General features: G+C 60.8%; 109 protein-coding genes, 1 pseudogene and 1 riboswitch (2 of these 111 cut by a window edge). Of the genes and pseudogenes, 55 read left to right on the forward strand and 55 right to left on the reverse strand.

Annotated features, from left to right (window positions below; translation table 11 throughout):
- A protein-coding gene (gene cckA, locus ACSQ9D_RS08415; protein WP_436281849.1) for a cell cycle histidine kinase CckA crosses the window boundary here: on the reverse strand, positions 1 to 39 show its beginning. Its footprint begins 2562 nt before the window's first position; 39 of the gene's 2601 nt are visible here — the first part of the coding sequence; the start codon lies at positions 37 to 39; its stop codon lies beyond the left edge, outside the window.
- Between the two features lie 287 nt (positions 40 to 326).
- On the opposite strand from cckA, the gene ACSQ9D_RS08420 reads away from it, so the two are divergent.
- Positions 327 to 1334, forward strand: a complete 1008-nt coding sequence (locus ACSQ9D_RS08420) for a flagellar biosynthetic protein FliO (protein WP_436281850.1) — start codon at positions 327 to 329, stop codon at positions 1332 to 1334.
- A 71-nt stretch (positions 1335 to 1405) separates the two neighbouring features.
- On the opposite strand, the gene dksA is transcribed toward ACSQ9D_RS08420, so the two are convergent.
- A complete protein-coding gene (dksA, locus tag ACSQ9D_RS08425) occupies positions 1406 to 1825 on the reverse strand; it encodes an RNA polymerase-binding protein DksA (protein ID WP_024312771.1) in 420 nt (139 codons plus the stop codon).
- 273 nt (positions 1826 to 2098) lie between these two features.
- Between dksA and ACSQ9D_RS08430 the strand changes: the two genes are divergently transcribed.
- The 4 genes from ACSQ9D_RS08430 (at position 2099) to ACSQ9D_RS08445 (ending at position 5987) form a co-directional block, all read left to right on the forward strand.
- Positions 2099 to 2596, forward strand: coding sequence for a SixA phosphatase family protein (locus tag ACSQ9D_RS08430; protein ID WP_436281851.1), 498 nt, complete (start codon positions 2099 to 2101; stop codon positions 2594 to 2596).
- Positions 2597 to 2674: 78 nt separating this feature from the next.
- The gene (locus ACSQ9D_RS08435) at positions 2675 to 4150 is read left to right on the forward strand and encodes a YcjX family protein (RefSeq protein WP_436281852.1); all 1476 of its coding nucleotides are present in this window, start codon (positions 2675 to 2677) and stop codon (positions 4148 to 4150) included.
- Entirely contained in the window at positions 4147 to 5226 is a 1080-nt protein-coding gene (locus ACSQ9D_RS08440) for a YcjF family protein (RefSeq protein WP_436281853.1), read from the forward strand. Before ACSQ9D_RS08435 ends, ACSQ9D_RS08440 begins: the two co-directional genes overlap by 4 nt.
- 209 nt (positions 5227 to 5435) lie before the next feature.
- Positions 5436 to 5987 (forward strand): hypothetical protein, encoded by a 552-nt coding sequence (locus ACSQ9D_RS08445; RefSeq protein ID WP_024312775.1) that lies wholly within the window; start codon positions 5436 to 5438, stop codon positions 5985 to 5987.
- Positions 5988 to 6037: 50 nt separating this feature from the next.
- On the opposite strand, the gene folK is transcribed toward ACSQ9D_RS08445, so the two are convergent.
- From folK to folP, 3 genes are read right to left on the reverse strand one after another with little or no spacing between them, the layout of a single operon-like run.
- Positions 6038 to 6556, reverse strand: a complete 519-nt coding sequence (gene folK, locus ACSQ9D_RS08450) for a 2-amino-4-hydroxy-6-hydroxymethyldihydropteridine diphosphokinase (RefSeq protein ID WP_436281854.1) — start codon at positions 6554 to 6556, stop codon at positions 6038 to 6040.
- A complete protein-coding gene (folB, locus tag ACSQ9D_RS08455) occupies positions 6549 to 6917 on the reverse strand; it encodes a dihydroneopterin aldolase (RefSeq protein ID WP_436281855.1) in 369 nt (122 codons plus the stop codon). Before folB ends, folK begins: the two co-directional genes overlap by 8 nt.
- A complete protein-coding gene (gene folP / locus ACSQ9D_RS08460) occupies positions 6914 to 7786 on the reverse strand; it encodes a dihydropteroate synthase (RefSeq protein ID WP_436281856.1) in 873 nt (290 codons plus the stop codon). Before folP ends, folB begins: the two co-directional genes overlap by 4 nt.
- Positions 7787 to 7878: 92 nt before the next feature.
- Here folP and ACSQ9D_RS08465 point away from each other — a divergent pair, with 92 nt between their 5' ends.
- Positions 7879 to 8505 (forward strand): DUF922 domain-containing Zn-dependent protease, encoded by a 627-nt coding sequence (locus ACSQ9D_RS08465; protein WP_436283793.1) that lies wholly within the window; start codon positions 7879 to 7881, stop codon positions 8503 to 8505.
- A gap of 291 nt (positions 8506 to 8796) precedes the next feature.
- Here the strand turns inward: ACSQ9D_RS08465 and ACSQ9D_RS08470 are convergent, their stop codons facing one another.
- Positions 8797 to 9117: a 2Fe-2S iron-sulfur cluster-binding protein gene (locus ACSQ9D_RS08470; protein WP_024312780.1), complete on the reverse strand. Its 321-nt coding sequence runs from the start codon at positions 9115 to 9117 to the stop codon at positions 8797 to 8799.
- A gap of 198 nt (positions 9118 to 9315) precedes the next feature.
- The gene (locus ACSQ9D_RS08475) at positions 9316 to 9684 is read right to left on the reverse strand and encodes an Hpt domain-containing protein (RefSeq protein WP_024312781.1); all 369 of its coding nucleotides are present in this window, start codon (positions 9682 to 9684) and stop codon (positions 9316 to 9318) included.
- 466 nt (positions 9685 to 10150) lie between these two features.
- Here ACSQ9D_RS08475 and ACSQ9D_RS08480 point away from each other — a divergent pair, with 466 nt between their 5' ends.
- A complete protein-coding gene (locus ACSQ9D_RS08480) occupies positions 10151 to 16639 on the forward strand; it encodes a hypothetical protein (RefSeq protein ID WP_436281857.1) in 6489 nt (2162 codons plus the stop codon).
- A gap of 168 nt (positions 16640 to 16807) precedes the next feature.
- Here the strand turns inward: ACSQ9D_RS08480 and ACSQ9D_RS08485 are convergent, their stop codons facing one another.
- Genes ACSQ9D_RS08485 through ACSQ9D_RS08500 form a run of 4 tightly spaced genes read right to left on the reverse strand, consistent with a single transcriptional unit; the run spans position 16808 to position 20843 of the window.
- Positions 16808 to 17416 (reverse strand): ABC-type transport auxiliary lipoprotein family protein, encoded by a 609-nt coding sequence (locus tag ACSQ9D_RS08485; protein WP_037119265.1) that lies wholly within the window; start codon positions 17414 to 17416, stop codon positions 16808 to 16810.
- A gap of 22 nt (positions 17417 to 17438) precedes the next feature.
- Entirely contained in the window at positions 17439 to 18809 is a 1371-nt protein-coding gene (locus ACSQ9D_RS08490; RefSeq protein WP_037119266.1) for an MlaD family protein, read from the reverse strand.
- A gap of 9 nt (positions 18810 to 18818) precedes the next feature.
- Positions 18819 to 19664, reverse strand: a complete 846-nt coding sequence (locus ACSQ9D_RS08495; protein WP_436281858.1) for an ABC transporter ATP-binding protein — start codon at positions 19662 to 19664, stop codon at positions 18819 to 18821.
- Between the two features lie 9 nt (positions 19665 to 19673).
- The gene (locus ACSQ9D_RS08500; RefSeq protein ID WP_436281859.1) at positions 19674 to 20843 is read right to left on the reverse strand and encodes an MlaE family lipid ABC transporter permease subunit; all 1170 of its coding nucleotides are present in this window, start codon (positions 20841 to 20843) and stop codon (positions 19674 to 19676) included.
- A gap of 99 nt (positions 20844 to 20942) precedes the next feature.
- Between ACSQ9D_RS08500 and dgcA the strand changes: the two genes are divergently transcribed.
- The gene (gene dgcA, locus ACSQ9D_RS08505; protein WP_436281860.1) at positions 20943 to 21926 is read left to right on the forward strand and encodes an N-acetyl-D-Glu racemase DgcA; all 984 of its coding nucleotides are present in this window, start codon (positions 20943 to 20945) and stop codon (positions 21924 to 21926) included.
- On the opposite strand, the gene ACSQ9D_RS08510 is transcribed toward dgcA, so the two are convergent.
- Both ACSQ9D_RS08510 and ACSQ9D_RS08515 read right to left on the reverse strand, forming a co-directional pair.
- Positions 21878 to 23098, reverse strand: a complete 1221-nt coding sequence (locus tag ACSQ9D_RS08510) for an MFS transporter (RefSeq protein ID WP_436281861.1) — start codon at positions 23096 to 23098, stop codon at positions 21878 to 21880. The genes dgcA and ACSQ9D_RS08510 overlap by 49 nt on opposite strands.
- 161 nt (positions 23099 to 23259) lie before the next feature.
- Positions 23260 to 24066, reverse strand: a complete 807-nt coding sequence (locus ACSQ9D_RS08515) for a UDP-2,3-diacylglucosamine diphosphatase (RefSeq protein ID WP_436281862.1) — start codon at positions 24064 to 24066, stop codon at positions 23260 to 23262.
- 245 nt (positions 24067 to 24311) lie between these two features.
- Between ACSQ9D_RS08515 and ACSQ9D_RS08520 the strand changes: the two genes are divergently transcribed.
- Together ACSQ9D_RS08520 and ACSQ9D_RS08525 are read left to right on the forward strand one after the other, a co-directional pair.
- The gene (locus ACSQ9D_RS08520; protein WP_436281863.1) at positions 24312 to 26624 is read left to right on the forward strand and encodes an NADP-dependent malic enzyme; all 2313 of its coding nucleotides are present in this window, start codon (positions 24312 to 24314) and stop codon (positions 26622 to 26624) included.
- A 130-nt stretch (positions 26625 to 26754) separates the two neighbouring features.
- Positions 26755 to 27840 carry a DUF2865 domain-containing protein gene (locus tag ACSQ9D_RS08525; RefSeq protein WP_436283794.1) on the forward strand — a complete coding sequence of 362 codons (1086 nt, stop codon included), beginning with the start codon at positions 26755 to 26757 and terminating at the stop codon, positions 27838 to 27840.
- 6 nt (positions 27841 to 27846) lie between these two features.
- Here the strand turns inward: ACSQ9D_RS08525 and bluB are convergent, their stop codons facing one another.
- Both bluB and ACSQ9D_RS08535 read right to left on the reverse strand, forming a co-directional pair.
- Complete coding sequence (gene bluB / locus ACSQ9D_RS08530; protein WP_436281864.1) at positions 27847 to 28536, reverse strand: 5,6-dimethylbenzimidazole synthase; 690 nt, start codon at positions 28534 to 28536, stop codon at positions 27847 to 27849.
- 40 nt (positions 28537 to 28576) lie between these two features.
- A riboswitch (cobalamin riboswitch) is annotated at positions 28577 to 28758 on the reverse strand.
- Between the two features lie 25 nt (positions 28759 to 28783).
- The gene (locus ACSQ9D_RS08535; protein WP_436281865.1) at positions 28784 to 29617 is read right to left on the reverse strand and encodes a TolB family protein; all 834 of its coding nucleotides are present in this window, start codon (positions 29615 to 29617) and stop codon (positions 28784 to 28786) included.
- Positions 29618 to 29831: 214 nt separating this feature from the next.
- On the opposite strand from ACSQ9D_RS08535, the gene ACSQ9D_RS08540 reads away from it, so the two are divergent.
- The 3 genes from ACSQ9D_RS08540 to ACSQ9D_RS08550 all read left to right on the forward strand — a co-directional run bounded on the left by ACSQ9D_RS08540 (position 29832) and on the right by ACSQ9D_RS08550 (position 33372).
- Positions 29832 to 31760 (forward strand): sulfatase-like hydrolase/transferase, encoded by a 1929-nt coding sequence (locus ACSQ9D_RS08540; RefSeq protein WP_436281866.1) that lies wholly within the window; start codon positions 29832 to 29834, stop codon positions 31758 to 31760.
- Positions 31761 to 31841: 81 nt separating this feature from the next.
- Positions 31842 to 32366, forward strand: coding sequence for a DUF1003 domain-containing protein (locus tag ACSQ9D_RS08545; protein ID WP_037119276.1), 525 nt, complete (start codon positions 31842 to 31844; stop codon positions 32364 to 32366).
- Between the two features lie 130 nt (positions 32367 to 32496).
- Positions 32497 to 33372 (forward strand): hypothetical protein, encoded by an 876-nt coding sequence (locus ACSQ9D_RS08550; RefSeq protein WP_436281867.1) that lies wholly within the window; start codon positions 32497 to 32499, stop codon positions 33370 to 33372.
- Between the two features lie 157 nt (positions 33373 to 33529).
- Here ACSQ9D_RS08550 and ACSQ9D_RS08555 read toward each other — a convergent pair whose 3' ends face one another.
- The gene (locus tag ACSQ9D_RS08555; protein ID WP_436281868.1) at positions 33530 to 34900 is read right to left on the reverse strand and encodes a class II 3-deoxy-7-phosphoheptulonate synthase; all 1371 of its coding nucleotides are present in this window, start codon (positions 34898 to 34900) and stop codon (positions 33530 to 33532) included.
- A gap of 509 nt (positions 34901 to 35409) precedes the next feature.
- Here ACSQ9D_RS08555 and ACSQ9D_RS08560 point away from each other — a divergent pair.
- Positions 35410 to 36660 carry a hypothetical protein gene (locus ACSQ9D_RS08560; protein ID WP_436281869.1) on the forward strand — a complete coding sequence of 417 codons (1251 nt, stop codon included), beginning with the start codon at positions 35410 to 35412 and terminating at the stop codon, positions 36658 to 36660.
- 6 nt (positions 36661 to 36666) lie between these two features.
- Here the strand turns inward: ACSQ9D_RS08560 and gor are convergent, their stop codons facing one another.
- The 3 genes from gor to rpiA all read right to left on the reverse strand — a co-directional run bounded on the left by gor (position 36667) and on the right by rpiA (position 39465).
- Positions 36667 to 38052, reverse strand: a complete 1386-nt coding sequence (gor, locus tag ACSQ9D_RS08565) for a glutathione-disulfide reductase (RefSeq protein ID WP_436281870.1) — start codon at positions 38050 to 38052, stop codon at positions 36667 to 36669.
- A 109-nt stretch (positions 38053 to 38161) separates the two neighbouring features.
- Entirely contained in the window at positions 38162 to 38749 is a 588-nt protein-coding gene (locus ACSQ9D_RS08570; protein ID WP_436281871.1) for a DUF2059 domain-containing protein, read from the reverse strand.
- Positions 38750 to 38766: 17 nt separating this feature from the next.
- On the reverse strand, positions 38767 to 39465 hold the full coding sequence (gene rpiA, locus ACSQ9D_RS08575) for a ribose-5-phosphate isomerase RpiA (RefSeq protein WP_436281872.1): 699 nt from the start codon (positions 39463 to 39465) through the stop codon (positions 38767 to 38769).
- A gap of 191 nt (positions 39466 to 39656) precedes the next feature.
- Here rpiA and ACSQ9D_RS08580 point away from each other — a divergent pair, with 191 nt between their 5' ends.
- Positions 39657 to 40364 (forward strand): HAD family hydrolase, encoded by a 708-nt coding sequence (locus ACSQ9D_RS08580; protein WP_436281873.1) that lies wholly within the window; start codon positions 39657 to 39659, stop codon positions 40362 to 40364.
- Between the two features lie 57 nt (positions 40365 to 40421).
- On the opposite strand, the gene ACSQ9D_RS08585 is transcribed toward ACSQ9D_RS08580, so the two are convergent.
- Positions 40422 to 42296, reverse strand: coding sequence for a L,D-transpeptidase family protein (locus tag ACSQ9D_RS08585; RefSeq protein ID WP_436281874.1), 1875 nt, complete (start codon positions 42294 to 42296; stop codon positions 40422 to 40424).
- 399 nt (positions 42297 to 42695) lie between these two features.
- On the opposite strand from ACSQ9D_RS08585, the gene fumC reads away from it, so the two are divergent.
- The 3 genes from fumC (at position 42696) to ACSQ9D_RS08600 (ending at position 47492) form a co-directional block, all read left to right on the forward strand.
- On the forward strand, positions 42696 to 44087 hold the full coding sequence (gene fumC / locus ACSQ9D_RS08590; protein ID WP_037119382.1) for a class II fumarate hydratase: 1392 nt from the start codon (positions 42696 to 42698) through the stop codon (positions 44085 to 44087).
- A gap of 160 nt (positions 44088 to 44247) precedes the next feature.
- The gene (locus tag ACSQ9D_RS08595; protein WP_436281875.1) at positions 44248 to 45855 is read left to right on the forward strand and encodes a fumarate hydratase; all 1608 of its coding nucleotides are present in this window, start codon (positions 44248 to 44250) and stop codon (positions 45853 to 45855) included.
- Between the two features lie 566 nt (positions 45856 to 46421).
- Complete coding sequence (locus ACSQ9D_RS08600) at positions 46422 to 47492, forward strand: GGDEF domain-containing protein (protein ID WP_436281876.1); 1071 nt, start codon at positions 46422 to 46424, stop codon at positions 47490 to 47492.
- 128 nt (positions 47493 to 47620) lie between these two features.
- On the opposite strand, the gene ACSQ9D_RS08605 is transcribed toward ACSQ9D_RS08600, so the two are convergent.
- Together ACSQ9D_RS08605 and ACSQ9D_RS08610 are read right to left on the reverse strand one after the other, a co-directional pair.
- A complete protein-coding gene (locus ACSQ9D_RS08605; protein ID WP_436281877.1) occupies positions 47621 to 48232 on the reverse strand; it encodes a pyridoxamine 5'-phosphate oxidase family protein in 612 nt (203 codons plus the stop codon).
- 49 nt (positions 48233 to 48281) lie between these two features.
- Complete coding sequence (locus tag ACSQ9D_RS08610) at positions 48282 to 49235, reverse strand: alpha/beta hydrolase (protein ID WP_436281878.1); 954 nt, start codon at positions 49233 to 49235, stop codon at positions 48282 to 48284.
- Between the two features lie 45 nt (positions 49236 to 49280).
- Here ACSQ9D_RS08610 and ACSQ9D_RS08615 point away from each other — a divergent pair, with 45 nt between their 5' ends.
- A complete protein-coding gene (locus ACSQ9D_RS08615; protein ID WP_436281879.1) occupies positions 49281 to 49748 on the forward strand; it encodes a MarR family winged helix-turn-helix transcriptional regulator in 468 nt (155 codons plus the stop codon).
- Between the two features lies 1 nt (position 49749).
- Here the strand turns inward: ACSQ9D_RS08615 and ACSQ9D_RS08620 are convergent, their stop codons facing one another.
- Positions 49750 to 50937, reverse strand: a complete 1188-nt coding sequence (locus ACSQ9D_RS08620) for a low temperature requirement protein A (RefSeq protein WP_436281880.1) — start codon at positions 50935 to 50937, stop codon at positions 49750 to 49752.
- 25 nt (positions 50938 to 50962) lie between these two features.
- A complete protein-coding gene (locus ACSQ9D_RS08625; protein WP_436281881.1) occupies positions 50963 to 51337 on the reverse strand; it encodes a gamma-butyrobetaine hydroxylase-like domain-containing protein in 375 nt (124 codons plus the stop codon).
- Between the two features lie 134 nt (positions 51338 to 51471).
- Here ACSQ9D_RS08625 and moaA point away from each other — a divergent pair, with 134 nt between their 5' ends.
- Positions 51472 to 52518, forward strand: coding sequence for a GTP 3',8-cyclase MoaA (gene moaA / locus ACSQ9D_RS08630; protein WP_436281882.1), 1047 nt, complete (start codon positions 51472 to 51474; stop codon positions 52516 to 52518).
- Positions 52519 to 52539: 21 nt separating this feature from the next.
- On the opposite strand, the gene ACSQ9D_RS08635 is transcribed toward moaA, so the two are convergent.
- Positions 52540 to 53310, reverse strand: a complete 771-nt coding sequence (locus ACSQ9D_RS08635) for an SDR family oxidoreductase (protein ID WP_436281883.1) — start codon at positions 53308 to 53310, stop codon at positions 52540 to 52542.
- A 201-nt stretch (positions 53311 to 53511) separates the two neighbouring features.
- On the opposite strand from ACSQ9D_RS08635, the gene ACSQ9D_RS08640 reads away from it, so the two are divergent.
- From ACSQ9D_RS08640 to ACSQ9D_RS08655, 4 genes are read left to right on the forward strand one after another with little or no spacing between them, the layout of a single operon-like run.
- Positions 53512 to 54420 (forward strand): DMT family transporter, encoded by a 909-nt coding sequence (locus ACSQ9D_RS08640; protein ID WP_436281884.1) that lies wholly within the window; start codon positions 53512 to 53514, stop codon positions 54418 to 54420.
- 7 nt (positions 54421 to 54427) lie between these two features.
- On the forward strand, positions 54428 to 55060 hold the full coding sequence (gene mobA, locus ACSQ9D_RS08645; protein WP_436281885.1) for a molybdenum cofactor guanylyltransferase MobA: 633 nt from the start codon (positions 54428 to 54430) through the stop codon (positions 55058 to 55060).
- Positions 55060 to 55575, forward strand: coding sequence for a molybdopterin-guanine dinucleotide biosynthesis protein B (mobB, locus tag ACSQ9D_RS08650; protein ID WP_436281886.1), 516 nt, complete (start codon positions 55060 to 55062; stop codon positions 55573 to 55575). Before mobA ends, mobB begins: the two co-directional genes overlap by 1 nt.
- A gap of 22 nt (positions 55576 to 55597) precedes the next feature.
- Positions 55598 to 56386, forward strand: coding sequence for an N-acetyltransferase family protein (locus ACSQ9D_RS08655; RefSeq protein ID WP_436281887.1), 789 nt, complete (start codon positions 55598 to 55600; stop codon positions 56384 to 56386).
- Positions 56387 to 56462: 76 nt separating this feature from the next.
- Here ACSQ9D_RS08655 and ACSQ9D_RS08660 read toward each other — a convergent pair whose 3' ends face one another.
- Positions 56463 to 58700, reverse strand: a complete 2238-nt coding sequence (locus ACSQ9D_RS08660; protein ID WP_436281888.1) for an OmpA family protein — start codon at positions 58698 to 58700, stop codon at positions 56463 to 56465.
- Between the two features lie 325 nt (positions 58701 to 59025).
- Here ACSQ9D_RS08660 and ACSQ9D_RS08665 point away from each other — a divergent pair, with 325 nt between their 5' ends.
- The 4 genes from ACSQ9D_RS08665 to ACSQ9D_RS08680 all read left to right on the forward strand — a co-directional run bounded on the left by ACSQ9D_RS08665 (position 59026) and on the right by ACSQ9D_RS08680 (position 61971).
- Positions 59026 to 59802, forward strand: a complete 777-nt coding sequence (locus ACSQ9D_RS08665; RefSeq protein ID WP_024312821.1) for an ABC transporter substrate-binding protein — start codon at positions 59026 to 59028, stop codon at positions 59800 to 59802.
- A 113-nt stretch (positions 59803 to 59915) separates the two neighbouring features.
- Entirely contained in the window at positions 59916 to 60719 is an 804-nt protein-coding gene (locus tag ACSQ9D_RS08670) for an ABC transporter permease (protein WP_037119297.1), read from the forward strand.
- Positions 60716 to 61546, forward strand: coding sequence for an ABC transporter permease (locus ACSQ9D_RS08675; RefSeq protein ID WP_436281889.1), 831 nt, complete (start codon positions 60716 to 60718; stop codon positions 61544 to 61546). The genes ACSQ9D_RS08670 and ACSQ9D_RS08675 overlap by 4 nt, the downstream gene beginning before the upstream one ends.
- Positions 61547 to 61704: 158 nt before the next feature.
- Positions 61705 to 61971: an usg protein gene (locus ACSQ9D_RS08680; protein ID WP_436281890.1), complete on the forward strand. Its 267-nt coding sequence runs from the start codon at positions 61705 to 61707 to the stop codon at positions 61969 to 61971.
- Positions 61972 to 61986: 15 nt separating this feature from the next.
- On the opposite strand, the gene ACSQ9D_RS08685 is transcribed toward ACSQ9D_RS08680, so the two are convergent.
- Positions 61987 to 62709, reverse strand: coding sequence for a DUF2270 domain-containing protein (locus ACSQ9D_RS08685; protein WP_436281891.1), 723 nt, complete (start codon positions 62707 to 62709; stop codon positions 61987 to 61989).
- 125 nt (positions 62710 to 62834) lie between these two features.
- Here ACSQ9D_RS08685 and ACSQ9D_RS08690 point away from each other — a divergent pair, with 125 nt between their 5' ends.
- From ACSQ9D_RS08690 to ACSQ9D_RS08710, 5 genes are all read left to right on the forward strand, one after another.
- On the forward strand, positions 62835 to 63650 hold the full coding sequence (locus ACSQ9D_RS08690) for a methyltransferase domain-containing protein (protein ID WP_436281892.1): 816 nt from the start codon (positions 62835 to 62837) through the stop codon (positions 63648 to 63650).
- A gap of 435 nt (positions 63651 to 64085) precedes the next feature.
- A complete protein-coding gene (locus ACSQ9D_RS08695) occupies positions 64086 to 64769 on the forward strand; it encodes a glutathione S-transferase family protein (protein ID WP_436281893.1) in 684 nt (227 codons plus the stop codon).
- A complete protein-coding gene (locus ACSQ9D_RS08700) occupies positions 64766 to 65098 on the forward strand; it encodes an ArsR/SmtB family transcription factor (protein ID WP_436281894.1) in 333 nt (110 codons plus the stop codon). Before ACSQ9D_RS08695 ends, ACSQ9D_RS08700 begins: the two co-directional genes overlap by 4 nt.
- Positions 65099 to 65106: 8 nt before the next feature.
- Positions 65107 to 65583, forward strand: coding sequence for an SRPBCC family protein (locus ACSQ9D_RS08705; protein WP_436281895.1), 477 nt, complete (start codon positions 65107 to 65109; stop codon positions 65581 to 65583).
- Positions 65584 to 65646: 63 nt separating this feature from the next.
- Positions 65647 to 65829: a hypothetical protein gene (locus ACSQ9D_RS08710; RefSeq protein ID WP_436281896.1), complete on the forward strand. Its 183-nt coding sequence runs from the start codon at positions 65647 to 65649 to the stop codon at positions 65827 to 65829.
- A gap of 46 nt (positions 65830 to 65875) precedes the next feature.
- Here ACSQ9D_RS08710 and ACSQ9D_RS08715 read toward each other — a convergent pair whose 3' ends face one another.
- Positions 65876 to 66691: a class I SAM-dependent methyltransferase gene (locus tag ACSQ9D_RS08715; protein WP_436283795.1), complete on the reverse strand. Its 816-nt coding sequence runs from the start codon at positions 66689 to 66691 to the stop codon at positions 65876 to 65878.
- Between the two features lie 111 nt (positions 66692 to 66802).
- On the opposite strand from ACSQ9D_RS08715, the gene ACSQ9D_RS08720 reads away from it, so the two are divergent.
- From ACSQ9D_RS08720 to ACSQ9D_RS08735, 4 genes are all read left to right on the forward strand, one after another.
- Positions 66803 to 67936 carry an ABC transporter substrate-binding protein gene (locus ACSQ9D_RS08720; RefSeq protein ID WP_436281897.1) on the forward strand — a complete coding sequence of 378 codons (1134 nt, stop codon included), beginning with the start codon at positions 66803 to 66805 and terminating at the stop codon, positions 67934 to 67936.
- Positions 67937 to 68032: 96 nt separating this feature from the next.
- Positions 68033 to 69169, forward strand: coding sequence for an ABC transporter substrate-binding protein (locus ACSQ9D_RS08725; RefSeq protein ID WP_436281898.1), 1137 nt, complete (start codon positions 68033 to 68035; stop codon positions 69167 to 69169).
- A complete protein-coding gene (locus ACSQ9D_RS08730; RefSeq protein ID WP_436281899.1) occupies positions 69169 to 70236 on the forward strand; it encodes a FecCD family ABC transporter permease in 1068 nt (355 codons plus the stop codon). The genes ACSQ9D_RS08725 and ACSQ9D_RS08730 overlap by 1 nt, the downstream gene beginning before the upstream one ends.
- Positions 70230 to 70982, forward strand: coding sequence for an ABC transporter ATP-binding protein (locus tag ACSQ9D_RS08735; RefSeq protein WP_436281900.1), 753 nt, complete (start codon positions 70230 to 70232; stop codon positions 70980 to 70982). Before ACSQ9D_RS08730 ends, ACSQ9D_RS08735 begins: the two co-directional genes overlap by 7 nt.
- Before the next feature lie 33 nt (positions 70983 to 71015).
- Here ACSQ9D_RS08735 and ACSQ9D_RS08740 read toward each other — a convergent pair whose 3' ends face one another.
- The 4 genes from ACSQ9D_RS08740 to ACSQ9D_RS08755 form a co-directional block, all read right to left on the reverse strand.
- Positions 71016 to 71840 (reverse strand): ABC transporter ATP-binding protein, encoded by an 825-nt coding sequence (locus ACSQ9D_RS08740; protein ID WP_436281901.1) that lies wholly within the window; start codon positions 71838 to 71840, stop codon positions 71016 to 71018.
- A gap of 10 nt (positions 71841 to 71850) precedes the next feature.
- Positions 71851 to 72687, reverse strand: a complete 837-nt coding sequence (locus ACSQ9D_RS08745; RefSeq protein ID WP_037119310.1) for an ABC transporter permease subunit — start codon at positions 72685 to 72687, stop codon at positions 71851 to 71853.
- A 102-nt stretch (positions 72688 to 72789) separates the two neighbouring features.
- Positions 72790 to 73965: an FMNH2-dependent alkanesulfonate monooxygenase gene (gene ssuD / locus ACSQ9D_RS08750; protein ID WP_436281902.1), complete on the reverse strand. Its 1176-nt coding sequence runs from the start codon at positions 73963 to 73965 to the stop codon at positions 72790 to 72792.
- Positions 73966 to 73995: 30 nt separating this feature from the next.
- Complete coding sequence (locus tag ACSQ9D_RS08755; RefSeq protein ID WP_436281903.1) at positions 73996 to 74961, reverse strand: aliphatic sulfonate ABC transporter substrate-binding protein; 966 nt, start codon at positions 74959 to 74961, stop codon at positions 73996 to 73998.
- 249 nt (positions 74962 to 75210) lie between these two features.
- Here ACSQ9D_RS08755 and ACSQ9D_RS08760 point away from each other — a divergent pair, with 249 nt between their 5' ends.
- Complete coding sequence (locus tag ACSQ9D_RS08760) at positions 75211 to 76080, forward strand: NAD(P)-dependent oxidoreductase (RefSeq protein WP_436281904.1); 870 nt, start codon at positions 75211 to 75213, stop codon at positions 76078 to 76080.
- On the forward strand, positions 76077 to 76778 hold the full coding sequence (locus ACSQ9D_RS08765; RefSeq protein WP_436281905.1) for a DNA alkylation repair protein: 702 nt from the start codon (positions 76077 to 76079) through the stop codon (positions 76776 to 76778). The genes ACSQ9D_RS08760 and ACSQ9D_RS08765 overlap by 4 nt, the downstream gene beginning before the upstream one ends.
- A 64-nt stretch (positions 76779 to 76842) precedes the next feature.
- Here ACSQ9D_RS08765 and ACSQ9D_RS08770 read toward each other — a convergent pair whose 3' ends face one another.
- Both ACSQ9D_RS08770 and ACSQ9D_RS08775 read right to left on the reverse strand, forming a co-directional pair.
- The gene (locus ACSQ9D_RS08770; protein ID WP_436281906.1) at positions 76843 to 77832 is read right to left on the reverse strand and encodes a substrate-binding domain-containing protein; all 990 of its coding nucleotides are present in this window, start codon (positions 77830 to 77832) and stop codon (positions 76843 to 76845) included.
- A gap of 46 nt (positions 77833 to 77878) precedes the next feature.
- A complete protein-coding gene (locus ACSQ9D_RS08775) occupies positions 77879 to 78859 on the reverse strand; it encodes an NAD-dependent epimerase/dehydratase family protein (protein WP_436281907.1) in 981 nt (326 codons plus the stop codon).
- A 213-nt stretch (positions 78860 to 79072) separates the two neighbouring features.
- Here ACSQ9D_RS08775 and ACSQ9D_RS08780 point away from each other — a divergent pair, with 213 nt between their 5' ends.
- Both ACSQ9D_RS08780 and ACSQ9D_RS08785 read left to right on the forward strand, forming a co-directional pair.
- Positions 79073 to 79816 (forward strand): ATP-binding cassette domain-containing protein, encoded by a 744-nt coding sequence (locus ACSQ9D_RS08780; protein ID WP_436283796.1) that lies wholly within the window; start codon positions 79073 to 79075, stop codon positions 79814 to 79816.
- A gap of 35 nt (positions 79817 to 79851) precedes the next feature.
- Positions 79852 to 80850: an ABC transporter permease gene (locus ACSQ9D_RS08785; protein ID WP_436281908.1), complete on the forward strand. Its 999-nt coding sequence runs from the start codon at positions 79852 to 79854 to the stop codon at positions 80848 to 80850.
- Between the two features lie 30 nt (positions 80851 to 80880).
- Here the strand turns inward: ACSQ9D_RS08785 and ACSQ9D_RS08790 are convergent, their stop codons facing one another.
- The 3 genes from ACSQ9D_RS08790 to ACSQ9D_RS08800 form a co-directional block, all read right to left on the reverse strand.
- On the reverse strand, positions 80881 to 81369 hold the full coding sequence (locus ACSQ9D_RS08790; protein ID WP_024312846.1) for an Lrp/AsnC family transcriptional regulator: 489 nt from the start codon (positions 81367 to 81369) through the stop codon (positions 80881 to 80883).
- A gap of 67 nt (positions 81370 to 81436) precedes the next feature.
- The gene (locus tag ACSQ9D_RS08795; RefSeq protein WP_436281909.1) at positions 81437 to 82087 is read right to left on the reverse strand and encodes a uracil-DNA glycosylase family protein; all 651 of its coding nucleotides are present in this window, start codon (positions 82085 to 82087) and stop codon (positions 81437 to 81439) included.
- Positions 82081 to 82617 (reverse strand): thermonuclease family protein, encoded by a 537-nt coding sequence (locus ACSQ9D_RS08800; protein WP_436281910.1) that lies wholly within the window; start codon positions 82615 to 82617, stop codon positions 82081 to 82083. Before ACSQ9D_RS08800 ends, ACSQ9D_RS08795 begins: the two co-directional genes overlap by 7 nt.
- A gap of 106 nt (positions 82618 to 82723) precedes the next feature.
- Here ACSQ9D_RS08800 and ACSQ9D_RS08805 point away from each other — a divergent pair, with 106 nt between their 5' ends.
- On the forward strand, positions 82724 to 84259 hold the full coding sequence (locus ACSQ9D_RS08805; RefSeq protein ID WP_436281911.1) for a sensor histidine kinase: 1536 nt from the start codon (positions 82724 to 82726) through the stop codon (positions 84257 to 84259).
- A gap of 664 nt (positions 84260 to 84923) precedes the next feature.
- Here ACSQ9D_RS08805 and ACSQ9D_RS08810 read toward each other — a convergent pair.
- The gene (locus ACSQ9D_RS08810) at positions 84924 to 85304 is read right to left on the reverse strand and encodes a diacylglycerol kinase (RefSeq protein ID WP_436281912.1); all 381 of its coding nucleotides are present in this window, start codon (positions 85302 to 85304) and stop codon (positions 84924 to 84926) included.
- Between the two features lie 119 nt (positions 85305 to 85423).
- Positions 85424 to 86440, reverse strand: a complete 1017-nt coding sequence (gene cobT / locus ACSQ9D_RS08815) for a nicotinate-nucleotide--dimethylbenzimidazole phosphoribosyltransferase (protein ID WP_436281913.1) — start codon at positions 86438 to 86440, stop codon at positions 85424 to 85426.
- 138 nt (positions 86441 to 86578) lie between these two features.
- On the opposite strand from cobT, the gene ACSQ9D_RS08820 reads away from it, so the two are divergent.
- From ACSQ9D_RS08820 to ACSQ9D_RS08830, 3 genes are read left to right on the forward strand one after another with little or no spacing between them, the layout of a single operon-like run.
- Positions 86579 to 87361, forward strand: a complete 783-nt coding sequence (locus ACSQ9D_RS08820; RefSeq protein WP_436281914.1) for an adenosylcobinamide-GDP ribazoletransferase — start codon at positions 86579 to 86581, stop codon at positions 87359 to 87361.
- 18 nt (positions 87362 to 87379) lie between these two features.
- A complete protein-coding gene (locus ACSQ9D_RS08825) occupies positions 87380 to 87595 on the forward strand; it encodes a DUF1289 domain-containing protein (protein ID WP_436281915.1) in 216 nt (71 codons plus the stop codon).
- Positions 87592 to 88293 (forward strand): TIGR02281 family clan AA aspartic protease, encoded by a 702-nt coding sequence (locus ACSQ9D_RS08830; protein ID WP_436281916.1) that lies wholly within the window; start codon positions 87592 to 87594, stop codon positions 88291 to 88293. Before ACSQ9D_RS08825 ends, ACSQ9D_RS08830 begins: the two co-directional genes overlap by 4 nt.
- A 30-nt stretch (positions 88294 to 88323) precedes the next feature.
- Here ACSQ9D_RS08830 and ACSQ9D_RS08835 read toward each other — a convergent pair whose 3' ends face one another.
- From ACSQ9D_RS08835 to ACSQ9D_RS08845, 3 genes are all read right to left on the reverse strand, one after another.
- On the reverse strand, positions 88324 to 89085 hold the full coding sequence (locus ACSQ9D_RS08835; RefSeq protein ID WP_436281917.1) for an ABC transporter permease: 762 nt from the start codon (positions 89083 to 89085) through the stop codon (positions 88324 to 88326).
- Positions 89082 to 90008, reverse strand: a complete 927-nt coding sequence (locus ACSQ9D_RS08840; RefSeq protein ID WP_024312857.1) for an ABC transporter ATP-binding protein — start codon at positions 90006 to 90008, stop codon at positions 89082 to 89084. The genes ACSQ9D_RS08835 and ACSQ9D_RS08840 overlap by 4 nt, the downstream gene beginning before the upstream one ends.
- Positions 90009 to 90398: 390 nt before the next feature.
- Positions 90399 to 91730, reverse strand: a complete 1332-nt coding sequence (locus ACSQ9D_RS08845) for an extensin family protein (protein ID WP_436281918.1) — start codon at positions 91728 to 91730, stop codon at positions 90399 to 90401.
- 287 nt (positions 91731 to 92017) lie between these two features.
- Here ACSQ9D_RS08845 and ACSQ9D_RS08850 point away from each other — a divergent pair, with 287 nt between their 5' ends.
- Both ACSQ9D_RS08850 and ACSQ9D_RS08855 read left to right on the forward strand, forming a co-directional pair.
- Positions 92018 to 93064 (forward strand): diguanylate cyclase domain-containing protein, encoded by a 1047-nt coding sequence (locus tag ACSQ9D_RS08850; RefSeq protein ID WP_436281919.1) that lies wholly within the window; start codon positions 92018 to 92020, stop codon positions 93062 to 93064.
- A 110-nt stretch (positions 93065 to 93174) separates the two neighbouring features.
- A complete protein-coding gene (locus tag ACSQ9D_RS08855; RefSeq protein WP_436281920.1) occupies positions 93175 to 93594 on the forward strand; it encodes a DoxX family protein in 420 nt (139 codons plus the stop codon).
- A gap of 75 nt (positions 93595 to 93669) precedes the next feature.
- On the opposite strand, the gene ACSQ9D_RS08860 is transcribed toward ACSQ9D_RS08855, so the two are convergent.
- The 7 genes from ACSQ9D_RS08860 to ACSQ9D_RS08890 form a co-directional block, all read right to left on the reverse strand.
- Positions 93670 to 95079 (reverse strand): pyridoxal phosphate-dependent decarboxylase family protein, encoded by a 1410-nt coding sequence (locus tag ACSQ9D_RS08860; RefSeq protein WP_436281921.1) that lies wholly within the window; start codon positions 95077 to 95079, stop codon positions 93670 to 93672.
- A gap of 115 nt (positions 95080 to 95194) precedes the next feature.
- The gene (locus tag ACSQ9D_RS08865) at positions 95195 to 95410 is read right to left on the reverse strand and encodes a hypothetical protein (protein WP_436281922.1); all 216 of its coding nucleotides are present in this window, start codon (positions 95408 to 95410) and stop codon (positions 95195 to 95197) included.
- Between the two features lie 72 nt (positions 95411 to 95482).
- Positions 95483 to 95677 carry a hypothetical protein gene (locus ACSQ9D_RS08870; protein WP_037119333.1) on the reverse strand — a complete coding sequence of 65 codons (195 nt, stop codon included), beginning with the start codon at positions 95675 to 95677 and terminating at the stop codon, positions 95483 to 95485.
- Positions 95678 to 95838: 161 nt separating this feature from the next.
- Entirely contained in the window at positions 95839 to 96012 is a 174-nt protein-coding gene (locus tag ACSQ9D_RS08875) for a hypothetical protein (RefSeq protein ID WP_156139889.1), read from the reverse strand.
- A gap of 113 nt (positions 96013 to 96125) precedes the next feature.
- The gene (locus ACSQ9D_RS08880; RefSeq protein WP_436281923.1) at positions 96126 to 97787 is read right to left on the reverse strand and encodes an alpha/beta hydrolase; all 1662 of its coding nucleotides are present in this window, start codon (positions 97785 to 97787) and stop codon (positions 96126 to 96128) included.
- A 10-nt stretch (positions 97788 to 97797) separates the two neighbouring features.
- Entirely contained in the window at positions 97798 to 98103 is a 306-nt protein-coding gene (locus ACSQ9D_RS08885; RefSeq protein WP_436281924.1) for a hypothetical protein, read from the reverse strand.
- Positions 98104 to 98243: 140 nt separating this feature from the next.
- Complete coding sequence (locus ACSQ9D_RS08890; RefSeq protein ID WP_436281925.1) at positions 98244 to 100064, reverse strand: methyl-accepting chemotaxis protein; 1821 nt, start codon at positions 100062 to 100064, stop codon at positions 98244 to 98246.
- A 317-nt stretch (positions 100065 to 100381) separates the two neighbouring features.
- On the opposite strand from ACSQ9D_RS08890, the gene ACSQ9D_RS08895 reads away from it, so the two are divergent.
- The 4 genes from ACSQ9D_RS08895 to ACSQ9D_RS08910 all read left to right on the forward strand — a co-directional run bounded on the left by ACSQ9D_RS08895 (position 100382) and on the right by ACSQ9D_RS08910 (position 102202).
- A complete protein-coding gene (locus ACSQ9D_RS08895) occupies positions 100382 to 100768 on the forward strand; it encodes an acyl-CoA thioesterase (RefSeq protein WP_436281926.1) in 387 nt (128 codons plus the stop codon).
- Positions 100769 to 100771: 3 nt separating this feature from the next.
- Positions 100772 to 101359 carry a hypothetical protein gene (locus ACSQ9D_RS08900; protein WP_436281927.1) on the forward strand — a complete coding sequence of 196 codons (588 nt, stop codon included), beginning with the start codon at positions 100772 to 100774 and terminating at the stop codon, positions 101357 to 101359.
- A gap of 71 nt (positions 101360 to 101430) precedes the next feature.
- Positions 101431 to 101877: an SRPBCC family protein gene (locus tag ACSQ9D_RS08905; protein ID WP_436281928.1), complete on the forward strand. Its 447-nt coding sequence runs from the start codon at positions 101431 to 101433 to the stop codon at positions 101875 to 101877.
- Positions 101870 to 102202, forward strand: coding sequence for an ArsR/SmtB family transcription factor (locus ACSQ9D_RS08910; protein ID WP_436283797.1), 333 nt, complete (start codon positions 101870 to 101872; stop codon positions 102200 to 102202). Before ACSQ9D_RS08905 ends, ACSQ9D_RS08910 begins: the two co-directional genes overlap by 8 nt.
- A 127-nt stretch (positions 102203 to 102329) precedes the next feature.
- On the opposite strand, the pseudogene ACSQ9D_RS08915 reads toward ACSQ9D_RS08910, so the two are convergent.
- From ACSQ9D_RS08915 to ACSQ9D_RS08925, 3 genes and pseudogenes are all read right to left on the reverse strand, one after another.
- Positions 102330 to 103124: pseudogene (locus tag ACSQ9D_RS08915) on the reverse strand (MFS transporter); the annotation flags it as partial.
- 39 nt (positions 103125 to 103163) lie between these two features.
- Positions 103164 to 103490, reverse strand: a complete 327-nt coding sequence (locus ACSQ9D_RS08920) for a hypothetical protein (RefSeq protein WP_436281929.1) — start codon at positions 103488 to 103490, stop codon at positions 103164 to 103166.
- A gap of 96 nt (positions 103491 to 103586) precedes the next feature.
- Positions 103587 to 104246, reverse strand: a complete 660-nt coding sequence (locus ACSQ9D_RS08925) for a dihydrofolate reductase family protein (RefSeq protein WP_436281930.1) — start codon at positions 104244 to 104246, stop codon at positions 103587 to 103589.
- A 189-nt stretch (positions 104247 to 104435) separates the two neighbouring features.
- Between ACSQ9D_RS08925 and uvrB the strand changes: the two genes are divergently transcribed.
- Positions 104436 to 107519 (forward strand): excinuclease ABC subunit UvrB, encoded by a 3084-nt coding sequence (gene uvrB / locus ACSQ9D_RS08930; RefSeq protein ID WP_436281931.1) that lies wholly within the window; start codon positions 104436 to 104438, stop codon positions 107517 to 107519.
- 249 nt (positions 107520 to 107768) lie between these two features.
- Here the strand turns inward: uvrB and ACSQ9D_RS08935 are convergent, their stop codons facing one another.
- Entirely contained in the window at positions 107769 to 107942 is a 174-nt protein-coding gene (locus ACSQ9D_RS08935) for a hypothetical protein (protein ID WP_436281932.1), read from the reverse strand.
- Between the two features lie 545 nt (positions 107943 to 108487).
- Between ACSQ9D_RS08935 and ACSQ9D_RS08940 the strand changes: the two genes are divergently transcribed.
- Positions 108488 to 108700: a cold-shock protein gene (locus tag ACSQ9D_RS08940; protein ID WP_018900054.1), complete on the forward strand. Its 213-nt coding sequence runs from the start codon at positions 108488 to 108490 to the stop codon at positions 108698 to 108700.
- A gap of 142 nt (positions 108701 to 108842) precedes the next feature.
- Here ACSQ9D_RS08940 and dusA read toward each other — a convergent pair whose 3' ends face one another.
- Positions 108843 to 109841, reverse strand: coding sequence for a tRNA dihydrouridine(20/20a) synthase DusA (dusA, locus tag ACSQ9D_RS08945; RefSeq protein ID WP_436283798.1), 999 nt, complete (start codon positions 109839 to 109841; stop codon positions 108843 to 108845).
- A gap of 189 nt (positions 109842 to 110030) precedes the next feature.
- Between dusA and ACSQ9D_RS08950 the strand changes: the two genes are divergently transcribed.
- Both ACSQ9D_RS08950 and ACSQ9D_RS08955 read left to right on the forward strand, forming a co-directional pair.
- Positions 110031 to 110726 carry a fumarylacetoacetate hydrolase family protein gene (locus ACSQ9D_RS08950; RefSeq protein WP_436281933.1) on the forward strand — a complete coding sequence of 232 codons (696 nt, stop codon included), beginning with the start codon at positions 110031 to 110033 and terminating at the stop codon, positions 110724 to 110726.
- 11 nt (positions 110727 to 110737) lie between these two features.
- Positions 110738 to 111265: a gamma carbonic anhydrase family protein gene (locus ACSQ9D_RS08955; RefSeq protein WP_436281934.1), complete on the forward strand. Its 528-nt coding sequence runs from the start codon at positions 110738 to 110740 to the stop codon at positions 111263 to 111265.
- Positions 111266 to 111437: 172 nt separating this feature from the next.
- Here ACSQ9D_RS08955 and ACSQ9D_RS08960 read toward each other — a convergent pair whose 3' ends face one another.
- On the reverse strand, positions 111438 to 111503 hold the end of the coding sequence (locus ACSQ9D_RS08960; protein ID WP_024312884.1) for a Fur family transcriptional regulator. 333 nt of this gene lie beyond the right edge of the window; the window shows 66 of its 399 coding nt (coding positions 334-399); its start codon lies beyond the right edge, outside the window — the gene reads right to left on this strand; it ends in the stop codon at positions 111438 to 111440.

The following is a 111503-nucleotide window of genomic DNA, read 5'->3' on the forward strand; positions in this document are numbered from 1 at the left end:
CGGTTCGCTATAATCGTCGGCCTGACGCGGTCTCGTCATCTATTCCCTCGCATGGCCTGCCGGGCTTCACTCGTAACACGGAGACAAAGCAGGAATCAGGCGCCTTTTCCTTCTTACCAATTTGCGGTCTCCGCAAAAACACTGGTCTCTGTGAAGACTGATTGAATTCACAGCGAAGAGCGCCAATTTCGCCATTGAAATGCGTTGTTAAGAAAGCATGTTCGAATTCCACTTCGGGTTGGCATGACTGGACAAGGCCATCGTGACTTGTCTACGAAGTGGTAAAGTCGCCGGCTGGTTCAAAACCGCGAAGGGAGTAAGCCAAGATGTTCGATGATCTCATGGGAGCCTATGGGAGCCGCTTCCTTCTCGCCGCCGGCGGCGTCGGCATAGCTCTATTGCTGCTGATTGTCGTGCTCTGGATCATGCGCAGCCGCGCGCCTTCGCCCTTTGTGCGCGGCGGCCGCAATCGCCAGCCGCGGCTGCAGGTCCTTGATGCGGCGGCTGTCGATGCGCGCAGGCGTCTCGTCCTCGTCCGGCGGGACGACGTTGAGCATCTGATCATGATCGGCGGACCGACCGATATCGTCATCGAGAGCCGCATTGGCGAGGCTGCCGACACGGTATCGCCTGCGACGGCGGATCAACCTGCTCGGGCTTTGGGTCCGGCTCCAGTTCCTGTCCCCGTGATGCCGCCGCAGCTCGAGGCTGCGTCCGAGGCGCCAGCACCTGTTCGCATCGCGCCGGCTGAACCACAGAATGCGCCGATCCGCAGCCACACGCCAGTTGAACCCTACGTGCCCGAACGCGCGCCGATCGAAGCTCGACCCGAACAGGTTGTCGTCGCCACGCCGCCCTCGCCTCCGCCTGTTATCGCCGAACGTGAACGTGCGCCGCGCCCGGCGCCGTCGTTCGAGCCGCGACCGGAACCGCATCAGGCGCCTGCGCCGATCGAGGCCTCGGTTGCCGCAGACATCCTCGATTCCGCCCGCCAGCGGGTGTTGCCGCAACAGCGCATCGAGCCCCAGATCACCCCCGTCCGCAACACGCCCACGCCAGTGCAGCCCGCATCGGCATTCGTCGAAGTGGGCACGCTGGCGCCTGCAGTACAGCCGAGCGACTTCCAGCGCATACTCGAGGAGGAGATGACGAGCACGCTTGCCGCCGAGCGCATCGTACCGGCACCGCAAGCGCCCGCGGCAAGGCCTAGCCCGGCGCCTGGAAACCTGCCTCGCCGTGACCCTGACATGGCCCCGCTCACCGGCGCAGATGCCGCACTTCAAAATGAAGTCGCCCGCATCTTCGGCGAGATGAGCGTTAATCGCGACAAATAGTGGACCGACCGAACAAAGCAAAAGGGCACCGCGGTTTCCGCGGTGCCCTTTTTGTTGTCAGCATGTCGGGCTCATTCGTCCCGGTAGACCTTTTCCCGGCGCTCGTGCCGCTCTTGGGCCTCGATCGAGAGCGTCGCGATCGGTCGAGCGTCAAGCCGCTTGAGGCCGATTGGCTCGCCGGTCTCCTCGCAATAGCCGTAGGTGCCGTCTTCGATACGTTGCAGTGCTGCGTCGATCTTGGAAATCAGCTTTCTCTGGCGGTCGCGGGCACGCAGTTCGATAGCCCGGTCGGTTTCGGACGATGCCCTGTCAGCAAGATCCGGGTGGTTTGCGCTTTCCTCCGCCAGATGGTCGAGGGTTTCGCGCGCCTCTCTCAGAATATCGTTCCTCCAGGCGACCAGCTTGGCTCTGAAGTAAGCCCGCTGATTACCGTTCATGAACTCTTCCTCTTCCGAGGGTACGTAGTTGCTAAGATCGATCTTCTCACTCAACGCGATTCTCCTGAAGAACATCTCATCTGGCGGGTGTATATCGCGAGCACTACGGTTGATTCAAGCCAAATACGCTAGGTGAACAGTTTTTTAAATCTGTCATATTTTTGAGCTAACAGACTATTTTCTCACCACTATTCCGCCGGGCGCATATTCTCCTCCCGGTAACCCCGCACTTTCCGACCCCTGATTTGGCGGCAATACCTTCCGCTACGGTTGACGCGCGGGTCGCTCACCCGTTACTGAAAAAGTCCCTTCGACGTGGATTTTCCTATGGCTGCAATCACGCCTCCGCCCTCCCGGATCTATCTGCTGCGGCACGCCGAAGCCGCTTGGGCAGCACCTGGGCAACGTGATTTCGACCGCCCGCTGAGCGAGAAAGGCTATGCGGACGCCGAGATCGTCGCCGACAAGGCGGCCGACAAGGGCTATAGGCCGGATCTGCTTCTCAGTTCGACAGCAGCGCGTTGCCGGGAGACGGCGGATGCTGTGCACAGGGCTATGGGCTCGACGCTCGATCTTCGATTCGTCGACGAACTTTATAATGCCTCACCGGACATCTACCTCGAGATCATCGATGCGCAAGAAGCGGTCGGCTCGGTGATGCTCGTCGGCCACAACCCGACCATGGAGCAAACGCTAGAAGTGCTGATCGGCCACGAGGCGCTTTGTCAGGCACTGCCGACCGGCTTTCCGGCTGCCGGCCTTGCAGTTCTGGACTATGACAGCAGGTTGGCAGGCTGGCGCCTTGTTGATTTCGTGATCGACTAAGGTCTTTTCGCGGAACGTCTTTTCGCATCGACCTGCGGTTCCTATATGGCTTGTCACGATTAGAACCGGAATTCCGCCTTGCCGCCCAGCCTGACCTCCTTCTCCGATGACGCGCGCATCGCCCTGGACAATCTTGCGGACCGGGCATCGGGCCTGATCAATCCGACTGTGCGCCTTGGCGTCACCGGCCTCTCGCGTTCCGGCAAGACGGTCTTCATTTCCTCCCTGGTCCACAATCTTCTGCACGGTGGCCGCCTGCCGCTCTTCGAGCCTGCGCAGTCCGGTCGTGTTTCGGCGGTGCGGCTTGAGCAGCAGCCGGATGACGCCGTGCCGCGCTTCCAATACGAAGATCATATCCGCTCTCTGGTGAAGGATCGCGTATGGCCCGATTCCACCCGGGCGATATCCGAATTGCGCATCACGCTCGAATATCAAAGTGCCAGCGCCTGGAACCGTCTCTTCTCGCCGGGTCGGCTGTCGATCGATATCGTCGATTATCCCGGCGAATGGCTTCTGGACCTGCCGTTGCTCGGAAAGGACTACCGCGCGTTCAGCGAGGAAACGATCGCCTTGGCGGGAACGGGCATTCGTGCAGAACTCTCGCGCGATTGGCTGGCCCTCACCCACGCCACGCACGTTAACGCTCCAGCAGACGAAATGCGCGCGCGCGACCTGGCCACGTCTTTTGCCGATTACCTCAAGGCCTGCAAAGCCGACGAACGCTCGCTCTCCACACTTCCGCCTGGCCGCTTTCTGCTGCCCGGCGATCTTGATGGCTCGCCCGCACTTACCTTTGCGCCGCTCACGCCTCCACCGGAAACCAAACCGCAAAAAGGATCGCTTTGGGCGATGATGGAGCGGCGCTACGAGGCCTACAAATCGGTCGTGGTGAAGCCTTTCTTTCGCGAACATTTCGCCCGCCTAGACAGACAGATTGTGCTCGTCGATGCGCTGCAGGCTATCAACCGTGGCCCAGAGGCAGTACAGGACCTCGAACGCGCCCTGACGGACGTTCTGGCGTGCTTTCGTCCGGGCACGAATTCCTGGCTGTCGTCATTGCTTGGCCGCCGTATCGATCGCGTACTCGTCGCGGCAACGAAGGCCGACCACCTGCACCATGAAAGCCATGACCGGCTCGACGCCCTCACCCGCCGCCTGGTCGATCGTGCCGTGCATCGCATTGGTATGGCTGGCGCAGGCATTGACGTCATGGCACTCGCCTCGGTCCGCGCCACGCGCGAAGCGACCGTGAAACACGATGGCCATGAGCTTCCGGTAATCGTTGGAACACCGATGGAGGGTGAAACCATCGGCGGAGAATGCTTTGACGGCCTCAAGAAGACGGCGATATTTCCCGGCGACCTGCCGGAAGATCCAGAGAGCCTGTTCGAGCGCATAGAATCTGGAGACCGTGACATCGCCCTGCCAGATGTCAGTGTCGTACGCTTTCGCCCGCCGCACCTTGAAGAGACAGGCGGCGGCATAAAGCTTTCGGTCCCGCATATTCGCCTCGACCGTGCCATGCAGTTTCTGTTCGGAGATCGCCTGACATGATCAAGCCACCATCCGAACATCCCGCACACCGCGCACCGGCCGCCTTTTCCTATGAGGAGGACGCACCGGCTCGGCCGACAACCGAAACCAAGCGTGGCCAGCAAAGACCGGGTAGCTTTACAGACGATATCGTGTTGACCGCTGACGAGGATGATCCTTTTCTCAATCCCGAGAAGGATGTCCCTCCAATTCCGGTCGCGGTCCCGCGCAATCGCGGCACCTCGTTTGCGAAAATCGCAGCGGCGGCATTTGGCATTCTCTTTTCGCTTGCCTTCGGCCTTTGGACCGACAGCCTTATCCGCAATCTCTTCAGCCGCGCAGATTGGCTGGGCTATACAGCGCTTGCGGCACTCGCAATCGGCATCCTGGCGGTGATCGCCATCGTTATCCGTGAGACAGCCGGAATGATGCGGCTGACGGCCGTGCAGGCGATCAAAAGCGAAGCCGAGGCCGCCATGGTGGAGACCAAACCGGCGAAGGCGCGCGCGCTGGTCAAACGGCTGGAAACCCTGCTCTCCGGCAAGCCCGAGACGGCCAAGGGCCGCGCCACGCTGAAAGCGACAGAGGGCGATATCATCGATGCGCCGCATCTCATCGCCCTCGCGGAACGCGAGCTTCTGGCGCCCCTCGACCGGCAGGCGCGGGCCTTGATCGTCAATGCCTCGAAGCGAGTCTCCATCGTCACCGCCGTCAGCCCGCGTGCCATCGTCGACTTGCTCTACGTGCTTTATGAGGCCGCCCGACTCGTCCGGGCTATGGCGGATCTCTACGGAGGGCGGCCGGGAACGCTCGGCATGATCAGGCTCATGCGAGACGTTCTGGCGCATCTTGCCGTGACCGGCTCGATCGCGGTCGGCGATAGCCTCGTGCAGCAGGTGCTTGGCCATGGGCTGGCGTCGAAGCTGTCGGCGCGCCTCGGCGAAGGCGTTATCAACGGCCTGATGACGGCCCGCATCGGAATCGCCGCCATGGACCTTTGCCGTCCCCTTTCGTTCCATGCCCTGAAACGGCCGGGAATCGGCGACTTCATTGGGGATCTCGCGCCATCCATGACATCGCGTGATAAGAATTCCTGAAAATGACCGTTTTGTCGTGCTTGCCACGCGTCAAACGATACGCGAAAATACTTGCCATGAATTCAAGGCGCTAGCGCTCCGCTATCGGCGTTCGGCAGCTGTGGAACGCACTGTTGTTCAGCGCTTTCAGGCTCGCAGGAAACCAACCGTTAACCATTTTTCGGCAAAACTTGGGACCAGTTAAGCGATGGTGTCGCTAGGGAAAATCCATGTATTCACGCAAGTTTCTTCTTCTTTTCGGACTGGCTGCGGTGGCGTTGTCACCGGTCGCCGACATGGCTCCGTCCGCAACAGCGGCAACACGTGACAAAGCCTTCTTCGAATCCGTTGCCGGCGCCTGGAGAGGCCCCGGCGAGATCGTTGCCGGCAAGTACAAAGGCACGAAATTCACCTGCAATCTCGTAGGCGAACCGGTGAGCGCTGGCGGCACGGGCATCAAGCTTGACGGAAGCTGCAGGGTCGGTGTCTTCAAGCAGCCGATGACCGCGCTCATCACCCAGTCTGGCAATTCCTACAAGGGCAAATTCCTTGATGGCGCCGATGGCAAGGGGCTCGACGTCATATCGGGTGCCGTTACCCAGGATACGGTGGTCGTCGGCCTCAACCGTTCCAAGCTTAACGGCGCCATGATCGCCCGCGTCCGCGACGACAAGACCATGAACGTTACCGTTTCGGTCAAGGTCGAAAGCCAGATGATCCCTGTTATCGGCCTGACGCTCACGCGCCAAGTCGACGAAATCACCGTCGGTTCTGTCGAATAGGTTTTTTGTGCGGCCTTTTGAAGCGGCGGACTTTCCGCCGCTTTTCTATTTCAGGCCGTATGCCACCAGTTGCTGGTCTGATCGGCCACTTCGATCCCCTGCACATCGGCCTTCGCCAACCATTCGCGAACGGGTGCCCCGTGGACAAGCAGCTCCGGAGCAAAGTCGGCAAGTGGCATCAGCACGAAGCCGCGATCTGTCATGCGCGGGTGCGGAAGCTCCAGCCGTGGCGCGGATTGAACCACATCGGCATAGGTCAGAATATCAATGTCCAGCGTCCGCGGCCCCCACCGCTCGATACGCTCTCGTTTCATCCCCCGTTCGATATCCAAGCAGACATCGAGAAGCGTCTCCGGGCCAAGCGTCGTCTCGACGGCAGCGCAAGCGTTGAAGAAATAGGACTGGTCGGTCTTGCCCCAGGGCGGCGTGCGATAGAGTCGCGATACCGCTACCACCCGGCAGTCGGGTCGCTGGCCAAGCGCCCTGAGAGCGACGGCTATTGCATGAATAGGCTTGCCGAGATTGCCGCCAAGGCCGAGCGTTGCGGTTTGGAAAATGGCCTCAGGCAAAGTGTTCGACGCTCACCTGAACGAAATCGAGAACGCCTGGTACCGGTGCGTTCGGCTTGCGCACCGTGATTTTTGCACGCCTGATCTGCGGAAATTTCGAACAGAGCCCCTTGGCGATATCAAGCGCAAGCGCCTCGATCAGATAGCGACGCTTACCCGTAACGATCTCCTCGATCACGGTGAAGGCAATGCCATAGTTGACCGTGTCATTGATGGAATCGCTCTCCAGGGCATCGCCGGCGACGACGTCGAGCTCTGCATCCACAAAGAAACGTTGGCCGAGGAACTCCTCTTCGTCATGAACGCCATGGCGGGCAAAGAAGGCGCAGTTCTGAAGCGTAATAGTGTACGTAGTGCTCATGCCAAGTTTCCTTGCTCGCAGCTATGGCTGGCCGCGAGCATAGCATCGGCGATGGCCAAAGCATCCCTGTTGATTGCGACATCGTGTACGCGAAAAATGCTAGCCCCCGCCAGACGCAGCAACACGCTAGTCGCTGCCGTTCCCGCATCCCGGTCGGCGGCCTGCCGGCCTGTGATGGCGCCAATGAAACGTTTGCGCGAGGTGCCGGCAAGCAGCGGCAATCCCAAGCGGTGCAACTCGCCGAAACGCGCCATGAGCTCAACATTTTCTTCCGTATCCTTGGCAAAGCCGAAGCCCGGGTCGAGCACGATGCGATCCCTCGAAACACCTGCGGCCGAAGCGATTTCTAGCGAGCGTTCGAGAAAGAAAAATTGGTCGGCGATCACATCGGCAAGCTTCTCCCGATCGCGGCCCGTATGCATCAGGCACAGTCCTGCGCCGGTATCGGCAACGATCTTCCCGATCTCGCGCTCCTTCTGCAGCCCGAATACGTCGTTGACAATATGCGCCCCTGCGCCCACGGCAAGCCGCGCGGTCTCAGCTCGATAGGTGTCGATCGAGATCAGCGCATCGGTCTTGCCGCGCAGTGCCTCGATCACCGGCAACACTCGTGCCTGTTCTTCGGAAGGGCTGACGACATCCGCATCGGGACGTGTCGATTCGCCGCCGATATCGATGATCCCAGCGCCCTCGTTGGCAGCTTGGAGAGCACGCGTCACCGCCGCATCGACGGTCTCGTATCGCCCGCCGTCCGAGAAGGAATCCGGCGTCACGTTGACGATTGCCATGATCACGGCACGCGCGCCCAGTCCGATCTCACGACCATGCCCGACGCGCCAGAAACTGCTCCCAAGCTGTGCCAACGGCATTCATCCTATCGATCGAAAAAAACGCTAGCGATATTGCGCTGGTCGTGGCTATGCCCCAAGCTCCGGCAAACTTCAACATGAGTATCTGCAGAATGCTTTCCGTATCGCGTTATATGCCTCTCCTCCTCGGCTTTTCCATCGCCGTAGCAGCGTTCAGTCCAGCCGCCGCTACCGTGATCGCGACGCGAAGCTACTCCTATTTTGCTATCAAGGGCAAAACCGCGGACCAACTCGATCAGCAACTGAGCACCAACGGGCCGACCGCAAGCGGTTCGTCGGCTCGCCATCCGGGTGCGACCAAGATCCGCTTCGGCGGCGACGCCACCTATGTCCAGGCGGGAGGGAGATGCCGGGTCGCCAGCGCCAAGGTCACCGTCCACACTCAGATCATCCTGCCCCGCTGGACCAACCGCAAAGGCGCCAGCAAGCAGTTGTCGATGATTTGGGATGCACTCTCGAGCGACATCAAGCGGCACGAAGAACGTCATGCCGAGATTGCGCGAAACCAGGCACGCGCAATGGAACGGCAGATTCTTGCGCTTCCCCCGCAACCCAATTGCGAGCGCATGCAGGAATTAGTGACCGACGTTTCGACACGCGGCATCGAGGAACACGACCGGCTGCAGGCCCGATTCGACCGAATCGAAGCCGTCAATTTTCAGAGTCGAATGATGAGACTTCTGAACAATCGGATCAGAATATCCGGCGGCGCAAGGTAGCTGATTCTCAAGCTCAAGGCGATCACAGAAGTTTAGCCGCGTAACAAAACTTGTGTGAAACTGCAGTCGCCCCAGTGATTTAGTGGTTATTTCTCGGTCTAGCTAAATCAACTACAACGCGGTAATATTCAAACATTCGAAAGTTCAGGTCCGTAAGCCCGAACTTTCGCTGCTGGGTTCTCCTGGCGCGTTGCGAAGCCGCGGATGATCCTCCCTCGTCCGTAGGTAATGCGCCTACCTCGCCTCGCTCGTCTAGCGGCCAGCGAGGCTTTTTTTGGGGAGTGCAGTGGATCAGGCCTGGCGCTCGGGCACGTGGACGGTAAGCCCATCCAGGGCTGCCTTCATTCTGATCTGACAGGATAGGCGCGACGTCGGACGCACGTCAAACGCGAAATCGAGCATGTCTTCTTCCATCGCCTCAGGCGGACCGACGCGTTCTGTCCACTCGTCGTCGACGTAGACATGACAGGTCGCGCAGGCACAGGCGCCACCGCATTCGGCCTCGATGCCCGGCACCGAATTGCGCACGGCATTTTCCATAACGGTCGATCCCTGATCGACATCAAGATCGAAGCGCGTGCCGTCGAAGGCGACAATGGTCAGTTTGGGCATGATGATTTCCGGTAGTCGTCAATGGGAGGGTCTGGATTTTTTCTTCCAACAAATCGTCGAGGCAGTCAACATCGACCGCTCGATGCCTTTCATTCCAGATTGGGAAGCGACGCGCTTGTCAAAATGCGCCATGCCGACAGTCACAAAAAGACCCGCTGCCCCGAAACGGATCAGCGGGTCTCGTATCTGACCTGCGGCTCAGCGGCAAAGCTTGAGGATAAAGTTCTCGGCTTCGATCACCGCAATGCCGACTGCCGCCATGCTGGCAGCATCGCCGCAATTGCCCTCGAGCGCTTCAGCAGCGGCATGAACGCGGAACGCACCCACGGCGCCGGCGGCGCCCTTGAGGCGGTGTGCCGCGGTCTCGATGATCTTCTCGTCGCCGGATGATATCTCCTGCAGGCACGCCCGCGCCTGCCGCGCAAACATCTGCAGAACTTCGATTTCCAGGCTCTTGTCGCCCATTGTCTGGTTTGCCAGATGCACCAGATCCACCGGACGCTCCTGCGAAGGACGTGGACCCTTGCAATTATCGGGTGCCGCAAACGCAATACTGACTGCTGCCATGTGCCAATTCTCCCGTCGTCTATCCCGCCGTTCGTTCATGCTGCGGGCGCGGCGTGGCCATCACGTTAAATTTCGGCACATTCATGGCGGATTTCTCAGGTTATGGTTAACGTCCATTAAACATCCCTAACTCGTTGGTTTTTAAAGGGCCGCTTTTATTAAATGGTGTTAACAAGACCTTAATATCAGGGGATTTGACCGGTTGCGTTAATTGTCTAGCAGTCCCGGATGTGTCACTACGATACTACTGGGCGAGCTCTCTGGCACCTGCCTTTGCTCGCCAAGTGGATAATGGTAATGTTTTGATACCGTCTGTATGAAAAAGCAGCTATCCACTCTGAAATGATATGCTTATCCGTCCTCGGCGACTTGGACGGACGGGCTCAGAGGCAAGGTTTTGTTCGGGCTCGGCGGGAAGTCCGGATGCGTTGTTGAACCGGCTGGGATGTAACGAGGCGTAACTTAAATGGCGAACAACAAGTACAACGAGTCGATCGAGGACAAGGCGTTCAAGGCATTGGACGAAGCGCTCCAGATCGACTTCGGAGAAGACGATACGCTGAACGGCAAGACCGACGCCTCGGAGGCCAAATTGTCAGAAACACCAAGTGTCCGCAATCAACAGAGCCAGACCGACGCCAAGCGCGCCCGCGCCGCCAACACGCCTCGCCAGCCCGAGCAGCCGTCGCGCGCCCCGTCCTTCGCCGCCAACGACGCCACCCGCATGTCGCCGGCTTCGCTCCTGAAATCCCTGGAGAACGGTTCCAGCCGCTCGGCCATCCGCAACGCAACCATCGTGTCGCTTCTCTGGATTGTCGCCGGCCTTGGCCTCATGGCCCTGCTCTATTCGCCGCAGATCTGGCAGATCCGCTCCATCGCCGATCTTTTGGCACTGCCGGGCGTCATCGCCGGCTTCATCGGCATCGTCGTGCCGGTGCTGCTGTTCTACGCCTTCGCGGTCATGATGGCGCGTGCCCACGACATGCGAAACGCGGCGCGTTCCATGGCCGAAGTGGCACTTCGCCTCTCCGAGCCTGAGACCGTTGCTTCCGAACGCATCATGACCGTTGGCCAGGCAGTTCGCCGTGAAGTCTCGGCGATGAATGAAGGCATTGAGCGGACCATCGCACGCGCTTCGGAACTGGAAACCCTCGTCCATTCCGAGGTCAATGCACTCGAGCGCAGCTACGCCGACAATGAATTGCGCGTGCGTGGTCTCGTGCACGAGCTCGGCTCTGAGCGCGAAGCGATCGTCAATCACGCCGAGCGTATCCGCACGTCGATTGCCGGCGTACACGACCAGCTCAAGGAAGACCTGTCGCTTGCCACGGAAGAGATCGCCGTACGCCTGGCAACCTCGGGTGAAGCCTTCGCCTCGATGATCGATACGCGCGCCGCGGCCATCACCGAGAAGTCGGAGTCGGCGATCCAGTCGCTGGGCACGCTTCTTGCGGCAAAGACAGATTCGCTGCTGCAAACGCTGACGTCCTCAGGATTTGCACTAACCAACGAATTCGACACACGCCTGGATTCCCTCACGTCGAGTCTGAGCGAGCACGGAGATCAGATCCTTCGGCAGTTCGAGACGCGTGCGTCGACGATGGACAGCAACGCCGAGAAGCTCAACGCTGCGCTGAACGACCGAGCCCGTCAGCTGAACGAGATCCTGATCGCCCGCACCCGCGAGATCAACGAGAGCCTGACCGGTGGCGAACGCACCATCAGCACCACGCTGGATGACGTCCTCTCCAAGCTCAACAGCGCGCTCGACGAGAAGGGCTCGAGCTTCCGCCAGAGCCTGCAGTCGAGCGTCGACGACACCATCATGGATCTCGATCTCCGCTCCGGCTTCTTCGACGAAAGGCTGCAGGCAACCGTCGCGCAGCTCTCTACCTCGTTCGATGAGCGCGTCGCGGAATTCACCAATGCCTTCGACAAGCGCGCCGGCTCGCTCGACACCAAGCTCATGGAGAGCCTCAACCGCATCAACGACACGATGACCGGCGGTTCGGACTCGCTGAACGGCATCCTGAGCTCGAGCATCGAGCGCCTTGGCGCGTCGCTCACCGACCAGTCCTTCGCACTGGCCACGGCCCTCGCCACCAGCCAGGAAGTCATGGAAAGCTCGCTGGCGGGCAAGGTTTCCGAAGTCACTGAGGCCATTCATACGCATACGACGGGTATGACGTCGGCGCTGAGCCACGCCACCTCCGAAATCTCCCTGGCGCTCGCATCGGGCACGTCGGAACTCCACAACAATCTCGCCGCGCGCGCGACGGAATTCCGCGACACGTTGCTGTCCACGACTTCCGATCTGAGCTCTGCCGTCTCCGCGGGAACCGAGCAGATTACCTCGGCCTTTGGCCGTGCCGACGAACTGAACACGATGATCTCCAGGCGCGCAGCCGATATCACCCAGGCGCTTGACTCCGCGCATGAGCGGATCGACGGAGTGATGGCCGATCGCGGCGGTGCGCTGAGTGCTGCCCTCGCAGACACCCAGGACCGTTTCGAGAGTACGCTTGCAAGCCGCTCCGATGCAATCATCAGCGCCGTCTCAGGCAGCCACGAGCGCCTTGCCGACACGCTCGACGACAAGGCCATGACGCTCGCTATCTCGCTGGATGAAAGCCAGAACCGCTTTGAGGATACGATCGCCAAGCGTGCCGAAGCGATTGCCGCTTCGATCGCCAGCGGCCACGAAAAGCTTGCTGATACTCTTGATGACAAGGCAATGGCACTCGCCATTTCCCTCAACGAAGGGCAGTCCCGCCTGGCCGATACGCTTGGCCTTCATGTCGATGCCGTCGCAAGCCAGCTGGCCGGCAGCCACGAAAAGCTTAGCGAAGTGCTGGACGACAAAACGATGGCCTTGGCCATCTCCCTCAATGAAGGCCAGACGCGGCTTGCCGACACCCTCGGCCACCATACCGAGACGATCGCGAAGCAGATCGTCGGCGGCCACGAGAAGCTCACAGAGGCTCTCGACGACCGGGCAATGGCGCTTGCCATTTCCCTGAACGAAAGCCAGAGCCGTCTTGAAGATACGCTCGGCCACCACGCCGAAACGATCAGCAACTCACTTGCCGGCGGACATGACCGGATCACCGAGGCGCTCGACGACCGCGTCATGGCACTCGCCGCATCGTTGAACGAGGGCCATAGCCGCATTGAAGACGCGCTTTCCCGGCGCGTCGATACCATTGCCAACTCGATTGCGACGGTCCAGGACCGCCTTTCGGATACGCTCGACGAGAAAGCGATGGCGCTCGCTATCTCCTTCGGCGAAAGCCAGAGCCGGTTTGACGACGCGCTGGAAGCGCGCACCAATGCCTTGCTCGACACGGTGGCCGGCGCCGAATCCCGCGTTGCCGGCGCTTTCGTCGACAAGTCGGATGCAATTCGCAGCGCCTACACCGAGAACCAGGAACGCCTCGAGCGTTCGCTGAACGATCACGCATCGACGCTTGCTGGCACGCTCTCGAGCGGTGGAGACCGCATCGATTCGCTGACCGGCAACGCCGCTGCCCGCATCGAATACAGCCTGAGCAATGCGCATCAGCGACTGGAGACACTGCACGGTGATGCTGCATCCCGCATCGAAGGCGGCCTTGCCGCGGCACACGATCGCTTCGAGGCTCTGACCGGCAATGCAGCCGCGCGCATCGAAAGTGGTCTGGACTCGGCTCACGAACGCATCCGTTCGACCTTGGCCGATCGCGAACAGTCCATCAACCTCGCGCTCACCGACGCTCACAACCGTATTAGTGACACCCTCTCCGACCAGGCGACGACGATCGGAGCATCGATCGCCACCAGTGTCGGCATGCTGGAAATGTCGTTGGAAGACCATGAGGTCTCGCTTCGCCAGACGATCGACAACAGTGGCCGGGCCCTGGAAGATCGCCTGCGCGACAGCACCGGCCATATTGCCGGTCGCTTCCAGGAGGCTGCAGGCGAGATATCGCGCTCGGCAGAAACCTTCTCCTCGCAGCTCGACCAGTCGATCGAAGGCATGACCGGTCGCTTTGCTGAAACCGGGTCGCGTGTCGAGGCCGGCCTTGCCGCCCTCGAAAACCGCATTCGTGACGGCGTCGGCGGCGTAGCCGAGCAGGTCGACGCCGCTGGCGGCCGCCTCTCCGACACATTGGCCGACGGCATTTCGCGTATTGGCGCCCTTGGCGAAGAGGCAACGGGCCGCATTGCGGCAGCACTCGACGACAGCGCCGTAAAGTTCGCGGAGACGATTGATGGCCGCACGGCCAATCTGACCTCCAGCATCGACACCCGCACGGCGAGCATCGACGAGGCGATGGAGCGTGGCAGTGCCCGCATTGACGAGCGCCTGTCGACCATGGACCGGGCTCTGACGGTCGGGCTCGATGCAGTCAATCGCACCATCGAAGGCAAGGCTGCCGGCCTCGCCGCTTCGCTGCGCAGCGCCGTCGCCGAGACGACACAGGGCATGGACGACGAAGCCGCCCGTGCTGCCGAAAGCCTCGGCCGTACCGGCCAGCAGTTTGCGGAGGGCCTCGAGGCCAAGAGCAACGAGTTCAGCCGCGCAATCGAAGAGCGTTCCGAACGGATCGTCGGCCGGGTCTCTGAAGCCCAGAACCGTTTGGCCGGCCAGGCAGCGGCCGTCGCTCAGACCTTCTCGGAAGCAGGCAACGCGATCATCAACAAGGTTGCGGAAGCGGAGACCCTGGTCAGCGGCCAGGTTGGCGCCATTTCCCGCGCACTCGGCGACGCCCAGGCGACCTTCGAAAACCACGGCGCGGGCATCCGCACGACGATTTCCGATGCAAGCCAGGAAATCACCTCTACCATGGCAGAGGTCGAACGCGCTCTGGAAGCGCGCGGCAATGCAATCCGTTCAAGCCTCGAGGACCGTACGCGCGAAATCGACTCGACACTGAGCGATGTCGAAAAGGCACTCGAGGCGCGCGGCAGCGCCATCCGTACGACACTCGATGACCGGACCCGCGAACTCAACTCGATGCTTTCCGGCCGCTCTACGGAACTGGCGCGCATTCTCGACGAGACGGCACGACCGCTGATCGATCGTTATGCCGACGCGGGCAAGGAAGCCGCGGCACGCATCACTGCGGCGACCGAGCGCAGCACTGAGCGCCTACGCAGCGAGAACGAGGCTCTGATCAATGCGATCGCCGCACGCACCGAGAGCGCTTCCTCGGCCGTCGACGCAATGGAGAACAGCCTCCTTGCCAACGTCAACAAGCTGATCGAGCGCCTGTCGGACAACAGCTCCGCCATGGGTCAGATGATGAGCAGTGCAGCCGAAAATCTAGCGGCAGTGGATGGCCGCCTCGGCGATACGACGTCGCGTTTCACCGAATCCGCATCGAAGGCCGCCGAGATGGTTTCCGCCTCGACCCGCCTGCTCGAAGGCAAGGTCGATCGCCTGTCCGATATTTCAGGTCAGACGCTTGCCCAGGTCGGTGGCATCATCGGTCGGTTCGATGAGCATTCGAAGGTGCTCGGCCAGGCATCCGGTCTGCTCGCAGCGGCCCAATCGAACCTCGTTTCGACGCTCGAGGATCGCGAGACGGCACTGCAAAACCTCTCCGTTGGTCTCGTCCAGCGCTCGGAGGAAATCGAGAAGACCATGCGTTCGCTGGGCGGTATGGTCGAATCCGCCTTCGACCGCGCCGAGCAGCGCTCGAACCAGGTCAGCGGTACGCTGCGCGAGAGCGTGCAGTCCTCTTTCTCCGACATCGGCCGCGTTCTCTCCGAAACCGAAAAGCGTGCGGAGGAAGCAGCAGCAACCATGCGCGCCGCGCTCGTCAAGGCCGGAGAAGACGCCAACGCGACAATCGACGGTGCATTCGGCAACGCCGAGCGTCGCTCCGGCGAGCTCTCCAACCGGTTGCGCGGTGGCCTGACAGCGTCTCTGTCGGAAGTCGAGCGTATGCTCGGCGAGGCAGGTCGTGCATCCGACGGCGCTGCCCAGACCATGCGCGAGTCGCTTCGCGAGGCAGTCGAGGAGGCGGTATCCCGATTCTCTGGCGCGACCGAGGAGATCCGCCGCTCCGCTGGCGACATCCGCAAGGAACTCGACATGACCCGCAGTGAACTGAAGCGGGGCGCATTCGACCTTCCGGAAGAGGCAAAGGAAAGCGCCGCTGCCATGCGGCGCGCCGTCGCCGAGCAGATCAAAGCGCTGCAGGATATCTCGCACATCGTTGGCCGTTCAACGCAGCAACTGGAAATTTCCGAGCCGGCGCCGCGGGCTGTTACTCAGCCTCAGCCGGCGCCGCGTCCGGCCCAGCCAGCCGTTACCCAGCAGGCGCCGCAGCCTGCACCGCCCGCAGCGCCGACCCAGGCACCGGCAGTGACCCCCTCGCCGATCGAAAGCTTCGGCCTGCGCGGTTCGCTGACGCCGCCGACGCCTGCGGCCGCGACGCCGCAGCGCACACCCGTTGCGGCCCCGGCTCCGGCCTCGCCGGCAACCGGTGGCTGGATCAGCGACCTCCTGCGTGGGGCATCGCGCGAAGAGGCCGCCGAGGAAGCTCCGGCCCGGCAACCGGCCCCCCGCGCTGAGGCTACCGCAGCAGCACCGGCCCGCACAGCCGACAGCCGCAACCCACGCCATGTCGTCGAGTCCCTGAACTCGCTTTCCGTCGATATCGCCCGTGCGATCGATCACGACGCGTCGGTCGATCTGTGGCGTCGCTATCAGCGCGGCGAGCGGGACGTATTTACGCGCCGCCTCTACACGCTGAAGGGCCAGCAGACCTTCGACGAGATCAAGCGCAAGTACGATCGAGAGCCGGAGTTCCGCACCGCTGTCGATCGTTACATCGCCGATTTCGAGAAGCTGCTTGCCGATGTTTCCCGCGGCGATCGCGACAAGACGATCACCCAGTCCTATCTGACCTCGGATACGGGCAAGGTCTACACGATGCTTGCTCATGCCGCAGGACGATTGGGCTAAGAGGCCCTAGGCAAAAAAGAAATGGCCGCCAAAAGGCGGTCATTTTCGTTTCGAGGGCATTGTTTGCAGTCGCATTTCATTGAAGTCTCGGATGCGGTTTCCACCGGTCATTCCGGCGCCAGTCGGTAGGGACCTGCGGCACCTTCCCGCCTACCCCGGCATGGACGATCAAATTGACTGCAGCGTCCAGTTGACGATCTCAGCAGATACACTTGCGAACGCGCGATCGAGGCCCTTCACAAGACCATCGTTCGATCCGCCGGCAGGCACCTCCTGTCTGAACACTTTCTGAGTCCTCACGGAACCATTGCGGTCATTCAGGATCTTGGCTGAAATCTCAACCACCGCACGGCTGCCCGCGGTCGTGTCGATCTCGAAAGAGCGGATATCCGTCACGAGCTGATAATCGATCGCGAGCCCCTGGCCGGGGACGCCGACGCCGCCGAGCTTGCCGGAGTTCTCATAGGCCTCGACCAGCTTCGCCTGAACGATGCGTGGCAGCTTGTCGCCCCATTGCGCCTTGGAAAGGTACTGTATTTGCGAAGGAGCCACCCGAATGACGATCTGTTCGCTGTCGATCGCCTTCAGCGCGGTCGGTTGCTGCACCAGGATCTGCCGGCCCTTTGCCGCCGGTCCACTGCCGGTCACCGACGCTGACAGATCGTAGGTGTCGTTCTTTGCAGCCGTCCCGCAGCCCGCAAGGCCCGCCAAGAGCGGCAGCGCGATCGCGGTTGTCGATATCCACGAACGACGCTGCAACACATCCGATACGGCCATATGCGCTCCCCTAATATCCCTGTTAACGCCGCGTCCGGCCGTCATATTGCTTTACCGTATCCCCGCCGAAAATCAGCCGCTGCGGATTGCGGTCGAAATCGCTGATCGCATTGCTAAGATTCTGTACGGTTGAGCGCGTGTCGTTGATGAGCGACTGCATATCGCGCAGCCCACCGCTGGAAAACTTCTGCAGATTGTCCGCAATCGGACCGATTCGCGAGTTGAGGTTGTCGGCGACCTTCTTGAACGAGGTGAGCGTGTCACGCGCCTGCGCAAACAGCGACTGCGTATTGTCCGTTCCGAGCAGCGCATCCAGCTTGATCAGAATACCGTCGACGCGAGTCGAAGCCGAGTTCAGCTTGTTCGCCATCTGCGAAACGTTCTGGATCGTCTGATCAATGTCCTTCTGCCGGGCCGAAACGGTGTTCGCGACGTCCTTGATCGATGCGACAGCGGTGCGCGCATCCTTGGTTGCCTGCGAGATGTCGTCTACGGATCCCTTGACCTTCGCCGGATCGATCTGCGCTACCAGAGTATCCACCCGATCGAGTGTCGCCTGCGCCTTCTTGCCGAGGTCATTGTAGGTCGTCGCCGTTTCCTGAAACTTCTCGATCGCTCCCTTGAAGTTGCCTGAAGCATCGGCGACGTCGCGGCTGACCTTATCGGCATTGCTGAGAATGGTATCGATCTTCTTCGCATCGACGGCCTTCACCAGCGACTCGACCGCCTCCAGCGTCGAGTCGACACGACCTGAGACCTTGCGAACCGTGTCGGACAGCTGTCCGACACTTTGCAGGAACGAGTCGATGTTGCCGGAGTTCTTGGCCAACGCGTCGGAGAACGTCTCGGCATTCTGCAATGTCTTGGTCAGCGGCCCACGCGCATCCTTCACAAACCCCTGAACCTGCCCGATGGCATCGTTCGCGCGGTCGAGAATCTTATCTGCCGTCGCCAGAAGGTTGGTCACACTCGACTGGTCCGCGACGATAACTGCTCGCTTCCCGGTGTCGATCGACTGTTGGAGGATGTTCTTTTCGCCGATCTTGCCCCCCGACAGTTCGATATAGGCAGCACCCGTCAGACCCTGGATTTCAAGGATCGCCTTCGTCGAAGGATAGATCGGCGCATCGACCCGGACTTCGGTGAACGCCAGCGAGAAGCTCGGATCGTCCGCATCGATCGACAGCGACTTGACCGAACCGACCTGAATGCCGTTGAACCGCACCGGCGAGCCGACGCTCAAGCCGTTCGCGGAGCCAGGGATCCGGACGATCAGTTCGGCCATAGGCCCGCCACGCCCGTATTCGGCCATCCAGTAGACGAAGCCGAACGCCGCCGCGATGACAAGCACCGTGAAAAAGCCGACAATCGTGTAGTTCGCTTTTGTTTCCATCGTATCCGCTCACTTCCCGCGGCTATCTTGCGCCAGGCTGTCCCCGCCGGCGTGGCCACTCTGCGGCACGATCGAACGCGCCCTCTTGCCCTTGAAATAAGCCTGAACCCACGGATCGTCGAAGGCCAGCATGTCGTCGATCGTTCCCTCGACCATTACCCGCTTCTTGCCAAGCACAGCAATGCGGTCGCAAACCGAAAAGAGGCTGTCGAGGTCGTGGGTGACCATGTAGACGGTCAGTCCGAGAGTGTCTCTGAGCCTTGCAATGAGCTCATCGAACTCCGCAGCACCGATCGGATCGAGGCCCGAAGTCGGCTCGTCGAGGAACACCAGTTCCGGGTCGAGCGCCAAGGCGCGCGCCAGCGCCGCACGCTTGATCATACCGCCCGAAAGCTCCGACGGGTATTTGTCGGCAGCATCCGCCGCGAGCCCGACCAGCCGGATCTTGAGTTGAGCCAGTTCGTCCATCAGCGATTGCGGAAGATCCAGATACTCGCGCATCGGCACCTGGATGTTTTCCCTCACCGTCAGCGAGGAGAACAAGGCTCCTTGCTGAAAGAGCACGCCGAGACGCATGTCGAGTGCATTGCGCTGCGGCTCGTCCAGTTCGTCAAAATCCTGACCAAGGATTTTGATGTTGCCGGAACGACGCGGCAGCAGCCGAAGCACCGTCCGCATCAAGACCGACTTCCCTGTCCCCGACGCACCGACAAAACCCAGTATCTCGCCGCGATAGATATCGAGGTTCAGATTGTCGAGAACGACCTTCGACCCGAAACCGACGGTCACGCCGCGCGCCGAGAGCACGACATCCCGTCCTTCCTCGTTTCTGGTCTCTGCCTGCTGTCCGTCCACGTACGATCCCTAGAAATTGATGGCCGCATAGAACATGGCAAAAAGCCCGTCCATGAGGATAACGACGAAGATCGCCTTCACCACCGCCGCCGTGACATGCTGGCCAAGCGACTCAGCACTACCGCCTACCTTTAAGCCCTCGACCGCCGCAACGATACCAATAACCAGCGCCATGAATGGTGCCTTGATCATCCCCGACAGAACCGTCGACAGCGTGATCGCCTCATGCAGGCGCGCGATGAAATTCGCGAAGGTAATGCCCGAATAGCCCCACGCCACGACCGCAGCGCCAAAGAGCGACGCGAAATTCGCAATGACAGTCAGCAGCGGCAGTGCCACCGTGAGCGCAACCAGACGCGGGAAGATGAGCACTCCAACAGGATTGAGCCCCATCACCTTCAGCGCATCCACTTCCTCGCGCATCTTCATCGAGCCGATTTCGGCGGTGATGGCGCTGCCGGAGCGGCCCGCGATCATGATAGCTGTCAGAAGCACCCCGATTTCGCGAAGCTGCAGGATGCCGACGAGGTCGACGACGAAGACCTCGGCACCGAAATAGCGCAGCTGAAAAGCGCCCTGCTGCGCGATGATCGCGCCGATCAGGAACGACATCAGCAAGATGATCGGCACCGCACGCACGCCCATGTGGTCGATCTGATTAACGATCGACGCCGGCGATACGCCGCTGCCGCGCCCGAATTTCATCTGCGCGCCGCGGACAGCGGAGCCGAGGATATACATCGCAGCCGCGAGGTTATCCCAGATATCAAAGGTAATCTTGCCGATCGGCGCGAAGATCCGCTCCGTCCAGCTTGGGCGTCGCTGCGGCTCCTGCTCGGGCTGCGGCGGCTCCGCGGAGAACTCTTCGATCATTTCGTCGATATGCGCGTTGCTGCCTTCGAAGCGTACGGTGCTACCGGCGCCTTCTACCTGCTTCTTCAGCCGGCAGAGCAACCAGACCCCCGCCGTGTCGATATCCGTCACGCCGGAAAGGTCGAGGGTCACCTCGCCGGTGCGGCCGGCTGTGAGTTTCTCGAAGTCGCGCAGAATGAGATGCAGGTTGGCACTTCGCCAATTCCCCTCGATATGAACGAGCTGTCCCGAGCCATGGGTCTGGTCGTCCACATGCAGTGAGGCGGCGTTGCGGGTTTCGGACTTCAAAACGCTTGTGTCTTTCAAGGCTTACGGCGACATTGCCGACTCGCGAACTACCGGTTCGCCGCTTCGGATCAATATACCCAAGCCACACCAAATTTCCATGCGCGCAGGATTGCAAATATGCCACGGTCACTTGAAATTCGGACGGAATCCTTCCCCCTTGCCCGCATATTTACGATCTCGCGCGGCGCCAAAACGTCGGCGGATGTGATCCTCTGCACAATCCGGGAACGCGGCATGGTCGGCCGGGGCGAATGCGTTCCCTATCGCCGCTATGGCGAGACGATGGAAAGCGTTGCCGCACAGATCGAGGCTGCGGGACCGCTGATCGAGGGCGGCCTGACGCGCCAGGAACTGCAGCGTGCAATGCCGCCCGGAGCCGCACGCAATGCGGTGGATTGCGCCCTCTGGGACCTCGAAGCCAAGAACTCGGGCAACGCTGTCAGCAACAGCCTGGGACTGGCTAGGCCGCAACCGTTGACGACGGCCTTTACGATCTCGCTCGGCGAACCTGATGTCATGGCAGCCCAGGCGCGTGCGAACGCCGGTCGGGCCCTGCTGAAGGTTAAGGTCGGCACCGGCGACGACGAAAGCCGCATCCGCGCGGTTCGCGACGCTGCCCCTGATGCGGCAATCATCCTTGATGCCAACGAAGGCTGGCCGGAGGAAACGCTGGAGCACCATCTTCGCATCGCTGCCGAGGTGGGTGTCGCCTTGGTCGAACAGCCACTGCCGGCAGGCAGGGACGAACTCTTGGCCGAGATCCGTCGTCCGCTGCTCGTCTGTGCCGACGAGAGCGTACATCATACCGGCGACCTCGCGAGCCTTCGCGACCGCTACGACGTGATCAACATCAAGCTCGACAAGACTGGCGGCCTCACCGAGGCGCTTGCGATGAAGAAAGAGGCGCAACGCCTTGATTTCAAGATCATGGTTGGCTGCATGGTCGGCACGTCCCTGGCAATGGCGCCTGCCGTATTGTTGGGGCAGGATGCCGAGTTCGTCGACCTGGACGGGCCGCTACTCCTTGCTCGCGACCGCGAACCCGGGCTGCGTTACGCAGCTTCCCTCGTTTGGCCGCCGGAAACAACGCTTTGGGGCTGAAGATAATAGGCCGCGATTACGAGGCCCAGCCCGGTTAGGGCAACCAGCGCCATGACGTAGTAGCTTGCGAGGCCGAGCCATGCGTAGATGTAGCCGGAAGCAATCGTCATTAGTCCCATGAACATGCCGTTGTAGAAGAAATAGGCGCCCTGTGCCGACGACTCTTGGGTCTCCTGCACCGAGGCGACGATCCGTCTCTGTACACCCGTATGCACGAAGGCATACGTGCAGGAATGCATGCACTGGAGCAGAAAGAAGCCCCAGAAACCCCAATGCATCGGGAACAGGATCCAGCGACACACGCTGACCGCCGCACCGAAGCGAATGAGCGTCCAGGCGCTAAATCGGCGACTCAGCCGACGAGACAGAAAAAACACCGACACTTCGGCCGCGACGCCGGCACTCCAAAGGACGGCAATCTGTGTGCCGGAGAAGCCGAGATCGCGCCAGTAGAGGGACGCGAACGCCTGCAGGACCGCGTGGCTCGACTGTTGGATTGCGACGCCGATCAGCAAAGCGAGCAGATGAGGCTGTCGTAGCGAACTCCCGGTCGCCGCCGAGATATCGACCGGTGTGCCACGCCTGCGCGTCGGGCCGATTCGTGGGCAGTAGATCGCCATCACCACCGTTGTCACGAAGCCAAATGTCATGACCGGCAACACCATCTCGCCGCCCCAGCGCCCGATCAGTTGCCCACCGATCAGGGTGGAGACGATGAACGCCACCGAACCCCATACCCGCATCGAACCGTAGTCCAGGCCCCAACGCCGGACACCTGAGATCACAATCGACTCGACGACCGGGACGTAACAGGCAAAGGTTGCTCCCTGGATCGTGTAGACGATCAGCACCGGCCAGAACGTGCTGGTCCAGTAGAGCGCAATCGCCGTTAGCAGCGATAGGCAGCCAGAAAACAGCAACACATCCGCCCGTTCCTTCATCCGGTCGGCATACATCGCGACAATAGGGGCGACGAGGACTCGCACGACCATCGGCACGGCGAGAATGACGCCGATCTCATGGTCGTTGAACTGGTGCAGCGCAAGCCACATCGGGAAGAACGGCAAGGCCACGCCATTGACGAGCAACGGCGCACAGTACGACAAGGCACTGAGCAGCCGAAAGCGCGGTGGTGCCTCCTCACTTGCCGGAGGATTTTGAGCGGGAATCATCGGTGGACCTGCAGGAAACTGAACGTTGCCTAACACATCAACCTAGAGGCGACTATGGCAAGAAATTGCCCATCTGAAACGTTTCAAAAAATAAATAGGGCCTGTCGCAAAGACACAACGGGCAAAATTGACGCATTGAATTGGGGAGCGAAAGGCCGCGCTTAGGCGGCCTGCTGCGCGACTTCCTTTTCACGATGGCCGATCGCCATCGGGATCGGCTGCATGCCACTCGTTGCACGCCACTCGATCAATTCAAACGTGCCGTCCTGATTTTCGGCAATCGCCGTGCAGCTTTCGACCCAATCGCCGGTATTGATGTAACGGATGCCGTCCATGTCCTCCATCACCGCGTGGTGGATATGGCCACAGATCACGCCATCGGCACCGTGCTTGCGGGCTTCTTCAGCGACGACACGCTGGAATTCGCCGATGAAGTTGACTGCGTGTTTGACCTGCAGCTTGGCCCATGCGGAAAACGACCAATAGGGCATGCCCATCCGGCGGCGGATGGCTGCTAGGCCTACATTGATCATGATCGCCATGTCGTAGGCCCAGTCGCCGAGATAGGCGAGCAGGCGCGCGTTGCGCACGACGACGTCGAACTCGTCGCCATGCAGCACGAGGTATTTCTTGCCGTCGGCCGCTTCGTGCATCATCCGCTCAGCGACCTCGATGCCGCCGAAATGGGTGCCCGGAAAGTCGCGAAGGAATTCGTCGTGATTGCCCGGGATATAGATGACCCGCGTGCCCTTGCGCGCCTTTCGCAGCAGCTTCTGGACAACGTCGTTGCAGTCCTGCGGCCAGTACCAGCTACGCTTCAGCCGCCAGCCGTCGATGATATCGCCGACAAGAAAGATGGTATCCGCGTCGTGATGCTTGAGAAAGTCGAGCAGGAAGTCAACTTTCGCGGCCTTGGAGCCGAGATGCACATCGGAAATGAAAAGCGTACGGAAGTGCCGCGTATCCATATTGTCCCTCACAAGCACCCTGCTCGTGTCCCATCGTTCACCTCCCTCTCCAAAACCAGAGTCGTGTTTCAGGAAGATGACATGCTGCTGTCTTGGTGGATTTTCCCGGTTTCCGTGGACCTGCGCTGACGTCACGGCAGATTTGCGTTGTTTTCGCATTTCGAACCGAAATTCCGACTGTTCCGCCATGCCGTTTGATGTATTGAAAACACTCCAAGACAGCATGCGGCAGCTCGGAGGCGACGATGGATCATCAGGAAAAGTCCAAGACGGAAAAGAATTTGGCAGGTGGAAGCCTCGACGAGCAGGCGCTCTACTTTCACCGCTATCCCCGTCCGGGCAAGCTCGAAATCCAGGCGACCAAACCGCTCGGCAACCAGCGCGACTTGGCGCTCGCCTATTCCCCGGGTGTTGCAGCACCATGCCTGGCGATCCGCGACAATCCCGAAACGGCGGCCGACTATACCTCGCGCGCCAATCTGGTTGCGGTCATTTCCAACGGTACGGCCGTTCTCGGCCTCGGCAATATCGGTCCGCTTGCCTCAAAGCCAGTCATGGAAGGCAAGGCCGTCCTTTTCAAGAAATTCGCAAACATCGACGTCTTCGACATCGAAGTCGAGGCATCGAGCGTCGATCAGATGGTCGCCACCGTCGCCTCGCTCGAGCCGACCTTCGGCGGCATCAATCTCGAGGATATCAAGGCGCCGGAATGTTTCGAGATCGAGCGTCGGCTCCGCGAGACCATGAAGATCCCGGTTTTCCACGATGACCAGCATGGTACCGCCATCATCGTCGCTGCCGCTATCCTCAATGGCCTGGAACTTGCGAACAAGAAGATTGACGAGGTCAAAATCGTCGCCTCAGGCGCCGGCGCGGCAGCCCTTGCTTGCCTCAACCTCCTCGTCACGCTGGGTGCCAAGCGGGAAAATATCTGGGTCCATGACATCGAAGGCCTCGTCTACAAAGGCCGCACCGAGTTGATGGACGCGTGGAAAAGCGTCTATGCCCAGAAGAGCGACACGCGCACGCTCGCCGAAAACATCGGTGGCGCCGACGTCTTCCTTGGCCTTTCCGCCGCCGGCGTGCTGAAGCCGGAACTGCTCGCGCAGATGGCCGCGAACCCGCTGATCATGGCGCTCGCCAACCCGACGCCGGAGATCATGCCCGATCTCGCCCGCGCTGCCCGCCCCGATGCGATGATCTGCACCGGTCGCTCCGACTTCCCGAACCAGGTGAACAACGTTCTCTGCTTCCCCTACATTTTCCGCGGGGCGCTGGATTGCGGCGCAGTGACGATCAACGAAGAAATGAAGATGGCCGCCGTGCGCGCCATTGCCGCCCTTGCACGCGAGGAACCATCTGATGTCGCGGCCCGCGCTTATTCGGGCGAGACACCGGTCTTCGGTCCGAACTATCTGATCCCCTCGCCCTTCGATCCGCGCCTGATCCTGCGCATTGCCCCGGCAGTCGCGAGAGCCGCTGCCGAGAGCGGTGTCGCGTTGCGTCCGATCAACGATTTTGACGCCTATCTCGATCAGCTCAATCGCTTCGTCTTCCGTTCCGGCTTCATCATGAAACCGATCTTTGCTGCGGCCAAGAACGCCGAGCGCAAGCGGGTTATCTTCTCCGAAGGCGAGGATGAGCGCGTCCTGCGCGCAGCACAGGTCCTGCTCGAAGAAGGCATTGCCGAGCCGATTCTGATCGGCCGCCCATCGGTCATCGAAACCCGCCTGCAGCGTTACGGTCTGCGCATCCGCCCGCTTGCAGATTTCGATGTGATCAATCCGGAAGACGATCCGCGCTTCCGCGAATACGTGGATCTTTACTTCTCGCTGGTCGGACGGCGTGGCGTCATTCCGGAAGCGGCCCGCACGATCGTGCGTACAAACACGACGGTCATTGGCGCTTTGGCGCTAAAGCGCGGCGAAGCTGATGCGCTCATCTGTGGCCTGGAAGGCCGCTACGAGAAGCATCTGCGCGATGTCCGCCAGATCATCGGCAAGAGGCAAGACGTTTGCGACTTCTCGGCGCTCAGCCTGCTGATCTCTCAACGCGGTGCTACTTTCTTCACCGACACCTACGTTACATTCAATCCGAGCGCCGAAGAGATTGCCGAGTCCGCAATACTCGCCGCAGAGGAAATCAAGCGCTTCGGCATCACGCCGCGCGCTGCCCTTGTATCCCATTCGAACTTCGGTTCGCGTGAATCCGAGAGCGCGACGAAGATGCGCGCTGCGCTTCAGCTGGTGCGCGAGGCTGCGCCGGATTTGGAAGTCGACGGGGAAATGCACGGCGAAAGCGCAATCTCCGACGCCCTGCGCAAGCGCGTCATGCCTGATACGACACTGCATGACGAAGCCAACCTGCTGGTCTTCCCGAACCTCGATGCGGCCAACATCACATTGGGCGTTGTAAAGTCGATGATCGACGGACTGCATGTCGGGCCGATTCTGCTTGGCGCGGCACTGCCGGCGCACATCCTGGCGCCTTCCGTGACCTCCCGCGGCGTGGTCAACATGGCCGCCCTCGCCGTCGTCGAAGCTTCACAGCCAGCGTGATTTGCGGCAGATCGAGAAAATGCGTTAAGGTTCCGACCGCAGCTTGCCGCGACAAACGGGCTAGCAATGAAGGCGCGGCAGGACGCCGCGCCTGATGACCCTGGTCTTTGCTCATCGATGGGACGATGCCTTGAAACGCTGGATTCTGTCACTCACAGCCGCCCTTGCTCTGACCGGGCCAGCCCATGCCCAGGTGCCGGCGATCTGTGGCGACCTGCGCGGCCGCCTCGCCGACCTGCCGCAGATCATCGGCAGCACGCCCGAAGTGCGCAAATACGCCGGCGCCATAGCCGAACAAAACCTCGAACTTCGCAAACTCCGGAGCGATCTGCGCCAAAACGGCTGCACGAGCGGCAGCATGGTCGTGATCGGCGATGATGACGGCTACTGCGGGGAACTCGAGCGCGCCGAAGCCAAGATGGTCGACAACATCCGTTATCTGCAGCAGCGTCGCGACGATCTGCGCGGCGAGAGTGAGGATGTCCGCATGAGGAACGAGCTTCTTGCAGCGCTCGACGACAATGGCTGCAACGAGGAGCAGTGGCCCGCTGAAACCGGCGAAGGATATGCGCCGCCACCCAGCATCGAAGATCAGGCGTTGCGGAACGACACGTTCATTCCCTTGGGTGGCGAGCCCAGCCAACGCCGTTATGGTCTCCCGGGCATGTCGCCGCTCTCTCATCTGAACACTGTATGCGTGCGAAGCTGCGACGGCGGCTTCTTTCCGTTGAGCTCGAACGCAACATCCCAAGACTTTGCCCGCGATGCCGACACCTGCTCGAAGATGTGTCCAGGCATCGAAACCGAGCTCTTCTATCATGACGTCTCCAGCACCGAGACATCGCAGATGCTCTCAGCGACGACAGGCGCTCCTTACACCGCCATGCCGAATGCTTTCGCTTACAAGAACCGCAAGCCCGGCGAAAAGTCGTCCTGCAGTTGCGATCTTAACGCCTACTACGCACGGATGCGAAAAAACCAATCGATCAGCGAACCGCCACAACAGGGATCGATCACAACGATCGAAACCAAGAAGCCCGAGAGGGAGAGCCAAGCCGTCGCACCGGCCGCGCCGCAGCCTCAGGTGCCGGACAGGCCCTATGATCCGGCAAGCAGCAAGGTGCGCCAGATCGGCCCGCAGTTCCTTGCCGGCGACCAAGGCACGATCGACCTCAAGAACCCGGCAAAGCCAGGCCCCCAGCCGCAGCAACAGTAGTCCGTTTCAGTCCGCTGACTTGCCCCAAAGATCCATGAAGACAAGCTCCTCGAGCGGCAGGCGTTGGCGCCACCCTTTGACCGCCAGCTCCGGCTGTTGATACAGCTGATCGACATAGCCGACACAGAGCCAGGCAACGATCTCGACCCGCTCCGGAACGCCGAGAATCCTTTTGATATCGGACTCGTGAAATATGCTCACCCAGCCGACCCCCACGCCTTCGGCGCGGGCTGCGAGCCACAGATTCTGCACGGCGCAGACCGTGGAGTAGGAATCCATTCGTGGGTTGTGCGTTCGGCCGAGAACGACATCGCCGCAGCGATTGGGATCACAGGTGACGCAAATGCTGAGCGGTGCGGCTCGGATGCCCTCCAGCTTCAGCGACCGGTAGAGCTGCTGTCGCTCTCCCTGAAACATCTCGCCGGCCTCGCGGTTGGCGTAATCGAACGCCTGCCAGACCTCCTCCCTCACCTGCTGATCGCGCACCAGAATGAAATTCCAAGGCTGCATGAACCCGACGGACGGCGCGTGATGCGCAGCCGTCAAAAGCCTGCTGATGACGTCAACCGGTAGGGGGTCCGGGAGAAATTCCGAGCGTACGTCACGACGCGTCGAGATCGCCTTGTATACGGCGTCACGCTCCTCGGTCGAAAAGGCTGCGGCTCCCAAAAGGGAGCTTGAATTTTCTGGTCGCATCGTCAATCCCCAACAACACAACCGCCCGCCGTCCGCGCGGGTCAGTCTATGATGTCGGGCCGGTCTTCTGACTTGGCGTCATCCGGCTGCCGCGCCTTCCCGATACTGGACCAGTGGCTCGTTGCGGCAGTCGTCAGCCTTACAGCGTTGGGCACGTTTCGGTTTTTCACCGAATTCCCGATTCTCCCGCCTGAGACGGGCACCCGACGGAGGGTCTATGCCGCGAAAAACCTGTCGATGCAATCCCTCATGCTGAGATCGGGTAGTACCGCACATAGGCGAACTCATCGCCCGACGGCGACCAATTCGGCACGTTGATCGTTCCCTGCCCACCAAACAGTCCGAAGAGCGTCGTCAGGTTGCCGCCATCCATATCCATCAGCCGCAGACGAACGTCGAGATCGCGCGGGTGGTCGAAGACGTCCGGGTCGTAGGAGAGGATCAGGACCTTATCGTTGTTGGGCGACGGATGAGCAAACCAATTGCCGTAGTTGTCGCTGGTGATCTGTTCGAGGCCGGTCCCATCCGGATGAATGCGCCAGATCTGCATGAGGCCCGTGCGGCTGGAATTGAAGTAGATCCACTGGCCGTCGGCTGAATAGTCTGGCCCGTCGTTGCGCCCCTCGCCACGCGTCAACCGCTTCTCTTCGCCGCCGTCTACGGAAATCGTGTAGATGTCGAATAGGTCGTCGCGGATGCCGCAATAGGCGAGATCCTTCCCGTCGGGCGACCAGCCGTGCCAATAGGACGGCTGATTTTGCGTCACCAGGCGCGGCGCGCCGCCTTCTGCCGGAAGCACATAGATCGTCGATTTCCCGAACTCGGTCTTGTCGGAAATGACGATCTGATGGCCGTCAGGCGAGATGCCGTGATCGTTGTTGCAGGCCGTGGCAAAGCCGGTATCGACTTTCTCGACCTTGCCTGAACCGTCAAGCGCCAGGCGGTAGAGAAGCCCGTCACCGTTTAGCAGAAGATAGCCTCCATCCGGCGAAAAGTTCGGCGCTTCCACCAGTTGCGTGGTTTGCCAGACAACCCGCGCCTGGCCTTTTCTGATGTTGTAGATCTCGATGGAACTTCTCAATCTGAATCCTCCTGACATCGAATTCGTCAGACCTACGACGGCTCGCCGCTCAGCACAAGCAAGTGAACCGAAGCGGGCATCCGCGGACGGCGCCCGTTGGCCGGGCGGCGCTTTATCCACCGATCACAAATGCGGGAAACATACCGGTTCATCTAGCGTTCATGACGAAGGTGTGACAGTTCGATGAAGCTTTTATGACGTTGGAGTTTCTTAGTTGATCGCGTTGGTAATGAGGTCCGCAGCGGCAGCGCGTTTCGCGTCGCTTTCCACCGGTGTCAGGGGAAGCGTCCAATCGCCAGCTTTACGCGCTGCGCTCGGAGTTTGCCTTTCGGCCCTGATTGCTCTCTTCGCCACTGTAGCGGTCGAAATAATCGCCCGCGATGGGTTGGCCGATGTGCGCGAATTCCTGACATCGCCGGTACGCCCCGGCATGACAACGGTCGTGATGTTGACGGTCCTGATGCTCTCGCTGGACGCTGCCTTGGGAAGACATTTCATTTCGGCGTTGATCGTTCTGCCGCTGGTGCTCGTTCCCGCCATCGTCTCCAGCCAGAAGCAGCATTACCTCACGGACCCCCTGTATCCATCCGACATCCTTTTTGGGCGCCAGATCATGGAGTTGCTTCCCGTGATGGCGCGCGACCGGCCGTGGACAGCTGTTGCCATGGTCGTTAGCATCGTTCTTTCCGCGGCCGCGATTGCCGTCCTCTGGCATTTCGCTTGGCGCCGCTTTCCGCGGCTCTCGAGGACCGCCCAACTGCGTCAACTCTGTATCGGCTTACCTGTTATCGCGGCTTTTGGCGCGTTGATGGATTATTCCAAATACTCCTACATACGCGATCGCCTTCAGGTCGTGCCGATGATGTGGGATCAGAAGGAAAACTACCGCAGCAACGGCTTCATCCTCGCCTTCATCTTCAACATTCCGATGGCCGACGTGGCAGCGCCGGTCGGCTTCGGTACACAGGCGCTTGATGCTATTCCGAGCCGCAACTACGGCTATCTCAGCGGCCCGCGCGAAAAGCCCGACGTGATCATGCTGATGAGTGAATCCTTCTGGGATCCGACCCGGCTGAAGACTCTCACCCTGTCGCCGGATCCCATGCCGAATATCAGGGCCGAGCAGTCGGGCCATGTCTTCTCACCCGAATTTGGCGGCATGACCGCCAATGTCGAATTCGAGGCACTGACGGGCTTCTCGAATGCCTTCCTGCCCTATGGCAGCATTCCCTACCAGCAGTATATTCGCAGCAACATCCCCTCGCTTGCGACGTTCTTCCGCGGCGAAGGCTATGCCGCCCGCTCTCTGCATCCATTCAGCGGCTGGTTCTGGAACCGCAACGAAGTCTACAAGGACTTCGGTTTCGAGCAGTTTCGCTCTGAAGAAACCCTGCCGCCGATGGAAAAGAGGGGTATCTTCGCTTCGGACGCATCCCTTATGAAGGAGATCATGAACGAGGCCGACGGTATTGATCGTCCGTTCTTCTTCTTTGGCGTCACCCTGCAGGGACATGGTCCCTACGAGCCGAACCGTTACGTACACAACACCATCGACATCAAGGGCAACCTGAACGATGCGGACCGGGCAACGCTGGCCACCTATACGCAGGGGATCAAGGAAGCCGACGACAGCCTCAAGATGCTGATGAATTGGGCCGAGAAGCGCGATCGCGAGACGATCATCGTCCTCTGGGGCGATCACCTTCCGCCGCTCGGCAACGTCTATATGGCGACCGGCTACATGCCGGACCAGGTTGCCACGCGCAAGGCATCGGTCAGCGTCATGAAGCAGGAGCACGAGACGCCGCTCGTCATCTGGTCCAACAAGAAAGGCAGCAAGAAGGATGTGGGTACGATCAGCCCGTCGCTCCTTCCCTACCATCTTCTGAAGTTCGCCGGCTTCGAGCATCCCTACTACACAGGCTTTCTCGGCCGCGTGCAGAAGAAGTACAGCGTCATCGATCGCTATCAGCTGATTGCGCGCGACAACACGCCGTCGCCCGATTGGGTTTTGAAACCGAAGAGCCTCGATCCTCTCGTACGGGACTATCGATACCTCCAGCACGACATCATGTTCGGCAAGGCTCAGACGCTCGATCGCTTCTTCCCACAGCATGCGTGGCTGTATGCGCAAGGCACGTAAAAGAGCGGCACAAGCCCGCATTGCAATTTGAAAACATTACGGAATACTGGCGCCCGAGCGATCTAGCATTCGGAGTCGGCCATGCATAACCTATCGGACCTCATCCACCATCACTTCGACAAACCTGCTGATGAACTCGGCGAAATCGAGAAGCGCGTTCTCGCAAAAGCCCATGAGCGCAAGATAATCTCGACGGACATTAACGCGGCCTTGCAGGCGGAATCGTCCGCTGGAGAGCGCCTGGCGGATTCGATTGCCCGCATCGGCGGTTCCTGGTCGTTCATTGTCGCCTTCTTCCTGTTCCTGGTTTTCTGGTGCGTCGTAAACACCATCGTCCTGCTCACCCGCGCCTTCGATCCCTATCCCTTTATCTTCCTCAATCTCGTGCTCTCGATGCTTGCCGCAATCCAGGCTCCCATCATCATGATGTCGCAGAACCGGCAAGCAGAGCGCGACCGCTTCGAGGCGGCGAAAGACTACGAAGTCAATCTCAAAGCAGAACTCGAGGTTCTCTCCCTGCATCAGAAGATAGACATGCGGGTGCTCACCGAAATTGCAGCATTGCGCGAAGACATCGAGCGACTGAACCAGCGGCTGCCAAGTTGACGAAATGATCCCGGGCCGTAGAATTTAACTATACCGAGCAATTAACGACCCGCTCACCAAGTTCCGCATTGAAACACCGTCTCAAATGTACGAGGAGCAACTGGAACCAATTCGATCCGACGCGAAGACGATGTTCATTGGCCGACCGCATACACGCGATGAAATCCTTCATCACCCCTTGTTTCTGTCGATCGAGCGTCAGATCGCGCTCCATCTTATCGGCATTCACAAACGCGCTCCTCGTCTTGCGCGCCTCGCGGCCTCGCACCAAAAGTGGCTGCTGACGCAGACGCTATTCGCCATGCATACAGGACGCGATCGAGGCAATCCCGTTTCAGGGCTCACGGCTGGTCGCATGATGCAGGTCGCCAAGGAGTTTGACCTTGCCAGCAAAAATACGGCAGCCTCATTCCTTGCCGAACTCATCGCCTACAAATTTCTGCGGGATGCTCCTGATGAAATGCCCGATCGGCGCCTCCGTCGCCTCGAGACGACCGAGGTCAGCGAGGAAGCCATGGCCTCGTGGTTCCTGGGGCATATGGCCTGCCTTGATCAACTCGACGACGGCAATCGTGCCAGTCTAACCGCGGACGAGCCCCGGCTCTTTCATCTCGCGCAGCCGCGTGCTGCACGCGCCCTCATCCAGGAGCCGATCTGGAAGGAGCCACGGAGCAGTATCGGCCACTTCCTCTGGTCCGATGTCGGCGGCCTCGTGCTCCACGACCTGATCAGCCGCCTCCCCGACGATGCGCGGGAGCACAAGCGCGTCCTGCTAATGGGCGTGAGTATCAGCGAACTCGCAAATGAGTTCGGCATCTCCCTCACCAATCTGAAGCGGATGTTCAAGCGCGCCGAAACGGATAACCTGCTTGGCTGGGAAAGCCCCCGCAACCGCGGTGCGCTGTGGCTCTCCCGGACATTCATCGAAGACTATTTCCACTGGCAATCCGCAAAGTTCGCCGAACTGGACAGTGCGATCCACTGGGCCGCCAGTCAGATCAGCTAGCACACCACCCAACAGTCGGCGGCCTGGGTTGGAGACGCTCGGCATCAAGTCCGGCGAGACCGCCGAATAGGCACTACCGACGCCCGCCCCACAGTCTGTCCTAATCCAATAAAAAAGCCCGGCGTGGGCCGGGCTCCTTTTCTTCCGTCTTGTTTGATCAGCCGTTGACGGCTATCCGCTTTTCGTCGCGGCCGCCCTTCATGCGCTCGGCCAGCAGGAAGGCAAGCTCCAGGGCCTGGTCGGCGTTGAGACGCGGGTCGCAATGCGTGTGGTAGCGATCGTGCAGATCCTCTGCCGTCACCGCGCGGGCGCCGCCGGTGCATTCTGTCACATCCTTGCCGGTCATCTCGATGTGGATGCCGCCCGGATGCGAGCCCTCGGCGCGATGGATCTGGAAGAAGCTTTCGACTTCCGACAGGATCCGCTCGAACGGACGGGTCTTGTAGCTGTTGAGCGTGATCGTATTGCCGTGCATCGGATCGCAGGACCAAACGACCTTGCGGCCTTCCCGTTCGACCGCACGGATGAGGCGCGGCAGATGATCGGCGACCTTGTCGTGTCCGAAGCGGCAGATCAGTGTCAGTCGGCCCGCTTCGTTCTGAGGGTTCAGGATATCGATCAGGTTCAGGAGGTCGTCCGCCTGCAGCGACGGACCGCACTTGAGGCCGATCGGGTTTTTGATGCCACGGCAATATTCGACATGCGCGTGATCAGCCTGACGGGTGCGGTCGCCGATCCAGATCATGTGACCGGAGGTCGCGTACCAGTCGCCAGACGTCGAGTCGACGCGCGTCAGCGCTTCTTCATAGCCAAGTAGAAGCGCTTCATGGCTCGTGAAGAAATCCGTCTCGCGCAGGCTCGGATTGTTTTCGGAGGTGATGCCGATCGCCTTCATGAAGTCCATGGTTTCGCTGATGCGGCCGGCAAGCTTGTGGTAACGCTCGCCCTGCGGACTATCCTTGACGAAACCGAGCATCCACTGATGCACGTTCTCGAGGTTGGCATAGCCACCCATCGCAAAGGCGCGCAGCAGGTTCAACGTCGCTGCAGACTGGCGGTAGGCCATCGCCTGGCGCTCCGGGTTCGGAATGCGCGCTTCCTCGGTGAACTCGATGCCGTTGACGATGTCGCCGCGGTAGCTCGGCAGCGAAACGCCGTTCTGCGTCTCGATGCCGGAGGAGCGTGGCTTGGCGAATTGACCGGCGATGCGGCCGACCTTGACGACTGGCAACTGCGCACCGAACGTCAATACGACGGCCATCTGCAGGAACGCGCGAAAGAAGTCGCGGATGTTGTCCGCGCCATGCTCGGCGAAGCTCTCGGCACAGTCCCCACCCTGCAGCAGGAAACCGTTACCTTCGGCAACATTGGCAAGGTGCTTCTTGAGACGGCGCGCTTCGCCCGCAAAAACGAGCGGCGGATAGGATGCGAGCTGGGCTTCCGTTGCTGCCAATGCCGCCTGGTCCGGATAGTCCGGAACCTGCTGGATCGGTTTTTGCCGCCAACTGCTCGGAGTCCAATTCTGCATAACGTCACCCTATAAATTCAAACACTTAGTCGTGCTGTTGACAATTGTTGACAAAACCTTTGTCAACGCCCAATTGCCAGAAACGTTGACAAAACAACCCATTGCAATTGCAAGGAGACGTCTCACCAATTCTGTGCCATCTCGCTCACCTGTTCCAGCATCCGGTCCAGTCCGGATGTTCCGTCCTAAAAATGTTGGGCGGCTTATAAACCTTTAGCACCATCTTGCATAGCGGCGTCCCGCTCTTTGGCGCTACCGATTCAATCGACGAACAACGAACCGGTATAAAGGAATTCGGCGACGTGTTTTCAAACAGCACACGCGCGATTAACGATCAATATACCAAGACAGTTTGTATCTAATTTAAACTTATACCGTAGAAACCCCCTCAATTCTGATGGCGCGTCATGATGACTCCCGCTTGAACACCGATGGCATGGTAAAACCGTGGGATTGATTTCGTGCGCAGCTTGTATCGTTTCTGTACTGACCGTTCTGGCAATTTCGGCATGCTGACAGCCATCCTGATGGTGCCGCTCATCGGATCCGCAGGCGTGGCCGTCGACTTCGCGCACGCGCTCAGCCTGCGCACGCAGCTCTACGCGGCGGCCGACGCAGCGGCCGTCGGCGCGATTTCAGAGAAGTCGGCTGCAGCCGCCGCCGCAATGAAGATGACCAGCGACGGGCCAATCTCGGCCGGACAGGACGACGCGCGAAACATTTTCGTTGGCCAGATGCAGGGCGAACTGACGGCAAGCCAGGTCGCCGTCAATGTCCAGGTCAGCCGCGCATCCAACAAGCTCAACTCCGCGGTTACCTTTACTGCGTCGATTCCGACGACCTTCATGCAGATCTTCGGTCGCAAGAGCGTCGACATATCAGGCTCCGCAACGGCAATGTTTCAGACGGCCTCGTTCATGGACTTCTACATCCTGATCGACAATACGCCCTCGATGGGTGTTGGCGCCACGCCTGCGGACGTCGCGAAAATGGAGAGCAAGACGCCCGATAGCTGCGCTTTCGCGTGCCACGTCGTGTCTGAAGCCGGCGTCGAGGATAAGAACAGCTATTACAATATCGCCCGCAACAACGGCGTCACACTCCGCGTAGACGTTGTGCGACAGGCGACCCAGAAACTGACCGAAACGGCTAAGACCGAGCGCGCCTCCGACAACCAGTTCAAAATGGGTGTCTACACCTTCGGCAAGAAGGCGGAGGACGCAAACCTGACAACGATTTCCGAGCCGATCACCGACCTTGCCAAGGTCGCAAGCTATACGAACGCCGTCACTCTGATGTCGATTCCGCGACAGGGCTATAACAACGACCAGCAAACGAGCTTCGACAACTCGCTGACGCAGATGAACAAGATCATTTCGACGCCGGGCGATGGCAGCACCGAAGCCCAGCCGCAGAAGATTCTGTTCTTCGTGTCGGACGGCGTCGGTGACAGCAAGAAGTCGAACTGCACGAAACCGAAGACCGGCGAGCGCTGCCAGGAGCCGATCGACATCTCATTCTGCAAGCCGCTGAAGGATCGCGGCGTCAAGATCGCAGTGCTCTACACCACCTACCTGCCGCTGCCGAAGAACAGCTGGTACAACACCTGGATCAAGCCTTTCCAGAGCGAAATCCCGACGAAGATGCAGAGCTGCGCTTCGCCCGGTCTTTACTTCGAGGTCACGCCGACCCAGGGCATCACAGATGCCATGCAGGCGCTCTTCCTCAAGGTTATCCGTACGCCCCGCATCACCAGCTGATCGGCGTCAGACGCGGATGCCATCCCGTATGCGGTAGCTCGGTGCATACATCGTGACGAGCTCTTCCGCCGCCGTGGGATGCACAGCCATCGTCCGGTCGAAATCGTCCTTGGTGCAGCCGGCCTTCAGCGTGATGCCGAGGATCTGCGCCATTTCACCGGCATCGTGGCCGAGGATATGCGCTCCGACCACCTTCCGACTGGACGCGTCGACAATCAGCTTCATGATCATCTTCTCGCCACGCCCTGACAGGGTCGCTTTCAGAGGACGAAACTGGGCACGGTAGACCTCGAGTTCCTTGTGGCGCTTGCCCGCCTCCTCCTCTGTCAGCCCGACGGTACCGATCTCAGGCTGCGAGAAGACTGCCGTTGCGATCGTTTCGTGATCCGCCTTGGTCGGGTTATCCTTGTACTCGGTCTCGATGAAGCACATCGCCTCGTGGATCGCCACCGGCGTCAACTGTATCCTGTCGGTGACATCGCCAAGCGCATAGATGTTCGGGACGCTGGTGCGCGAATATTCGTCGACCACCACCGCTCCGCGCAAGTCAGTCTTCACGCCCGCCGCTTCCAGGCCGAGGCCTTCCGTATTGGGGATGCGCCCAAGCGCCAGCATCACGACATCGGCCGTCAGCGCGCCGTTGTTCAGCGTCTCAACGCAAAGACGGCCGTCCTGCTTCGATACCTTCTCCAGCATGTCGTGGCAGAGAATACGAATGCCCTTGGCGGACATCGCCTCGTGCAACCCTTGGCGAAGGTCCTGATCGAAGCGAGAAAGGATCTCCGCGCCACGGTAGATCAGTGTCGTCTCGACGCCGAGGCCATGGAAAATATTAGCAAATTCCACCGCGATGTAACCGCCACCGGCAATCACGATCGACTTCGGGAGCTCGTCCAGATGGAAGGCCTCGTTGGACGAAATGCAGAGTTCATTCCCCGGCAAAGCCATGTGCGGGTTCGGCCGGCCACCGGTCGCGATCACGATCGTCCTGGCGGTCACCGTCTGGCCGGTGTTGATCAGTCGAACCGTATGGGCATCGACGAGCTCGGCCCGCGTTTCCAGAATTTCTGCGTTCGCCCCCGCAAGCCCCTTCTTGTAGAGCCCTTCCAATCGCGCAATCTCGGCGTCCTTTGCGGCAATCAGCTTCTTCCAATCGAACGAACTCTCGCCCACCGTCCAGCCGAAGCCGGCGGCATCCTCGAAGTGCTCGTGGAACTGGGCCGCGTAGACGAAGAGCTTCTTGGGCACGCAGCCACGGATCACGCATGTTCCGCCATAGCGGTATTCCTCGGCGATCGCGACCTTCTTACCGAGCGAGGCTGCAACGCGGGCGCTGCGAACACCCCCTGAGCCACCGCCAATGACAAAGAGATCGTAGTCGTAAGACGTCATGAGAAACTCCGGATGGAATCGGCTGGTGAGGTGAAAGTGATATAGTATCGACCGCCGCAAAAACAAAAGCCCGGACGATGCCGGGCTTTTGATCTTTATTGACACCTGTTTACGGCTTCGGCTTTGCGGCGGGCGTCGCGGCCTTCGGCGCGGCCGTTGCAGCCGGGTTAGCCGGATCGGCGGCCGGCGGCGGCGCCTTGATGACCTTGCTGAGCTCGGTGCTCGTCTGCTTCTGCAGATCGCGAGAAATGCCCTGCGCCCAGATGTCGGCGGCCTTCACGGTTTCGCGCGATGCGATCGGGCCATCCTTCAAAAGCTTTTTGCCAACCGCCGAGTTGTAGAACTCGGCGATCGCGTTGAGTTCCTCGACGGAGAATGCCTTGGCATAGGTCAACGCGGCCTCCTTCTCGAGGTCGGCGCGGCGCGGAGCAAGGGCCAAGGCCTGCTTGTCGACCTCAGCGGTGATCGCATCCTGGTAGTTCGGCGAATCCTGGATGAGATCGGCCTTCAGGCGTTCAGCCAAGCCAGGCAGGATGTTGTCGAACTGCGCAGTGGCGCCAATCGCGTCGATGGCAGCGCGGGCTGCCTTCAGCTGCTCCGGAGAGGCTTCCTGAGCGAGGGCGGTAGAGCCGAATGCGACGCCCGAAAGAATAACGGTCGCAGCAGCAAAACGGCCAAGACCTGCAAATTTAATCATAAGTTTCAATGCTCCTGTTACCTATTCGCCCGCAGCGTGCGTGCACCTGCTGGACCTGCAATGATCGCAAGCGCCGCCATTTTGAGAAAGAGCCCGTGTTCAACGACTCCGGGTATGGAATTCAGCTCGTTTGAAAGCGCCTCTGCATCAGGAATGCGGCCAAAAGATGCATCGATGATGTAGTGGCCGCCGTCCGTCATGAAATCTTCGCCACCGGCTTGGCGCAGCATCAGGCTGCCGCCCAACCCCAGTTTCGAAGCCTTCTTTTCGATTGCCATGCGCGTCGAGACGAGCCCGAACGGATTGACCTCGATCGGCAGCGCGAAGGCGCCCAGTGTCGCCACCAGTTTGCTCTCGTCGGCAATGACGATCATGCGCTGAGATGCCGCAGCAACGATCTTCTCGCGCAGCAGCGCACCGCCGCCACCCTTGATGAGCGTCAGGTCGGAATCGACCTCGTCTGCGCCATCGATCGTCAGATCGAGTTCGGGCAGTTCATCGAGGGACTTCAGCGCAACGCCAAGCTCGAGGCAAAGCCTCGCCGTGCGTTCAGAGGTTGGCACCCCTTCCACCTTGAAACCGGAGGCAACCTTCTCCGCGAGCAGGCGAACGAACTCTTCGGCAGTGCTCCCGGTTCCGATTCCAAGCCGCATGCCGTATTCGACATGAGCGAGAGCCGCCTCGGCGGCTTTGATCTTCATTTCGCGGGCATCCATGCGCCGCTCACTCCGATTATTGCGTTGGATGTGCTGTTTACACGGCTCGCTTGCCAAACGAAAGCCAAAATAGCGTAATGATTTTCGAAAAGCCGTGGGCATTTACAACTGATCGCGTTTGCCGCGAAACGTTGCTTTTCCCGTCCTCATCACCTACTGCCGAATGACATCATTTCTGAAAGGCGGAATCCTTGACCCCTGCCCTCGTTGTATTCGATCTCGATGGAACGCTGCTCGATACTCACGCCGATCTCGTGCAAAGCCTGAACTATACGATCGCCGCGATCGGTTTGGCACCAGTCGGCTATGACGACCTCACGCATCTCGTCGGACATGGCGCCAAGGTCATGATCGAGCGGGCCTGCAACCTTCGGGGACATCCGCTATCACAGGAGCAGATCCCGGCCCTGCTCGACCACTTCATCACTCACTATACCGACAACATGCCCGGGCATACGCTCCCTTACCCGGGCCTTGTCGAGGCAATGGATCAGTTGAAGAGCGCCGGCTACAAGCTTGCCGTTTGTACCAACAAGCTCGAAGGTCTGGCGCGCGGCCTCATCGGGAAGCTTGAACTCACTCACTATTTCAACGCCATTACCGGCGGCGATACCTTTACGATCAGGAAACCGCACGCCCAGCATCTTCTCGGAACCATTGAACGCGCCGGCGGCGATGTCCGCAGGACCATCATGGTCGGCGACAGCGTCAACGACATTCTTGTTGCTCGAAATGCGGGAGTGCCTTCGATCGCCGTGCCGTTCGGCTATTCCGACGTCCCCGTCGAGACACTCGCGCCGACCCGCGTCATCACGCATTTCAGGGAGCTGACGCCTGCGCTCGTTGATGAATTGATCGGGGATTTTGCTTCCGCCAAGCCGGCCGCGGCAGCAGGCTGACGCGAAAGAAAAAGGCGGCTCACCGGCCGCCTTTCTCATGTCATCTGCTCGGCGCGGTCAGATCTGCGCGCCGCGTGCCTTCGTCGTGGCATCGAAGGCCTTCTGCACATAGGCGTCGCGGCCGTACACGTCGTCGAAATACTGCACGACGCCATCCTTGTTCGGCCAGGCCGTGAAGTAAGCTACGTAGACCGGTATCTTCTGCGGAACCTGCAGGGCGTGGTTCTTGCCTGTGGCGATTTCCTTGCCAATCTGGTCCACCGAAGTGTTCAACACAGCTGCTGCCATCGCACGCGGCTCGGCAAGGCGCACGCAACCATGGCTGAGAGCACGCATGTCGCGCTTGAAGAAGCTCTTCGAGGGCGTGTCGTGCATGTAGATCGCATGCGCGTTCGGGAACAGGATCTTGAGTTCGCCAAGGGCGTTGTCGTCGCTCGGCGGCTGGCGCACCGAGACGTTTGTCGTAGACCCGTACCAGTCGACGCTGGACGACGCCACGGCGCGGCCGCCAACCGTTACTTCATAGCCCATCCGATCCAAATAGCTTGGGTCGGAGCGCAGGCGCGGCAACATCTCGTTGATGATGATCGACTGCGGCACGCCCCAGAACGGGTTGAACTCGACCGTCTCAATCTGGTCCTGGAAGAAGAAGGTCTGGTGCGACGGCTGACCGACGACGACACGCATCGACAACTGTTCCTTGTTGTCGTTGTGGTAGTAAACCATGTAGGCCGGCTGGTTGATGAAAACGTAACGCGAGCCGAGGTCAGCCGGCAGCCAGCGCGCTTGCTCCATGGCAACGATCAACTTCTCGACCTTCGAAGGGTTGCTGTCGCCGCCGGTCATGACGCGGACCGTGGCCTGGCCGATGACACCGTCCGGCTTCAGGCCATGTTCCTTTTGGAAACCTTCGACGAGTGCAACGATCTCCGGCGAATAGTCGGTGCTACCTGTATATGCGGCGAGCGTCGCGGCATGTTCGCCCTTGAGGGCGGCCGAACCGTGCTTGTCGATCGCCTTCACGATATTCGGGATTTCGGATGAGTTATCGCCCGGACGAAGCAGGCCGCTCAGGGCAATATCGATGCTGTCGTCGCTTGCGCCTTCGGCGCGCAGTTTCGCCAACTCATCCTGGAGCGCAACAAACTGCGGCCCATCCGGCGTCCGGCTTCTGAGATAAGCTGCCGTATCCGGGCTCATGCGGGCGAGCTTCAGCACCGGCGCAAGGTTCACATCCTTACGCTTGAAATCATGATAGCCGGAGAGCTTGTTTGGATCGATGCGTCCGCGCAAGGTATCCTGCACATAGGCGAGCACCTTGGCAGAAAGCTCCAGCTCGAACTGCGTCAGGGCGCGGTCGCGGACCGCTGGATCCGGATTGGTCGGATCCTCGGTCGGCACCTGGACCGCATAGTCGGCCGAGTCGAGACCAACCGACGCCGCATCTGCCAATACGGCCATCGCGGCCTTGGCGCGATCATTCACATCCGTTCCGGTGAGCCAAACCAGCGGGTTCTTCACGTCACCGTAATAGGCCTCGAGCGCCTTGGCGACTTCGACAGGTGCGCGCACCTTTGCCTCGATGAGGAAACGGCGCTGAACCGACGGCATCGTCTCGGTCACCGCCGACGCGTCGGCGACTGCTCCGGTGACAACAGGATCGGTGAACTTGCCGGTATCGACGAAGCGCATCGCATCGGGCTGGTAGGTATAGTAGCGCGGGCTTGACACCTTCGGCAGCGGCGCGTCCGGAGCCGACTGAAGGAACGAAGGAACCGACGGCCTCGGATTGACAATCGTGCTCTGCGTCCGCGCGCGATCCCCGCGGATCATATCCATCAACGTGTAGGCATGCGCGGGCGCGACACCCATCGCAGCTATACCGCAAGAAAGCGCGAGTGCGGAAACCGCACCTCTCAGAAGGAATGTCATGCTTTTATCCAGTCCCAGTGTCATGCTGTCTTCAAATCGCGGGCGAGACCCGCCTCAGAACTCGTTTCATCCGGCGCGAGCGTCACATGGCAGAAAGCAGGCGCTGCCGCCAGCCTCGGCCAACTCAACCTACAGTAACGCGACGAACGCTTACGTTGATCCGCAGTTCACACAAAATTATGAAATTATTGGTTAATTTTTTACTTTATTTTCGCCTCAAGACACAGTGGCCAAAAAGCCGCTGAAAGATAAAAATTCAGCCGTGTCTAAAAGATCACTGATCCTGGCAAATAATATGAATTGCCCATTCATGTTTTCATTTCTGGACGGTTTTCTTCGGCCCGTTTCGGACCTATAAGACCGCATCTCTGAGAGGCACCGCGACAGAAAGGCATGGCCATGACCTCCACCCGCACCGAAACAGATACGTTCGGCCCGATCGAAGTGCAAAATGACCGATATTGGGGTGCGCAGGCGCAGCGCTCGCTTGGTAATTTCAAGATCGGTTGGGAAAAGCAGCCGCTTTCGATTGTTCGCGCGCTCGGCATCGTCAAGCAGGCAGCGGCCCGCGCAAACATGGCGCTCGGCCAGCTCGAGCCGGCGATCGGCAACCCCATCGTTGATGCGGCGCAGGAAGTCATCGACGGGAAGCTCAACGACCATTTCCCTCTCGTCGTCTGGCAGACGGGCTCCGGCACGCAGTCGAACATGAACGCCAATGAGGTGATCTCCAATCGCGCGATCGAATTGCTGGGCGGCGTGATGGGCTCGAAGAAGCCGGTACATCCGAACGATCACGTCAATATGAGCCAATCGTCGAACGATACTTATCCGACGGCGATGCATATCGCCTGCGCAGAGCAGATCGTGCGCCACCTGTTGCCGAGCCTGAAGCACCTTCATGCCGCCCTCGACATGAAGGTTACCGAGTTCAGTCACATCATCAAGATCGGCCGTACGCATACGCAGGATGCGACGCCGCTAACGCTTGGCCAGGAGTTTTCGGGCTATGCCGCGCAGGTCGGCTCCGCCATCAAGCGTATCGAAATGACGCTCCCCGGCCTTTGCGAACTGGCCCAGGGCGGCACTGCGGTCGGCACGGGCCTCAATGCGCCGGTCGGCTTTGCCGAGAAGGTCGCCGACGAGATTGCGGAGATCACCGGCCTGCCTTTCGTCACCGCCCCGAACAAGTTCGAAGCGCTCGCCGCCCATGACTCGATGGTCTTTAGCCATGGCGCCATCAATGCGGCCGCCGCCGCTCTCTTCAAGATCGCCAACGACATCCGCCTCTTGGGCTCCGGCCCACGCGCCGGCCTCGGCGAACTCGCGTTGCCGGAAAACGAGCCCGGCTCCTCCATCATGCCGGGCAAGGTCAACCCCACGCAGTGCGAAGCGCTGACACAGGTCTGCATTCACATCTTCGGCAACAACGCTGCGCTGACCTTCGCCGACAGCCAGGGCCACTTCGAGCTCAACGTCTACAACCCGATGATGGCCTACAATTTCCTTCAGTCGGTACAGCTGCTCGGTGACGCCGCCGTCTCCTTCACCGACAATTGCGTCGTCGGCATCGAGGCGCGCGAGGACAACATCAAGGCTGGCCTCGAGCGGTCGCTGATGCTGGTCACGGCGCTCGCCCCGAAGATCGGCTATGACAATGCCGCCAAGATCGCCAAGACCGCACACAAGAACGGTACGACGCTGAAGGAAGAAGCCTTGGCGAGCGGCCTCGTCACTGTTGAGGAATACGACACGATCGTCCGTCCCGAAACGATGATCGGCCCGAAGTAAAGCCGCCGGCGAGCCTGATCGAAGTAGCAGACACCGCCGCCCTCGCGGCGGTGTTTTCATGGACTTTCATGACAAAAACAGACAAGTTTTAGAATTATTGCAATTGCGAAGATGCCCGAATAGACCATCTGCGATTTCGGTCCGCATGAAAGGTCCTTCGATGGCTGACGATCTTTTCCCCCTCAGCAAAGACTCCACCCAATACCGCAAGATCAGCAGCGACTACGTCTCTGTCGACAGCTTCAAGGGACAGGACATCCTGACCGTCGAGCCGGAAGGCATTCGCCTGCTGGCCGAAACGGCATTCGCCGACATCAACCATCTCCTGCGGCCCGGCCATCTGAAGCAACTCGCCTCGATCCTCGAGGATCCGGAAGCCACAGACAACGACCGCTTCGTCGCCTACGATCTGCTGAAGAATGCCAACATTGCAGCCGGCGGCGTGCTGCCGATGTGTCAGGATACCGGTACGGCGATCATCATGGCCAAGAAAGGCCGCCGCGTCTGGACCGAAGGTGAGGACTATGCGGCTCTCGCCAAAGGCGTGATGGACGCCTACGAAAAGAAGAACCTGCGCTACTCGCAGCTAGCACCTGTCAAGATGTTCGAAGAAAAGAACACCAAGAACAATCTGCCGGCGCAGATCGATATCTACCAGGAGGGAACTGACTCCTATGACTTCCTGTTCGTCGCCAAGGGTGGCGGCTCGGCCAACAAGACCTTCCTCTACCAGGGTACCCCGTCGCTCCTGACACATGATCGCATGATCGACTTCCTTAAGGAGAAGATCCTTACGTTGGGTACGGCAGCCTGCCCCCCCTACCATCTTGCGATCGTCATCGGTGGCACTTCCGCCGAGATGAACCTCAAGACCGTCAAGCTCGCCTCGACGCGCTATCTCGACGATCTGCCGACCGAGGGCTCCGAAAGCGGCCACGCCTTCCGCGATATCGAGATGGAGAGGGAAATCCATAAGCTGACGCAGCAGATGGGCGTCGGCGCTCAGTTCGGTGGCAAGTATTTCTGTCATGACGTACGCGTCATCCGCCTGCCGCGCCACGGCGCCTCGCTGCCGATCGGCCTCGGCGTCTCCTGTTCCGCCGACCGTCAGGCGAAGGGCAAGATCACCCGCGACGGCATCTTCATCGAGCAGCTGGAGACAGATCCGTCGAAGTATATGCCCGAGATCGACGAGTCGAACCTGTCGGAATCGATGGTCCGCATCGACCTCAACCAGCCGATGTCCGGCATTCTCGCCAAACTCAGCAAGCATCCGGTCAAGACGCGGCTCTCGCTCACGGGAACGATTATCGTCGCACGCGACCTCGCCCACGCCAAGATCCGCGAGCGGCTGGAAAAGGGCGAAGGCATGCCCGACTACATGAAGAACCATCCGGTCTATTACGCCGGTCCGGCCAAGACCCCGGCAGGCTATGCCTCCGGCTCCTTCGGCCCGACCACGGCCGGCCGCATGGATTCCTATGTCGACCAGTTCCAGTCTTTCGGCGGATCGATGGTGATGCTTGCCAAGGGCAACCGCTCCCGCGCCGTGCGCGAAGCCTGCAAGAAGCACGGAGGCTTCTACCTCGGCTCCATCGGCGGACCGGCCGCGCGGCTGGCGCAGGATTGTATCAAGAAGGTCGACGTCCTGGAATATGCGGAACTCGGCATGGAGGCCGTCTGGAAGATCGAGGTTGAGGCCTTCCCGGCTTTTATCGTCACCGACGACAAGGGCAACGACTTCTTCCAGGAATTCAACCTCGGCTGATCGATTTCAATGGATCGCAGCGGTCGCCCGATGGTCGACCGCGGCGCTATCGATCTGGCTCTCGGAGCCCGCAATGCATTGTACCTCCTCTGCCTTCACACTGGCGAGGATGTCGCTGCGGAGACCCGATCGAAGAAGCGGTTCTGCTGAATCAGCGCGACAGACCCAGCGATAAGGTGGCGACGCGTACGATCGGTGAAGTTGACGAGACGTTTCCATGCTCTGGCCTTCCAGTGGAGCCCCGCGGCTCCCTGGGAAGGAACGTGCGCCTTCTCAGCGACGCACAACAGAGCGACCAATCAACGCCGACTGTCAACGATTTGGAGACGATCGAAAGCAACCAAAACGGCTGATGGGATTTTTTATTTCGCGTTACTCGCGCACAAGGCGCAACAATTGTTACGTCGATGCAAATTCTCAGATAAAATCAATGCGATAAGCAAATATGCAGAAGATCGGACAAATCTCATATGTAATCATTGGTATATCCCCCCTTAATCATTTTCCAATATTTGTAGGCTAACAAATTAAAGACTGCATTTGACATTCAATTGAGGAGTAGTCGCATGACGACGGCCGCAGCGCCAACGAGGGCGCAGGTTCCCGACGTGGCAGGTCAGATCACGTTCGCCATGCGCTCCATGGGCGTTGCGCCGATCCCTCGCAATTACGAACTCTTCTACGAAGCCTATATCGGCTCCAACCCGGCGCTGACTCGCGACCTCGCGGCGCTCGGCAGTCAGGCGACGCAGGAGGAGTTGGACACCCTCGGTGCACAATACTTTGCGCACAGCCCTGCCCGCGTGTTCGACGACGCGCACGGTCGCATCGCCGCCGAGCTCGAGACACTGTTGCGCGTCCTTCGCCAGGAGCAAATATCGCTGGAGAGCTACAACAAGCTTCTCGGCGAAACCTACAAGCGGATCAGCTCGAAGAACCATACAAGCGTGGAGCTGATCGAAAACGCCCTCACCCTGCTTACCGAGGCAACCGGCGACACGATGGCGCACGGCGAACGCACGGTCGAGAACGTCGTTCAGCGTTCGCAGGAAATGGATCAGGTTCGCAAGGAACTCGACGAGTACAAGCGCATTGCCAATACGGACTCGTTGACGCGCCTGTCGAACCGACGTGCCTTCGACGACCGCCTGGCGGCCGTCTTCAACAATCCGGCAATGCGTCCCGTTACCGCGCTCGTGCTTGCGGACATCGACAACTTCAAGAAGATCAACGACACCTATGGTCATCCGGTGGGTGACAAGATCCTTGCGACTGTCGCCTCGGTCATCCGAGCCAATGTACGCCGCGACGTTTTCGTCGCCCGCACCGGCGGCGAGGAGTTCGCCTTGATCATCGAGGGCAACACTTCCGAGGAGGTGATGGGAACGGCCGAACGCATCCGCCGCACCTTGGAAACGACACCCTTCACGAACTCGCGCACGAGGATCAATTACGGACCTGTCACCGTATCGGTCGGCGTCTGCATGGCATCCTACGCGGAGGACGCCGGCGAGCTTTACCACAAGGCCGACGTGGCGCTTTACGGCGCCAAGAATTCCGGCCGCAACTGCAGCGTCCTCTTCGAAGACGGTATGCAGAAAGACTTCACAAAAAGCTGGCTGATCTACAAGGGATAAATCCCAGCCGACACCGTCTTGGCCTGCCCGTTTTAGTCGATGAACGGCGATTGTCGCGACACCGGCGCTATCGCAAGCAACAGCCATCGATAGCCTGCATGCGAGCCCATTTGGAAGAACTACTGAAGTTACCACATCGTCCTGGCCGCGCGTTGCGGCCATTCGCGATCATAGGTTTCGTAGTCGAAATCCCCGATCGCCGCCTTCAGCATCAACCCCGGCGTCGGCAGGCTCTTCGGATCAACGAAGGTTTCCGGGTTCCATAGCTCGGAACGGATAAGCGCACGAGCACACTGGAAATAAACCTCGTCGATTGTGATGACGATCACCGTCCGCGGATGCTTTCCATCCATCTCAAAGCTGGCAAGCACCGCCTCGTCATTGGTCACGACGCCACGTCCGTTGATGCGCATCGTGGTGTTCGAGCCGGGAATGAGAAACATCAACGCCAGACGTGGGTCGCGCACAATGTTGGAGAGAGAATCGACGCGGTTGTTGCCGCGCCAGTCCGGCAGGTGCAGCGTCGTGTCGTCGATGATGCGCACGACCCCGCCGATATCGCCGCGCGGCGAACAGTCGAGACCTTGGGGTCCCACGGTCGCCAGCGCCACGAAAGGCGATGCCTCGATCATTGCGCGATAAAGCGGCGTCAGATAATCCGTCACCTTGGCCACGGATGCCTGCGTCAACCCGCCAGCGTAGATCGCCGCGAGTTCTTCCACCGTTTCGATGATTTTCATGGTTGTCCTGCCGCGTTGTCGTGGCGGCCTTTAGCTGCCTAGCGTGACGTTACAATGACATACGCCTGGCGGGAAGATCGAAAAGCGGAATGATCTCAGCATCTTTGTCCGCATCGTCCTCAGCGAGAAAACCGGTGATCGCATCCAGAACAGGCCGAGCCCCGACGATCCGGCGATGCCCGTACCCATTGGCCCAGTAGAGCCGCACCGCATCGCTTGCGGCCGCGTAACGTCGCGCGTGGTTGGCGTTCACTTCCTTATCGTCTTCGGCATGCACAATCAGCACCGGGCGCCGGATCGCGTCGGCCGCCCTGCTCGCGTCGAATTCCTCCAGTCGCCGGCCGGTGACCCGGAACACCTCGGTCTCAAGCACCTGTTGCGCCGACCGTCCAAGGCCGATCATCTTGCCGAAATCCTTGAAGAGCCAGTGCATCTCGCTCGGCGAGCCGATCAGCGCGAGCTTCTCCGGGAGCACGGCAGTAACGCCGGGCAGCATCCCTGCCGCCGCCACCATCAGTGCGGCGCCGCCGAAGGAGTGGCCGATTGCAGCGTCGAACGCCCCGAATCGACGCTCAGCTGCCGCGATGGCCTTCACCGCCAGGCCCATGTGGAGAACCCGCCCTGCCGCGCGGCCATGTCCGGGAAAGTCGACTGCGATCACCTCCGCGCCGGTTGCCGCCAGAGTCTCCGCGAGATCGCCCATATACGCGCCGCTCGATCCCCAGCCGTGCGTCACAAGATAACGGGGGCGGCACCCCAAAGCGCCGCCATTCAGCCGATAGGCGTGCGCCCGTCCGCCGCCGGTAAGACGAAGCGTAAACCGCTCCGCTCCGGCGAGCTTTTCCGCGCCCGCCGCATGTGCTGCTTTAGCCTTCTCGCCCTTGGGTTTCGTGGAGGGCGTTACGCAGAACAGACGGAATGCCGCCTTTCCGGCGATGCGCGGCGAAACCGACTGCAGCAGCGAAAATCCGAGGCGGGTGACCTTCAGCGCAAAGTTTGTCATAGTGGGAATCCAACAATGTTCAACACTGAACAATAAAGTACAACGATGAACAAAAATCAATCCCTGCCCTGGGATCATCCGCGTTTTCGCAGCTGGATCGCTGTCGCGCGCGCTTGCCAACTCATGCAGCAGTCGCTCGGCCGCTCGCTCACCGAACTCGATATCAAGACCCCCCATCTCGATATTCTCATCAATCTCTACCGCTTCGAAGGCATCTCGCAGCAGGAACTCGCGCGCAAACTGCTGGTCGGCCGCTCGAACATGAGCATGCTCCTGCCGCAGATGGAAAAGCGCGGGCTGATCGAACGGCGTAGCGACGAGAAGGACAAGCGCGTGCTTCGGCTCTTCCTGACGCCGGAAGGCCGCGATGTCACGGAAAAGGCCATGGTCATTCAGACCGATCTCATCGAGCGCGTGCTTTCACCCGAACCGATCGAGCAATGCATGGCGATGGCCGATTCGATGGAACGGATCATCCGTGTCCTGCAGCAGGACTTGGTCTACGAAGAGTGATTCAGTGAACGGTGTGGCCGACTGCCCCCCCTGCAAGGGATTTATATTCCCATGCCGCCACGATGATCAGCACCAGCGTCGCAAGGATGCCGGCAAGGTAGAGCTCGATAAACGGTGAGACGAAGGCAAGCAGGATCAGCAGCACGAGGCCGCCAAGGTGCGAGAGCGGCAAGCGCCCGCTGGTCGCTCCCTTGAACCAGAGATTGCCGGCAAGGAACAGTCCGGAGCCACCGAGCACCGAGGTTACTACGCCAAGATTGCCGGTCTCGTGCGGGTGCGAGAACATGAACTCGACCGCGACGGCATGGACGATGATCCCTGCCAGGATTGGAATATGCGCATAGGTGAACGCCTGCCGCGCCAGGCTTCCCGGCCTTTCGTCGTGCTCGATGCGATGCGCCGCCCGCTCATGGCCGAAACGGAAGTAGAGCCACCACATCGCCACCGTGCCAACGAATCCGGTCCCGAAGACGACCGCGGTCAACGTTGAAAATGGCATTTCAGAGAATGTCCGCCCCGAAACCAGCACCGCCTCGCCGAGGCAGATGATGACGAAAAGCGCGCAACGCTCGGCCATGTGTGCGCCTGACACGTCCCAGTCTAAGGCGGTCGATTTGCCAAGTCCCGGCACGGCAAAGCCGCTCGCCGGACCGGCATATTCGATGGCAATTGCAATAAGCCATGCGATCATCCGCGCTTCATGTTCCAGCAGGCCGCCGGCAATCCAAAATACGCCGGAAAAAATTAGCCAGCTACTGATGCGGACGAAGTTCTGATACTTGGAGGCGTCCGACTTGACCGCATAGGCCGCGAAAAGAGAGCGGCCGACCTGCATGAGCACGTAAGCGCCGGCAAAGAGCAGCCCCTTGTCTGCGAAAGCCTCGGGGATAGACGCGGAAAGAACGAGGCCAAGCAACATCAGCACGACGAGCATGCCCCGAACCGGCATCTTGTCGGGATCGAGCCAATTGGTCACCCAGGCGGTGAATATCCACACCCACCAGACCGCAAAGGTCATCAGGCCGGCCTCAAGCGCGCCGAGCGGCGTATAATGGGCCGCCAGGGCGTGCGAGAGCTGCGAGATCGAGAAGACGAAAACGAGATCGAAGAACAGTTCGAGAAAGGTGACCCTGCTTTCACTCGGGCTGCCCTTGGCGCGCAGCCAGTTTCGTTTGCTCGTTCCCGCCATGCACTCCCCCTGTGGCCGTTGTCGTTCAGCGTGGCTTTTCTGACGTGTCGCGGTTCATGCCCTTCTCGCGCAGCTCTCCTTCATAGGCAGCAAACAGCTCTTCGCCACGCTCGCCAAGTTCGCGCAGATAGGTCCAGGTATAGATACCGGTATCGTGCATATCGTCGAAGCCGATGCGCACCGCATAGTTGCCGGTCGGTGTCAGAGAGATGATCGCGACATTGCGCTTGCCAGGCACCGTCACCCTCTGTCCCGGCCCGTGCCCCTGCACCTCCGCGGATGGAGAAAGCACACGCAGCATCTCGGCGGAAAGATCGAAGCTCTGCCCGTCGTTGAAGGTGACAACGAGGTGCTGCCGGTCTTTCGAAACTCTAAGTTCAGTCGGCCAGATATCGCTCATGATCCCATTCCCCTTCAAAATCACGAGTAGGCAATGCAGCGTGGCGAGGCAAGTTCAATTTGCCGTGCCCAAGAAGCGTTTCCCTTGACGCGGCAATAGCCTATACGCACATTAGTAGCATTGCGGAGGCATTCGTGAACAGCAACGTCGGAACGACAGGCAGCGCATCGCCACTGGTCGCAGAGGCAAAACCGATGATCGACCCGTTCAAGCGGGCCGTGACGTATCTGCGGGTGTCCGTCACCGACCGCTGCGATTTCCGCTGCACCTATTGCATGGCCGAACACATGACCTTCCTGCCGAAGCAGGAGCTTTTGACGCTCGAAGAACTCCACCGGCTCTGTTCCGTCTTCATCGCGAAAGGTGTGCGCAAGCTGCGGCTCACCGGCGGCGAACCGCTGGTGCGCAAGAACATCATGTATCTGGTGCGTGAACTCGGCAAGCAGATCGGCTCCGGCCTCGACGAGCTGACGCTGACCACCAACGGTTCGCAGCTTGCCCGCTTCGCCGACGAGCTCTATGATTGCGGCGTGCGCCGCATCAACGTCTCCCTCGATACGCTTGATCCCGACAAGTTCCGCCAGATCACCCGCTGGGGCGACTTCCACAAGGTGATGGAAGGCATCGAGGCGGCACAGAAAGCCGGCCTCAAGGTCAAGCTCAATGCGGTGGCGCTCAAGGACTTCAACGACGTCGAAATGCCCGAGATGATCCGCTTCGCGCATGGTCGCGGCATGGATCTGACCGTCATCGAAACCATGCCGATGGGTGAAATCGAGGAAGACCGCACCGATCGCTACCTGCCGCTGTCGAAGCTGCGCGCCGATCTCGAACGCCAGTTCACCTTCTCCGAGATCGCCTACCGCACCGGCGGCCCGGCCCGCTATGTCGAAGTCAGGGAGACCGGCGGCCGGCTGGGCTTTATCACGCCGATGACGCATAACTTCTGCGAAAGCTGCAATCGCGTGCGGCTGACCTGCACCGGCACGCTCTATATGTGCCTCGGACAGAACGACGCCGCCGATCTGCGCGCTGCCGTGCGCGCCACACCAGACGACGGGTTTCTCTATGCCGCGATCGACGAGGCGATCTCGCGCAAGCCGAAAGGCCACGACTTCATCATCGACCGCACCCATAATCGACCCGCCGTTGCCCGCCACATGAGCGTCACCGGCGGGTGACGCTCGCTGGATTTGGGCGAACTACGTCCGGTTGATCGACACCCCGCCATCCGCCAGCATGGCCGTTCCCGTGACGAAGCTCGCCATATCGGATCCGAGGAAGAGCGCCGCCTTGGCGATCTCCTCTGGCTGCGCCAGGCGTTTCAGCGCATGCAGGCCGTGGATGAAGGCGACGAGTTCGCTATCGGGATTCTCGAAGTTGGCCGGATTCATCGCCGTATCAGTGCCGCCGGGCAACAGCGCGTTGACGCGGATGTTCTTCGCACCGAGCTCCGCCGCAAGCACCTGGACAAGACCGGTCAGTCCCGCCTTACTGGCTGCATAGGCACCCATGCCGGGCATCCCCGCCGTATGGCCGACGAACGTCGAGGTAAAGACGATCGATCCGCCGCCGCGCTCGATCATCGCAGGGACCTGGTATTTCGCCGCAAGGAAGGCACTCGTCAGGTTGACCGCAAGCATCTCGTTCCAGGCATCGAGCGACAGTTCGGCCACGGGTGCGGATTGGCCCGCGCTGCCGGCATTGTTAAAGGCGACGTCTAGACCGCCGAAGCGTTGCAACGCCACCTCGACCAGCCGCCGGTTCACGGCCTCCTCGCGCACGTCGCCCGCGACCGCGACCGCCTCGCCGCCTGCATCCCCGATCTCTTCCACCAGCATGCCGAGTTCGGCCTCGCGCCGCGCCGCCACGACCAGTACCGCACCTTCCGCGGCGAAGAGCTTGGCCGCGGCCCGGCCGATACCGGAACTCGCGCCTGTTATGATCGCAACCTTGCCATCCAGATATCTCATATCGGAACCTCCGCTTGTTGTTGGCGGCATTCCAAATCTCAGAGATCGGGGCTGGCAGCCACCCGTTTCCTGCAGTGTCGGCACGCATCGCCTGCATTATTGTGCACTGCGCCATCGAATTATGTCAGGTGTGGCTTTCGTTCGATTCCCATCCCGCCTGGCACCCTCTAAAAGGACGTGTACGAGAATCGGAATATCGACATGCCGCGGTCCCGCAATGCCCAGGGCGCCATCTACATGAGTTCGGCCATGGCCGGATTTTCCTGCAGCGACGCACTTTCCAAATCAGTCATCGCCTACATGAATGCCGGCCAGATCATGTGCCTGCGCGGCCTTTTCACCAGCATCTTCGTCTACGTCATCGCGCGCTACATGGGCGCATTGCGGTCGTGGCGCATGGTGCTCGAGCCGATGGTCATCGTCCGCGTCATTTGCGAGATCTTGGCAGCCGTTACTTACATTACTGCGCTTGGAATGATGCCGATCGCGAATGCTTCAGCCATCCTGCAATCGCTGCCGCTGGTCGTGACCTTCGGCGCGGCGCTGTTCTTCTCGGAACCAGTCGGCTGGCGTCGCTGGTCGGCGATTCTCGTGGGGCTGTTTGGTGTACTGATCATCATTCGACCGGGACCGGACGGCTTCACGGCCGCCGCACTCCTCTGCGTCGGCAGCGTGCTCACCACGGCCGGCCGCGACCTCGCCACGCGCGGCATCGGCCCGGAGATCCCGTCGCTGATGATCACCGTCGTCACCGCCGTCTCCGTGACGATCGTCGGCGCCTTGCTGACGCCGCTGCTTGGCGGATGGCAGTCGGTTAGCCTTGCATCGCTTTCCCATCTGTTACTCGCGGCCATTCTCGTCCTGATCGGCTACCAGTCCGTGATCATGGCGATGCGAACGGGCGAAATCTCCTTCGTGGCGCCGTTCCGCTACACGAGCCTGATCTTCTCGACATTGCTGGGCTTCGTCTTCTTTGCGGAACTCCCTGATCTTTGGACACTCACCGGTGCTGCAGTCGTCATCGCGTCCGGCCTCTACACGTTCTATCGTGAGGCCAAGCGCCATGTACCGCCGGTCGCCCAAGAGTCCGAGCCGAGAACACCTGTCTGAGGCAACCATGAACGATTTTTCGCTGGATAGATCCAATATACCGGGCGTCGTCCTGGCCGGCGGGCGCTCCTCGCGGATGGGCCGCGACAAAGCCTCCGTGCAGCTCAGCGGCCGCACCTTGCTGGAGCGTGTCGTCGAACAGCTTCAGCCGCAGGTAAGCATCCTTTCCGTCAACGCCGACGCGACGCCGGAAAATTGCCGCCACCTGTTCATTCCTGATATAGTTCCCGGCAAAGCGGGACCGATGGCCGGCATCCATGCCGCGATGGCCTATGGCGCGACGCTCGGAGGTGTTACGCACGTGGTCACGGTATCCGTCGACAGTCCATTCTTTCCCCGCGACCTGGTGGACTGGCTCGCCGCCGCCATCGATGCGCCCGAGAAAATTGCCATCGCAGCCACGGAAGGCCGCAGTCATCCCGTGTTTGGCTTGTGGCCGGTCAAGCTTGCCGATGATCTGGAAGCCTGGATCGCCACGGACGAAAAACGCCGCGTGCGGGACTTCCTCTTACGGCATGACGTTACGGAAGTTGCCTTTCCGCTGCGGCCGACGCGCGCGAGCCTTCTCGATCCGTTTTTCAACGTCAACACGCCCGACGATCTCGCCGAGGCGGAACGCTGGCTGAAGGTGCTCGTCTGATGGAAAAACCGAAAGTCTTTGGCATCGCAGGCTGGAAGAACTCCGGCAAGACCGGCCTGGCCGTCCGCCTCGTCGAGGAGTTTACCCGCCGCGGCTACAACATTTCGACGATCAAGCACGCCCATCATGATTTCGACATCGACAAGGTCGGTGCCGATAGCTACCGCCACCGGCAGGCCGGCGCACACGAAGTCATTATCGTATCCGGCACGCGGTACGCCATCATGCACGAGTTGCGCGGCGCCCCCGAGCCTACATTCGAAGAGATCCTTGGCCGGATTGCGCCCTGCGACCTCGTATTGATCGAGGGCTACAAGCGCGAACCGATCCCAAAGATTGAGGCCCGGCGGCTGGAAGCAGCCGACCAGGAACCTCTTGCGCCGACCGATCCCTTCATCGCCGCCATTGCGGCCGATCACCCGATTGCCGAAGCCTTTCTGCCGGTCTTCAATCTCGATGATACGCAGGCGATCGCAGACTTCATTTCGGGAATGGTGGAACTACCTGCAAAGTAGGAAAGCTTGTTGCGAGGGAGCAATGAACTACTACGGCACCGAAAAACAGCAGCGACTGCAGCGTCAGTCCGACCAGGCACAGGCGAGGATTGCCGCCACACCCGGCCTCGTGCAAGCGGGTCGGTTCTTCTCGTTCGACGATTTCGACCGCATCGACTGGGCCTTTGTCGATGAGCGCCTCGCCAAGGATGGTGTCTTCGGTTTTCGCATGATGCCGGCGAAGCGCATCGAAGACATCCGTCAGAGGCTCGGATCGTCCTACCGGGTTGACGTGTGGACCGTCTTTAGGGCGGACCGCATGACGGCAGTCGCCACTTGCACCCCGATCCGGGCGGCCGGCCTACCCGACAGGCTAACCTTTCTCGACGTTTTGGCCCGTCCCGAGGACGAGACGGTTCGGCGCATTCAGCTCTGCATGGCGGACAATGGCATCGCGCCATTCTCCGCCGACATGCTCCTTGGCAAGATCGTGCCTGCTGTGACGGTCGCCGTCGCAGACGAGGATGGCAATATCGTCGCCACGGCTCACGCGACCCTGCCCTTCAATACCCACAGCAGCTATCGTGGCGTCGCCTGGGTCGGCTTGATAACGGTCACAGCAGATCAGCGTGGAAAAGGGCTCGGCCGGGTTGTCAACGCTGTGGCGATTATGGCCGCATTCGAAAAGCTGGGCGCAGACGAAGTGGTTGAGTTCGTGCACGCCGACAATACAGCTTCGCGCCGCATGATTGGCTCCTGCGGCCTGCGGCTCGATCCGGCAATCCTTTGCTGCCTCGCAACACCGATCGTTGACGCCCGCTTTACGACCTAGAGCTTCGGTCGCTGCCCACGTCCGCAAAAGAAGCCGCCGGTCTCCCGGCGGCTCTCGATCAGTTCTGGCGGTCGGCTCAGTTGCGTGAGGCGACCGGGCGTACGAGTGCCGTCACGCGACGGATGGTGACGCGGCGGTTTTCCTGGTTCGGCCCCTGCGTGTTGACCTTGAGGTAACGCTCGCCGTAGCCCTGCGTCGCCAGGTTTTCAGGCGGGATGCCGTAAACGTCGGTCATGACGTTCGCCACCGATTCCGCGCGCTGGTCCGACAGGACAAGGTTGCTCTGGTCGGAGCCGACAGAATCCGTGTGACCTTCGATCAGGAAGGTTTCCGACGGATCCTTGCGCAGCACCTCGTTGATCGCATCGGCAACCTTGCGCAGGCTGCGCGCCTGGCTCATCGGGATCTCGGCACTACCCGTCGCAAAAGTGATCGTATCGAGGTCGATACGGCGAACCTTGTCGCGGATGCGCGCCGAGTACTTCACCTCATCCAGCGAGTAGACACGCTCCACAGGCTCGACCGGCGGCTCGCGCAGGAAGTCATAGTAGTCGCGGTCGTCATCGCTGCTCGTGTCCATGATGTAGTCATCAAGCGGAATGCGCAGGCGCATCGGCGGCAGATCGCGACCCGGATCCTCGAAGTAGCCGCGGTCCGGATCCTGGTAGAGATCCGGCGAATAGTAGAGCACCGACTCGCGCCCCCGATTGTCTACGCGCGACCGCTGAATGAGGTCGCCATAGCGGTTGCGGATCGTCACGATCTGATAGCCGTCACGGTCGATCGTCTCGCGGTAGCGGTCCCGCGGCAGCTGCTCGTAGATCGGACGCTCGCCGTCACGTAGGAAGCGCCGGTCGTCATCACCGCGAATGATCGTCTGGTTGTTGATCTGGATGATCACGCGATTGTCGTCGCCGCGCTCGCCGAAGCGTGCACCTTCCGGCCGCTCGAACTGCGGACGGCTGTCGAGGCGTCGGCCTTCCTCGCTGGTGACGGCTTCGATCCTGATCGGCGCGGCCTTGGCGCCTTCGGTTACGATCTGGGCGTCAGCATCGGATTTCGGAACGCGGAAATTCTGCTCCTGGCCACGCTGCCTGTCGCGATCGCGACGGGACTGGATGCCACCGGAGCGATCGGCGTCCTTGTCGCTATCGAGAACGGCGGCACCGTTTTCAACAGGCAGAACGACGGTTTCCGTGCTCTTGCTCGGATCCGCGGCAATTGCCTTGCGACGCTCGAGTTCCTTGGGCGTGATCGTCTCTGGAGCAGGGATCACCTGTTCGGCCTGACCCGTTGCCGGCTGATCGGTCGGTGCTCCGTTCGGCTGCGCCGGGATCTGCTCGCCCTGCTGCTGGGCAGGCGCCTGCTCACCCTGCTGAGGTACTGGGACCTGTTTGCCCTGCTGTTGGGCCGGCTGCGCACCGCCAGGCTGGGCCTCTGTCGCCGGTTCCTGTGCCGGAACGGGCGGCTTCTCGGGAGCCGGGGAACCCTGTGGAACCGGGGTCTGTTCCGCTGCCGGCTTCTGCGTTTCCTGCTGCTGCGCGTCAGCGGCGGCCGGCTTCCTACGTGGCTTTACCGGCTGCTCGGAGCCTTCGGTCGCCTGCTGCTTGCTTCCCTTACCCTTGGGCTGCGACTCTTCACCCTGCGGCTGAGCTTGTTCCTGCTGCGGGGCGGCCTGTTCCTGCTGCGGGGCGGCCTGTTCCGTCTGAGGTTGCGGCGCGGCCCCCTCCAGCGATTGTTGCTTGTCGCGCTTACGACGCGGCTTTTCCTGGTTCTCCGCCGGCTGCTGTTCCGGTGCGGGAGCTACCTGCTCCTGCGGCACGGCAGGCTCCGCCTGTTCGGCGGCGGGCTGCCGTTTCTTGCGCGGTTTTTCGGCGGGAACTTCTTCTTGTAGCTGCTGAGACTGCTGCTCGGCCGCAGGCTCCTGCTGACGGCGGGGCTTCTCTGCCGGTGCTTCCTGTTGCGCGGGCTGCGCCTCGGCTGCTGGCTCACGCTGCTTGCGGGGCTTTTCGGCGGGCGCTTCCTGCTGCTGCTGCGGTTGCGCGGCAGGCGCCGCCTGCTGTGGGGGCTGCTCCTGGGCCGCCGGCGCCTGTTCCTCGCCGCCGCCGCCGTGCTGCTTATGCCGCTTCTTCAGAAGCTCTTCGTCGGAGGGGGCATCCTGCGCGACCTCGAAGCTGCCCGCGACCGCTTGCGGCGCTGTGCGAACCTGATCAACGCTGACAACTGCGGCAAAGGAATGCACTGGAGGCATTACGAGCGACAGTGACAACAGCGGAAAGGCGGCACTGGCAAACAATCTCGATTTCATACCCATAGGGGCTCCTCGTTGACTTTTATGCTTTTTGAGACGCGGTCGTGGCCACGTCCGATTTTGGGGCACTCACCCGCGGCGACAACCGCGCGAGGACTGCATTCGTTCCACGAGTCTTAGGAACTGGACTATTAACCCGGTATGAATGTGGCAGTGCGGCATTGTTCATCTTCGCCATAGTTGGCTGTCCCCCGCGCCCCTGCGATTCCAGTTGCAATTCCGCTGAAAAAGGTTTGATTATCGCGCCAAGGCAGTGTCCGCACCGCCCCAATTCCGCCTCCGTCGCAAAAGAAAAACACGAACGGCGGCACCAAAAGAGAGGACTAACATGCGTATCTCCACCCGTATTCTCGCCGCCGCTTCCGTCGCCGCGATGTCTCTTTTCGCAGGCGCCGCGATGGCTGATGGCGAGAAGTATGTCATCGGCACGGACTCGACTTATCCGCCCTTCGAATATGTTGACGCCAGCGGCCAGTTCCTGGGCTTCGACATGGACATCGCCCGCGCGCTCTGCGCCGAGATGAAGGCCGAGTGCACCATCGTCAGCAGCGACTGGGACGGCATCATTCCCGCGCTGCAGGCCAAGAAGTTCGACATGATCATCTCGTCGATGTCGATCACGCCGGAGCGCTCGAAGCTCGTCGACTTCACGAACAAGTACTACAACACCCCGCCGGCGATTGCCGTACCGAAGGATTCGACCGTCACTGACGTTGCCGGCCTGAAGGGCAAGACGATCGGCGCACAGACCTCCACCACCCACTCGAACTATGCTGAAAAGCACCTGCCCGATACCGAGCTGAAGCTCTATCCGACAGCAGACGAGTACAAGCTCGACATCACGAATGGCCGCGTCGACGCTGTCATCGATGACATCGTCGTTCTGTCGCAGTGGGTCAAGTCGGATGCCGGCGCATGCTGCAAGATCCTGACGCCCCTGCCAGTCGACAAGGAAATCAACGGCGTTGGTGCAGGCATTGCCGTCCGCAAGGGTGACGACGCGCTGCGCGAAAAGCTGAACACGGCGATCGCTGCGATCCGCACCAGCGGTGAATACAAGAAGATCCAGGACAAGTACTTCGACTTCGACGTTTACGGCCAATAAGAAAAGCTGTAGGTCGCTCATAAAGCTGATGGCGGAAGGCTTGCTCTTCCGCCATTTTTGTTTGACAAGAATGGAAAGATCAAAGCGGTACAAACCGCGAGGGGAAAACTGGCATGGGCGGATTATTTTCCGCGCTAGGCTCATTCTGGGCCTGGATTGGGTATATCTTCGATCCGCTTTGCGGACCTGCAGGACTCTTCACCTGGTTCGGCCCTTCGACGATCCTGGCCTGTGGCGACACCGGTTGGGGCGATGAGATCGCCGCCGGCCTGAAGGTTACCGTTGCGGTCGCGCTGGTTACCCTGCCAATCGGACTTACCATCGGCTTTCTCGTGGCGCTCGGCCAGCAATCTGAAGAGAAATCGGTTCGTCTGGCCGCCGGCATCTACACCACGATCTTTCGTGGCCTGCCGGAACTGCTGACGCTGTTCATCATCTATTACGGCATGCAGATCCTGATCCAGTCGGTTCTCGCCTCCATGGGCTACGACGGCCGCATCGAAATCAACGCCTTCTTCGCGGGCATGATCGCGCTTTCGGTCGTATTCTCCGCCTATTGCTCGGAAGTGTTGCTGTCGGCTTTCCGCGCCATTCCGAAGGGCCAGTACGAGGCAGGGGACGCGCTGGGCTTTCATCGCGGGCGGACCCTACTCCTGATCGTGCTGCCGCAACTCGTGCGCATCGCCCTTCCCGGCTTGGTGAACCTCTGGATGATCCTGCTCAAGGATACGTCCTACGTCTCGATCATCGGCCTTGCCGATATCCTACGGCAGACCGGCGTCGCCGTTAAGGTCACGAAGCAGGCGTTCCTGTTCTATACCGTCGCCTGCGCTCTCTATCTCGGCCTTGCCGTCATATCCTCCTTCGGCCTCAGCTACATCGAGCGGTGGGCCAAGCGGTCGGAGATCAGCCGATGAGCCACGCCCAGACGCTCATTCCGGCGCAGCCGGCGCCGAAGCAAGCGCACAAGCCGATCACCGCGACGCGCATCACCGGCTACGTCGTCGTCGCCCTCTGGATCGTCCTTGCCGCCGCCCTGATCGCGATGGTCGTAAGCGGCTGGGATCCCGAGAAGTTCACCCGCTACGGCCCTCGCTATTTGCATGGCCTGTACACGACGATCGCGCTGGTGGCGATCTCGGTGGTCTTCGGAGCGATCCTGTCGTTGCCGCTGGCCTTTGCCCGCATGTCGAAGAACAGGTTCATCAATGGCATCGCCTACTGCTACGTCTATTTGTTCCGTGGCACGCCGCTGCTGGCCCAGCTCTTTCTCATTTACTATGGCCTGGGCAGTTTCCGTCCACAACTGGAAGCTGTCGGCTTATGGTGGTTCTTCCGCGAAGCCTGGTACTGCGGCCTGTTTGCGATGACCATCAATACCGCCGCCTATCAGGCTGAAATCCTGCGTGGCGCCATCCAGAGCGTTCCGCGCGGCCAGCACGAGGCCGCAGCCTCGCTCGGCATCCACAAGATCATCGCCTTCCGCAAGATCATCCTGCCGCAAGCGCTGATCGTCGCCTTGCGGCCCTACGGCAATGAGATCATCCTGCTGATCAAAGGCTCGGCGGTCGTTGCCATCATCACCGTCCTCGACCTGATGGGTGAAACGCGTTACGCCTTCTCGCGCACCTTCGATTATCAGACCTATCTGTGGGCGGCGATCTTCTATCTCAGCATGGTCGAAGCGCTACGCCATCTCTGGGGCTGGATCGAGCGTCGCCTGACCCGCCACCTGAAACGCTAAGGACTTGGCAGCACTCGCCACAGAGAGCTGCTAACGAATTGAAATTTCAGAATAAATCCATATTCCTCTAGCAATTCGTCAAGCTTCGGTTAAGCATGTCATGGTTCCATTTCAAGGATCGCCGATACGCGATCATTGGAACGAGAAGCGAGACGACGATGCACAAGGACATGGAAAGGCAGCTTCGGGGCTACGGCCTCACGACGGCCCAGATCATCTACCGCATGCCGGATCACCAGATGATCCTTCAGACCTACATCTGGCAGGACTACGATCTTGCTCCGGACTTTCCCGAGATGCGCGGCTTCCTCAAATTCTGGCAGGAAAAGCTCGACGGGCCGCTGCATTCGGTACGCTACATACACCGCAAACTCATCTCGGCGACCGAATGGCGTGCGCTGAAAGGTGAGTTCATCCTAAACTGACCGCGCAGTGGTCGGTCAGACATGAGCCTCCCCTTGGACGAACTCGCCTTCGTCCATCTGGCGATGCAGTGCGCCATATAGAATGCCGAGATAGGCCACCGTGACGATACAGAGCACGGCCAAACCAGGGATCGGGCCAAGCGCCGCGTTGTCGATCACATAGTCCCAGGAATGCGCCTGCGTTAGCGGATTGCCTTCGGTCTGAAGCTTGGGTGTCGTGATCTTCAGGCACCATGCGAGAAGCAGGATGAGGTACATCCAGCAATAGTTTCGGCGCAGTCGGCGCTGCACCGCCCCGCGATAGCTCAGCAGAAATTGCGGCTTGCGCAAACTTTTGGCGATGGCGCCGGCCCAATCGACTTTGGGCTCGCCGTTTGGCGCAAGAATTTGAGCAAAATATCCCCGCTCGAGCTTTCGCACGCGGGCACGGTAAATATCGAAGAAACGGTAGCGGCGCGCCTCGATGAGAAGCAGCAGCGTGATCAGCATCATCCCGAAAAGCAGCACGCCATGGTGAGAAGTCGGTGTCGAGAGAGATACCGAAAGCAGTGCTGCCGCAACCGTGATGGCCCAGTTGGATGTCCGGTCGATGCGATCGCGCCAGCTTATCATTCGGGCGAGCTCGCCACGATAGTAGTGGCTGAGCGTATTCGTGATCTCCCCTGGGCTCGCCGGAAGCGCCGGGCGCGGACTGTCCAACTCCTTATCGAAATTTGCCTTGCTGATTTCGGCGACCATGGCATTTCCTCCATTTTGTTTTTATCCATTAGAGGGATCTTATTCTGCTCCCCGAACGTCGCCATTGCAAAAGGCATTCAGTCGCCGTAGACGCAGCTCTGGAATAAAAACGGTGGTGGATTGCTATGGCCAAGAAGATCGACGAAGACGCGCTTGCGGAAGCCTACGACCGGGCGCTTGCTCTCGAGAAGGCAGGTGATGTCGATGCGGCTGTGAAAGCCTATGAGGAAGTGCTCGCCATCGATCCCGAAGATCATGGGGGCGCAGCCGTCCGGATCGCCTCCATGGGACGCGGCGAAACGCCGACCAAGGCGCCGGATGCCTATGTCGAAACCTTGTTCGACCAGCACGCGGAGGTCTTCGAGGATGTTTTGGTGGAGCAGCTCGGCTACCACGTGCCGATGATGGTCCGCCAGCGCCTGCAGGAGCTCAACCTTGGCCCCTTCAAGCGCATGCTCGACCTCGGCTGCGGCACCGGCCTCACCGGCGGCGCGCTCGGCGATCTCTGTGAGGACATGACGGGCCTCGATATCTCCGAGAACATGGTCGAGATCGCCCACGAAAAAGGGCTCTACGAAACGCTCTTCGTCGCAGAAGTCGAGGACTTCCTGGATGACAATGACGAGGATCCATTCGACCTCATCACCGCGACAGACGTCCTGCCTTATTTAGGCGCGCTCGAACCGCTGTTCTTCGGTGCGGCCGAAAACCTCAATCCGGCTGGCCTTTTCATCTTCTCGTCGGAAGAGCTCCCCGAAGCCGAGGCCAAGGGCCAACCCTACATGGTCGGACCTCATCAGCGTTTCCTTCATTCCGCAGCCTATATCAGCGATCGGCTCGCAGCGACCGGGTTCGAACTCGTTGAGATGAGAGAGATCAACGTGCGCATGCAGGAAGGTCATCCAAGCCCGGGCCATCTGATCATCGCGCGCCTTGGCTGATACCAGCAGCGACGGAATATCCCGTTACATTGCGGGCGTCACTGGATGCAATCGCTGATTGCTGCCCGAACGATCACCGGCAGGCGGAGGCAGCGCCACGGCTGCTGTTCTCCGCCAATCGAAGCAACGACGGTTGATGCGCACTTTGAATGGCCCCCCGAACCATAGCTGCCGACCAGGCGACAACGAATGCGTGGGTGGAACATTTGATGGGATGGATCGGCGATGATCTCCACGTGCGCCGCCGCCGCATCTGGCAGGAAATATCAGATGATCTTGGCAATCGTTCGCAGCGGCTGGACAACGGGCCAGCAATCGCGGCGCCTCCGCCCGCTGATAGTTAGCCATTCGCGCAACTTTTCTATTGAAGACACATCGATGGGCTGATACTTAGCCATTCACGCAAGTTTTCAAACAACGTGAAAGGCTGGCCGCATGTCGCTCTTCCTCCACAGTCATCCGCTTGCATCCTTCTGCCACAAGGTCCTTATTGCGCTTTACGAGAACGCCACACCCTTCGAGGCGGTACATGTCGACCTCGCAAACGAGGCGTCGAGAGCCGCGTTCCTGAGCGTCTCGCCGCTCGGCAAGATGCCGGTGCTGCGCGATGAAGCGCGCGATCGCACGATCCCGGAGACGACAATCATCATCGAGTATCTCGATCGGTACTATCCAGGTGCGAAAGCCCTTGTCCCAAACGATTTCGATAAAGCGCTCGAAGTTAGACTGTGGGATCGTTGCTTCGACCTGCACGTGCAGGAGCCGATGCAGCAGATCGTCGGCGAACGCCTGCGCGGCGGCGGTGATCCAGCCCGCGTGGTCCAGGCCGAGGCGGCCCTTCGGAAAGCCTACGACATGATCGAGCAGCAACTTGGTGACCACCCATGGATCGCCGGGGATAGCTTCACCATGGCCGATTGTGCCGCCGCCCCGGCCCTCTTCTACTCGGAGACTCTTGTGCCCTTCGTGAACCAGCCAAGGCTGCACGGCTACTATAGCAGGCTTCTGGCTCGCCCGTCGTTTGCGCGCGTTCTGGAAGCGGCGCGACCATACTTCAAGTTCTATCCCTATCGCGAGCGGCTGCCTGCTCGCTTCCGACCGGATGAAGCTGCGGAATGATCCACGAACCTGCCGCGCTCGATCAGATGTTCCAGGCGCTGTCGGACCGCAGCCGGCGCGGGATGATCGATCGTCTCGGCCATGGGCCTGCCTCCGTGTCGGATCTCGCAGAGCCTCTGTCGATGGCACTTCCGACTGTTATGAAGCACCTTGCGGTTCTGGAAAAGAGCGGACTCGTCCGCTCGGAAAAGAGCGGCCGTGTGCGGACCTATCGTCTGCAGACGGAGGCGCTGGCGCAGATGGAGCGCTGGCTTGCCGAGCGCAAAGCAAGCTGGAACAGAACCTTCGACCGCCTGGAGCAGTTCCTCGCAGACGACCAACCGGAGTAAAGAACGAGATGACCAAGCATTCCGCCATGCACGAGACATTCGCGATCGGGCGAAAGATGCGGGCGCCCGTCTCGCGCGTCTTTGCTGCCTGGGCCGATCCGGAGGCCAAGCGCCAGTGGTTTGCTTGCCACGACGAATGGGTGTCCCTCGAATATAGCCTAGACTTCCGCGTCGGCGGCCAGGAACGGAACCGCGTTGCCGACAGCGACGGCGTTCCGCACACCTATGAGGCGCGCTACCTCGACATCGTCCCGCAAGCCCGCATCATCTATGCTTACGACATGAAGCTTGGCGAAACACGAATTTCGGCCTCGCTCGCGACAATCACCTTCGAGGCGACACCATCAGGAACAACCATGCTCTTTACGGAGCAAGTCGTCTTCCTCGATGGTTACGCCGACGGTGGCTCGCGTCGGCAGGGAACCGAGATTTTGGTCGATCGCATCCAAGCTTACGTCGAGCGCGACGCCAGCACCGCGCACTAAATATTGGACCGCTTTCATGCTAGATTGGCGTTTCAACAATCCCACGGCTGCAAGTGAGGCGGTATGGCTGCAGAGAAGCGATCTTCACAAGGTGGAACCGCACTAAAGCGGCGGCACAAATTCAATCCCAAGCGCGGCCCCAGACCACAAGTCCTGGCCAATGCCAACCGCACGGTTGTGTGGGCGGCTTCCTTGGTCGTCGTTGCTTTTTTCGTGATCGTCACGGTCAATGCATTGCTGTTCTAGCCGCCTCGAGGATCGCCGCTCGTTGTTGCAGTTCCTTGTGGCCGCCTCAGCCGCCCGGTTTACGTGCACTGATGGCAAAACGATGCTGGATGCCACGTGACAGCGCCTTCAGATAATTCCAGTGCCTCGCCTGGCTCTTATGGATTTCGCGCAGCTTCATGTCGATCGTCATGCCTTCGAAGCCCGCGTCGCCGAGCATGCCCGCGACCAGCTCCGCCCGCGCCCCGCTCGAAAAATGAACGCGCGAAACGATGTCGTTGTGATTTTTCGTCAGCTCCAGTGGTGCATGCTGCGGATCAGCCTTGAGCAACCCGACCCTCTCCATGGTCTTCGCAAGTGCCTTCAGCATCCGTTCCACACGGCCCACATTCACGAAGTCGCCATCGACGATCAGGATCGTTCCGCCGGGCTTCAGGACGCGCATCCATTCGGCAAAAGCCACCTTGGGATCCACGAGCGTCCAGACGAGGTGGCGGGTTATGATGACGTCGTACGTCGCATCGGGTTCCATCGTCGCCTCGACGTCCGCCATCCGAAATGAAATAGACCGTCCCCTCGCCTTTGCCTTTGCGCGCGCCCGCTCGAGCATCGGCTCAGCCCAATCCAACCCGGTGACCCTGAACCCAAGATCGTCCATCAAGTGGGAAATAACGCCGGTGCCGCTTGCAAGGTCGAGGGCCAGCCTGCCGTTGCCCGGCCCCAGATGCTTTAGAATCAGGCGATGCCAGGCAACACGCTCGGGCTCGGAAAAAATCTCGTGCCCGGGAGACAGATCGAAGGTCGCCGCGCGGGCCGACCAGTAAGCCTTGATCTCCTCGCGAAGCCCGTAGTTGTGCCCGCCTGCAATTCCCGTTTCACTCATGCTCATGCCAATCGCTATTTCAGTTTGAAATCGTTCTAATAGATATAACTTGACTGTTTAACTCAGAAAATAATAGACGACGAAAAGTTTTCCACGGGGGTATACTTTTCGATGCGACTTACAGGCAAAACAGCTGCGCTTGCAATGGGTTTTCTCGTCTCCATGGTCCTGCCGGCCCTGGCCGACAAGATCACGGTCAAGGATGTCACCGGCCGTAGCGTCGAAGTGAACGCTCCCGTCAATCACGTGATTCTCGGCGAAGGACGGCAGATCTACTTCCTGGCCGCCCTCGACAAGGAAGCACCCTTCCAGCACGTCGTCGGCTGGCGCGACGACCTGCCCAAGGCCGATCCTGAATCCTACCAGGCCTATCTCACGAAGTATCCCGACATCGCCAAGCTTCCGACCTTCGGCGGCATGAAGGACGGTACCTTCGATATCGAGCAGGCCGTGGCCCTCAAACCCGATGTCATCCTGATGAACGTCGACGCCAAGACAGCAACCGAAGAAGCCGGCTATATCGAGAAGCTCGCCAAGGTAGGCATCCCGCTGGTCTATGTGGATTTCCGCGAAAAGCCGATGGAGAACACCGAGCCCAGCATGCGCATCATGGGTCAATTGATGGGCAAGGAGGCTGTCGCCGAGGACTTCATCAAGTTCCGCGCCGATAGCATCAAGCGCGTGACCGACGTTCTCGAAAAGAGCAACCCGGCCAAGCCGGTCGTCTTCGTGGAGCGCGCCGGCGGCTATTCCGACGATTGCTGCATGTCCTTCGGCGACGAGAACTTCGGCAAGATGGTCGAGATTTCAGGCGGCAAGAACATGGCCAAGGACATCATTCCGGGCACCTTCGGCACGGTCAATCCAGAGCAGATCATCGCCTCCAATCCAGACCAGATCATCATCACCGGCGGCAACTGGGACAAGTACGTGCCCGGCGGCGCTTGGGTCGGCGTCGGCTATGGTTCGGACCTCAAGGAAGCGCACCGCAAGCTCGAGGCCCTGACCAAGCGCCCTGCCTTTACCGGCGTCAAGGCCGTCGAAGACAACAACGTTCACGCCATTTGGCACCAGTTCTACAACAACCCCTACCAGTTCGTGGCAATCCAGGAGATTGCAAAGTGGCTGCATCCGGACCTCTTCGCGGATCTTGACCCCGAGGCAACGTTCAAGGAGTTGCACGCCCGCTTCCTGCCGCTGGAGTACAAGCCGGGTTACTTCGTTTCGTTGAAGGACGACCGGTAGGACGCAGCCGGCATGACCCGAGAGTTCAGCCGGCGCACCGCAGGGCGAGCCGCAAACGTGCGGCTCGGTTCGTTTCTGCTTCAAATAGAGGTCTCCATGCGACTCACGACACTCCGGCACGTTGCCGCCCTTTCGCTGGCGCTCCTGACCACCCCCGTCCTGTCAGCGCAAATCACCGATGTCACCGGCCGCACGGTCGAGATCGACATGCCCGCCAAGCGTGTCATCGTTGGCGAGGCGCGTCAGATCCATGTGATCGCAGCGCTCAAGGGTGAGCAGACCTTCGACACCATCGTCGGTTGGCGCGACGATCTCATCAAGAAGGACCCCGACAGTTACAAAGCCTACGCCGAACGTTTCCCGCAGATCGAGAAACTACCGCGTTTCGGCTATGTGCCCCAGGGCGATTTCAGCCTCGAAACAGCGATCTCGTTGTCGCCTGATGTCATCACGCTCAATCTCGAATCGGAAAAGTCCGCAAAGGAAAGCGGTTTCGAGGAGAAGGCGGCCGCCGCGGGCATCAGGGTCGTCTATCTCGATTTCCGAATTGATCCGGACAAAAACAGCGAGGTTTCGATCGAGCTTCTCGGCAAGCTCTTCGGCGCGGAAGAGCGGGCCAAGGCGTTCGTCGCCTATCGCCGCGCCGAGATTGCGCGCGTGACCGACAGATTTGCGACCGTCGAGGATCTCAAGCGGCCAGGCGTCTTCATCGAACGCGCGCCCGGCATTTCCGGCGAAAACACGTGCTGCCGCACCTTCGGCCCGGTCAATTTCGGCGCCATGGTCGAACAGGCTGGCGGCCACAATGTTGCTGCCGACCTCATCAAGACAACATTCGGCGATCTCAATCCCGAACAACTCGTCATCTCGGATCCGGAGCATGTCATCGTTACCGGATCAAACTGGGCAGCCGAATCCGATATCAACCAGTTCGTGCCCGTTGGGCGCGGCGCGGATATGACGCTGGCGCGCGAGAGGCTGGCAAATCTCATGACACGCACGCCATTTCCCGAGTTGAAGGCTGTGAAGAGCGGCAACGTGCATGCCGTCTGGCATCAGTTCTATGGCGCGCCCTACGAGTTCTTCCCGATTCAGCAATTCGCCAAGTGGTTTCACCCGGATCTCTTCGCCGATCTCGATCCCGAAGCCAACTTCGCGGAATTCCACAGGAAGTTCCTGCCGGTGACGTACAAGCCGGGCTATTTCGTTTCTCTTGAAAAAGGCTCCAACTGATGGCCTCATTCAGTCAGGTCCAGGTTGAGACAACGGGGCGCGAGCAATATCGCGCCCTTGCGTTTCGCCGTATCCTCATCCTTGTCGCGCTCACCGCGGCGCTCTGTTTCAGCATCTCGGCCGATATGGCGCTCGGGCCTGCCAACTATACGCTTTCGGACGTGCTGTCGGCGCTCTTTGATCCCGCCGCGGCAGCCAACCAGCTTCGGGTCATCATCTGGGATATCCGCATGCCGATTGCCTTGATGGCGGTGACCGTCGGTGCCTCGCTTTCCGTGGCGGGTGCGCAGATGCAGACGATCCTTTCAAATCCGCTGGCAAGCCCCTTCACGCTGGGCATTTCCGCCGCCGCGAGCTTCGGCGCCGCTCTGGCACTTGTCGGCGGCGTTGCGATCTTTCCGGGCGCGATCGAATACATGGTGCCGCTGAATGCATTCCTGATGGCGATGGCGGCCGCGCTCTTCATCCACTTCGCCTCGACCATGCGCGGCGTGAGCGTCGAAACGATCGTGCTCCTCGGCATTGCGCTCGTCTTCACCTTCAATGCCGCACTGTCGCTGCTGGAATACCTCGCCTCCGAACAGGCGCTGGCCGCCGTCGTTTTCTGGACGATGGGCAGCCTGACTAAGGCCACTTGGGCGAAGGTCTATTTCACCGCCGCGGTGCTTGTTGTCACTGTGCCGCTGTTCATGCGACAGGCCTGGGCGCTGACCGCCCTGCGGCTCGGGGACGACAAGGCCGCCAGTCTCGGCATCAACGTCCACCGGCTGCGCCTGCAAACGATGATGATCGTCAGCCTTCTGGCCGCCATCCCGGTGTCGTTCGTCGGCACGATCGGCTTCGTCGGGCTCGTCGGCCCGCATATCGCCCGCATGGTTGTAGGCGAAGATCAGCGCTTCTTCCTGCCGGGTTCGGTCATCTGTGGCGCACTTCTCCTGTCGGTGACATCGGTCGTCAGCAAGATCCTGATCCCAGGGGCGATCCTGCCGATTGGCGTCATCACGGCACTTGTCGGCGTACCCTTCTTCTTCATTCTCATCTTCAGCAACAGGAGGCGCGCATGGTAGCGCTTGCCCTCGCAGACGTCGGCGCCGCCTACGGGCGCATGACCGTTCTATCGAACGTGAGCATCGACGATCTGAAAGGCGGCAGCGTCACCGCCATCATCGGCCCCAACGCTGCCGGCAAGTCGACGCTGTTCAAGCGGATTGCTTGCCTGGTGAAAGGTCCTGGACTGGTCGAGCTTTCCGACACCGATCGCGGATCGCGAACGATCTGCTACATGCCGCAGGATACGGGCGCCAATGCCGTCCTGACCGTGTTTGAATCGATCCTTCTGTCGGCCAAGCAAGGAGGCGGCTGGCGGGTCGCCGACGACGAGCTTGATGGCATCGATGAGATCCTGAAGGCCCTGCGTATCGAAAACCTCGCCTTCCGCGGCCTCGGCGAACTGTCCGGAGGTCAGCGTCAGCTCGTGTCCCTCGCGCAGGCATTGGTCCGCAAGCCTGAAGTGCTGCTGATGGATGAGCCGACCTCTGCACTCGATCTCCACAGACAGGTCGAAGTACTGAGCTTTATCGCCGACCTTGCCCGCCGCAATGGAATGATCGTGCTGATCGCTCTCCACGACCTCAATCACGCGCTGCGCTATTGTGAGAACACGATCGTCATTGCCAGTGGCATGATGGCGGCGAGCGGGCCGACGTCGCACGTCATCACAGACGCCATGCTTCGCGACATCTACAAGATCAACGCCCGCGTCGAGCGGTGCTCGCAGGGCACACCGATGGTGATCGTCGACGGCGCGATCTGAGTTTCGCCAGTCGGACGTCACGAACGGTTCAGTTCAGTGAGCGGTGTCCGTCCCCAGGATCGCTGCGAGCAGTCGCCCTTCGAGTTCGGCAAGCTCCGGGTTGCCGTGGCGGCGCGGGTGCGGGTAAGGGATCGCCAGGTCAAGCGCAACGCGCCCCTCGTCCAGGACGATGACACGATCGGCAAGATGCACCGCCTCGCTGACATCATGCGTGACCAGCACCGCGGTAAAGCCCAGCTCGCGCCATACGCGATTGAGCAGTTCCTGCATGCTGATCCGCGTCAGTGCGTCGAGTGCGCCGAGCGGTTCGTCCAGCGCCAGGACGCCGGGCTTGCTCACAAGTGCCCGCGCCAGCGCGACACGCTGCCGTTGGCCACCTGAAAGACGAGTCGGCCATTCCTTCACCTTCTCGGCAAGCTGTACCTCACCCAGTGCCGCCTCGACCTGAGCTTCGGCGACCTGCTTGTCGATCCCGTCACCGAGCCCGACCGCCACATTTTCGGCGACGCTCAGCCAGGGGAGCAGACGAGGCTCCTGAAACACGATCCGGGCGTTCGCTTCGGCGTCCGCGCCATCGGGGTTTTCGAAATGCAGTTCGCCGCTCGTCGGCTCGTCGAGCCCCATCAGGATCCGCAGCAGCGTACTCTTGCCGCAACCGCTCTTGCCGATAACGGCGACGAACTGGCCAGCCGGAATGTGGAGGTTGATCCCGCGCAGCACGCGGTTGCTGCCGAAGCTTTTCTCAAGTCCCTTGAGCGTGATTGCCGCAGCCCCGGTGCCGGCCGGCGTCGCACGATCGGTTTGGTATTCAACTTCATCCGCAGCCCCTTGAAAACGCTCGTGCGCGATGATGGTCATGGCGCCTCTCCTACTTTTGGTAAACCGGGTTCCATTTGAGCGCCCGGCGCTCCAGGGCACGGGCAACGACATCGGCAAGCTTGCCGAGAACGGCGTAGATCACCAAGGCCAGCACGACCACGTCGGTCATCATGAATTCGCGGGCGTTGTTCGCCATGTGACCGATGCCTGATGAAGCCGCGATCGATTCAGACACGATCAAGGTCAGCCACATGATGCCGAGCGCATAGCGCAGGCCGACGAAGATCGACGGCAGCGCGCCGGGGAAGATCACTTTCCGGAACAAGGTCCAGCTTCCCATCCCATAGACCCCGCCCATCTCGATCAGATCGCGGTCGACGTTGCGAACGCCGTGATAGGTGTTGAGATAGACCGGAAAAAGCACGCCGAGAGAGGTCAGGAATAACTTCGATTCTTCGCCGATCCCAAACCAGAGGATGACCAGCGGGATCATGGCGAGATGCGGGATCGTGCGCAGCATCTGCAGTGTCGTATCCGTCAGTTGCTCCGAGACTTTCGAGACGCCGTTGGCGATGCCGAGGAGGAAACCGATCGAGCCGCCGACCAGCAATCCCGCAAAGGCGCGGGCGGCGCTCACCAGAATATCATGCGGAAGCTGCCCGGTGACGGTCGTCGACCAGAAGGCGGCGGCGACGTCGACAGGTGACGGCATGATGCGAGAGGAGATCCAGCCGACTGACGAGGCCAGCTGCCAGGCGGCAATGATTGCCACCGGCACGAGGAAGGGAAACACCTTGTCGCGCCCCGGAAGCGAGACCCGGAGGCTTCCCTTGCGTTCAGCGCGCTCGGTCAGCGCCCGCCCGATCGGCGTATCGAAAGTCGACATGAAGATTTTCCTCGCTTCTGCGTGCACTACCTAGCTTCCGGAGCCGGTGCATTCCCCTATGAAAATGCGCCGCCCGACAGCGGGGCGGCGCCAATCGGCGGATCAGGAGCCGGAGACCACTTTTAGGTTTCCGCCATGGCTGCCGCCGCCGAAGACCTGATGCTTGCCGAAATCGGTCTGGAAGCCGTGTCGCTGCTCTTGGCGTGTGATCCCGAGTTCGGGGAACAGCAGCTCGGCAACACGGTAGGCCTCCTCGAGATGCGGATAGCCGGATCCGATGACGGTATCGATACCGACATCCTGATATTCGCGCAGGCGCGCCGCCACTGTCGCCGGCGAGCCGACCAGTGCCGTCCCTGCCCCAGCGCGCACTAGGCCGACACCGGCCCACAGGTTCGGCGAGACCTCCAGCTTTTCCCGGCGACCGCCGTGCAATGCCGCCATGCGCTTCTGGCCGACAGAATCGGATTCCTTGACGAAGCGCTCCTGCGCCTCGCGGATCGTCTGATCGTCGAGTTTCGAGATCAGGCGATCGGCCGCTGCCCATGCCTCCTCGTCCGTTTCGCGGACGATGAAATGCAGGCGAATGCCGAAGCTGACCTCGCGCCCCTTTCGCGCGGCAGCGGCGCGCACCTTTTGAACCTTTTCGGCAACCTGTGCCGGCGGCTCGCCCCAGGTCAGGTACTTGTCGACGCGACCGACCGAGAAATCGATGCCGGCGTCCGACGAACCACCGAAATAGAGCGGAGGACGCGGGTTCTGGACGGAGGGGAAGCCAAGGCGCGCATTGGTCGCCTTGATGTACTTGCCGTCGTAGCTCGCGGTGCCTTTTTCAAGCAGCTCTTCAAAAACGGTGAAGAATTCATCGGCATGGGCATAGCGCTCGTCATGCGCGAGATGAATGCCGTCGCCTGCAAGTTCTGCCGGACTGCCGCCGACGACGATGTTGAGCAGCAGGCGCCCGTTCGAAATACGATCGAGCGTCGTCGCTAGGCGCGCGTAATATGCCGGCGAGGCGGTGCCAGGACGGATTGCCACCAGGAACTGCAGCTTCTCGGTCTTGGCGGCAAGTGCTGCGGCCGTTACGAAGGATTCTTCGCAGGCCACCCCCGTCGGCAGCAATACACCAGAATAGCCCAGACGATCGGCTGCCTGGGCAATCTGCGTGAGATAGCCGATCTCTGGAGCGCGCGTCTGTTCGTTCGAGCCAAGATAGGCGCCATCCCCCGAGGTCGGGATGAACCAGAGAAAATTGATAGGATCGTGTTTGCCGGTCATGGATCTGATGCCTTCTAGTCGGAATTGAAATCAGCTTGCCTTCGCACGCCAGACGATATCGCCGGTCTTCAGCTGCTTCGGGACGATGCCGAGCTTGTAGAACTCATCGGCCAGCGCCTGCTGGTAGGCCGCAGCGGAGTCCGTAATTCCCGATACGCTGCCGAGATCGGCGCCGGCACGCGTGAGCGTCACGCGCGTTACCTCCGGCGGCACGCCGGTGATTTCTGAGAGCTCCTTGACTGTCGCTTCGAGATTGCTCTGTGCGGACCGGCCGACCTGTGCAAGTTCGTCAAGCACGTCGACGATGACCTGTCCGTTCGCATCGGTGAACTCGGCATTCGCAAGAAAGAAGCTGTAGGAGTCGACAATGCCCTCGGCTGTCGTCAGAACCCGAGTTTCGGGATCGGCCTGAGCAATGGCCAGATACGGATCCCAGATCGACCAAGCATCGATGCTGCCGTTCTTGAAAGCAGCGGCGGCGTCCGGCGGGCTGAGATCCAGACCCTCGATATCTTCCGGCGTCAGGCCAGCCTTGCGCAAAGCCTTCACCGTTACATTGTGGGCGCTCGAACCGCGCTTGAAGGCGACCTTCTTGCCCTTCAGGTCTTCCAGCGTCTGGATCGGCGAATCTTTTCGGACAAGGATTGCCGAGCCGGCGGAACTGCCCCGATAGAGCCCCACATAGTAGAGGTGGCCACCGGCCGCCTGGGCGAAAAGCGGCGGCACGTCGCCCGTTGCACCGAAATCGAGCGCACCTGCGCCGAGCGCCTCCAGCAGCGGCGGACCGGAGGTGAATTCCGACCAAGTGACGGTGATGCCTCTGTCGGCGAGCCGCTTTTCCAACGCGCTGCGCCGCTTGGCCAAAGCGAGTACCCCGTTCTTCTGCCAGCCGATGCGGAACTCGGATGCTGCTGCACGCGCGCCTTTGATGCCCGGCAATAATGCCGTGGCCGCAGCCGCGCCGAAAAGCCCCAGTGTTTGACGTCGTGAAATCACAGTTGTTCCTCCTTGGAAGTCGGCAGGTCTCACCGCCCCAATGTTTCGATATTCCAATTCTGATAAACTCTATAAACTCGATCGACATTATATTTATTATCTTTGTGCGTTTGCGGGATTATCCCGACCAGTATTCGCCCCTTTCGGGGAAAATTCTTCCGGTGCGAGGTCACTGGCGGCCCCGGCGGCTTTTCGCGCGCCGTGCTTTCGGCTAATCCTCGTGCCCTGCAATCGCGAAAGGATAGGCACATGGCAAAAGTCGCATTCATCGGTCTCGGCGTGATGGGGTTTCCCATGGCGGGCCACCTCAAGGTGAAGGGCGGCCATGACGTCACGGTCTATAACCGGACCGCAGGAAAGGCCGCCGCCTGGGCGGAGAAATTCGGCGGCAAGTCTGCCCCCACGCCCGCGGAAGCCGCAAAGGATGCGGATTTCGTCTTTACCTGCGTCGGCAATGACGATGATCTGCGCTCAGTGACAATGGTCGAGAACGGCGCTCTCGAGACGATGAAGCCGGGTGCGATCCTGATCGACAATACGACCGCGAGCGCAGAAGTCGCCCGCGAGCTTTATGCCGCGGCGAAAGACAAGGGCTGTGGCTTTATCGACGCCCCGGTTTCCGGCGGGCAGGCCGGTGCCGAAAACGGCGTTCTGACTGTCATGTGCGGCGGCGATGAAGCCACGTTCGAGAAGGCGAAGCCGGTGATCGATGCCTACGCCCGCATGGTCGGCCTCATGGGACCGGCCGGCGCCGGTCAGCTGACCAAGATGATCAATCAGATCTGCATCGCCGGTCTCGTCCAGGGGCTGGCGGAAGGAATTCATTTCGGCAAGCGCGCCGGCCTCGACATCGAGAAGGTTGTCGAGGTTATCTCCAAGGGTGCTGCCGGCTCTTGGCAGATGGAGAACAGGCACAAGACGATGAACGCGGGCAAGTACGACTTCGGCTTCGCCATCGATTGGATGCGCAAGGATCTCGGGATCGTCTTCAACGAAGCGCGCCGCAACGGCGCGAAGCTGCCTGTCACCGCCCTTGTCGACCAGTTTTACGGCGACGTACAGGCCATGGGCGGTAACAGATGGGATACGTCCTCGCTGTTGGCTCGACTCGAGAAATGATCGGTCCTTCCTCCAGCGCCGCGGAGCTGATTGCGCATCTGCAGGCCTTGCGCTCGGAGGAAAATATCGCCGGTATGGCCCGTTTCGGTATCGTCACCGAAACGGCGCTCGGAATCTCCAATCCAGACCTCCAAAAGATCGCCAGAGCAGCGAAGCGAAACCACGCGCGAGCCCTCGAGCTTTGGCAGAGCAACATCCGCGAGGCGCGTCTGCTCGCACTCTATACGGCGGAACCGAAGAAGCTCACACCAGATATCGCGAGAAGCTGGGCCGATGATTTCGACTCGTGGGAAATAGTCGATTGCGCGGCCGATCTTTGCGTCGAGGCCCGCATCGAGGCACTCGTCCCCGAATTCGCAGCCGATGATCGGGAGTTTGTCCGGCGAACCGCCTTCGCGATGATGGCAGGTGCTGCCGTTCATTTGAAGCAAGAGCCGGACGAGACGTTGCTGGCATGGCTTCCGCTCATAGCGGCACATGCTGCCGACCCGCGCAATTTCGTGCGCAAGGCAGTGAACTGGGCGCTGAGAAACATCGGCAAACGCAACCTCCGCTGTCATGGTCGCGCGCTGGCACTTGCCGAGAGCCTTGCCGCATCGCACGACCGGACCGCGCGCTGGATCGGCAAGGATGCAGTCCGGGAACTGACCAGCGAGAAGGTCGTCGCTAGACTGGAGCGGACAGCGGCGGCACAGTGATCGCCCATTCGTCCGTCAAAGCAGCGGGCGGACGAACTTCGCCCACCCACTGTCCCTCTGCCAGCTATTTCTGGATGCAGGTATCGACCGTATCCTTCGTGCACTCATCGAGGCCGGTGAAAACAGGATCCTCGACCGGCTTGCCGGCGATCAGATCCATCATCACCGATGGTGCCTTGTAGCCCATCTCGAATGGCCGCTGACCGACAAGTGCCGTCACGAGGCCTTCCTTGGCGATGGCGACTTCATCGCCGATCGTGTCGGCCGCACCGATGACGAACTCGTTCTTGCCAATCTTCTCAGCCATCGGCTTGAACAGGTCGCGATAGGGCTGCGGCGCGCCGAACAGCGGCCAGCCGCCCATGATGCCGAAGGCATCGAGGTCGGTGTTGGCGGCAAGAATATCGGTCATCGCCTGCACGCCCGTGGCGCCGTTGTCGTTCGTGAAGACCGGGCAACCGGCAACTTCGGTCCACCCGCCCTCGCCTTTCAGCTCGGCCAGGCCTTTCTGGCCGGTCAGGGTGTCACGCATCCCCTGAGCGCGGCGCAGGATATTGTCGGCGCCAGGATTGCCTTCGATCGTGCAGATCTTGCCGCCCTTCGGCTTTGCCTTCTTGATGTATTCGCCGATGCGTGCGCCCATCAGATAGTTGTCGGTGCCGAGATAGGTCTTGCGCAGTGCTGAGTCTTCTGCCGCAAGGTCGGCGTCGAGCGTCATGACAGGGACTTTAGGGCTTGCCGTTCTCAGCGTCTGTGCGATCAGTTTGGCATTCGACGGTGAAATGGCGATAGCCGCCGTTTCCGCTTTGCCCAATACATCCTGAACGATTTGCGCCTCGCCGGCTTCATCGGAGGTCGATGCAGGACCGGTGTAGAAGCATTCATATTCGGAGTCCGGATTTTCCTTGTTCCACTTCTGGCAACCTTGGTTAATCGCCTCGAAGAACGGGTTGTCGAGGCCCTTCACCACGATGACCAACTGTTTCTTGGCCGCCAGGGCCTGTCCGGCCGTCAGCGCCAGCACCGCGGCTGTAAGCAATAATGCCTTCCTCATAGTTACCTCCCATTGAAAATGGCGGACGCCATCGCCCGCCACATGATCAACCCGGATACCAGACGATGCGAGGATCCTCCTCCGAACGCACATACCCCCAGGCCGAGTCGATAAGCATTTCCGGATCGTAGACGGGCCGCCATCCAAGCAGGTACTTCGCCTTGCTGTTGTCCATCCAGTTCGAATGGAATTGGCTCGGTATGTCGACCGAGCCGAGCTCGCGCGTCCGCGCAAGGTGGGCGGCAACCTCACCGTAGTCGACGGGTCGGTCCATGCAAATGTTGAACAGCTGACCTTTGGCGCGCGGATTGTCGAGCGCGGCAAGGATCGCGGAGACGAGGTCGTCGACGTGAACGAAATTGCGCTTCAAGGGCCTGCCGTCAGCATCACGCAACAGCGGAACCGCGTGCTCCCGCGCATAGCGTTCCGCGTCAGCCCGCGGCACGAGCGCCTTCCAGTCTGGCCCGCCGAAAACGTCGTCGCCGAACGACAATGTGAACTTGAAGTCGTCCTTCTCCATGATCCAGGGCGCACGCAGGCAGCAGCCATTGATGCCGTACTGGATTTGGAACTGCACCAGCATCACCTCCTCCAGCACCTTCGACAGCGCATAGCAGCCGGGATAGGCCTGGTGCGGCGTCGCTTCAGTGATTGGCGCTTCATGGCGATAGAAGAAGTGCCCGATCCCCGCATCACCGCCGATGAGAATGAATTGGCGCGCAGTGGCACTCGTTCTGAAGCCCTCGAGAAGCCAGAAAAGTCCCTTGACGGTGACGTCCATGATGTCGTCCGGTGTCTCCTTGCACGTCGCGAGATGCACGACATGCGTGACATCAGCGAGCGCATTCGTCACCGCCTCGCGATCGCTGATCGAGCCGCGCACCGCCTCGACACGCTCGGTTTCCGGGCACAAGCGATTATGACAAAGCGCGCGAATGCGCGCCTTTGAAAATCGCGGATCGTCGAGCAGCCCAGCAATGAAGTGCTGCCCGACCTTGCCCGTTGCACCGGTGACAAGGATCAGCATGCTCTCCTCCAACAACAGCTAATATACAGACACTTCCGCGCGTCAACGAAATTGTACTACAAAACGAATAATTGTAGCGGAGACCGCAAATTAGCGACATCCGATTGACGGTTTCGCGTGGTTCTGGATAAATGTCGAGAGCGCTCGCGGGGAGGAAACTGGCGGGCGAAATCGCGGCTCGAGAAGGGGTCGCCGCTTTGGGAGGCTAGACGGCTGGTGGCAGTTCTCGAGCTCGCCAACATCTCAAAACATTTCGGCGCCATACAGGCGGTCAACGACGTTTCGTTTTCGCTCGAGGCGGGAGAGGTCGTGGGCTTGATGGGCGACAACGGCGCCGGCAAGTCGACGCTCGTGAAAATGATTGCCGGCAATTTCCGCCCAAGCCACGGAACGATGCAGCTTGATGGTCAAGACCTCATTCTGCACAAGCCGGTTGAAGCCCGGCAGCGCGGCATCGAGATCGTCCACCAGGACCTGGCGCTCTGCAACAATCTGACGGCTGCCGCCAATGTGTTCCTAGGCCGAGAAATCCGCCGCGGGTTCGGGCCCCTGCGCATTCTCGACTACAAGACGATGTACAGGCGCGCCGGCGAGATCTTCAGGGAACTGAAATCGGAGACGCGCCCGCGAGACCTGGTCAAGCAGATGTCGGGCGGCCAGCGCCAGGCGGTCGCGATCGCCCGCACCATGCTGGCGGAGGCAAAGCTCGTGCTCATGGACGAGCCCACCGCCGCCATCTCCGTGCGCCAGGTTGCCGAGGTTCTTGCCCTCATCCGCCAACTGCGCGATCGTGGCATCGCCGTCATTCTGATCAGCCACCGCATGCCTGATGTCTTCTCGGTTGCTGACCGTGTGATCGTCATGCGGCGCGGGCGCAAGGTTGCCGACAAGCCGATCGCGGCGAGTTCGCCGGAGGAAGTCACGGGGCTCATAACGGGCGCAATCGAACAAGTGTGATCCGTACCCGGTCCTAACGTAAGCGAAGGTCGACCATGGCAATAACCCTCGATCAGACGATAGCGCAAAAGCAACGCAGCTGGTTCTCATCCGTATTTGCGAGCCAGACCTTCTGGGTCCTCATTGCCGTCGTTCTCGCCTGTATCTTCCTGTCCTTTGCGACGAGCTCCTTCGCCACACCCGCCAACCTTTACAACATCACCCGCAACGTCACCTTCATCGCGATCATCGCCCTCGGCATGACGCTGGTCATCATCACGGGCGGCATCGACCTCTCGGTCGGTTCGGTCCTTTGCCTCTGTAGCATGGTGCTGGCGGTTACCATGCATGCCGGCTACGGCATCGGAACGGGCATTGCAGCCTCGATTGGCACAGCGCTGGTGGTCGGCGCGTTCAATGGCATCCTGATCGCCTATCTCGGTTTCCCGCCCTTCGTCGTCACGCTCGGCATGTTGTCGATTGCCCGCAGCCTCGCGATGGTGGCCTCCAACAATACCGTCGTCTTCCAGTTTGGCCCGGATCACGACAAGCTGCTGGCGCTCGGCGGTGGCGCATGGCTCTTCGGCATCGCCAACCCGGTGCTATACATGGCAGTTCTGGCACTTCTGACCGGCTTTGTGCTGCGCTGGACGCGATTTGGTCGCTACGTCTTCGCCATTGGTGGAAACGAGCACGCCGCGACGCTGACCGGCGTGCCCGTCAGGAAGATCAAGGTCGCGATCTACATGATCTCGGCGTTGTCGGCCGGTGTTGCCGGCATCATCCAGACCGGCTGGCTTGGCGCCGTAACCACGAACATCGGCGCGGGCATGGAACTGCAGGTGATTGCCGCGGCCGTCATCGGCGGCGCCAATCTCGCCGGCGGCGTCGGCACCGCCTTCGGTGCCATCGTCGGCGCTGCCCTGATCGAAGTCATCCGAAACAGCCTTGGCTTGCTTGGTATCAACGCCTTCTGGCAGGGCACCTTCATCGGCGGCGCGATCGTTCTCGCGGTTCTTTTCGACCGGCTGAGAAACCTGCGGCAGAGCGAGTAGCAGAAGGCGCAGCGACCCGCGGCGTCCGCCTCAGTCCTCGTTCGACTTGGCGTTGTCGAGAATCATGTAATCGAGCGGCAGCTGCGTCGAATACTTGATCTGCTCCATGGCGAAGGTGGAAGACACGTCGCGGATCTCGATCTTCGCGATCATCCGCTTGTAGAAGGCGTCATAGGCGGCAATATCTGGCACGACCACGCGCAGCAAATAGTCCACGTCGCCGCTCATGCGATAGAACTCGACCACCTCGGGAAAATCGGCAACGACTTCCGAAAAACGCCGCAACCACTCGATCGAGTGCGTTGCCGTGCGGATCGACACGAAGACCGTGACCTTGGTGTTGACCTTTTCCGGATCAAGGATGGCGACGCGGCGCTTGATGACGCCATCCTCTTCCATCTTCTGGATGCGCCGCCAGCAGGGTGTCGTGGAAAGCCCGACCTTCTTGGCGAGATCGGCAACGGCCAAAGTCGAATCTTCCTGCAAAAGGCGCAGGATCTTGCGGTCAAGACGGTCCATACAGCAAAGCCCCTTCGAATTATTTTCTCTGTATAGCGCGATTCCGGCAGTTTAAAAGAATTTTGTTTCAGTCAATCAGGAGTTTCACGCGTTCCCGCAGAACTGGAAGCAGCTCCGCCTCGAACCACGGATTGCGCTTGATCCAGGCCGTGTTGCGCCAACTCGGATGTGGCAGCGGCAAAATTGCCGGTGAGCGCCGATGCGACAGCGTCGCCCGCCAGGCCCGCACTGTCTCGGTCATGTTTTCGCGGCGCTCGGTGCCCATGTGCCAGGCCTGCGCATATTGGCCGACCGCCAGCAGAAGTTCGATCTGCGGCATCGCCGAAATCGTCCTGCTTTGCCAGTGTGGTGCGCATTCGCGGCGCGGCGGCAGGTCGCTACCCTTGGCGTCATAGCCGGGGAAACAGAAGCCCATCGGCACGATGGCGAAGCGATCGCGGTCGTAAAACGTCTCCCAATCGACCTGCAGCCAGTCGCGCAGGCGATCGCCGGATGCATCGTTGAACGGAACGCCGGTCTCGTGAACCTTGAGGCCGGGCGCCTGCCCGGCGATCAATATCCTCGCCTTCGACGATATCACGGCGACTGGCCGCGGCTCATGCGGCAAACGAGCGACCGCCCCGCCAAGCGGCGCGTCACGACAGACGCGGCAGGCTGCAATCTCCTGTCGAAGAGCATCCAGCACCCACTCGTCCGGCGCGTTTTTCCCAATCACCATCCAAGCAACCCCATGATCCCACGAGCATCTGCGCGCGGCGCATGGTCGCGGACGCTGCGGGGCATCTCGAACGTGCCTGCCCAGATCCCGGCTTTCTCCCCCCGCGCCCGCGCTTCCTCGTCGCCATAGGCGCCATAGGATACCGCCATGCCCCTGCGCACCATTGCAGCGTTAAGATCGACGCCGCCGGAGGAACAGACGACAAGCAGACGATCGAAGCGGTCCCGCTCCGTCCCGCTGCACTGCGTATCTGCAGGCGCGACAAGAACCTGCAGTGCCCGCTTCGCCTCCTGCCCGCAGGCCCACGCGCTGCCTGCCCGTTCGCACCTCTGGCTGAGCTCCGGTGCATCGATGCCGTAAAGCCGCATTCGCTCCTTGCCGAGGTTCAGGCTGTCGCCGTCCGCCGCATGAAACTGGCCGGAATAAACCGTTTCGGCCCCGTCGTTCAGCTTGGCTGCAATCAGCCACAGGAATGCCAGCAGAGCCAACGCCGTCACGCCGTCGCGCATCACCCGCAAACCGCGCGTCACGCTTTCGCCTCCTTCAAAAACAAATCCTTGGCAAAGATGCCTAACATCATCTTAAGGATTGCGGTCTAGGGTGTAGACACCCGCGGATCAAGTTTCAACGTGCACAATGAGTACAGGCGTTAGCACATCGACCGATAAGAACATCGTCGACAAGTCACGCAGTCACCGGAACAAGCCTGTGTCGAAGGCTGTTCGGCTGACGCGGGAGCGCCTCCAGTCGAGCCACGCAGCAAGCGGCGCATTCGATCGCGACGTGCTCGTGATGTACATCAATGCTGTCCTCCAGGGCGCATCGATCGTACCGCTCTTCGTCATCATTATTGCCGCTCTCGGCGTCTACTTCACGGAAAACACGCAGATCTTTCTGTGGGCGTTGCTGACGCTGACGGCCCATGCCGCAAACGTGTTCCTCGCGCGACGCGCCCGCGGTCAGGAGATCAACGCGACAACAGCGCGCAAATGGCGCCGCGTTCTCTTGCTTGGGCAATTCATGGTTGGCTGCTGCTGGGCGGTGTTCGCCCTGCAGGACTGCACCGCATGCGAGCCCTCGAGCTTCCTGCTCTACAAGGGCGCCACGCTGCTCATTGCGCTCTCCGTCACGGCAATGTCGAACTTCATGCTGACGCCGTCGGTCCTCATAACCTTTGCACCTGTCGTTCTCGGATTGGTTGCCAAGGCCGGGCTCTCCCGCGAAATCCTCGAGATCAGCCTGACGGCCATCTTCACCACGACGGTGATCCTTTTCAACTACATCAGCGACCGGCTCTTCCAGTCCAACCTGAAGATCCTCGCATATCAGGCCGAGAAGGACGATCTGATCGCCGAGCTGGAAGTTGCAAAGTCTATGTCGGATGAAGCCCGTCGCCGGGCGGAGGAAGCGAACCTGGCAAAGTCCCGCTTCCTCGCCTCCATGTCGCATGAGTTGCGCACACCGCTTAACGCCATCCTGGGCTTCTCGGAGGTCATGTCTGCCGAGGTGATGGGGCCGCTCAACAACCCCACCTACAAGGAATACACCAGCGACATCCACCGCTCTGGCGAGCATCTGCTGAACCTGATCAATGAGATCCTCGACCTGTCGCGCATCGAGGCTGGCAAATACGAGCTCAGCGAGGACGCAATCTCGCTGCTGAACATATCGGAAGATTGCATCGGCATGGTGCAACTGCGCGCCCGCGGCAAGAACATCACCATCTCGCAGCAGTTCGAGGCCGAATTGCCTGCCGTCTGGGCAGACGAGAAATCGCTGCGCCAGGTTATCCTCAACCTGCTTTCGAACGCCGTGAAGTTCACGCCACAGGCGGGCGAGATCCACGTTAAGGTCGGCTGGACGGCAGGGGGCGGCCAGTACATCTCCATCAAGGACAACGGTCCCGGAATTCCGGAAGAAGAGATCCCTGTAGTCCTGTCGGCTTTCGGCCAGGGCTCGATCGCGATCAAGAGCGCAGAACAGGGCACCGGCCTCGGTCTGCCGATTGTTCAGGCGATCCTCGCCAAGCACGACGGCCAGTTCATCCTCAAGTCGAAGCTGCGCGAAGGCACCGAAGTCATAGCGATCCTGCCCGCCAAGCGCGTGCTGCAGACCGTCCCGGCCGTCGAGGACACGCCGGCGGTTTCCCGCAAGCGCCGGAGCTTTGCGTAGCCGTCCTTGTCGACGATCCGCTTCAAATCAGGGTCGTCTGTGAAGTCCTGCAGGTCATTGTCGATGCCGGTCGGATCGGTCAAGTTCTTGAGAGCTCGTCTGGCGGTCTGGCTGAGTTCTACGGCCTTGCGCCCAGCATGCAAGACAGCATCTCGCGTTGCCCCGCGCTCCTCGGCGGATGCATCGCTCGGCAAATGGTGATTCTTTTGGCCGTAGGCAGCAGGCCTTGGAAACCAATAGCGCGATAAATTGGCCGCCGGCGTGGCGGCGAGTTTGTTGCCCAGCAACAGCAGTGCTTGCAAATTGTCCTTCGCCACGACACGAGGGACGGAAAAGAGGACCCCAGCAATCCTGCGATCGCAATTCCCGCGAACACGATGAGCGCGCCGATCCCGAAACCGCCAAGCGGCCATCACCTTGCGCGAATCCCCAAAGGCAAGTGTTGCAACGGTTGCGCCCGCGCCCACTTGAAGGCGCAGCACCGCGTGCAGATTGCGCTCCGCGGCCTGGAACCGCTCATTGATTGGTTCGATCTTTCCGGAAAAACCGACATCGTATCCCCAGCTCTGCCCGAGGAAAGAATAGTCAGTCACATCTTGAGCGCACCCTCAAGATGAGCAAAACAACATACACAACCTAACGCTACTGCCGATTGCGGGCGCCGTCATCCGAACAGCAGATGCTTCCCGATCGTGAACACCAAGAACACGCCGCATGCGACGATCATGCAGACGACGGCGAAAGATCCGAGATCCTTGGCGTGCTTTCCAACCATCGAGATCTCGGGCGAAATCCTGTCGATGACTTCCTCGATCGCCGTGTTCAGCGCCTCGACAGCGAAGAGTGCGAGAAACAACACAGTGGCGATCATCAGCTCGGCGAGTGTCGCACCGACAGCGATCAGCAGGATCAGCGAAACCACGAAGAACAACAGTTCCTGCCGGAACGCAGCCTCCTTGATCAGCCGCCGGAAACCGCCGATCGAATAGCCGGCTGCTGCAAGGAAGTGGCTGATGCCAGTGAGTTTTGTCACGGCGGGTTTCATCAAGTGCCCTCGTTGTCCGTCAATGGCGGCCGTTGCCGCCATCAGTCAGAAATTGCGAATACCGGTTCACCGCCCCCGCGGCAAGAACTCTGTCATCAACCTGTCACAAACCCGAAAGCTCAGTGCTTGTTGCTGACGCCGGCCTGCGAGAACGTTGCCATGCCGGAATGGCAGGCCGCCGCTGCCTTGACGATCCCGGCCGCCAGCGCTGCTCCCGTCCCCTCGCCGAGCCGCATGCCGAGCGCCAGAAGCGGCGTCTTGCCGAGCATCTCGATGGCCCGCAGATGACCCGGCTCACCGGAGACGTGGCCGATCAGGCAGTGGTCGAGCGCCGAAGGATTGGCGGCCTTCAGGATGGCGGCGGCCGCCGTTGCGACATAGCCGTCGATCAATACCGGGATCCGCTCGACTCGCGCGGCAAGGATGGCTCCAGCCATCGCCGCGATTTCGCGGCCGCCGAGGCGGCGCATGATCTCCAGCGGATCGTCCAGGTGATCGCTGTGCAGCGCGACCGCCTTTTCGACAGCCGCAATCTTCCGCTCCAGCATCTCGCCTTCCGAGCCGGTTCCCGGACCGACCCAGTCGCGCGCCTTGCCGCCGTAAAGCGCATAGTTGATCGCCGCTGCGATCGTGGTGTTGCCGATTCCCATCTCGCCGATGCAGAGAAGATCGGTGCCGCCTGCGATCGCTTCCATGCCGAATGCCATGGTCGCCGCGCAATCGCGCTCCGACAACGCAGGCTCCTCGGTGATATCGCCGGTCGGGTAGTCGAGAGCGAGATCGAATACCTTCAGGCCGAGATCATAGGCCACGCAGATCTGGTTGATGGCCGCGCCGCCAGCCGCGAAATTCTCGACCATCTGCTGTGTCACGGCGGGCGGAAACGGCGTGACGCCCTGCCTAGTAACGCCGTGGTTGCCGGCGAAGATCGCCACCAACGGCCGGTTCACCGCCGGTGCCTTGCCCGTCCAAGCGGCAAGCCAGAACGCAATTTCCTCGAGCCGGCCGAGCGCGCCGGGCGGCTTCGTCAGCTGCGCATCGCGTTCGCGTGCGGCTGCAAGCGCCCTGGCATCCGGCCCCGGCAGATCGCGCAGAAGTGCCCGGAAATCATCGAATGGCAGGCCTGAGACGCTCATGAAGCGGTTTCCTTGTCTTGGTCGATAACTTGTCTTTTCGCTGCAAATCAGCTTCTTTCGTCGCCACTCTCTTAAAGGCAGCCGCGGAGACGAACAACTCCAAAAGCGCTGCATATGGTCGCGGGGTCGGGCTGCACGATGAACATTGGAAACTATGCGGCCGACGTCGCTCGCGCCGTTGCCTTTCTCAGCCGCATTCCGACGCCGTCGTCTGCCTTCGTCGAATTCAACGGCAAGCTTGACAGGGCCTCTCGCGCCTTCCCCGTCGCGGGCATTGTCATTGCACTCCTGCCCGCGCTTGTCTTCATGGTGATGCTCTGCCTGCATGCAGACCGGCTGATGTCGGCTTTCGCCGCGCTTGCCGTACAGGCGGCATTGACCGGCGCGCTGCATGAGGATGGCCTGGCCGACTGCGCCGACGGCCTCGGCGGCGGGCGTGACCGCGAGCATGCACTCTCGATCATGAAGGACAGCCGCATCGGCACCTATGGCGCAAGCGCCTTGATCCTGTCGTTTGCGCTTCGAGCAGCAGCACTCGCCGCAGTCGCACGTGCGGCGCCGCCCTTAGCCGCAGCACTCGCTATTCCGGCGATAGCCTGCATCAGCCGTGGCGCGCTTGTTTGGCACTGGCATCGGCTGCCATCGGCAAAACCCGATGGCCTGGCCGTCGCCGCGGGACAGCCGAGTGAAGGCACGATGCATATGGCGCTTGCCTCCGGCTGCCTTTTGTCGGCCCTATTGCTCTGGCCGAGCCTCGGCCTCCTGCCCCTCGTCTGCGCGCTTCTTGCCTGTGGCTTGTCGGTCATGGCCTTCACCCGGTTCGTCCGTCGCAAGCTCGCCGGACATACCGGCGACACGCTTGGCGCTGCGCAGCAGATTTCGGAAATCGCCGCCGTCTGCGCCCTTGCCATGGCTTTGTGAAACTTCGATATAGATTGCATGCAAACACCCTGCATCCATGTCTGCTCCATCGATCCGGAAACCGGCCTATGCATGGGTTGCGGCCGTACGCTTCCCGAGATCGGCGGTTGGATGTCCTTCTCCGACGAGGAACGCGCGCGGCTGATGACCCTATTGCCCGCGCGGCTTGCCGCAAGCCGACTGGCCATCCCATTACAGCCGACAACGCAGGTCACAGCGGAGCAGCGTGCATGAACCGTCTGACGATCGTCCTTGGGGTCCTTGGCCTGGGTCTCGCCGTACTCATATTCAGCGATGACACGAACCGAATCTTCGGCATGAGGACCGACGATTTCGGCCGCGTCGTCTATCTGCTTCCGATCGCGCTGATGCTGGCCGCCGGCGTCTGGGCACGGCGCACGAGCGCGAGTGAGACCCTGCGCAATTTGATGATCTGGCTTGTGCTGATCCTCGGTCTTGCGACCGTCTATCTGTATCGGCAGGAGGCGCTTGGCATCGGCAACCGCCTGCTCGCCGGCCTTGTCCCGGGCCGCGCAGTCGTCGTGACCACCAGCGAGGGCGGCGAAGAGGTGATCCTTCACAAGCTCCTGAACGGTCACTACGAGGCCTATGTCACGATCAACGGCCAGAGCATTTCGATGCTGGTCGACACGGGTGCCAGCATGATCGCGCTCTCCCGCGAGGACGCGGAGCGGGTCGGCATCATTCCCGAGAATCTCGATTATTCGATGAGTGTCATGACGGCCAACGGTCGCGCCCGCGCAGCCCGTGTGACGCTCTCCGAGGTCGCGATCGGCCCGATCATCCGTCATAACGTTCCTGCCAGCGTCGCGCAGGACGGAAAACTCGACCAGAGCCTCCTCGGTATGAGCTTCCTCTCCACCCTCGGGTCTCTGCAGATCCAGACGGACGAGCTGCGGATGCGAGACTAGGACGGCCCTTGGACCTCGCGCAGGTAGCAGCTAACTCCGCAGCCTGTATCCGGTCTTGAAGATCCACCCCAGCGTCCCCAAGCAAATCGCCAGGAAGATCGAGATCATCCCGAGGCTCACCAGCGGGTTGACGTCGGCAATGCCGAAGAAGCTCCAGCGGAAGCCGCTGACGAGATAGAGCACCGGATTGAAGTGGCTCACCGCCTGCCAGAACGGCGGTAACATGCTGATCGAATAGAAGCTGCCACCAAGGAAGGTCAGCGGTGGCACGACGAGCATGGGGATCAGGTTCAGCTGTTCGAAGTTGGTCGCCCAGATGCCGATCATGAAACCGAACAGGCTGAAGGTGATCGCCGTCAGCAAGAAGAACAGGACCATCATCACCGGATGCTCGATCCTCACATCCACGAATATATTCGCCGTCAACAGGATGATCACCCCGATCATCAGCCCCTTTGTCGCCGCGGCGCCGACATAGCCGAGCAGGATTTCGCTCATGGCCACCGGCGCCGACAATACCTCGTAAATCGTGCCGGTGAATTTCGGGAAGTAGATCCCGAAGGATCCGTTGCTGATGCATTGGCCAAGCAGCGTCAGCATGATGAGCCCCGGTGTGATGAAGGCGCCGTAGGAAACGCCCTCCACCTCTTGGATCCGCGAGCCGATCGCCGCGCCGAAAACGATGAAATAGAGCGATGTCGAAATGACAGGCGAAACGACGCTCTGCAACAGCGTCCGGCGTGTGCGCGCCATTTCGAAGAAGTAGATGGATTTGATGGCTTCGACGTTCATTTCGCTCCTCCCACGAGCGCCACGAAGATGTCTTCCAGCGAGCTCTGCTGCGTCGAAAGATCCTTGAAGTGAATATTGTGCTCGCCGAGCCGCGTCAGCAGCGTGGCGACACTCTCCTGCTCGTTCTGGGCATCGAAATCGTAGATCAGTCGGCTGCCGTCTGCGGCGAGTGACAGACCGTTGCCGGCAAAACGGTCCGGTAGCTCCTGCAGTGGCTCGTTCAATTCGAGAATGAGCTGTTTGCGGCCAAGTTTCGCCATCAGTGCCGTCTTGTCTTCCACCAGCAGGAGCTCCCCGCCGTTGATGACGCCGACGCGATCGGCAATCTCTTCTGCCTCTTCGATGTAGTGCGTGGTCAGGATGATCGTGACTCCGGAGCGCCGCAGCTTTTCGACGACGTGCCACATGTCCTTGCGCAGCGTCACATCGACGCCGGCGGTGGGCTCGTCGAGGAAGAGGATTTCCGGCTCATGCGACAGCGCCTTGGCAATGAGCACGCGCCGCTTCATGCCGCCCGACAGTTGCCGCAGCATGTTGTCCTTCTTGTCCCACAGCGAAAGGTCGCGGAGCACTTTCTCGATATGCGCCGGATCGGATCGCTTGCCGTGTAGCCCACGCGAGAAGCTGACCGTATTCCACACCGTCTCGAACTGGTCCGTGGTCAGCTCCTGGGGAACGAGGCCGATCAAAGAGCGCGTCGCCCGGAAATCCTTGACCACGTCATGACCGTCAACGGTCACTGTGCCGCCACTCGGATTGGCAATACCACAGACAATCGAGATCATCGTCGTCTTGCCCGCGCCGTTCGGTCCGAGCAAGGCCAGAATCTCGCCCCGCTCGACGTCAAGGTCGATACCCTTGAGCGCTTGAAATCCGTTGGCATAAGTCTTGGTGAGATTTCGGATGGAAATGATCGGGGCCATGAAGGGCTCTTCTGACGTCTGCGGCGGGAGTTGCTGGGGCGCTATATATCCGCTTTGAGTAGTTTTGACATCCCGGCACAGATGAACAGAGTATTCACTTGCGTGAAAACGCGTCTGAGAGAAAAAACCATTCGCGCCTGTGGAAAACTCCAAAGCGGCAAGATGTCATCAACCGGTGATATTTCTCAGCCATAAAGACGGCGAGGCAAGCAACCGCTCTCCGTCCCGCCGCACCCCCTGCGGAGAGCCGCCTGAGCGATCTCGTTACGCTCCCTTTGCTTCCTCGACATGCAGTGAAGTGTATCCAGTCATCACATGCCTTGACCCGGCCGGGCGGCGCCGCCCAAGCCGCGTTCGCCTTGGGCCGGCTTTCGGGCCGGCCTTTCCTTTTCAATCGCAGTAGACTTTACCGCTCTGGCGTGCCCGCAGATCGAAGTGGAAATGGTTCCAGTGCTCCGGATTGCTGCCGGGTCCGAGCACCGTATTGAAATACTTGCAACTGTCGCTGCGCACGGCCTGCAACAGTCGGCCCTCCCGGAACGAGAACAGCCCTTTCTTGCGCACGTCGATCGCGTGACCACTCTTCAGGACGAATTTGCCGACATCGATTGCGTTGCCGCGGGCATGCTCGGACATCGGATTGTAGCGCTGCCGGCTGTTGTTCATGCGGCGGCAACTATATCCGCCGAGAGGCTGAATGGTCTTGATGCCGGACCAGTAGCGAAAGCGGGCGGAAGGCGCGAGTTCGTTCTTGACCCATTTGGCGAAGGCGAGCGTCACCTGGCAATTCAGTGTCACCGCTGGCCGGACGCCGATATTGCCCGAAAGGCCCTGCAGGGAAATCGGGTACGGCACCTGGCAGGCGGGCCCGTTCGAGATCGGCGGCTTCTCGGAATAGAGGACGCCCATCCGCTTCAATTCGCGACGGCAGGCAAGCTCCGAGGCCGGCATCACGCTCGGATCCGCGGGGGCGGCCGGTTCACTCATCATCGGCGCGGTCGGGTTGTTGGGTCGCAGCATGGCGACCTGCTGTTCCCCGTTCTCTTCCGGCACGCGCGCCGGCGCGACCACCGGCCTTCCATCGGTCCACACAGGCGCGTTGCCCATCTGCGCCTGCGCGGCCGGCGCGGGGATGCGCCCGCGGTTGAGCTGGGTGGGATTGTCGGTACCGATGCCATCGACAACGGGCTGATCCGACTGGCCCTCGGCGATCTGTTGCTGTTGCTCCTCGGCAAGACCGACGACGGGCTCGGCTCCAAGTTCAGCGTCCATATTGACGCCCCCTGCAGGCACGGCGAGCTGCTGCGTGCCGCCCCAGGTCGAAGGCTGGTTGCGAAGAGAGACGGCCGCGCCCTGTGCGCCCGCCATTGCCTCGTCGCTATCGATCATCGGCAGTCGCCCGGCCTGCGCAGGTGCCTGAAGCGTTTGCGATTGGCTCTGGGCGCGGCGTTGTCCCGTTCCGGCAAGATTGGGCGTGTTGAGGTAGTCGACGGATCCGGCAGCATCACTGAGCGGTGCATTTGCTGCCGGATAGGCCTGCTCACTCGGTGCCATCTGCATCCGCGCCGGGGGCGCGCGACGCTCAGGCGCAGAGATCGACCCCACCCGTGTGCCATTGTCTACGTCGCCGGGCGGAATAAGGCCATCGGTCGAACACGTTACCAGTGCTGTCGAGAGCAGCACTGGCAGCACGCATTGCCGAAGAATGGAAACAAACGCCATGCTCTCATCGCTTCCGAGGAACGGCAGGGATCTAAAACTTAAGCCGAAATTTAATGAAGAACGGTGAACGAAAGCTTACCTGGATTCCTGCCGCCGACGTCTTAAGCCCGATATAGAGTCGGAACAGCACACGCAGGCCCGAGGGAGAAACGCTTGCCCGGACGCGCAGATGTTCCGGTTTGGGCATCGTTTCGTTCGACAACGCAACTTGCTGCACAATGCACAGAACGAAATCTTAAGTCATTCCAACGATTGTAGGATTTGGATCGTCAACCGTTGGGTCGGGCATGAAGCTCCTTGCTACTTTCGCTAAAATTGCCGCTCGCCTGGCACCATCCCGGCGTCGCAGCCAGACTGTCATAGAGGCGCTCCAAAGTGCCGTCGCGGAAAAAGAACAGCAGCTCGAACAGCAGGCGATTGCCCTCGCCCACAGCCGGAAGATATTCGATCGCTCATCCGAAGCCGCACGGATCGGCGTGTGGGAATGCAGCCTGCCCGACAACCGCCTCGTCTGGACCAAGATGGTCTATGATCTCTTCGACGTGCCATACGAGGCCGATCTCGATCGCGCGGAGATCTTGAAATGCTATTCCAAGGAGTCGCTTGCCGAGCTTATACGGCTGCGCAGCCGCGCGATCCAGGAGCAGAGCGGCTTTACGCTCGACGCGGAGATCGTGACACCCAAGGGCACCACGCGTTGGATCCGCATTACGGCCACCGTCGAATGTGAGGGCGATGTCCCTGTCCGCATCTTCGGCATGAAGCTCGACATCACGGCCGAAAAGATGATGTTTGACCAGATCCGCTATCTCGCCGAATTCGACATCCTGACGGGCCTGCCGAACCGCGCGCAGTTTCAGACTGCCCTGCAGCGCCTGCCACTACGCTGCATCAGTGGCAGCACCGCAGCCCTGCTGCTCATTGATCTCGACGGCTTCAAGGGCATCAACGACACCTTCGGCCACCAGGCTGGCGACGAGTGCCTCAAGGAAACGGCAGAGCGGCTGCTGGCAGCGTGCAAAGGAGCAGACCTCGTGGCCCGCATTGGCGGCGATGAATTTGCGGTCCTTGTCAGCGGCTGCGACAGCGCCGAAAGCGTCGCCAAGCTCGCTGAGACCGTCGTCCATTGCCTCAACCGCTCGGTCGAACGGGACGGCTCCAGAATGCATGTCGGCGCGTCCGTGGGCGTCGCTTTCTTCGATGCATCAATGAACTCCGACATCTTTGTTTGTGCCGACTCTGCACTCTACAAGGCCAAGACTGACGGCAAGAACCGCTTCCAGGTCCACGAGGCTCCCGCGTGTATCGACAATCCAAAGATGGACGCTGCCTAGCCTCCTGCTTGCCCTACCGGCTCAGGAGGTAAGGCTGGCGAATCCTCGTCCCTGGTCTATGATGCGAGCGGGCTGCCTGACGTCGTTGGCAGCGCGGCACGGAGGTTCATATGGCAGACGGCAAATCCTCGGTCGGCACAGGAGCGATCGACATTGCGCTATTGATCGGCCGGCTGCTTCTCGCCTGGATCTTCCTACATGAGGGGGTCTCGCTGGCGCTCAATTTTTCGGGCGCCGTCGAGATGGCTGCGCAATTCGGTTTGAGCGTTCCACTGCTTGTAGCAACGATCGCTCTCCAGATCGGCGCCGGCCTATCCATCGCCACCGGGCTTTTGCCCCGCATCGGCGCTTCCGCCTTGGGCCTGTTTTGCGTCGCCACTGCAACGCTTTTCCATACCAACTTCAGCGATCAGAACGAACTGCTTCATTTCGAAAAAGATCTGGCCATCGCGGGCGGCATGTTCGTGCTCGCCGCCGCCGGAGCCGGCACTCTCTCAATCGATCACTGGCGAAGGGGTCGCGGGCAGTAGTACCGGGCTTCGCTGGACGGGATGGCGATTGGCATGTGTCCCGTCGCAACCACGACACGACTGGTCACCATACGGTTATACGGCGTCGCGCCGCTCTGCCCGATAGGCTCTCAAGATTGCATCGACCGCCTTCGCCGCTTCGGCAGCGTTCGTCTGGTAGTTGGTAACCGATAGGCGCATGACCTGCCTGCCGCGCCATGTTGCTGCGCCGGCAAACAGAGCGCCCTCGCGCTGCAAGGCGCCGATCGTTCGCTTGGTGAACTCGTCGGCCTGCTCAGGCGGCAGGTCCGCTCCGAAGCGCACAATCACCTGATTGAGGAGGACATCGTTGCCAATCGTAATTCCCGGTTCCCCGGCAAGCGCCAGTGCCATGCCTGTCGCAGCGTCGCATGCGCCGTCGACCAGGGCCTCGACGCCGCTGCGCCCGAGATGCCTGATCATCGCCCATGTGGCAAAGCCGCGCGCCCGCCGCGACAGCTCCGGCACATAGTGCGAAGGATCGCGCTCGCCCTCGCTGGCAAGCGGCAGATAGCTCGCCGATATGGTCATGGCCCGCCGGTGCGCGAGTTCGTCGCGCACGATCGCATAGCCGCAATCATAGGGCGTCTGCAGCCATTTGTGCCCATCGGTGGCCCAGCTGTCTGCCTGCTCCACGCCGGCGGTTAAATGACGCCGCCGCGCCGAGGTCTGCGCCCAGAGGCCGAACGCCCCGTCGACATGCACCCATGCGCCCTTCGACTTGGCAATCGGGATCAAGCTGCCGAAATCGTCACAGGCGCCCGTATTGATCTGCCCTGCCTGGAGGATCGCTATGCAAGGGCCAGAGACATCGGCAACGGCCTGCTCGAACGCCACCGGCACGATGCGCCCCTGATCATCCGTCGGGATCCGCATCACGCGATCGTGGCCGAGGCCGAGAAATTGCAACGCGGAGAACACCGTCGTATGCGCATCATCGCCGATCAGCACCGTGATCGGCGTCGCTCCGAACAGTCCGTTGGCATCGACATCCCAGCCCGCCTGTAGCAGCACCTCGCCTCGAGCGGCCGCAAGGCAGGTGAAATTCGCGACGGTTGCGCCAGTGACAAAGCCGACAGAACAGCCAGCGGGAAGTCCAAGCAGCTGCAGCAGCCAGCGCGCGCCTACTGTTTCAGCGGCGGCCGCCGAAGGCGACGCCGTATGGTTGCCGGCATTCTGTCCCCACGCGCTCGTTAGAAAATCGGCGGCAACTCCCATCGGGTGAGAGCCTCCGATGACCCAGCCGAAAAAGCGCGCGCCGGTCATCAGATGCAATCCCGGCTCCGCCGTCGTCACCAGTTCGTCGAGCACGTCGACCATCGGCGATGACTGTTCAGGCAGTGGGGCGGCAAAGGCCTCCACGGCGGTGGCATAGTCACGCAATGGGCGATGGGCGCGACTGTCGGTCGTGTCACGAAAGCGCACGGCATGATCGGCGGCGATTGAGAACAATTCCTTCGTGCCCATGGCATCCGCCTCCCCCACATCGCGCTGCCAAAGCCTGCGATGGCGGAGAATAGCCTGAACTCTGTGGCGGTGCCAGTCCGACGGCTAAACGCACCGGTGACGTGCCCTCAGAGCGTCAGCCCCCGACGCTGCGAAATGCTGTGGGCACATCTCGTTTGTCGCTGCCGTAGAGTTCATTCATGATTTTGGCGACCTCGACGGCATGGCCTTCCGTCAAGCCGTGCAATATCTGCCCGCCGAAGGACGCAGGCTCTTCAGTCTGGTTGTCCCACACCATCCAGAGATCGAGCGGGTCGCAAATGACGTCGTAACGTTGATCGGAACTATACATGGGTGATTTGCCTTACGAACCCTACCCGTTTAAGCCCCTCACTATTAACGCGCCCTTGCTTCGGACTCCCAATTAGCGCGAGCGATTTCTTGTCCTGATGATCGGGAAGCCCAGAAAATACCAGGACAAGGCAGTTCCCAAACCCACCGGCGCGATCGCACCGATGTTGCCGCCGCGCAGCAGGCAGGCCAGAAGCCCCGCGGCCACCCCGACGATCACCAGATCGATCAGGCACGGCCGCGACTCGGATGATGATTTCTCTCCCATAATCTCGGCTTAGGTCATCCGCCGGGGTTGAAAAAGGCCTTGCCCCCGAGATACCTAACAAAGTCTGAATATCAGTCGCAACGTCTCTCTGAGAGACGTCCGAAGTACCAATTTGATGCGCCTGCCGCCGCTGGCGCAGAACAAAACTGACGCGCCCTCATTTATCGCGCAGGAACGCTGCCAGTGACGATCCGATCCGTCTTCATCACGTCCATCTGCGGCCAGTTGGACGCGGCCTCGCTCGCCGGGCGACTGCCGACCGCCAGAATTGTGATCAGACCAGCCACGATGGCAGTAAGAAGCAAGCCGCTGTAGGTCATTGTTTCGAGCCTCAATGCTGTGGTTTCCCAGCCACTGCGGCGCAAACTGATACGAGACGCTGAATGAAGGCCTAATGAACATGGTTAATGCACAGCGTTTCCCTGTTTGAAACACGGTCTGTGGATAACTAGTCGCCCTCGCCCGTCTGCACGGACCGCTCCTCGAACAGCCGCTTCAAGGCGTTGACCCGCTCGCTGTCGATCTTCGCGTCCGTCACGGCGATCCAGCCATCGATATAGTGCTGCGGGGCATAGACGTGGCCGTACCCCATCGGAGAGCTCGTTGCGATCGCCATATCGACCAGCAATTGCAGCATTGTCAGCGCCGGAAACCAACGCAGGCTCGGCGAAACATCTGGCCCGCGCGGACGCCTCATCCATGCCGGCTCCCGATAGAAAGAATAGGGATCGAAGAACGTCACTGCGTCGCTGGCATACTGCAGATAGACGATGCGAATGGGTCCCCAGTTTGCGCCGGGAATATCCAACTGGTTCGTCTGGTTGGTGAATCGGATCAGGGATCCGTCGCGGAACTGCGGCAACCACGCAGGCGATTGCGGATTGCGCGCGGCCGTCACGTCTCGCCACATCCTGCTTTCAAAAGGCGGCCCGCTCCATAACGCCCCCTGAAATGGATCCGCCACGATGTCGAAGATATCTGCGGAGACTTGGGAATTCAGTGCTCCAAGGCTGAGGCCGTGCAGGTAAAGCTTCGGTCTCTTGTCCCGCGGCAACGTTGTCCAGTAGCCGTAGACCTCGCGAAACAACGCCCTGGCGGACGCCGAACCGTATTCCGGCTCGACAAGCAGCGATAACCAACTTGTCAGATAGGAATATTGAAGCCCGACGCTCGCCACATCCCCGTGATGCAGATACTCGAGCGTGTCCATTGCCTCCGGGTCGATCCAGCCGGTTCCCGTCGGAACGATGATGACGAGGAGCGAGCGTTCGAATGCGCCTTGGCGCTTCATCTCTTCGAGTGCGAGCTTTGCGCGCTCCTCGATCGTTTCTGCGTTGTTCAGGCCCACATAGGTTCGCAGCGGCTCGCGCGCCGGCGTCTTCCAGAAATCGCCGATTTGCGCGGCTGTCGGCCCTGACACGATGAAATTACGGCCCTGACGCCCAAGTCCCTCCCAGGCGACAAGCGAGGCGACGCTTCCGGTCTTTGCCGGATCGCCTGGGATAGGAACGCCGTCTTCCAGAAGCGCATCGACCCTCCGGAATGAACTGTCGGCCAGATGCAACGCCGCACGCAGCAGCACGCCGTCGACGACAGACCAGAAGAGGGCGATCGCAAGAACACCGCCGATCACCTGCGAGACGCGGCGCGGCACGAAGCGCGACAGCCACTCCGACAGGAACAGACACGTGAGCCGAAACAGCCGACCGATCAGAAGAGCAACGAAGAAGGCGACGGTTGCGACAAGCGCGACGCTGAAAGGCTCAGCCGTATCGACACGCTCCATGTGCCACAAGTCGCGGATCGAATTCTGCCAGCCGACAACGCGCCAAAGGACGACCACCGACAGCACAACACCAAGTCCGCAAACGATCAGGTTGCCGGGCAGTCTGCGTCCGCCCGGGATCGGCAGTTCCAGGTATTTCCAGAGCCAGGTAAAAGCCACCCCGAAAAGATACCCTACGGCGGCGGCGATGCCGGACAGCGCGCCTTGGATGAAGAAGGAGCGTGGCATGAGGCTCGGCGTCAGCGACGCGGCAAAGAAAATGAAGCCAAGTGCCAACCCCGGCGTCGAAAGCGACACGAATAGGCGCAGCAGCAAACGTCTCATGCGTTCCCTCTCATGCTTCTCGCGCCGACCATTTGCCGTTCGTGACTTTGACATTACCCATCAATGCGAACTCGAGATGGTCGAGGATATTGGAGAACGACACGTCCACATCGGTATCGAAGCCGCTAAGTGATCCGTTGCCCTTCAGGAAACCTGCCCGGGCATAGGGGCTGACGATCACCGCCGATTCCCGCTCCGACACCACATGCTCGGCCTCAAAGTCCGCAGCTTTGGCTGGAGAAAACGCAATCGACAACAAGCAAAAAACGATGCCGAACAAGCGCATGCACGGGAAGCAAGGCGAGGGCCGAAGCATTCGTGGGCTCCAATTGCGGACGCCATGCACATTACTATCTGAAAGCGCAAATTCAAGAGACGCGCGAAGAGGTAGGCGCCACAAAAAAGGTCCCCCGTGGCGTCGCCCGGGAGACCTTGATCTCTTTGTTAGTCAACTCGTCAGGCAGCGCGGGACATCCGTCCTGCACCATTGCCACCGGCAGCGCGCAGCCTGAAATTGGCCAGCAAGGTGCTCAACTGCCGGCTTTCTTCGGCCAGTGTCTGGCTTGCAGCCGTCGTCTCCTCCACCATCGCGGCATTCTGCTGCGTCATCTGATCCATGTGGTTGACCGAGGTGTTGATCTCGTTGAGCCCCGTGGCCTGCTCGCGCGCTGCAGTCGCGATCGAGGCGACATGGTTGTTGACACGATTGACCAGCTCCTCGATTTCGAGCAGCGCATCACCAGTCGAACGCACCAGCATTACGCCGTTTCCGACTTCGCTTGCCGAGGTGCTGATGAGTACCTTGATCTCCTTTGCTGCGTTTGCGGAGCGTTGAGCAAGTTCGCGTACTTCCTGTGCGACCACCGCAAAACCACGACCTGCCTCGCCTGCACGTGCCGCCTCGACGCCGGCATTCAGCGCCAGCAGGTTCGTCTGGAAGGCAATCTCATCGATGACGCCGATGATCTGGCTGATGCGGTCTGATGAGTCCTCGATCCGGTTCATCGCGGTGACCGCATTGCGGACGATCTCGCCCGACTTGCCGGCGCTGGTCTTGGTTTCCGCCACCATCTCGCGGGCTTCAGCCGCGCGTTCCGAAGCAGTCCGCACGGTCGCGGTGATCTCGTCAAGTGCCGCCGCCGTCTCTTCAAGGGCGGCCGCCTGCTGCTCGGTACGCTTTGACAGATTGTTCGTGGCTTCACTGATATTGCCGGCGCTGTCGTTGACGACACTGGTCGATTCCGCAATCGCCTGGATCACGCCGTTCAGCGCGTCGACGGCTGAGTTGAAGTCGGAACGCAGCTTGGCGTAATCGTCGCCGAGATCGCCGATCGACACGGTCAGGTCGCCGGCGGCAAGCTTTTCCAGGCCTGCCCCGAGAGACTGGATCGCAAAGGCCTGGCGATCCGCTGCCGAGCGCCAGTTGGCCTCGTTGCCGCGACGCTCCTCCTCGATCTGTAGCTGGTGCCGGCTCTCGCGATCGCGCATCAGGGCACGCTCGCGGACGGAATCACGCAGCACAAGCAGAGACTTCGCCATTGCTCCGATCTCGTCACGCCGGTCGTGATCTGCGATCTCGCCGGCGTCGCGTTCATCCGCAATGGCGTTCATCGCGCCCTTCAGCCGAGCGATCGGCGAGGTAACGCTGCGTACGATCCCGAAGGCGACGCCGATGATCACGATCGCGCCGATAAGGCAAGCCCCCGCGGCCCAGATCGCGTTCTGGCGATAGAGCGCCGCAAGGTCGTCGGCATAGACGCCGGTGCCGACCACCCAGCCCCAGGGCTCGAAGCCGACCACATGAGAATATTTGAGCACCGGATCGGCCGCGCCCGGCTTGGGCCAGTAGTAATCGACGAAGCCTTCGCCGCTCTTCTTCACGGTATTGGCAAACTCGACGAAGATGAACTTGCCGGTCGGATCCTTGTTCTGGGACAGGTCCGTTCCGTTCAGCTCCGGCTTGATCGGATGCATGATCATCGTCGGGTGCATGTCGTTGATCCAGAAATAGCCATTGCCGCCGTAGCGCATGGCTGAAATCACGTCCTTCGACGCGGTCTGCGCCTGCTCCCGCGTCATGGCGCCGGACTGTTCCAACTTGTAGTATTTCTGGAAGATGGCGATCGCCGTTGCATCCATCTGCGCAAGACCATGCTTGCGCTCGCTCTCCAGCTTCGCGTGCGAATAGTTGAGGAAGAAGGTGATGGCGAGCACCAGAATGGTCAGCGCCAGCCCCACGAGAGAATAGAGGCGAGTGGAAATCTTGACGTTACGCATTGAGCCCCGGCAGTTCAGAATTTGAGAATAGTCGAATACTGCAATGCGAGCCTTACCGGATCGTGAATTTTAATTAGAGTTTACTGAACTGCCGCAGCGTGAGCACTTTCGCCGCCACCGCATATTTCCAGGCAAAGCATTGATTATTATTGACAAGCCACGACCCGTGCAAACCGCGCTAGGTAAGATCTCATAGAACTATGGTAGCAGGTGCGGCGGCCAACGGACCGTCTCTCGACAGCGCCGCGTTTCGCTTCAACGGCATCTGCGCTACGGTCCTTCGGAATCGCCATCTGTATGCTCAAGAGGAACCTTGCATGACCGACAACGCCAAGCCGAGTGGCGCGCTGACCCTTCGCACCGTGGCGATGCCCGCCGACGCCAATCCGGCGGGCGACATTTTCGGTGGCTGGGTCATGGCACAGATGGACCTTGCCTCGGGCATCACCGCCTCCGAGCGCGCCAAGGGCCGTGTCGTCACTGCGGCCGTCAAGGAGATGGCCTTCGCCCTGCCGGTGAAGATCGGCGATACGCTGTCGGTCTATACGACGATCGAAACCGTCGGCCGCACCTCGATCATGCTCTCGGTCGAGGCTTGGGCCACGCGCGCCCGCTACAACAACATGGAAAAGGTGACAGCGGCGACCTTCATCATGGTTGCGCTCGACGAGAGCGGAAAGCCCAAGCCGGTTCCCGCGGAGTAGGCCATGGAAACGGTCGCCTCGCCGGAGGTCTTTCTCCACATCAAGGTGGTGATGGGGATGGTGATCTCGCTCAGCCTTGCGCGGCTGCTGACCGGCATCGCCGGTATCATCCAGCATCCGGGAAAGGCCAAGCCCTATGCCGTGCATCTTGGTTGGGCGGCCTCCATGTTCCTCTTCATCATCCACATCTGGTGGTGGGAGTACCGGCTGCAGGCCGTGCCCGTGCTGCATTTCGGCATCTACCTGTTTCTGATCTCTTTCTGCTGCCTGTTCTTCATGCTCTGTGCCCTGCTCTTCCCCGTCTCGCTCGACGAGTACGGCGGCTACGAAGAGTATTTCTACTCGCGCCGGCGCTGGTTCTTCGGCACGCTCGCCCTCACCTACGCCGTCGACATCGTCGACACTGCGATCAAGGGCGCTGACCACATCCACTCCATCGGCTGGGAGTATCCGGCGCGCAACATCGTCTATGTCATCCTCTGCGTCATCGCCGCATGGACCGCAAACCGCCGCTTCCACACGGCCTTTGTCTGGCTCAATCTGGTCTATCAGGTCAGCTTCATCTTCCGCATCTACGACATCCTCGGGTAACAATTCGCAACTTTTTGGTTGCCAATTCATCGCGAATATGCGATTTAAAAGGCAACCAGGAGGTTGCTGATATGTCTGATCGCGTTGAGAAGATCATCGAACTGAATGCGCCGGTCGAGCGCGTCTGGAAAGCCATCACCGATCACCGCGAATTCGGCGAATGGTTCCGCGTCCAGCTGGACGGCCCCTTCGTGCCGGGCGAGAATTCGACCGGTCACATCACCTACCCCGGCTACGAGCACATTCGCTGGCAGGCGACCGTCAAGCGCATGGAAGAGCCCGAACTGTTTTCCTTCACCTGGCATCCCTACGCCATCGATCCCGGTGTCGACTACTCCGGCGAGCCGCCGACCCTGGTCGAGTTTCGCCTGGAGCCGACGCCATCGGGATCGCGCCTGACCGTCACGGAATCGGGGTTCGACAAGGTCCCGCCGCATCGCCGCGAGGAAGCCTTCCGCATGAACGACGGCGGCTGGGCCGAACAGATGAAAAACATCAAGGAATACGTCGATCGCTAACGTCGAATTCCATCGCGGGAACGCGGCAATCCTGTTTGCCGCGCTGGGGGACCCGACGCGCCTGTCGCTGCTGACGACCCTCAGCGACGGGCGCGAACGCTCGATATCAGGGCTTTCCGTCGGTACCGCACTGACCCGGCAGGCGGTGACGAAGCATCTGCACGTGCTGGAACAGGCCGGCCTCGTCCGCTCCACCAAAGTCGGGCGGGAAAGCCACTACGCCTTCCAGCCCGATCGGATCGGCGAGATGCGCGCCTATCTCGACAGCGTCTCGCGACAATGGGACGAAGCGCTCGAACGCCTGCGCGCCTTCGTGGAGCGCTAGGCTGGGCGTGCAGGAACAGCATTTGCTTGTCGAGCGAGACCGGGAGGCATGCGCAGCCTGACAGGCCGATATGCTGCACCGGACGTACTTACCGCACCATTGCCGCCAATCGCTGGTCCGGATCTCAGATCGCGCCGATATTGTAGACGATCGCGATCGCGCCCGTTGTGTGGCTGTCGTAGTTGCGCTGTGTTTCCAGGAAGGTCGGATAGATGTCCTGCGTGCCGTGGCTGAAGAAGTTGAACGCCGTCATCAGCAGCACGGCCCATACGAACAGCGGCACGTTCTCGCGCAGTACGCTGAGGAAAGGCCGCCGCCCCTGCTCCTGGCGCTCGAGGAAGGCCGGGCTCTCCTCGACATTGCGCCTGATATAGAACACCAACAGCGCCGGCAGTGCGCCGACGAAGAACATGCCGCGCCAGCCGATGACCGGAAAGAGCAGGAAGAAGGCGATCGAGGCAAGCAGATAGCCCGAGGGATAGCCGGCCTGCAGGATGCCGGAAACGATGCCGCGGCTTTCCTCCGGCACGGTCTCCATGACGAGTGAGGCGCCGACGCCCCACTCGCCCCCCATGGCGATGCCGTAGAGCGCTCTCAGCACGATGAACATGGTGAGTCCGGTGGAAAAGCCGGTCAGGAACTCGAACAGTGAATAGAACAGCACATTGACCATCAATGTGATCCGCCGGCCGTATTTGTCCGACGCCAGCCCGAACACCAGCGCGCCGAGCGGTCGCATCGCCAGCGTCAGGAAGACCGCAACCGACACGGTCGGAACGTCGGTATGAAACCCCTCTGCAATGTCCTTGAGAACGAAAACCAGAATGAAGAAATCGAAGGCATCGAGCGTCCAGCCGAGATAGCTGGCGATCACGGTGTTGCGCTGCTGCGGGGTGAGCGCAGCCCCGGCTAACGTCAGCATTGCTGTCCTGGTTCCCGCCTGCGACAGTTTGACCGTCGCTCAGCGCTCGGCGGCAAGCTTCTCGCGGATACGATCCGGCCCGCCTGCCATGCGTCGGGCGAACGGCCGGTCGGGGTCGACAACGCGCCAAAAGGGAGCGCTGTCGTCCTGGCTGATACGTACCAGATCCCGCTGCGCGGTCACCGGGCAGCACGCATCCGCTTCGTACTTCGACGCGAGTGCGCGCCTTACCTCCGCGATATCCGCCAGGTGGCCCGGTCGGGGGGCGCGCAATTCGTCGGCGACCATCGTCTCGCTCGGGATCAGCATGCTCTGCATAACGTTTTTGCCCTTGCGCCGCGTTTTAATCAGCGGAAGGTCCTCCACGACTCACGTCTGCAAACCGCTTCCAAGGGAAACGAGAAGCAGCGCTTGGATCTGCTCCTCCCCATTTGGTTCAAGACGGCACCCCATCCCATCGCCTCAGGTCAGCTTCCTGCGCCGCTCCAGCTCAGCCGCGGTGGGTTGCTCGAATTCGAACGAGCCGGTGACGATATCGCCGCTTCGGACATATTTGTTCACCGTCACGCCGGAGCCGGAGACCTTCGAACTGATGAGTTTCAGCGCGCCCGGACAGGCGCCGTCGCCGAACAGTCTCTTGCCTTTGCCGAGCACAACGGGAAAGAACGAAATATGCAGTTCGTCGACCAGGTCGTTCTGGAACAAGGTCTGCAGGAAGTCCGTCGATCCCTGCGTCAGGAGATCCGGGCCATCGCTGCTCTTCAGCCCCTTGAGCACGCCGACGACGTCGGCACCGAGCACCTGGCTGTTCTGCCAGCTGAGCTTCAGGTCCGGGTTACGGGTCGCGACGTACTTGGTGATCCGGTCGAACAGCGGACCGATCGGGTCGTCGGCAGCGACGTAGGGCCAATGCGCGGCGAAGATATCATAGGTCTTGCGGCCGAGCAGCAGATCGAAGGGATTGGCGAACATCTCGCCCACGGCCTGTCCCATCGCCTCGTCAAAATAAGGGGCGGCCCAGCCGCCATACTTGAAGCCGCCGATCGGGTCCTCATGCGGGCCGCCCGGCGCCTGCATGACGCCGTCGAGACTGGCGAATGCACCTGTGATGATCTTTCTCATATCTACTCCCCTTCGTGGGCCTCTATGCAGCCCGCCTCACATGTCAAGGACGTCCCACCGCGGCCTCAGCCGACAGCGGGTTAGGAGAAAATCGAACGCCACTGTTCACCAAATCCAAACGATTCATTTGTTTCCCTTTTGTACTCTTTGCCTCTTCACTTTCGCAATGACTCTCGCCATATTCCGCCCATGGCCAAAACTCCGAAGAAATCTCCCGCCCCGAATGGCTTCGAGGAAGCCCCACAGTCGTCTTTTGAAGGCGCCCCTCTTGAGGGTTCCGTCGCCGACTGGGTGAAGCAGCTAGAAGCCGATGCGGAGGCCTCCGGCGTCGAGACCCAGCGGCAGATCGCCTCAAAGGCGGGCAAGCATCGCAAGAAAGTGGAGATCGCCGCGTCGAAATCCGCACGCGGGACGTCGATGGGCGGCTCGACCGACCCGAAGACCCGCGCGGCAGCCGGCCTCAACCCGGTGGCGGGCATGGATACAACGCTGGAGGAGGCCGCCTCGCTGCAGGCCGGCACCGCCGTCACCGCCACTGTCGAGGCGCTGTCGGCGCTGATCGAAAGCGGCAACCCGCTGCACAAGAACGGCAAGATCTGGACGCCGCACCGCCCTACCCGGCCGGAGAAATCCGAGGGCGGCATCTCGATCCGCATGGACAGCGAATACCAGCCCGCCGGCGACCAGCCGACCGCCATCAGAGACCTCGTCGAGGGCCTGGAAAACGGCGACCGTTCCCAGGTGCTGCTCGGCGTCACCGGCTCCGGCAAGACTTTCACCATGGCCAAGGTGATCGAGCAAACGCAGCGCCCGGCGCTCATTCTGGCGCCGAACAAGACGCTCGCCGCCCAGCTCTATTCCGAGTTCAAGAACTTCTTCCCTGATAACGCCGTCGAGTACTTCGTCTCCTACTACGACTACTACCAGCCGGAAGCCTACGTCCCGCGCTCCGACACTTATATCGAGAAGGAATCCTCGATCAACGAGCAGATCGATCGGATGCGCCACTCGGCGACGCGCTCGCTGCTCGAACGCGACGACTGCATCATCGTCGCCTCCGTGTCCTGCATCTACGGTATCGGCTCGGTCGAGACCTATACCGCCATGACCTTCCAGATGAATGTCGGGGACCGGCTCGACCAGCGCCAGCTCTTGGCCGACCTCGTCGCCCAGCAGTACAAGCGCCGCGACATGGATTTCCAGCGCGGCTCCTTCCGTGTCCGCGGCGATACGATCGAGATCTTCCCGGCCCACTTGGAAGACGCGGCCTGGCGCATCTCCATGTTCGGCGACGAGATCGACGCCATCACCGAGTTCGACCCGTTGACCGGCCAGAAGACCGGCGACCTGAAATCGGTGAAGATCTACGCCAATTCGCACTATGTCACCCCGCGCCCGACGCTGAACGCTGCCATCAAGTCGATCAAGGAGGAGCTGAAGGGCCGCCTCGTCGAGCTTGAGAAGGCCGGCCGCCTGCTGGAGGCCCAGCGTCTCGAGCAGCGCACCCGCTACGATATTGAAATGCTCGAAGCCACCGGCTCCTGCCAGGGCATCGAGAACTATTCGCGCTACCTCACCGGCCGCGATCCAGGCGACCCGCCGCCGACCTTGTTCGAATACGTCCCCGACAACGCCATCGTCTTCATCGACGAAAGCCACGTCACCGTGCCGCAGATCGGCGGCATGTACCGCGGCGACTTCCGCCGCAAGGCGACGCTTGCCGAATACGGCTTCCGCTTGCCCTCCTGCATGGACAACCGGCCGCTGCGCTTCGAGGAATGGGACGCGATGCGCCCCGACACCATCGCGGTCTCGGCCACGCCAGGCGCCTGGGAGATGGATCAGTCCGGCGGCGTCTTCGCCGAACAGGTGATCCGCCCGACCGGCCTCATCGACCCGCCCGTCGAGGTCCGCTCCGCCCGCACCCAGGTCGACGACGTGCTCGGCGAGATCCGAGAGACCGCGGCCAAGGGCTACCGCACCCTCTGCACCGTGCTCACCAAGCGCATGGCCGAAGACCTCACCGAATACCTGCACGAGCAGGGCGTGCGCGTCCGCTACATGCACTCCGACATCGATACGCTGGAGCGCATCGAGATCATCCGCGATCTCCGCCTCGGCGCCTTCGACGTGCTCGTCGGCATCAACCTTCTGCGCGAAGGCCTCGACATTCCCGAATGCGGCTTCGTCGCCATCCTCGATGCCGACAAGGAAGGCTTCCTGCGCTCCGAAACCTCGCTGGTCCAGACCATCGGCCGCGCCGCAAGAAACGTCGACGGCAAGGTCATCCTCTACGCCGACAACGTCACCGGCTCGATGAAGCGCGCGATGGAGGAAACCGGCCGCCGCCGCGAAAAGCAGATGGCCTACAATGCCGAACACGGCATCACCCCGGAATCGGTCAAGGCGAAGATCTCCGATATCCTCGACTCGGTCTACGAACGCGACCACGTCCGCGCCGACATCTCGGGTGCTTCAGGCAAGGGCTTTGCGGACGGCGGAAACCTCGTCGGCGCCAACCTGCAGACCCATCTCAACGCGCTGGAAAAACAGATGCGCGACGCCGCCGCAGACCTGGACTTCGAAAAGGCCGCGCGCCTGCGCGACGAGATCAAGCGCCTCAAGGCCGTCGAACTCGCAGCCATGGACGACCCTCTGGCCCGCGAAGAATCCAGGGCGATGGAAGGCGGCCGCCCTCGTCCTTCGAGGGACGCTGCGCGACCGCCTCAGGATGAGGACGGAGTAACGACCGCGGCGGGTAGCCCTCGGGGTGGGGACGCAGCCGCGAGCCGTGGCCACAATGAGAGCCCTCATGGTGAGGAGGCCAAAAGGGCCGTCTCGAACCACGAGGGCGGGCGAGGAACCTCCTACTTCGCCAAGCCCAGCCTCGACGACATGGGCCCGGGCGCCGACACCGCAATGCCCCTCTTCCGCAAGCCGGACCTCGACGAAATGGGCCGCGACATCGCCGAGCCCGCGGGCAAGAGTCTCTTCCGCCGCAACAGCCTCGACGAAATGACCGTCGGCCGCACCGAAAAACCGGTCATCGGCGCGCAGCCGGAGAAGCCAGGGGAATCGATCGGTACGAAGAAGCGCGCCTCGCCGCTTCCCTCTCCGTCGTCATCCTCGGGCGAGCGCAGCGAGACCCGAGGACCCAACGGCGACCCCCGCCCCCTCGTCCGCGGCAAGACGGGCATTGGCTCCTACGAGGACCCGGCCGAGCAAAAGCGCAAGGGCAGGACAAAGGGGAAAACCGGGCGACCGGGGCGCTGACCTGACCCTCTTCCCGTCATCCCGGAAGAGCCGGGATCAAGCGACCGCGCGTCCGCGCGGTGAATGCTCAGCGAACATGCACCCGAACCCAGAATGGCCTTCGCGCGATGGACATCGCGCCGCTGGATGCCGGATCAAGCCCGGCATGACGGCTATGGCCACCAATGATTGCATCGTTTTATAAAGACACGCATGATCCGCGCATGAAGGGCTACGTTATATCCTCGCCTCGCAGCGTAACGGCATGCTCTACACCGGCGTGACGTCCGAGCTGCCGCGCCCCTCTACGAGCACCAGAACGATCTGCCCCCGGGCTTCACGCACGACAGGACGCGGCTCTGCTACACGATGCTGAGCGATGACGAGCGCAAGGCGCATGACGCTCTGTTCGCCTATGCCGCCGACGTCTACCAGGCCGCGCATTTCGGCCGGCTCGGCATCCTCTACCGCCAGCGGGTCCGAGGACCGGCCGGACTATCACCGCTCGGTAACGGAAATCGTCCGCCCTACCCTCGCGCGATCGCGGCCATGGCAACCTCGACGCCATCCTTCGGATCGAGGCGGAGGTTGCGAAAACGCCGAAACAGCGCCGTTCCGGCACAGAATCCGGAAAAGATACAGTGCCGGCTGTGCATCCTTACCTTTCGGCAAGTGTCTGAATCTTTGGCCATTCCCGGCCCGCGGAATCGCGTGCCACAATATTGCCGCTTGCCTTTTGCTTCGAATGCTGTCACCAAATGCAGCTCTCGGGCATTTGCATGCCGGTGACTGGACTGATGTGGTAACGCCTTCCGGCAGGAAGGCAGCGTGGGGGACACCCGCGTGCGTAGACGTTCTTTCCCCGTTCGTGAACTACTCGACTGACCCTTCGCGCGCTGAATTTCGATGAGGGAGCGCGAAAGCTAAAGCCGTCCATTTCCTCTCGGGGGGATGGATACCAGACAGACTAAGGGAAAAGGACTATCCCAATGGCCACCAAAGGCGTCGTAAAATTCTTCAACCAGGACAAGGGTTTTGGTTTCATCACTCCGGACGGCGGCGCGAAGGACGTTTTCGTTCACATCTCCGCGCTCCAGGCTTCCGGCATCCAGTCGCTCCGCGAAGGCCAGCAGGTAACCTTCGACACCGAGCCGGATCGTATGGGCAAGGGCCCGAAGGCCGTCAACATCTCGGCCAACTAATCCAAATTCCCTGTTTCGGCAGGATGGAACGGCGCTCCGCAAGGGGCGCCGTTTTCGTTTGCGGGGACGAGCAGGAGGGCTGTTGAGGAAAGCGATCGTGGCAGCGGGCCGGCTCAAAGAGGGGCCGCCATGCCTGACCGCTCTAGGCGCCGACCGCTTCCCGCGCGCCTTCGAAATCGACCGCAGCGAAGGCAGCGGCGATCACCTCTGGCCCCGCCCCTGTCTTCACCGCATCGGTCGAAAGGATCTGCCGATAGCGCCGCGCACCGGGCAGCCCGGTAAACAGCCCGACCATGTGCCGCGCCACCTGCTGCATCCGCCCGCCGCTTTCGATATGGCGCTCGGCATAGGCCATCATCCGGTCGCGGATCGCGCCCCAATCAGCCTCCTCGGCCGATGCACCGTAGAATCGCTGATCGACGTCGGCGAGAACAGCGGCGTTCTGGTAGGCCGCGCGTCCGAGCATGATGCCGTCGATATGATTCAAGTGAGCCGCCGCCTCGTCCAGCGTCTGGATGCCGCCGTTGATGCCGATGAAGACATCCGGCCGCGCCTGTTTCATGCGGTAGACGATCTCGTAGTCGAGCGGCGGGATTTCGCGATTCTCCTTCGGCGACAGGCCCTTGAGCCAGGCCTTGCGCGCGTGGATCCAGACGGCGTCGGCGCCGGCATCGAGCACCCGGTCAAGAAGATCGGGCAGAGCCGCTTCCGGATCCTGCTCGTCGACGCCAATCCGGCACTTCACCGTCACGGGCCGGTCGGCAACCGCCTTCATCGCCTTGACGCAGGCCGCCACCGTCTCCGGCGTCAGCATCAGGCAGGCACCGAAGGTGCCCGACTGCACCCGGTCCGAGGGGCAGCCGACGTTCAGGTTGATCTCGTCGTAGCCATAGGGCGCGGCGATCCGGACCGCTTCCGCGAGCTTTGCCGGATCCGACCCGCCAAGCTGCAGCGCCACCGGATGCTCCGCCGCATCGAAGGACAGGAGTCGTTCGCGCGGCCCATGGATGATCGCATCGGCCACGACCATTTCCGTGTAGAGCAGCGCATTGCGGCTGATCTGCCGGTGGAAATAGCGACAATGCCGATCGGTCCAGTCGATCATCGGCGCAACGGCGAAGATCGGCCGGCCGGTTTTCAGGGCCTCGGCGTAGAAATTGGATGTCGTCATGCCGCGCTCATAGCGCAAAGGCGGGCGAAACGCCAGTTTTCCCCGCGCAGGGCAGCAATGTCAGGATGCAGGACGACGGCAAGGTCACTTGTTGAACGCTTCCCCCCGCGGTCGCTTTCCGTCTAAGATGCGGGGACCGATGAACAACACGAGCTCGCAATGTCCCTCCCCGCCACCGTCATCCCCCTCCCGCAACCCGTTCTGCTTCCCGTAGAAGGCACTGCCGAACTCTTCCCGGTGCGCCGGGTCTACTGCGTCGGGCGTAACTATGCCGACCATGCGATCGAGATGGGGCATGACCCAAGCCGCGAGCCGCCCTTCTTTTTCCAGAAAAACGCCGACAACCTGCTGCCCGCAGGCAGGGATTTTCCCTACCCGCCGCTTTCCAGCGACGTGCATTTCGAGGTCGAGTGCGTGTTGGCGCTGAAGGCCGGTGGCCAGGATATCCCTGTCGAAAGGGCGCTCGACTGCATCTACGGCTACGCCGTCGGCATCGATTTTACCCGCCGCGACCTGCAGGTCGAGGCGAAGAAGCTCGGCCGTCCCTGGGAGGTCGCAAAGGCGTTCGAATGTTCGGCGCCGGTTTCGCCGATCGTCCCGGCAAGCAGACTTGGCCACCTCTTGGGCGGACGCATTTGGCTGGAGCTGAACGGCAAACGCGCGCAGGATGGCGACCTCAACCAGATGATCTGGAAGGTGCCGGAGATCATCGCCGAACTGTCGAAGCTTTTCGTCCTCGCCCCGGGCGATGTCATCATGACCGGCACGCCAGCCGGCGTCGGCGCCGTGAAGAAGGGCGATCGCGTCGATTGCGGCATCGACGGCATCGCCACGCTGTCGCTTAAGGTGGCCTGAGAGGAGACGCCATGCCTGTCTACGCACTCGCCGGACTGACGCCGGACCTGCCGCCCGCCGGCACCTATTGGATCGCGCCGGACGCGCATGTAATCGCTCAAGTTACGCTTGGCGAGGATGTGGGCATCTGGTTCGGTGCGGTATTGCGCGGCGACAACGAGCCGATCATCGTCGGCAGGTCGACGAACATTCAGGAAGGCGCCATGCTGCACACCGATCCGGGCTTTCCGGTGACAATCGGCGAAGGCTGCACCATCGGTCATCATGCGATCGTCCATGGCTGCGTGATCGGCGACAATTCCCTGATCGGCATGGGAGCCACCGTGCTTAATGGCGCCAAGATCGGTCGCAACTGCCTGGTCGGCGCCAATGCGTTGATCACTGAGGGCAAGCAGTTTCCCGACAATTCGCTCATCGTCGGCTCACCGGCACGGGTTGTCCGCACGCTCGACGATGCGGCAATAGCGGGGCTGCGCCGCTCTGCCGAGAAGTATGTCGGCAACTGGCAGCGTTTCGCGCGCGACCTGCATCCGCTCTGACCCCGCCGTCAGTTTGTTCTGCGCGGCCCCGTAGATGAGGAATTCAGCCACGGCAGATGACGTATTGCCAATGTGCGGTCCCCAACCCGCCGCACATCATAGATATTCTCGAAATACAACCAACGTTTACATTAAATATCGTTCGCAATCATTGAGAGCGCACGGTTGCAGCCTAAGCCGCACAGGTCTCGCACAGACCGCGGATCTCGATCGTGGTCTTCTCCGCCTTGAACTTCTT

The sequence above is a fragment of the Rhizobium sp. LjRoot258 genome (assembly GCF_964254185.1).
GTDB lineage: Bacteria > Pseudomonadota > Alphaproteobacteria > Rhizobiales > Rhizobiaceae > Rhizobium.

What these genes read in the sequence shown, in the direction of transcription:
- ACSQ9D_RS08420 (WP_436281850.1), top strand. Translation starts at nt 327, where the DNA reads ATGTTCGATGATCTCATGGGAGCCTATGGGAGCCGCTTCCTTCTCGCC.
- ACSQ9D_RS08430 (WP_436281851.1), top strand. Translation starts at nt 2,099, where the DNA reads ATGGCTGCAATCACGCCTCCGCCCTCCCGGATCTATCTGCTGCGGCAC.
- ACSQ9D_RS08440 (WP_436281853.1), top strand. Translation starts at nt 4,147, where the DNA reads ATGATCAAGCCACCATCCGAACATCCCGCACACCGCGCACCGGCCGCC.
- ACSQ9D_RS08445 (WP_024312775.1), top strand. Translation starts at nt 5,436, where the DNA reads ATGTATTCACGCAAGTTTCTTCTTCTTTTCGGACTGGCTGCGGTGGCG.
- folB (WP_436281855.1), bottom strand. Translation starts at nt 6,917, where the DNA reads ATGAGCACTACGTACACTATTACGCTTCAGAACTGCGCCTTCTTTGCC.
- folP (WP_436281856.1), bottom strand. Translation starts at nt 7,786, where the DNA reads ATGCCGTTGGCACAGCTTGGGAGCAGTTTCTGGCGCGTCGGGCATGGT.
- ACSQ9D_RS08465 (WP_436283793.1), top strand. Translation starts at nt 7,879, where the DNA reads ATGCTTTCCGTATCGCGTTATATGCCTCTCCTCCTCGGCTTTTCCATC.
- ACSQ9D_RS08470 (WP_024312780.1), bottom strand. Translation starts at nt 9,117, where the DNA reads ATGCCCAAACTGACCATTGTCGCCTTCGACGGCACGCGCTTCGATCTT.
- ACSQ9D_RS08475 (WP_024312781.1), bottom strand. Translation starts at nt 9,684, where the DNA reads ATGGCAGCAGTCAGTATTGCGTTTGCGGCACCCGATAATTGCAAGGGT.
- ACSQ9D_RS08480 (WP_436281857.1), top strand. Translation starts at nt 10,151, where the DNA reads ATGGCGAACAACAAGTACAACGAGTCGATCGAGGACAAGGCGTTCAAG.
- ACSQ9D_RS08485 (WP_037119265.1), bottom strand. Translation starts at nt 17,416, where the DNA reads ATGGCCGTATCGGATGTGTTGCAGCGTCGTTCGTGGATATCGACAACC.
- ACSQ9D_RS08490 (WP_037119266.1), bottom strand. Translation starts at nt 18,809, where the DNA reads ATGGAAACAAAAGCGAACTACACGATTGTCGGCTTTTTCACGGTGCTT.
- dgcA (WP_436281860.1), top strand. Translation starts at nt 20,943, where the DNA reads ATGCCACGGTCACTTGAAATTCGGACGGAATCCTTCCCCCTTGCCCGC.
- ACSQ9D_RS08510 (WP_436281861.1), bottom strand. Translation starts at nt 23,098, where the DNA reads ATGATTCCCGCTCAAAATCCTCCGGCAAGTGAGGAGGCACCACCGCGC.
- ACSQ9D_RS08515 (WP_436281862.1), bottom strand. Translation starts at nt 24,066, where the DNA reads ATGGATACGCGGCACTTCCGTACGCTTTTCATTTCCGATGTGCATCTC.
- ACSQ9D_RS08520 (WP_436281863.1), top strand. Translation starts at nt 24,312, where the DNA reads ATGGATCATCAGGAAAAGTCCAAGACGGAAAAGAATTTGGCAGGTGGA.
- bluB (WP_436281864.1), bottom strand. Translation starts at nt 28,536, where the DNA reads ATGCGACCAGAAAATTCAAGCTCCCTTTTGGGAGCCGCAGCCTTTTCG.
- ACSQ9D_RS08545 (WP_037119276.1), top strand. Translation starts at nt 31,842, where the DNA reads ATGCATAACCTATCGGACCTCATCCACCATCACTTCGACAAACCTGCT.
- ACSQ9D_RS08550 (WP_436281867.1), top strand. Translation starts at nt 32,497, where the DNA reads ATGTTCATTGGCCGACCGCATACACGCGATGAAATCCTTCATCACCCC.
- ACSQ9D_RS08555 (WP_436281868.1), bottom strand. Translation starts at nt 34,900, where the DNA reads ATGCAGAATTGGACTCCGAGCAGTTGGCGGCAAAAACCGATCCAGCAG.
- ACSQ9D_RS08560 (WP_436281869.1), top strand. Translation starts at nt 35,410, where the DNA reads ATGCTGACAGCCATCCTGATGGTGCCGCTCATCGGATCCGCAGGCGTG.
- gor (WP_436281870.1), bottom strand. Translation starts at nt 38,052, where the DNA reads ATGACGTCTTACGACTACGATCTCTTTGTCATTGGCGGTGGCTCAGGG.
- ACSQ9D_RS08570 (WP_436281871.1), bottom strand. Translation starts at nt 38,749, where the DNA reads ATGATTAAATTTGCAGGTCTTGGCCGTTTTGCTGCTGCGACCGTTATT.
- rpiA (WP_436281872.1), bottom strand. Translation starts at nt 39,465, where the DNA reads ATGGATGCCCGCGAAATGAAGATCAAAGCCGCCGAGGCGGCTCTCGCT.
- ACSQ9D_RS08585 (WP_436281874.1), bottom strand. Translation starts at nt 42,296, where the DNA reads ATGACATTCCTTCTGAGAGGTGCGGTTTCCGCACTCGCGCTTTCTTGC.
- fumC (WP_037119382.1), top strand. Translation starts at nt 42,696, where the DNA reads ATGACCTCCACCCGCACCGAAACAGATACGTTCGGCCCGATCGAAGTG.
- ACSQ9D_RS08595 (WP_436281875.1), top strand. Translation starts at nt 44,248, where the DNA reads ATGGCTGACGATCTTTTCCCCCTCAGCAAAGACTCCACCCAATACCGC.
- ACSQ9D_RS08600 (WP_436281876.1), top strand. Translation starts at nt 46,422, where the DNA reads ATGACGACGGCCGCAGCGCCAACGAGGGCGCAGGTTCCCGACGTGGCA.
- ACSQ9D_RS08605 (WP_436281877.1), bottom strand. Translation starts at nt 48,232, where the DNA reads ATGAAAATCATCGAAACGGTGGAAGAACTCGCGGCGATCTACGCTGGC.
- ACSQ9D_RS08610 (WP_436281878.1), bottom strand. Translation starts at nt 49,235, where the DNA reads ATGACAAACTTTGCGCTGAAGGTCACCCGCCTCGGATTTTCGCTGCTG.
- ACSQ9D_RS08615 (WP_436281879.1), top strand. Translation starts at nt 49,281, where the DNA reads ATGAACAAAAATCAATCCCTGCCCTGGGATCATCCGCGTTTTCGCAGC.
- ACSQ9D_RS08620 (WP_436281880.1), bottom strand. Translation starts at nt 50,937, where the DNA reads ATGGCGGGAACGAGCAAACGAAACTGGCTGCGCGCCAAGGGCAGCCCG.
- ACSQ9D_RS08625 (WP_436281881.1), bottom strand. Translation starts at nt 51,337, where the DNA reads ATGAGCGATATCTGGCCGACTGAACTTAGAGTTTCGAAAGACCGGCAG.
- ACSQ9D_RS08635 (WP_436281883.1), bottom strand. Translation starts at nt 53,310, where the DNA reads ATGAGATATCTGGATGGCAAGGTTGCGATCATAACAGGCGCGAGTTCC.
- ACSQ9D_RS08640 (WP_436281884.1), top strand. Translation starts at nt 53,512, where the DNA reads ATGCCGCGGTCCCGCAATGCCCAGGGCGCCATCTACATGAGTTCGGCC.
- mobA (WP_436281885.1), top strand. Translation starts at nt 54,428, where the DNA reads ATGAACGATTTTTCGCTGGATAGATCCAATATACCGGGCGTCGTCCTG.
- mobB (WP_436281886.1), top strand. Translation starts at nt 55,060, where the DNA reads ATGGAAAAACCGAAAGTCTTTGGCATCGCAGGCTGGAAGAACTCCGGC.
- ACSQ9D_RS08655 (WP_436281887.1), top strand. Translation starts at nt 55,598, where the DNA reads ATGAACTACTACGGCACCGAAAAACAGCAGCGACTGCAGCGTCAGTCC.
- ACSQ9D_RS08660 (WP_436281888.1), bottom strand. Translation starts at nt 58,700, where the DNA reads ATGGGTATGAAATCGAGATTGTTTGCCAGTGCCGCCTTTCCGCTGTTG.
- ACSQ9D_RS08665 (WP_024312821.1), top strand. Translation starts at nt 59,026, where the DNA reads ATGCGTATCTCCACCCGTATTCTCGCCGCCGCTTCCGTCGCCGCGATG.
- ACSQ9D_RS08670 (WP_037119297.1), top strand. Translation starts at nt 59,916, where the DNA reads ATGGGCGGATTATTTTCCGCGCTAGGCTCATTCTGGGCCTGGATTGGG.
- ACSQ9D_RS08675 (WP_436281889.1), top strand. Translation starts at nt 60,716, where the DNA reads ATGAGCCACGCCCAGACGCTCATTCCGGCGCAGCCGGCGCCGAAGCAA.
- ACSQ9D_RS08680 (WP_436281890.1), top strand. Translation starts at nt 61,705, where the DNA reads ATGCACAAGGACATGGAAAGGCAGCTTCGGGGCTACGGCCTCACGACG.
- ACSQ9D_RS08685 (WP_436281891.1), bottom strand. Translation starts at nt 62,709, where the DNA reads ATGGTCGCCGAAATCAGCAAGGCAAATTTCGATAAGGAGTTGGACAGT.
- ACSQ9D_RS08690 (WP_436281892.1), top strand. Translation starts at nt 62,835, where the DNA reads ATGGCCAAGAAGATCGACGAAGACGCGCTTGCGGAAGCCTACGACCGG.
- ACSQ9D_RS08695 (WP_436281893.1), top strand. Translation starts at nt 64,086, where the DNA reads ATGTCGCTCTTCCTCCACAGTCATCCGCTTGCATCCTTCTGCCACAAG.
- ACSQ9D_RS08700 (WP_436281894.1), top strand. Translation starts at nt 64,766, where the DNA reads ATGATCCACGAACCTGCCGCGCTCGATCAGATGTTCCAGGCGCTGTCG.
- ACSQ9D_RS08705 (WP_436281895.1), top strand. Translation starts at nt 65,107, where the DNA reads ATGACCAAGCATTCCGCCATGCACGAGACATTCGCGATCGGGCGAAAG.
- ACSQ9D_RS08710 (WP_436281896.1), top strand. Translation starts at nt 65,647, where the DNA reads ATGGCTGCAGAGAAGCGATCTTCACAAGGTGGAACCGCACTAAAGCGG.
- ACSQ9D_RS08715 (WP_436283795.1), bottom strand. Translation starts at nt 66,691, where the DNA reads ATGAGTGAAACGGGAATTGCAGGCGGGCACAACTACGGGCTTCGCGAG.
- ACSQ9D_RS08720 (WP_436281897.1), top strand. Translation starts at nt 66,803, where the DNA reads ATGCGACTTACAGGCAAAACAGCTGCGCTTGCAATGGGTTTTCTCGTC.
- ACSQ9D_RS08725 (WP_436281898.1), top strand. Translation starts at nt 68,033, where the DNA reads ATGCGACTCACGACACTCCGGCACGTTGCCGCCCTTTCGCTGGCGCTC.
- ACSQ9D_RS08730 (WP_436281899.1), top strand. Translation starts at nt 69,169, where the DNA reads ATGGCCTCATTCAGTCAGGTCCAGGTTGAGACAACGGGGCGCGAGCAA.
- ACSQ9D_RS08735 (WP_436281900.1), top strand. Translation starts at nt 70,230, where the DNA reads ATGGTAGCGCTTGCCCTCGCAGACGTCGGCGCCGCCTACGGGCGCATG.
- ACSQ9D_RS08740 (WP_436281901.1), bottom strand. Translation starts at nt 71,840, where the DNA reads ATGACCATCATCGCGCACGAGCGTTTTCAAGGGGCTGCGGATGAAGTT.
- ACSQ9D_RS08745 (WP_037119310.1), bottom strand. Translation starts at nt 72,687, where the DNA reads ATGTCGACTTTCGATACGCCGATCGGGCGGGCGCTGACCGAGCGCGCT.
- ssuD (WP_436281902.1), bottom strand. Translation starts at nt 73,965, where the DNA reads ATGACCGGCAAACACGATCCTATCAATTTTCTCTGGTTCATCCCGACC.
- ACSQ9D_RS08760 (WP_436281904.1), top strand. Translation starts at nt 75,211, where the DNA reads ATGGCAAAAGTCGCATTCATCGGTCTCGGCGTGATGGGGTTTCCCATG.
- ACSQ9D_RS08765 (WP_436281905.1), top strand. Translation starts at nt 76,077, where the DNA reads ATGATCGGTCCTTCCTCCAGCGCCGCGGAGCTGATTGCGCATCTGCAG.
- ACSQ9D_RS08770 (WP_436281906.1), bottom strand. Translation starts at nt 77,832, where the DNA reads ATGAGGAAGGCATTATTGCTTACAGCCGCGGTGCTGGCGCTGACGGCC.
- ACSQ9D_RS08775 (WP_436281907.1), bottom strand. Translation starts at nt 78,859, where the DNA reads ATGCTGATCCTTGTCACCGGTGCAACGGGCAAGGTCGGGCAGCACTTC.
- ACSQ9D_RS08785 (WP_436281908.1), top strand. Translation starts at nt 79,852, where the DNA reads ATGGCAATAACCCTCGATCAGACGATAGCGCAAAAGCAACGCAGCTGG.
- ACSQ9D_RS08790 (WP_024312846.1), bottom strand. Translation starts at nt 81,369, where the DNA reads ATGGACCGTCTTGACCGCAAGATCCTGCGCCTTTTGCAGGAAGATTCG.
- ACSQ9D_RS08795 (WP_436281909.1), bottom strand. Translation starts at nt 82,087, where the DNA reads ATGGTGATTGGGAAAAACGCGCCGGACGAGTGGGTGCTGGATGCTCTT.
- ACSQ9D_RS08805 (WP_436281911.1), top strand. Translation starts at nt 82,724, where the DNA reads ATGAGTACAGGCGTTAGCACATCGACCGATAAGAACATCGTCGACAAG.
- ACSQ9D_RS08810 (WP_436281912.1), bottom strand. Translation starts at nt 85,304, where the DNA reads ATGAAACCCGCCGTGACAAAACTCACTGGCATCAGCCACTTCCTTGCA.
- cobT (WP_436281913.1), bottom strand. Translation starts at nt 86,440, where the DNA reads ATGAGCGTCTCAGGCCTGCCATTCGATGATTTCCGGGCACTTCTGCGC.
- ACSQ9D_RS08820 (WP_436281914.1), top strand. Translation starts at nt 86,579, where the DNA reads ATGAACATTGGAAACTATGCGGCCGACGTCGCTCGCGCCGTTGCCTTT.
- ACSQ9D_RS08825 (WP_436281915.1), top strand. Translation starts at nt 87,380, where the DNA reads ATGCAAACACCCTGCATCCATGTCTGCTCCATCGATCCGGAAACCGGC.
- ACSQ9D_RS08830 (WP_436281916.1), top strand. Translation starts at nt 87,592, where the DNA reads ATGAACCGTCTGACGATCGTCCTTGGGGTCCTTGGCCTGGGTCTCGCC.
- ACSQ9D_RS08835 (WP_436281917.1), bottom strand. Translation starts at nt 89,085, where the DNA reads ATGAACGTCGAAGCCATCAAATCCATCTACTTCTTCGAAATGGCGCGC.
- ACSQ9D_RS08840 (WP_024312857.1), bottom strand. Translation starts at nt 90,008, where the DNA reads ATGGCCCCGATCATTTCCATCCGAAATCTCACCAAGACTTATGCCAAC.
- ACSQ9D_RS08845 (WP_436281918.1), bottom strand. Translation starts at nt 91,730, where the DNA reads ATGGCGTTTGTTTCCATTCTTCGGCAATGCGTGCTGCCAGTGCTGCTC.
- ACSQ9D_RS08850 (WP_436281919.1), top strand. Translation starts at nt 92,018, where the DNA reads ATGAAGCTCCTTGCTACTTTCGCTAAAATTGCCGCTCGCCTGGCACCA.
- ACSQ9D_RS08855 (WP_436281920.1), top strand. Translation starts at nt 93,175, where the DNA reads ATGGCAGACGGCAAATCCTCGGTCGGCACAGGAGCGATCGACATTGCG.
- ACSQ9D_RS08860 (WP_436281921.1), bottom strand. Translation starts at nt 95,079, where the DNA reads ATGGGCACGAAGGAATTGTTCTCAATCGCCGCCGATCATGCCGTGCGC.
- ACSQ9D_RS08865 (WP_436281922.1), bottom strand. Translation starts at nt 95,410, where the DNA reads ATGTATAGTTCCGATCAACGTTACGACGTCATTTGCGACCCGCTCGAT.
- ACSQ9D_RS08870 (WP_037119333.1), bottom strand. Translation starts at nt 95,677, where the DNA reads ATGGGAGAGAAATCATCATCCGAGTCGCGGCCGTGCCTGATCGATCTG.
- ACSQ9D_RS08880 (WP_436281923.1), bottom strand. Translation starts at nt 97,787, where the DNA reads ATGAGACGTTTGCTGCTGCGCCTATTCGTGTCGCTTTCGACGCCGGGG.
- ACSQ9D_RS08885 (WP_436281924.1), bottom strand. Translation starts at nt 98,103, where the DNA reads ATGCTTCGGCCCTCGCCTTGCTTCCCGTGCATGCGCTTGTTCGGCATC.
- ACSQ9D_RS08890 (WP_436281925.1), bottom strand. Translation starts at nt 100,064, where the DNA reads ATGCGTAACGTCAAGATTTCCACTCGCCTCTATTCTCTCGTGGGGCTG.
- ACSQ9D_RS08895 (WP_436281926.1), top strand. Translation starts at nt 100,382, where the DNA reads ATGACCGACAACGCCAAGCCGAGTGGCGCGCTGACCCTTCGCACCGTG.
- ACSQ9D_RS08900 (WP_436281927.1), top strand. Translation starts at nt 100,772, where the DNA reads ATGGAAACGGTCGCCTCGCCGGAGGTCTTTCTCCACATCAAGGTGGTG.
- ACSQ9D_RS08905 (WP_436281928.1), top strand. Translation starts at nt 101,431, where the DNA reads ATGTCTGATCGCGTTGAGAAGATCATCGAACTGAATGCGCCGGTCGAG.
- ACSQ9D_RS08925 (WP_436281930.1), bottom strand. Translation starts at nt 104,246, where the DNA reads ATGAGAAAGATCATCACAGGTGCATTCGCCAGTCTCGACGGCGTCATG.
- uvrB (WP_436281931.1), top strand. Translation starts at nt 104,436, where the DNA reads ATGGCCAAAACTCCGAAGAAATCTCCCGCCCCGAATGGCTTCGAGGAA.
- ACSQ9D_RS08935 (WP_436281932.1), bottom strand. Translation starts at nt 107,942, where the DNA reads ATGCGCGGCCTGGTAGACGTCGGCGGCATAGGCGAACAGAGCGTCATG.
- ACSQ9D_RS08940 (WP_018900054.1), top strand. Translation starts at nt 108,488, where the DNA reads ATGGCCACCAAAGGCGTCGTAAAATTCTTCAACCAGGACAAGGGTTTT.
- ACSQ9D_RS08950 (WP_436281933.1), top strand. Translation starts at nt 110,031, where the DNA reads ATGTCCCTCCCCGCCACCGTCATCCCCCTCCCGCAACCCGTTCTGCTT.
- ACSQ9D_RS08955 (WP_436281934.1), top strand. Translation starts at nt 110,738, where the DNA reads ATGCCTGTCTACGCACTCGCCGGACTGACGCCGGACCTGCCGCCCGCC.